At 74.3% G+C, this 97,461-nt stretch carries 98 protein-coding genes; 45 read left to right on the top strand and 53 right to left on the bottom strand.

Annotated features, from left to right (window positions below; genetic code table 11):
* From PKE99_RS26385 to PKE99_RS26375, 3 genes are all read left to right on the top strand, one after another.
* Positions 1-1,400 (top strand): HNH endonuclease (locus PKE99_RS26385; RefSeq protein WP_271214927.1); only part of this gene is annotated, 1,400 nt, incomplete at its 5' end.
* Positions 1,401-1,804: 404 nt separating this feature from the next.
* Positions 1,805-3,097, top strand: coding sequence for an MFS transporter (locus PKE99_RS26380; RefSeq protein WP_051738006.1), 1,293 nt, complete (start codon positions 1,805-1,807; stop codon positions 3,095-3,097).
* Positions 3,098-3,294: 197 nt separating this feature from the next.
* On the top strand, positions 3,295-3,699 hold the full coding sequence (locus PKE99_RS26375) for a VOC family protein (protein ID WP_037050787.1): 405 nt from the start codon (positions 3,295-3,297) through the stop codon (positions 3,697-3,699).
* 12 nt (positions 3,700-3,711) lie between these two features.
* Here the strand turns inward: PKE99_RS26375 and PKE99_RS26370 are convergent, their stop codons facing one another.
* Entirely contained in the window at positions 3,712-4,617 is a 906-nt protein-coding gene (locus tag PKE99_RS26370; RefSeq protein ID WP_037050994.1) for a cation diffusion facilitator family transporter, read from the bottom strand.
* Positions 4,618-4,756: 139 nt separating this feature from the next.
* Between PKE99_RS26370 and PKE99_RS26365 the strand changes: the two genes are divergently transcribed.
* Both PKE99_RS26365 and PKE99_RS26360 read left to right on the top strand, forming a co-directional pair.
* Entirely contained in the window at positions 4,757-5,323 is a 567-nt protein-coding gene (locus PKE99_RS26365) for a TetR/AcrR family transcriptional regulator (RefSeq protein ID WP_037050789.1), read from the top strand.
* Between the two features lie 116 nt (positions 5,324-5,439).
* Complete coding sequence (locus PKE99_RS26360) at positions 5,440-5,898, top strand: nuclear transport factor 2 family protein (protein ID WP_037050792.1); 459 nt, start codon at positions 5,440-5,442, stop codon at positions 5,896-5,898.
* A 7-nt stretch (positions 5,899-5,905) separates the two neighbouring features.
* On the opposite strand, the gene PKE99_RS26355 is transcribed toward PKE99_RS26360, so the two are convergent.
* The gene (locus PKE99_RS26355) at positions 5,906-6,394 is read right to left on the bottom strand and encodes a MarR family winged helix-turn-helix transcriptional regulator (protein ID WP_037050794.1); all 489 of its coding nucleotides are present in this window, start codon (positions 6,392-6,394) and stop codon (positions 5,906-5,908) included.
* A 95-nt stretch (positions 6,395-6,489) separates the two neighbouring features.
* Here PKE99_RS26355 and PKE99_RS26350 point away from each other — a divergent pair, with 95 nt between their 5' ends.
* From PKE99_RS26350 to PKE99_RS26340, 3 genes are read left to right on the top strand one after another with little or no spacing between them, the layout of a single operon-like run.
* Entirely contained in the window at positions 6,490-7,134 is a 645-nt protein-coding gene (locus tag PKE99_RS26350) for an FMN-dependent NADH-azoreductase (RefSeq protein WP_037050796.1), read from the top strand.
* A gap of 31 nt (positions 7,135-7,165) precedes the next feature.
* The gene (locus tag PKE99_RS26345) at positions 7,166-7,945 is read left to right on the top strand and encodes an ATP-binding cassette domain-containing protein (protein ID WP_051738007.1); all 780 of its coding nucleotides are present in this window, start codon (positions 7,166-7,168) and stop codon (positions 7,943-7,945) included.
* Positions 7,942-8,589: a hypothetical protein gene (locus PKE99_RS26340; protein WP_037050798.1), complete on the top strand. Its 648-nt coding sequence runs from the start codon at positions 7,942-7,944 to the stop codon at positions 8,587-8,589. Before PKE99_RS26345 ends, PKE99_RS26340 begins: the two co-directional genes overlap by 4 nt.
* A gap of 3 nt (positions 8,590-8,592) precedes the next feature.
* Here the strand turns inward: PKE99_RS26340 and PKE99_RS26335 are convergent, their stop codons facing one another.
* Positions 8,593-10,068 carry a class I adenylate-forming enzyme family protein gene (locus PKE99_RS26335; RefSeq protein ID WP_051738008.1) on the bottom strand — a complete coding sequence of 492 codons (1,476 nt, stop codon included), beginning with the start codon at positions 10,066-10,068 and terminating at the stop codon, positions 8,593-8,595.
* A 209-nt stretch (positions 10,069-10,277) separates the two neighbouring features.
* Here PKE99_RS26335 and PKE99_RS26330 point away from each other — a divergent pair, with 209 nt between their 5' ends.
* The 6 genes from PKE99_RS26330 (at position 10,278) to PKE99_RS26305 (ending at position 15,935) form a co-directional block, all read left to right on the top strand.
* On the top strand, positions 10,278-11,477 hold the full coding sequence (locus PKE99_RS26330) for an alpha/beta hydrolase family protein (RefSeq protein ID WP_037050800.1): 1,200 nt from the start codon (positions 10,278-10,280) through the stop codon (positions 11,475-11,477).
* Between the two features lie 8 nt (positions 11,478-11,485).
* Positions 11,486-12,298 carry a PrsW family intramembrane metalloprotease gene (locus PKE99_RS26325; RefSeq protein WP_037050802.1) on the top strand — a complete coding sequence of 271 codons (813 nt, stop codon included), beginning with the start codon at positions 11,486-11,488 and terminating at the stop codon, positions 12,296-12,298.
* A gap of 25 nt (positions 12,299-12,323) precedes the next feature.
* The gene (locus PKE99_RS26320; protein ID WP_051738022.1) at positions 12,324-13,103 is read left to right on the top strand and encodes an IclR family transcriptional regulator; all 780 of its coding nucleotides are present in this window, start codon (positions 12,324-12,326) and stop codon (positions 13,101-13,103) included.
* Positions 13,104-13,176: 73 nt separating this feature from the next.
* A complete protein-coding gene (locus PKE99_RS26315; protein WP_486362884.1) occupies positions 13,177-14,172 on the top strand; it encodes a PDR/VanB family oxidoreductase in 996 nt (331 codons plus the stop codon).
* 29 nt (positions 14,173-14,201) lie between these two features.
* On the top strand, positions 14,202-15,419 hold the full coding sequence (locus tag PKE99_RS26310; protein WP_037050804.1) for a cytochrome P450: 1,218 nt from the start codon (positions 14,202-14,204) through the stop codon (positions 15,417-15,419).
* A gap of 30 nt (positions 15,420-15,449) precedes the next feature.
* Positions 15,450-15,935, top strand: a complete 486-nt coding sequence (locus tag PKE99_RS26305; protein WP_037050807.1) for a nuclear transport factor 2 family protein — start codon at positions 15,450-15,452, stop codon at positions 15,933-15,935.
* On the opposite strand, the gene PKE99_RS26300 is transcribed toward PKE99_RS26305, so the two are convergent.
* Both PKE99_RS26300 and PKE99_RS26295 read right to left on the bottom strand, forming a co-directional pair.
* On the bottom strand, positions 15,936-16,667 hold the full coding sequence (locus PKE99_RS26300; RefSeq protein WP_037050810.1) for a TetR/AcrR family transcriptional regulator: 732 nt from the start codon (positions 16,665-16,667) through the stop codon (positions 15,936-15,938).
* A 58-nt stretch (positions 16,668-16,725) separates the two neighbouring features.
* A complete protein-coding gene (locus PKE99_RS26295) occupies positions 16,726-17,223 on the bottom strand; it encodes a pyridoxamine 5'-phosphate oxidase family protein (RefSeq protein WP_051738024.1) in 498 nt (165 codons plus the stop codon).
* Between the two features lie 50 nt (positions 17,224-17,273).
* Here PKE99_RS26295 and PKE99_RS26290 point away from each other — a divergent pair, with 50 nt between their 5' ends.
* A complete protein-coding gene (locus tag PKE99_RS26290; RefSeq protein ID WP_037050813.1) occupies positions 17,274-17,735 on the top strand; it encodes a MarR family winged helix-turn-helix transcriptional regulator in 462 nt (153 codons plus the stop codon).
* Between the two features lie 4 nt (positions 17,736-17,739).
* On the opposite strand, the gene PKE99_RS26285 is transcribed toward PKE99_RS26290, so the two are convergent.
* Together PKE99_RS26285 and PKE99_RS26280 are read right to left on the bottom strand one after the other, a co-directional pair.
* The gene (locus tag PKE99_RS26285) at positions 17,740-18,555 is read right to left on the bottom strand and encodes a maleylpyruvate isomerase family mycothiol-dependent enzyme (protein ID WP_051738009.1); all 816 of its coding nucleotides are present in this window, start codon (positions 18,553-18,555) and stop codon (positions 17,740-17,742) included.
* The gene (locus PKE99_RS26280; RefSeq protein WP_037050816.1) at positions 18,552-18,983 is read right to left on the bottom strand and encodes a MaoC family dehydratase; all 432 of its coding nucleotides are present in this window, start codon (positions 18,981-18,983) and stop codon (positions 18,552-18,554) included. The genes PKE99_RS26285 and PKE99_RS26280 overlap by 4 nt, the downstream gene beginning before the upstream one ends.
* Positions 18,984-19,213: 230 nt before the next feature.
* On the opposite strand from PKE99_RS26280, the gene PKE99_RS26275 reads away from it, so the two are divergent.
* Positions 19,214-20,446, top strand: a complete 1,233-nt coding sequence (locus PKE99_RS26275) for an NAD(P)-binding domain-containing protein (RefSeq protein WP_037050818.1) — start codon at positions 19,214-19,216, stop codon at positions 20,444-20,446.
* Positions 20,447-20,872: 426 nt separating this feature from the next.
* Positions 20,873-21,013, top strand: coding sequence for a hypothetical protein (locus PKE99_RS26270; RefSeq protein ID WP_156067945.1), 141 nt, complete (start codon positions 20,873-20,875; stop codon positions 21,011-21,013).
* 488 nt (positions 21,014-21,501) lie between these two features.
* Here the strand turns inward: PKE99_RS26270 and PKE99_RS26265 are convergent, their stop codons facing one another.
* The 3 genes from PKE99_RS26265 to PKE99_RS26255 all read right to left on the bottom strand — a co-directional run bounded on the left by PKE99_RS26265 (position 21,502) and on the right by PKE99_RS26255 (position 23,608).
* Positions 21,502-21,861 (bottom strand): hypothetical protein, encoded by a 360-nt coding sequence (locus tag PKE99_RS26265; protein WP_037050821.1) that lies wholly within the window; start codon positions 21,859-21,861, stop codon positions 21,502-21,504.
* Positions 21,858-22,967 (bottom strand): NAD(P)/FAD-dependent oxidoreductase, encoded by a 1,110-nt coding sequence (locus tag PKE99_RS26260; protein ID WP_037050823.1) that lies wholly within the window; start codon positions 22,965-22,967, stop codon positions 21,858-21,860. Before PKE99_RS26260 ends, PKE99_RS26265 begins: the two co-directional genes overlap by 4 nt.
* 65 nt (positions 22,968-23,032) lie before the next feature.
* Positions 23,033-23,608: an OsmC family protein gene (locus PKE99_RS26255; RefSeq protein ID WP_037050826.1), complete on the bottom strand. Its 576-nt coding sequence runs from the start codon at positions 23,606-23,608 to the stop codon at positions 23,033-23,035.
* Positions 23,609-23,852: 244 nt separating this feature from the next.
* Here PKE99_RS26255 and PKE99_RS26250 point away from each other — a divergent pair, with 244 nt between their 5' ends.
* Positions 23,853-24,107 (top strand): hypothetical protein, encoded by a 255-nt coding sequence (locus PKE99_RS26250; RefSeq protein WP_051738010.1) that lies wholly within the window; start codon positions 23,853-23,855, stop codon positions 24,105-24,107.
* A gap of 12 nt (positions 24,108-24,119) precedes the next feature.
* Here the strand turns inward: PKE99_RS26250 and PKE99_RS26245 are convergent, their stop codons facing one another.
* The gene (locus PKE99_RS26245) at positions 24,120-26,684 is read right to left on the bottom strand and encodes an ATP-binding protein (protein ID WP_037050829.1); all 2,565 of its coding nucleotides are present in this window, start codon (positions 26,682-26,684) and stop codon (positions 24,120-24,122) included.
* A 118-nt stretch (positions 26,685-26,802) separates the two neighbouring features.
* Between PKE99_RS26245 and PKE99_RS26240 the strand changes: the two genes are divergently transcribed.
* Positions 26,803-27,210, top strand: coding sequence for an ester cyclase (locus PKE99_RS26240; protein ID WP_037050831.1), 408 nt, complete (start codon positions 26,803-26,805; stop codon positions 27,208-27,210).
* A 10-nt stretch (positions 27,211-27,220) separates the two neighbouring features.
* Here PKE99_RS26240 and PKE99_RS26235 read toward each other — a convergent pair whose 3' ends face one another.
* The 6 genes from PKE99_RS26235 to PKE99_RS26210 form a co-directional block, all read right to left on the bottom strand.
* Complete coding sequence (locus PKE99_RS26235; protein ID WP_037051013.1) at positions 27,221-27,781, bottom strand: GNAT family N-acetyltransferase; 561 nt, start codon at positions 27,779-27,781, stop codon at positions 27,221-27,223.
* A gap of 52 nt (positions 27,782-27,833) precedes the next feature.
* Entirely contained in the window at positions 27,834-28,769 is a 936-nt protein-coding gene (locus tag PKE99_RS26230) for a 3-hydroxyacyl-CoA dehydrogenase NAD-binding domain-containing protein (protein WP_037050832.1), read from the bottom strand.
* The gene (locus tag PKE99_RS26225; RefSeq protein WP_231498367.1) at positions 28,766-30,745 is read right to left on the bottom strand and encodes an acetoacetate--CoA ligase; all 1,980 of its coding nucleotides are present in this window, start codon (positions 30,743-30,745) and stop codon (positions 28,766-28,768) included. The genes PKE99_RS26230 and PKE99_RS26225 overlap by 4 nt, the downstream gene beginning before the upstream one ends.
* Complete coding sequence (locus PKE99_RS26220) at positions 30,742-31,566, bottom strand: crotonase/enoyl-CoA hydratase family protein (RefSeq protein ID WP_051738011.1); 825 nt, start codon at positions 31,564-31,566, stop codon at positions 30,742-30,744. Before PKE99_RS26220 ends, PKE99_RS26225 begins: the two co-directional genes overlap by 4 nt.
* Complete coding sequence (locus tag PKE99_RS26215; RefSeq protein ID WP_037050839.1) at positions 31,563-33,158, bottom strand: acyl-CoA synthetase; 1,596 nt, start codon at positions 33,156-33,158, stop codon at positions 31,563-31,565. Before PKE99_RS26215 ends, PKE99_RS26220 begins: the two co-directional genes overlap by 4 nt.
* 102 nt (positions 33,159-33,260) lie before the next feature.
* A complete protein-coding gene (locus tag PKE99_RS26210) occupies positions 33,261-33,740 on the bottom strand; it encodes a MarR family winged helix-turn-helix transcriptional regulator (protein WP_037050842.1) in 480 nt (159 codons plus the stop codon).
* Between the two features lie 125 nt (positions 33,741-33,865).
* Here PKE99_RS26210 and PKE99_RS26205 point away from each other — a divergent pair, with 125 nt between their 5' ends.
* Entirely contained in the window at positions 33,866-35,179 is a 1,314-nt protein-coding gene (locus PKE99_RS26205) for an MFS transporter (RefSeq protein WP_037050845.1), read from the top strand.
* A 99-nt stretch (positions 35,180-35,278) separates the two neighbouring features.
* Here the strand turns inward: PKE99_RS26205 and PKE99_RS26200 are convergent, their stop codons facing one another.
* Positions 35,279-35,650, bottom strand: coding sequence for an Lsr2 dimerization domain-containing protein (locus PKE99_RS26200; protein ID WP_037050846.1), 372 nt, complete (start codon positions 35,648-35,650; stop codon positions 35,279-35,281).
* A gap of 3 nt (positions 35,651-35,653) precedes the next feature.
* Entirely contained in the window at positions 35,654-36,199 is a 546-nt protein-coding gene (locus PKE99_RS26195) for a hypothetical protein (protein ID WP_037050851.1), read from the bottom strand.
* Positions 36,200-36,439: 240 nt separating this feature from the next.
* Between PKE99_RS26195 and PKE99_RS26190 the strand changes: the two genes are divergently transcribed.
* The 4 genes from PKE99_RS26190 to PKE99_RS26175 all read left to right on the top strand — a co-directional run bounded on the left by PKE99_RS26190 (position 36,440) and on the right by PKE99_RS26175 (position 40,525).
* The gene (locus PKE99_RS26190; protein ID WP_051738012.1) at positions 36,440-36,904 is read left to right on the top strand and encodes a nuclear transport factor 2 family protein; all 465 of its coding nucleotides are present in this window, start codon (positions 36,440-36,442) and stop codon (positions 36,902-36,904) included.
* Positions 36,905-37,176: 272 nt separating this feature from the next.
* Positions 37,177-37,776 carry a QsdR family transcriptional regulator gene (locus PKE99_RS26185; protein ID WP_037050861.1) on the top strand — a complete coding sequence of 200 codons (600 nt, stop codon included), beginning with the start codon at positions 37,177-37,179 and terminating at the stop codon, positions 37,774-37,776.
* A gap of 38 nt (positions 37,777-37,814) precedes the next feature.
* Positions 37,815-38,960: an EstA family serine hydrolase gene (locus PKE99_RS26180; protein WP_037050862.1), complete on the top strand. Its 1,146-nt coding sequence runs from the start codon at positions 37,815-37,817 to the stop codon at positions 38,958-38,960.
* Positions 38,957-40,525, top strand: a complete 1,569-nt coding sequence (locus PKE99_RS26175; protein ID WP_037050864.1) for an AMP-binding protein — start codon at positions 38,957-38,959, stop codon at positions 40,523-40,525. The genes PKE99_RS26180 and PKE99_RS26175 overlap by 4 nt, the downstream gene beginning before the upstream one ends.
* Positions 40,526-40,659: 134 nt before the next feature.
* Here the strand turns inward: PKE99_RS26175 and PKE99_RS26170 are convergent, their stop codons facing one another.
* Positions 40,660-41,868 carry an FAD-dependent monooxygenase gene (locus PKE99_RS26170; protein WP_037051021.1) on the bottom strand — a complete coding sequence of 403 codons (1,209 nt, stop codon included), beginning with the start codon at positions 41,866-41,868 and terminating at the stop codon, positions 40,660-40,662.
* Between the two features lie 24 nt (positions 41,869-41,892).
* On the opposite strand from PKE99_RS26170, the gene PKE99_RS26165 reads away from it, so the two are divergent.
* Genes PKE99_RS26165 through PKE99_RS26155 form a run of 3 tightly spaced genes read left to right on the top strand, consistent with a single transcriptional unit; the run spans position 41,893 to position 43,386 of the window.
* A complete protein-coding gene (locus PKE99_RS26165; RefSeq protein ID WP_231498368.1) occupies positions 41,893-42,648 on the top strand; it encodes a substrate-binding domain-containing protein in 756 nt (251 codons plus the stop codon).
* 4 nt (positions 42,649-42,652) lie between these two features.
* Complete coding sequence (locus PKE99_RS26160) at positions 42,653-42,961, top strand: hypothetical protein (protein WP_081924576.1); 309 nt, start codon at positions 42,653-42,655, stop codon at positions 42,959-42,961.
* Between the two features lie 38 nt (positions 42,962-42,999).
* A complete protein-coding gene (locus tag PKE99_RS26155; RefSeq protein WP_037050869.1) occupies positions 43,000-43,386 on the top strand; it encodes a hypothetical protein in 387 nt (128 codons plus the stop codon).
* A 19-nt stretch (positions 43,387-43,405) separates the two neighbouring features.
* Here the strand turns inward: PKE99_RS26155 and PKE99_RS26150 are convergent, their stop codons facing one another.
* Entirely contained in the window at positions 43,406-43,561 is a 156-nt protein-coding gene (locus tag PKE99_RS26150) for a hypothetical protein (protein WP_156067949.1), read from the bottom strand.
* 67 nt (positions 43,562-43,628) lie between these two features.
* On the opposite strand from PKE99_RS26150, the gene PKE99_RS26145 reads away from it, so the two are divergent.
* The 4 genes from PKE99_RS26145 (at position 43,629) to PKE99_RS26130 (ending at position 48,387) form a co-directional block, all read left to right on the top strand.
* Complete coding sequence (locus tag PKE99_RS26145) at positions 43,629-44,573, top strand: MBL fold metallo-hydrolase (RefSeq protein ID WP_037050870.1); 945 nt, start codon at positions 43,629-43,631, stop codon at positions 44,571-44,573.
* 136 nt (positions 44,574-44,709) lie between these two features.
* Complete coding sequence (locus tag PKE99_RS26140) at positions 44,710-46,806, top strand: acetate--CoA ligase family protein (RefSeq protein ID WP_197040803.1); 2,097 nt, start codon at positions 44,710-44,712, stop codon at positions 46,804-46,806.
* A gap of 1 nt (position 46,807) precedes the next feature.
* Positions 46,808-47,545, top strand: coding sequence for an enoyl-CoA hydratase-related protein (locus tag PKE99_RS26135; RefSeq protein WP_037050871.1), 738 nt, complete (start codon positions 46,808-46,810; stop codon positions 47,543-47,545).
* A 56-nt stretch (positions 47,546-47,601) separates the two neighbouring features.
* The gene (locus tag PKE99_RS26130; RefSeq protein ID WP_051738013.1) at positions 47,602-48,387 is read left to right on the top strand and encodes a FadR/GntR family transcriptional regulator; all 786 of its coding nucleotides are present in this window, start codon (positions 47,602-47,604) and stop codon (positions 48,385-48,387) included.
* Between the two features lie 6 nt (positions 48,388-48,393).
* Here PKE99_RS26130 and PKE99_RS26125 read toward each other — a convergent pair whose 3' ends face one another.
* The 11 genes from PKE99_RS26125 to PKE99_RS26065 form a co-directional block, all read right to left on the bottom strand.
* Complete coding sequence (locus tag PKE99_RS26125) at positions 48,394-49,308, bottom strand: hypothetical protein (protein WP_037050872.1); 915 nt, start codon at positions 49,306-49,308, stop codon at positions 48,394-48,396.
* Entirely contained in the window at positions 49,295-50,308 is a 1,014-nt protein-coding gene (locus tag PKE99_RS26120) for a hypothetical protein (protein WP_051738014.1), read from the bottom strand. Before PKE99_RS26120 ends, PKE99_RS26125 begins: the two co-directional genes overlap by 14 nt.
* Positions 50,305-50,823, bottom strand: a complete 519-nt coding sequence (locus PKE99_RS39640) for a UGSC family (seleno)protein (protein ID WP_425566495.1) — start codon at positions 50,821-50,823, stop codon at positions 50,305-50,307. The genes PKE99_RS26120 and PKE99_RS39640 overlap by 4 nt, the downstream gene beginning before the upstream one ends.
* Positions 50,820-51,623, bottom strand: coding sequence for an NAD(P)/FAD-dependent oxidoreductase (locus tag PKE99_RS26105; RefSeq protein WP_037050878.1), 804 nt, complete (start codon positions 51,621-51,623; stop codon positions 50,820-50,822). The genes PKE99_RS39640 and PKE99_RS26105 overlap by 4 nt, the downstream gene beginning before the upstream one ends.
* Complete coding sequence (locus PKE99_RS26100; RefSeq protein WP_425566494.1) at positions 51,620-53,302, bottom strand: UGSC family (seleno)protein; 1,683 nt, start codon at positions 53,300-53,302, stop codon at positions 51,620-51,622. Before PKE99_RS26100 ends, PKE99_RS26105 begins: the two co-directional genes overlap by 4 nt.
* Positions 53,303-54,580, bottom strand: a complete 1,278-nt coding sequence (locus PKE99_RS26090) for an MFS transporter (RefSeq protein WP_037050882.1) — start codon at positions 54,578-54,580, stop codon at positions 53,303-53,305.
* A gap of 98 nt (positions 54,581-54,678) precedes the next feature.
* Positions 54,679-55,440, bottom strand: coding sequence for an SDR family NAD(P)-dependent oxidoreductase (locus PKE99_RS26085; protein WP_037050884.1), 762 nt, complete (start codon positions 55,438-55,440; stop codon positions 54,679-54,681).
* A 23-nt stretch (positions 55,441-55,463) separates the two neighbouring features.
* Positions 55,464-56,453: a transketolase family protein gene (locus tag PKE99_RS26080; RefSeq protein ID WP_037050887.1), complete on the bottom strand. Its 990-nt coding sequence runs from the start codon at positions 56,451-56,453 to the stop codon at positions 55,464-55,466.
* On the bottom strand, positions 56,450-57,316 hold the full coding sequence (locus PKE99_RS26075; RefSeq protein ID WP_037050892.1) for a transketolase: 867 nt from the start codon (positions 57,314-57,316) through the stop codon (positions 56,450-56,452). The genes PKE99_RS26080 and PKE99_RS26075 overlap by 4 nt, the downstream gene beginning before the upstream one ends.
* Complete coding sequence (locus PKE99_RS26070) at positions 57,313-58,689, bottom strand: MFS transporter (protein WP_037050900.1); 1,377 nt, start codon at positions 58,687-58,689, stop codon at positions 57,313-57,315. Before PKE99_RS26070 ends, PKE99_RS26075 begins: the two co-directional genes overlap by 4 nt.
* A gap of 155 nt (positions 58,690-58,844) precedes the next feature.
* Entirely contained in the window at positions 58,845-59,507 is a 663-nt protein-coding gene (locus PKE99_RS26065; RefSeq protein ID WP_037050902.1) for a GntR family transcriptional regulator, read from the bottom strand.
* A 160-nt stretch (positions 59,508-59,667) separates the two neighbouring features.
* Here PKE99_RS26065 and PKE99_RS26060 point away from each other — a divergent pair, with 160 nt between their 5' ends.
* Positions 59,668-60,966 carry a hypothetical protein gene (locus PKE99_RS26060; protein ID WP_037051033.1) on the top strand — a complete coding sequence of 433 codons (1,299 nt, stop codon included), beginning with the start codon at positions 59,668-59,670 and terminating at the stop codon, positions 60,964-60,966.
* Positions 60,967-61,037: 71 nt separating this feature from the next.
* Positions 61,038-63,836, top strand: coding sequence for an FAD-binding and (Fe-S)-binding domain-containing protein (locus PKE99_RS26055; RefSeq protein WP_037050908.1), 2,799 nt, complete (start codon positions 61,038-61,040; stop codon positions 63,834-63,836).
* Here the strand turns inward: PKE99_RS26055 and PKE99_RS26050 are convergent.
* From PKE99_RS26050 to PKE99_RS26040, 3 genes are all read right to left on the bottom strand, one after another.
* Positions 63,805-64,164, bottom strand: a complete 360-nt coding sequence (locus PKE99_RS26050; protein ID WP_037050910.1) for a hypothetical protein — start codon at positions 64,162-64,164, stop codon at positions 63,805-63,807. The two genes, PKE99_RS26055 and PKE99_RS26050, sit on opposite strands and share 32 nt — an antisense overlap.
* 9 nt (positions 64,165-64,173) lie before the next feature.
* Entirely contained in the window at positions 64,174-64,842 is a 669-nt protein-coding gene (locus PKE99_RS26045) for a hypothetical protein (RefSeq protein ID WP_037050911.1), read from the bottom strand.
* Between the two features lie 172 nt (positions 64,843-65,014).
* On the bottom strand, positions 65,015-65,983 hold the full coding sequence (locus tag PKE99_RS26040) for a helix-turn-helix transcriptional regulator (protein WP_037050913.1): 969 nt from the start codon (positions 65,981-65,983) through the stop codon (positions 65,015-65,017).
* A gap of 84 nt (positions 65,984-66,067) precedes the next feature.
* Between PKE99_RS26040 and PKE99_RS26035 the strand changes: the two genes are divergently transcribed.
* Together PKE99_RS26035 and PKE99_RS26030 are read left to right on the top strand one after the other, a co-directional pair.
* The gene (locus tag PKE99_RS26035; protein WP_037050916.1) at positions 66,068-66,637 is read left to right on the top strand and encodes a DinB family protein; all 570 of its coding nucleotides are present in this window, start codon (positions 66,068-66,070) and stop codon (positions 66,635-66,637) included.
* A 13-nt stretch (positions 66,638-66,650) separates the two neighbouring features.
* Entirely contained in the window at positions 66,651-67,751 is a 1,101-nt protein-coding gene (locus PKE99_RS26030) for a winged helix DNA-binding domain-containing protein (RefSeq protein WP_037050918.1), read from the top strand.
* 8 nt (positions 67,752-67,759) lie between these two features.
* Here the strand turns inward: PKE99_RS26030 and proS are convergent, their stop codons facing one another.
* Complete coding sequence (proS, locus tag PKE99_RS26025) at positions 67,760-69,178, bottom strand: proline--tRNA ligase (protein ID WP_037050920.1); 1,419 nt, start codon at positions 69,176-69,178, stop codon at positions 67,760-67,762.
* A gap of 139 nt (positions 69,179-69,317) precedes the next feature.
* Between proS and PKE99_RS26020 the strand changes: the two genes are divergently transcribed.
* A complete protein-coding gene (locus PKE99_RS26020; protein ID WP_037050922.1) occupies positions 69,318-70,067 on the top strand; it encodes an FkbM family methyltransferase in 750 nt (249 codons plus the stop codon).
* Here the strand turns inward: PKE99_RS26020 and PKE99_RS26015 are convergent.
* On the bottom strand, positions 70,037-70,819 hold the full coding sequence (locus PKE99_RS26015) for an SGNH/GDSL hydrolase family protein (RefSeq protein WP_051738016.1): 783 nt from the start codon (positions 70,817-70,819) through the stop codon (positions 70,037-70,039). The two genes, PKE99_RS26020 and PKE99_RS26015, sit on opposite strands and share 31 nt — an antisense overlap.
* 110 nt (positions 70,820-70,929) lie before the next feature.
* Between PKE99_RS26015 and PKE99_RS26010 the strand changes: the two genes are divergently transcribed.
* Both PKE99_RS26010 and PKE99_RS26005 read left to right on the top strand, forming a co-directional pair.
* Positions 70,930-72,144 carry an LLM class flavin-dependent oxidoreductase gene (locus PKE99_RS26010; protein WP_051738017.1) on the top strand — a complete coding sequence of 405 codons (1,215 nt, stop codon included), beginning with the start codon at positions 70,930-70,932 and terminating at the stop codon, positions 72,142-72,144.
* 141 nt (positions 72,145-72,285) lie between these two features.
* Complete coding sequence (locus tag PKE99_RS26005; RefSeq protein ID WP_037050927.1) at positions 72,286-73,626, top strand: MFS transporter; 1,341 nt, start codon at positions 72,286-72,288, stop codon at positions 73,624-73,626.
* A gap of 57 nt (positions 73,627-73,683) precedes the next feature.
* On the opposite strand, the gene PKE99_RS26000 is transcribed toward PKE99_RS26005, so the two are convergent.
* The 6 genes from PKE99_RS26000 to PKE99_RS25975 form a co-directional block, all read right to left on the bottom strand.
* Positions 73,684-74,838: an amidohydrolase family protein gene (locus PKE99_RS26000; RefSeq protein WP_051738018.1), complete on the bottom strand. Its 1,155-nt coding sequence runs from the start codon at positions 74,836-74,838 to the stop codon at positions 73,684-73,686.
* Complete coding sequence (locus PKE99_RS25995) at positions 74,835-75,995, bottom strand: alpha-hydroxy acid oxidase (protein ID WP_037050929.1); 1,161 nt, start codon at positions 75,993-75,995, stop codon at positions 74,835-74,837. Before PKE99_RS25995 ends, PKE99_RS26000 begins: the two co-directional genes overlap by 4 nt.
* A 132-nt stretch (positions 75,996-76,127) precedes the next feature.
* Positions 76,128-77,348 (bottom strand): PucR family transcriptional regulator, encoded by a 1,221-nt coding sequence (locus PKE99_RS25990; protein WP_156067955.1) that lies wholly within the window; start codon positions 77,346-77,348, stop codon positions 76,128-76,130.
* 109 nt (positions 77,349-77,457) lie between these two features.
* Positions 77,458-78,549, bottom strand: a complete 1,092-nt coding sequence (locus PKE99_RS25985) for an amidohydrolase family protein (RefSeq protein WP_051738020.1) — start codon at positions 78,547-78,549, stop codon at positions 77,458-77,460.
* Positions 78,546-79,031, bottom strand: a complete 486-nt coding sequence (locus tag PKE99_RS25980) for a Rieske (2Fe-2S) protein (RefSeq protein WP_037050930.1) — start codon at positions 79,029-79,031, stop codon at positions 78,546-78,548. The genes PKE99_RS25985 and PKE99_RS25980 overlap by 4 nt, the downstream gene beginning before the upstream one ends.
* On the bottom strand, positions 79,028-79,807 hold the full coding sequence (locus PKE99_RS25975) for an HpcH/HpaI aldolase family protein (protein ID WP_037050931.1): 780 nt from the start codon (positions 79,805-79,807) through the stop codon (positions 79,028-79,030). The genes PKE99_RS25980 and PKE99_RS25975 overlap by 4 nt, the downstream gene beginning before the upstream one ends.
* Positions 79,808-80,016: 209 nt before the next feature.
* Here PKE99_RS25975 and PKE99_RS25970 point away from each other — a divergent pair, with 209 nt between their 5' ends.
* The gene (locus PKE99_RS25970) at positions 80,017-81,402 is read left to right on the top strand and encodes an MFS transporter (RefSeq protein ID WP_037050934.1); all 1,386 of its coding nucleotides are present in this window, start codon (positions 80,017-80,019) and stop codon (positions 81,400-81,402) included.
* A 51-nt stretch (positions 81,403-81,453) separates the two neighbouring features.
* Here PKE99_RS25970 and PKE99_RS25965 read toward each other — a convergent pair whose 3' ends face one another.
* The 5 genes from PKE99_RS25965 to PKE99_RS25945 form a co-directional block, all read right to left on the bottom strand.
* Positions 81,454-81,672: a hypothetical protein gene (locus PKE99_RS25965; protein WP_271214926.1), complete on the bottom strand. Its 219-nt coding sequence runs from the start codon at positions 81,670-81,672 to the stop codon at positions 81,454-81,456.
* A gap of 334 nt (positions 81,673-82,006) precedes the next feature.
* Positions 82,007-82,927 (bottom strand): SDR family NAD(P)-dependent oxidoreductase, encoded by a 921-nt coding sequence (locus PKE99_RS25960; RefSeq protein WP_063739850.1) that lies wholly within the window; start codon positions 82,925-82,927, stop codon positions 82,007-82,009.
* Positions 82,928-83,021: 94 nt separating this feature from the next.
* Positions 83,022-83,561 carry a MarR family transcriptional regulator gene (locus PKE99_RS25955; RefSeq protein WP_051738028.1) on the bottom strand — a complete coding sequence of 180 codons (540 nt, stop codon included), beginning with the start codon at positions 83,559-83,561 and terminating at the stop codon, positions 83,022-83,024.
* Positions 83,558-85,438, bottom strand: a complete 1,881-nt coding sequence (locus PKE99_RS25950) for a chloride channel protein (RefSeq protein WP_231498369.1) — start codon at positions 85,436-85,438, stop codon at positions 83,558-83,560. The genes PKE99_RS25955 and PKE99_RS25950 overlap by 4 nt, the downstream gene beginning before the upstream one ends.
* A 121-nt stretch (positions 85,439-85,559) precedes the next feature.
* Positions 85,560-85,940, bottom strand: coding sequence for a cupin domain-containing protein (locus PKE99_RS25945; protein WP_037050935.1), 381 nt, complete (start codon positions 85,938-85,940; stop codon positions 85,560-85,562).
* Between the two features lie 256 nt (positions 85,941-86,196).
* Here PKE99_RS25945 and PKE99_RS25940 point away from each other — a divergent pair, with 256 nt between their 5' ends.
* Genes PKE99_RS25940 through PKE99_RS25930 form a run of 3 tightly spaced genes read left to right on the top strand, consistent with a single transcriptional unit; the run spans position 86,197 to position 89,261 of the window.
* On the top strand, positions 86,197-86,940 hold the full coding sequence (locus PKE99_RS25940) for an enoyl-CoA hydratase/isomerase family protein (protein ID WP_037050942.1): 744 nt from the start codon (positions 86,197-86,199) through the stop codon (positions 86,938-86,940).
* Positions 86,941-86,945: 5 nt separating this feature from the next.
* Positions 86,946-88,148, top strand: coding sequence for an acyl-CoA dehydrogenase family protein (locus PKE99_RS25935; RefSeq protein WP_037050944.1), 1,203 nt, complete (start codon positions 86,946-86,948; stop codon positions 88,146-88,148).
* A 12-nt stretch (positions 88,149-88,160) separates the two neighbouring features.
* Positions 88,161-89,261: an acyl-CoA dehydrogenase family protein gene (locus PKE99_RS25930; RefSeq protein ID WP_037050947.1), complete on the top strand. Its 1,101-nt coding sequence runs from the start codon at positions 88,161-88,163 to the stop codon at positions 89,259-89,261.
* A 77-nt stretch (positions 89,262-89,338) separates the two neighbouring features.
* Here the strand turns inward: PKE99_RS25930 and PKE99_RS25925 are convergent, their stop codons facing one another.
* Both PKE99_RS25925 and PKE99_RS25920 read right to left on the bottom strand, forming a co-directional pair.
* Positions 89,339-89,869, bottom strand: a complete 531-nt coding sequence (locus tag PKE99_RS25925; protein ID WP_037050949.1) for a pyridoxamine 5'-phosphate oxidase family protein — start codon at positions 89,867-89,869, stop codon at positions 89,339-89,341.
* Positions 89,870-89,925: 56 nt separating this feature from the next.
* Positions 89,926-90,282, bottom strand: a complete 357-nt coding sequence (locus PKE99_RS25920) for a nuclear transport factor 2 family protein (protein WP_037050951.1) — start codon at positions 90,280-90,282, stop codon at positions 89,926-89,928.
* A 323-nt stretch (positions 90,283-90,605) separates the two neighbouring features.
* Here PKE99_RS25920 and PKE99_RS25915 point away from each other — a divergent pair, with 323 nt between their 5' ends.
* Positions 90,606-91,733 (top strand): sodium:calcium antiporter, encoded by a 1,128-nt coding sequence (locus PKE99_RS25915; RefSeq protein WP_037050958.1) that lies wholly within the window; start codon positions 90,606-90,608, stop codon positions 91,731-91,733.
* A 12-nt stretch (positions 91,734-91,745) separates the two neighbouring features.
* Here PKE99_RS25915 and PKE99_RS25910 read toward each other — a convergent pair whose 3' ends face one another.
* Positions 91,746-92,975 (bottom strand): ABC transporter substrate-binding protein, encoded by a 1,230-nt coding sequence (locus PKE99_RS25910; RefSeq protein ID WP_037050959.1) that lies wholly within the window; start codon positions 92,973-92,975, stop codon positions 91,746-91,748.
* A gap of 154 nt (positions 92,976-93,129) precedes the next feature.
* Between PKE99_RS25910 and PKE99_RS25905 the strand changes: the two genes are divergently transcribed.
* Positions 93,130-93,492 (top strand): VOC family protein, encoded by a 363-nt coding sequence (locus PKE99_RS25905; RefSeq protein ID WP_037050965.1) that lies wholly within the window; start codon positions 93,130-93,132, stop codon positions 93,490-93,492.
* 167 nt (positions 93,493-93,659) lie between these two features.
* Entirely contained in the window at positions 93,660-94,751 is a 1,092-nt protein-coding gene (locus PKE99_RS25900) for a CHASE3 domain-containing protein (protein ID WP_156067957.1), read from the top strand.
* Between the two features lie 157 nt (positions 94,752-94,908).
* Here PKE99_RS25900 and pntB read toward each other — a convergent pair whose 3' ends face one another.
* Both pntB and PKE99_RS25890 read right to left on the bottom strand, forming a co-directional pair.
* Complete coding sequence (gene pntB, locus PKE99_RS25895) at positions 94,909-96,318, bottom strand: Re/Si-specific NAD(P)(+) transhydrogenase subunit beta (protein WP_037050974.1); 1,410 nt, start codon at positions 96,316-96,318, stop codon at positions 94,909-94,911.
* A gap of 4 nt (positions 96,319-96,322) precedes the next feature.
* Positions 96,323-97,461 (bottom strand): Re/Si-specific NAD(P)(+) transhydrogenase subunit alpha (locus tag PKE99_RS25890; protein ID WP_271214925.1); only part of this gene is annotated, 1,139 nt, incomplete at its 5' end.

The raw sequence follows: 97,461 nt of genomic DNA, 5'->3' as shown, positions 1-97,461 counted from the left end.
CCCGGGCGCTGGAACGCGCGCAGGGCAAGACCCGCCCGCAGTGGCGGGCGCTGCTGCGCCGGCTGATCGCCCGGCTCGACCCCGACGGCGCACACCGCCGCCACACCACCGCCCGCACCACCCGCGAAGTCAGCTACCGCCCGCTCCCGGACGGGATGGGCTCGATCTGGGCCCGGCTCTCCGCGGTCGACACCGAAGCGGTCTGGCAGACCCTGTGCCGGCTGGCCAAAGCCCTGGGTCCGGACGACCCACGCACCATGGACCAGCGCCGCGCCGACCTGCTGGTCGACCTGTGCCCCGGCCGCCTCACCCTCACCGACACCACCGCAGTCACCGAACAGGTCACCGCCGCCCTCGCCCACCTGCGCGACAGCTACAACCCCGGCGCCGACACCGACGGCACGGCCGCTGCAAGGGCCACGACTGAAGATGCAGGCGCCTCCGGCACGCAGACCGGTCCCGCCGTCGCGCAGGCCGATGCCGCAGGCCCCGCCACCGCCCGCCAGGCCAGCACAGACCCGACGAGTGCAGACCCGGCCGAGGCCGCCGGCGGTTCCGGAGAGAGCCCTCCACCCGAACCGCGACCAGGCGGAGAGACCGCCAACCCGCTCGGGGAAGCCGCACTGGCGGTCAGCGAGGCACAACTCGCGGCCGCGGTCGAGGCCGCGGTCGAGGCCGTGCTCACCCACCGCCCGGACCCGCAGGCGGTCGGGCGCGGGAAGCCGTTGATCCAGGTCGTGGTCGGCTACGACACCCTCACCGGTGCTTCCGACACCCCGGCCGAACTCGTCGGCTACGGCCCCATCCCGGCCGGGCTCGCCCGCGAAGCCGCCGCCGACGGCGTCTGGAAACGCCTGATCACCGACCCGCTGTCCGGGGCGCTGCTCGACCACGGCCGCACCCTCTACCGACCACCCGCCGCCCTGCGCGACTTCGTCGTCGCCCGCGACCAGACCTGCCGGTTCCCCACCTGCAACCGCCGCGCCCTCGACGGCGACCTCGATCACCACCAGCGCGCCGCGGACCGCGGGCCCACCTACGAGCGCAACCTGCACGGGCTGTGCAGACACCACCACACCCTCAAGGAGCACGAGGACTGGCAGGTCCTCGCCCACCCCGACGGCTCGCTGACCTGGATCACCCCCACCGGACACCGGTACCTCAGCAAGCCCTACGACTACCGACCCTTCACCACCGCGCCCGACGCCGAGCCGATCGTGCCGGATCCGGAGGCCGCAGCAGAGTTCGCCGCCCGCGCCCAACGCGACGCCGACACCGACACCGACCAGCCCGGCGACACCCCACCCACCCCACCCACTGCCCCGCCCGGTGGCTGGACCCTCGCCAGCATGCGCGGCGACCTCATACCCGCCGACCTCGACGACCCCGCCCCCTTCTGATCGCGCGATACCGCAGCCCTGGCCTACCTCGGCCACCGCTCCCGCACGATCACCCGCCGCGTCCCCCCTCAACCCCTCGGCGAGCCGACGTAGAGCGTCGAGCCCCCCGTCCAGTACGCATGCGAGAGCGGCCGTGCCCTGCAGCGGATTGACCCAGAGCCGGTTCCGCACCTCGCTGCCGACACTGTGCGCTCGAACGTTCATCACCTCTGCTCCGATCTGACGATCAGCTGCCACAGCCGCTCGTGGCGCCGATCTCGATCTCACGCCGCCAGGCTCGCGGTCGCCGCCCCGCCCACATCGGACGCCACCACTGAAGCTGGACAAATCTTGCCGAACGTACGTTAAGGTCTCCCGGCGACACTGTGCCCCATGTCACCTCGACGAGGACGTCAGGAGACCCTGTGACTCCCCAGACCCGCACCCGCTGGGTGATCGCCCTGCTCATGCTGTTCGTGGCGATCAACTTCGCCGACAAGTCGATCATCGGGCTCGCCGCGGCCCCCATGATGAAGGAGCTCGGGCTCAGCGCCACCGAGTACGGCACCATCGCCAGCTCCTTCTACCTGCTGTTCAGCATCTCGGCCGTCGTGTTCGGCTTCCTCGGCAACCGGTTCTCCGCGAAGTGGATGCTGGTGGCGCTGGCGGTGATCTGGTCCGCCGCGCAGCTGCCGATCCTGGTGCCCGCCGCGGGCTTCGCGGTCCTGCTGATCACCCGCGTCCTGCTGGGCGCGGGCGAGGGGCCCGGCATCCCGCTCGGTATGCACGTCGCCTTCTCCTGGGTGGAGGAGCGCAAGCGCGGGTTCACCGCGGCTTTGCTGACCGTCGGCTCCGGCCTCGGCGTGATCATCGGCGCCCCCCTGCTCAACGCGGCCATCGCCGCATGGGGTTGGCGCTCCGCCTTCGGCATCCTCGGCGCCATCGGGCTGCTCTGGGCGATCGCGTGGGTGATCGTCGGCGGCGACGGCCCGTTCGCCACCACCGCCGCGAAGTCCGCCCCGGTCACGCCGGCCGCCACCGACGAGCCGCGCGTGCCGTACCGCCGGCTGCTCACCTCCGGTACCTGGCTGGGCACGATGTTCTCCGGGTTCACCGTCTACTGGGGCCTCGCGCTCGCCATCGCGTTCCTGCCGCTCTACCTCGGCCAGGCCGGCTTCAGCGGCACCGCCCTCGGCTTCGTGGTGACCGTCCCGGCGTACATCTCGATCGTGTTCATGCTGGTCGGCGGGTGGCTGTCGCAGCGCCTGCTCCGCCGCGGCCTGTCCCGGCACCTCGCCCAGGGCGTGCTCGGCGGGGCATTCGCGCTCGTCGCCGGGATCAGCATGCTGCTGATCACCCGGGTCGACGCGCCGATCCTGCTGCTCCCGTTCGTCGCGCTGGCGTTCGGGATCGGCAACTCGCAGACCCCGCTCTCGCAGGCGGCCGTCGCGGACGTGACGCCGACCCGCCAGCGGGGCGCCACCCTGGGCATCTGGTACGCGATCGTCGCTGTGGCGAGCGTCGTGTCGCCGCTGCTCACCGGCGTACTGGTCGACGCCGCACCCACCCCCGTCGAGGGGTACGCGCGGGCCTTCGACATCGCAGGTCTGCTGATGGTGCTCGGCGGCCTCACCGCCATGCTCGTGGTGCGGCCGGACCGGGACGCCGCGCGGCACGGCCTGCGCCGCGCCGTCGCCCGGCCGACGCCCGTCGCCTGACGACGACGTGCGGGCCCGGCACACGCCGGGCCCGCACCGTCGGCCCGTCCACGTCGATGACGTCGCCCATGATCGACGATCACCCGATCGGCCGTAGGCGGGGGCGATGAGTTCCGCGTGGGGCCCCGGTCTCCCGTGCGACACCCCGACAGAGCACGCACTCCGGACCGACCGGTCCGCAGCGAGGAGGCACCCCGATGGCCACCACCCAGATCTTCGTCAACCTGCCGATCACCGACCTGGCGACCACCCGCGCGTTCTGGACCGCACTGGGCTACACGTTCAACCCCGACTTCTCCGGCGACGAGTCGCTCGCGCTCGAGATCGGGCCGGGCATCTCCGCGATGCTGCTGTCCCACTCGCACTTCGGTGGGTTCACGGTCAAGCCCATCGCCGACGGCAGCGCCACCGAGGCGATCCTGGCCCTCGGCGTCGACAGCCGGGACGAGGTCGACCGGCTCGCCGACGCGGCCCTCGCGAACGGCGGCGCGAAGGCGCAGGACCCGCAGGACCACGGCTTCATGTACGGCCGCTCGTTCCTCGACCCGGACGGCCACCACTGGGAGGTCGTGTGGATGGACCCCGACGCCGGCCAGGGCTGATCCGCCTCCGCGTCAGCTCACCCAGCCCCGGTCGGCGGTGAACCCCACCGACATCGCGGGCGGCGGGTCGAGGTCGCGCAACCGCCGGTACAGCTCGGCCCGCACGCCGTCGAGGTCCTCGACCGTGCGGGCCGTCGAGCGGGCGTCGACGACGAAGTCGACCTCCAGGTCGAGCCGGCCCCCGACCTTGCCGGCCCGGACGAACGACTCGGCGAAGCCGTAGGCGTCCTCGACCGCGCGCACCTCCGCCCGGATGCGGTCGAGGACCTCCGCGGGCGGCGCCATCGTGAGGATCTCGCGGCCGCTGCGCAGGATGAGCCGCACCGGGACCGGCAGGAACGCTGCCGACGCGAGCACGACCATGACGGGGTCGACGTAGGCGGCCGCCGCGGCCCGCCCGGTCGCCTCCAGGGCCCAGGCGACGCCGAACCCGACGAGCACCCCGACGCTGAGCAGCGTGTCCCCCGCCCACTCCGCCGCCTCCGCGCGCGCCAGGTCCGAGCCGCGTGCGGACATCCGCCGCAGCAGAGCCGTCACGACCACGCCGCCGAGCGTCGACACCACGCCGTAGACCAGCGCGGCGCGCACGGCGATCCCGGTGGGCCCGGCGAGCAGCTCGAGCACCGCGCCGACCAGGGCGTACACGCAGAGCCCGGCCATCGCCGCCGCCTTGAGGACGACCGCGAGCGGCTCCCACGCCTCGCGCCCCCAGGGGTACCGCTCGTCCGGGCCGCGGCGCGCGGTGCGCAGGGCCAGGACCGCGAGCAGGGTGAGCCCGACGCTCGCGAAGGAGTAGAGGCCGTCGAACACGATCAGCCGGGAGCCGGTGAGCGCGCCCCACACCAGCGCGAGCACCGCGAACCCGGCGGAGGCCCAGAGCGAGATCGCCAGGACCCGGTCGTCCCGCGAGGAGGTCACGGCCGGACGGTAGCGTGGAGAACGACCGTTTCCCGCGAGGACCACGGGCGGACCGAGGACCACCGCCGTTCCGAGGACCACCGCCACACCGAGGACCACCGCCACACCGAGGACCACCGCCATACCGAGGACCACCGCCATGCCGCCCTTCGACACCGAGGCCGCCCGCACCCGGCTGCTCGACGCCGCGGAGGAGCTCTTCTACGCCCGCGGCATCCAGGCCGTCGGCATGGACGACATCCGGAGCGGCGCGGGGCTGCCGCTCAAGCGCGTCTACGCGCTGTACCCGGCCAAGGAGAGCCTCGTCGAGGCCTACCTCGAACGGCGCGACGTGCGGTGGCGGGGCCGGCTCGCCGCCGCGGTCGAGGAGGTCGACGACCCGGACGGCCGGATCCTCGCCGTGTTCGACTGGCTCGGCGCCTGGTTCCGCGAGCCCGGCTTCCGCGGCTGCGCGTGGATCAACGGGTTCGGCGAGCTCGGCGCGGTGTCGGCGGCGATGGCCCGCCAGGCCCGCGCGCACAAGCGGGCGTTCGCCGACTACCTTGACGGCCTGGTCGCCGCGGCCGGCCTGCCCGCCGACGTCGGCCCGCAGCTACTGCTGCTCGCCGAGGGCGCGATGGTCACGGCCGGGATCTTCGGCACGGACGCTCCGGCCGCCCAGGCCCGCACCGCCGCCGCAGCGCTCCTCCGGGCCGCGCGCGGCTGACCAGATGTCCGTCCGGTTACCGGCGGACAACAGCGTGTGACCGGCGTTGTTCGAAGAACGCCGGTTCTCTACGGTCCGGGAGAACGCACGTTCTCAACCCGTCAGGAGCCGACGCCGTGGCCGACCGACCGCCCCTCCCCCCGTTCACCCTCGAGACCGCACGGAAGAAGGTCCAGGCCGCCGAGGACGCCTGGAACACCTGCGACCCGGAGAAGGTGTCGCTCGCCTACAGCGAGGACTCCGTGTGGCGCAACCGCGACCGCTTCGTCCGCGGCCGTGCGGAGATCGTCGCCTTCCTCACGGAGAAGTGGGAGCGCGAGCTCGACTACGCGCTGCGGAAGTCGCTGTGGACCTTCGCCGGCAACCGCATCGCCGTCCGCTTCCAGTACGAGTGTCACGACGCCGCCGGCACCTGGTACCGCAGTTACGGCAACGAGAACTGGGAGTTCGACGAGCACGGGCTGATGGTCCGGCGCGAGGCCAGCATCAACGACCTCGTGATCGACGAGTCCGACCGGCGGATCTTCGGACCGCGCAACGAGGCCGACCGCGACCTGGAGATCCCGTTGCAGTAGCGCCGGGTCAGCAGCCGTCCGCCGCACTGATCTCCTCGGCGACCCGGCAGGCGGAGGCGCCGTCGTGCCCCGTGCCGGTGGCGAGGCGGCGCAGGAGCTCCCGGAGCGTGTCCCGCTCGGCCGGCTCGAGCGGGGCGAGGAGCCGCTCCTCGGCCTCGCGGAGCCTGCGGTCGAGCTCGCAGAGCCGCTCGCGGCCGGCCGCAGTGAGGACGATCCGGCGGGCCCGGCGGTCCGCCGGGTCCGGGCGGCGCTCGACCAGGCCGGCGCCCTCCAGCTCGTCGAGCAGGTAGGTCATCACGGTCCGGTCGACGCCCAGCATCCGGGCGATGGCGAGCTGGGTGCTGACCTCGCCGTCGTTCGCGGCGGCGAGCACCTGATAGCCGCGCGGGCCTCCGGGCAGCCCGGAGACCACCTCCTGCGCTGTGTGCAGGTGCGCGCGGGTGACCCGGCCCAGCGCCCAGCCGAGGTCGGCGTCGACGCGCTGCGGGGTGGTCACGCCGTCGAGACTACCTGTGGTGAGGCGCTCTGTTGACAAGATAGTCTGTAAAGCAGAACATCTAGTTGACAGCGTTTCCCCTCCCGGAGGTTCCCGTGTCCCTGTTCCGCCTCGACAGCAGCATCCGCACCGAGGGCTCGGTGAGCCGCGAGGTCGCCGACACCCTCGAGCGGGCCTACCTCGACCAGCACCCGGGCGGCGCGGTCGTGCGCCGCGACCTGGTCGCCGACCCGATCCCCGTCGACGCGTGGCCGACCGCCGCGCTGGCCGGCTTCACCCCCGAGGACCAGCGCACGGACGCCCAGCGGGAGGCCCTCGGGCTGGCCGCCCGGCTGGCCGACGAGGTGCTCCGCGCCGACGCCGTCGTCCTCGCGACGCCGCTCTACAACTTCGGGGTGTCCCAGCACCTCAAGGCCTGGATCGACCTGCTCATCACCGACCCGCGCTTCGCGCCCGGCACGGCGCCGCTGGCCGGCCGTTCCGTCGCGCTGGTCGTCGCGCGCGGCGGCGGCTACGGCGCCGGTACGCCCCGCGAGGGCTGGGACCACGCCACCGGCTGGATCGTCCGGATCCTCGCCGACGTCTGGGGCGCCGACGTCACGCTCATCGAGGCCGAGCTGACCCTGGCCGACGTGCAGCCCGCGATGGCCGAGCTCCGGCCCCTCGCCGCGCAGGTCCGGGCGCAGGCGCACGAGCGGGCCGAGACCGTCGGCAAGGACTTCGGCCGGACCGCCGCCTGACGCTCCCGGCCCCCGTGGAAACCTGACACCCGTGCTGCGGGTGGAGGGGGTCCACAAGCGATACCGGCACGGCCCGCCGGTCCTGGCCGGCGTCGACCTCGCCCTCGGGCCCGGCGCACCGGTGGTGCTCGCCGGCGGCAACGGGTCCGGCAAGTCGACGCTGCTGCGCATCGTGGCCGGCTGTGCCGTCCCCACCGCGGGCCGGGTGACCGGGCGGCCCGCGGTCGTCGGGTACCTCCCGGACCGCTTCCCGGCCCAGCTGCGCCTGCCCGCCGACGCCTACCTGCGCCACCTCGCGCGGATCCGGGGCGTCCGGCCCGAGCCCGGCCTGCTCGACCGCCTCGGGTTCGCCGGGCCGCGCCGCGAGCCGATGGCCCGGCTGTCGAAGGGCAACGCGCAGAAGGTCGGGCTCGCCCAGGCGCTCGGCGCCGGAGCGGGCCTGATCGTGCTCGACGAGCCGTGGGCCGGCCTCGACGCGGCGGCGGCGGACACCCTCGCCGACCTGCTCGCCGAGGCGGCGGCCGAGGCGACGGTGCTGGTCACCGACCACACCGGGCGGGCCGCGCGCCTCCGCGGCGCCCGGCACCTGCGGCTGGCCGGGGGACGGGTCGGCGAGGCCCCGCCTCCCCCGCCGGCCGTCGCGATCGTGCTGCGCTGCCCGGACGCCGAGCAGGTCCGGCGCCGGCTCGCGCCGGCGGGGCGGCTCGAGGGCGGGCGGCTGCACCTGCACGCCGCGCCCGCCGAGTCCGACGCGGTGCTGTTCACGGCGCTGCAGCTGGGGTGCTCGGTCGAGTCGGTCGGGCCCGCGTGACCGCCGTCGCCGTGGCGCGCTACCTGCTGGCCGACGCCGTGCGGTCGCAGCGCGTGGTGCTCCCCGTCGTGCTGCAGGTGGCGGTGCTCGCGGTGCTGTTCGGCGGCGATCCCGGCCGGCTGCCGGAGCCGTGGGGTGCCTCGGTGCTCACGCTCTACCCGGTCGCGGCCTGGCTCGCGCTCACCGTCGCGCACACCGAGGACCCGGTGCAGCGGGGCGTCACCGTCGCCGCGGCGGGCGGGTTCGGGCCGGTCGCGGCCGGGACGCTGCTGGTCGCCCTGGCCGGGGACGGCGGGCTCGCCGTGCTCAGCGTGGTGTGGCCGCTGGTCACGACCCCGTACTCCGCCTCGCCTGCGGTCGTCGTCGCCGGGCTGCTGGCGCACCTCGCGGCCGGGGCGACGGGCACGGCCGTCGGTCTGCTGTGCGCGCGGCCGTGGATCCGCCGGATCGGCCGGTCGTTGCTGGTCGGGGCGGTCGTGGTGATCGCGACCGCCGTGCAGCCGTGGCTGCCGCCGGTCGGCAGCGCCGTGCACGCCCTGGAGCGCGGGGCGGGGCCGGACGCGTTCGTGCTCCCGGTCCTCCTCGCGCTGGGCGTGGCCGTGCTGGTCGCCTGGGCGGGCGTCGTGCGGGCCCGCCGGGAGTGAGCGCTACACGCGGCCGCTCAGCGCCGCGGCCCGGATCGCCGGCCGGTTCGGCTTGCCCTGCTCGGTGAGCGGGACGCGGTCGACGGGCAGCACGCGCAGCGACGCCGCCACCTCCGGCCCGTGCTCGGCGGCCACCGCGACGCGGCACTCCTCGGCGTCGACGGTCCCGTCCGGCCAGGCCTCCACCGCGGCGATGCGCACGCCCTCCTCCAGGTCCGCCACCAGCACCGCGTACCGCACGGACGGCAGCCGGCACAGCGTGTCCTGCAGGTCCACCGTGGTGACCGCGCCCAGCGCGCCGACGTCGGACTCGCGGCCGAGGACGCGCAGCATGCCCTCGGCGTCGAGCTCGCCGAGGTCCCCGGTGCGGTACCAGCCGTCGACGAAGTGCTCGGCCTCCTCCACCGGACGGTGCCGGTAGCCCTGGGCCATGGCCGGCGACCGCACCTCGATCACCCCGGCCCGCGGGTCGAGGGCGCCGTCCGCGCCGCGGAACCGGACCTCGACGCCCGGAAAGATCCGCCCGGCGCAGCGGAAGCGGGAGGGCCGGTCGTGCTCGGCGGGCAGCAGCGCGCTGACCATCCCGATCTCGCTGGCCCCGTAGGTGTGCATGATCACGGGGCCCAGCCGGTCGTGCGCGCGGATCCGGAGCACGGGCGCGGCCATCGCCCCGATGTGGGTCAGCGCGCGCAGCGAGCTCAGGTCGTGCTCGGCGAGCTCGGGGCGGTCCATCAGGTCGAACAGCTGCGGCTCGACCAGGAACAGGTGCGTGATCCGCTCCTTCTCGATCGTCTCGAGGGTGACGAGCGGCTCGTAGTGGTCCTGCAGCACCACGCTGCCGCCGGCGAGCAGGGTCTGGTCGACCAGGATCTGGGTGAGGTAGGCCAGCCTGCCGTTGGCCAGCTGGCGGCGCTCGGGGGCGGGCGCGACCGCGGTCATGGCGCTGTAGTGCGCGAAGGCGCGCCAGCTGCCCTTCGGCACGCCGGTCGTCCCGCCGGAGGAGATCACCACGGCGAGGTCCTCGGGGCGGGCGCGGCAGGGCAGCGGGCCGGCGTCCTCGGCGGCCGCCAGCTCGTCGAGCCGCAGGTCGACGCCGGGAACCGCGCCGACGGCGGCCACCGGGGCGCTGACGCCCGCGGGCAGCAGCTCCGCCGTCTCCGGGAACACCACGACGAGCCGCGGGTCGAACCGGGCGATCATCCGGGCGCGGCGGTCGGGGTCCGGTGGCACCGACAGGAACACCGCGCCGGCCCCGATCAGGTGCGCGGCGTAGCGCACGGCCAGCGCCTCCGGCCGGTTCGGGGCGAGCAGTGCGACGAGGTCGCCGCGGCCGACGCCGAGCCCGTCGAGCGCCCGGGCGGTCCGGCGGATGGCGGCGAGCAGGCCCGCGGCGGTGGTGTCGACCCCGTCGCAGCGCAGCACGGGCCGCTCCCCCGCCGCCTCCAGCGTGGCGACCAGGTCCTCGATGTAGACGTTCACGACGCTTCCTCTCCCCGGTGTCCGTCGGTGCGGGCCGACCCTGCCGGGGTGCGCTCCAACTCCGCTCCAGCCGCCGCTCGACGACCGTTGGACCGTGGTTACAGGCGCGCGGGCGAGCGTGGGGACGCTCGGTCGGACGACGCGGCACGTAGCGGCGGGCGGTACGGCACCGAGCAGGACACCGGACGCACGACAGTCGAGGAGCTCCCGTGCACGCCTTCTACAAGGACGCCGACTTCCAGTTCGCCGTCGAGAACCTGCTCGGCCGCGCCTTCCACCGGGCGACCGACGTGGGCGAGGTGCTGGCGACGATCGACCGCATCCCGAACGGGGACACCGCGGCCTGGGTCGCGCAGTGGACCGCCACGGCCGACCGGGTGGTCGAGCAGGCCCGCGCGGCGGAGGCCGGCGGGCACCCCCGCTCCGCCGCCGCCCGGTTCCTGCGGGCCGCGACCTACTACGCCGAGGCCGCCAACATGGCCGGCGATCCCGGCTTCGCCCAGCTGTGGGAGCGCCACCGCGACGCCTGGGACGGGTTCGTCGACCTCACGAACGGCCTCGGGGACGTCGCCGTCGAGCGCCTCGCGATCCCCTACGAGGACACCACCCTGCCCGGGTACGTCTTCCGCTCCGGCTCCGCCGACGGCCCCCGCCGCACCCTGGTCTTCACCAACGGCAGCGACGGCTCCGTCGTCGGCGTGTGGACGCGCGCCGCGGCCGCCGCCCTCGAGCGCGGCTGGACCGTGGTCACCTACGACGGCCCGGGGCAGAACGCCGCGCTGGTCCGGCAGGGCATCCCGTTCCGGCCCGACTGGGAGCACGTCCTGACCCCGGTGGTCGACCACCTCGTCGCGCGGCCGGACGTCGATCCCGCCCGGATCGCGGTGGCCGGCGTGAGCCAGGGCGGCTTCTGGGTGCCGCGCGCCGTCGCGTACGAGCACCGCGTCGCCGCGGCCGTGGCCGACCCCGGCGTCGTCGACGTCTCCGCCGCCATGCTCGCCCAGCTGGGGCACTCGATGGTGAAGCTCCTCGACGCCGGCGAGCGGGAGAAGTTCGACCGGGACATGGCCTGGGCGCTGAAGCTCTCCGCCCGCACCCGCCGGGTGCTGCAGTGGCGGATGCGCCCCTACGGCGTCACCTCGCCCTTCGACTTCTTCACCGCGGCCCGCGCCTACACGCTCACCGACGCCGAGCTGGCCGGGATCACCTGCCCGATGCTGGTCACCGACCCCGAGCACGAGCAGTTCTGGCCCGGCCAGTCCGCCCGCCTGGCCGAGGCCCTGACCTGCGACGTCACGCTGATGCCGTTCACCGCCGCCGAGGGAGCCGACGGGCACTGCGAGCCCCTCGCCGCCGGACTGCGGGACGAGCGGGTCCTCGACTGGCTCGACGAGCACGTCCCCGCCTGACCCGGCCGATGGCCCCCGCGCCCCCGTCCTTCGCCCGCCGGCACGCCTGGATCGGCGTGCTCGTCGTCGGCGCCGCGCTGTTCCTCGCGGTCGAGCGGACCATGGTCGCCACCGGCAACCCGAACTTCGTGCCCTCGTCGATCCTGCTGGGCGCGGCGATCGTCCCGGCGGCGTTCCTGACCTTCGTGTACGGCCGCCGGCTGCCCTACGACGTGCCGGCGCCGGTCGTCGCGACCGCGGCCTTCCTCGGCGGGGTGATCGGCACGGTCGTCGCCGGCACGCTGGAGTACGACGCCCAGCGCGATCTCGGCTTCCTGCCGATGGCCGCCGTCGGGCTGATCGAGGAGACCAGCAAGCTGCTGATCCCGCTCGCCGTGCTGATCTTCTTCCGCCGCTACCGCACCGCGTCGGACGGGCTGCTCGTCGGCGTCGCCGCGGGCGCGGGCTTCGCCGCCCTGGAGACCATGGGCTACGCCTTCGTGACCCTGCTGCAGTCGAAGGGCAGCCTGATCGCGACCGTCGACGTGCTGCTCCTGCGCGGGATCATGAGCCCGGCCGGGCACATGGCGTGGACCGGCATCGCGGCCACCGCACTGTTCGCCGCGGCGCAGTCCGGCTGGCGGGGCCGCGCGATCGGCCGGTTCGTCGCGGCGTTCGTGCTGGCCGTCGCGCTGCACACCCTGTGGGACAGCCAGTCCTCGCTGATCGGGACGGCGATCGTGGCGATCGTGAGTCTCGCGGCCCTCGGCTGGACGGTCCACCGGGTCGCGCGCAGTGCCGGCGTGCCCGGTCGGCACGGCCGGCGGGCCGCCGTCCGGTGAACGGAGGGGTGGCAGGCTGGGCGGCATGCCACGGGTGGCGACCGGGGAGTCCGTGCTCTCCCGCGCGGTGCGGATCTTCGAGGCGTTCGGGGCGGCCCAACCGGACCTGACCGTCACGGAGATCGCGCGGCGGTCGGGGCTGCACGTCGCCACCGCGTCCCGGCTGGTCGCCGAGCTCGTCGAGCACGGGCTGCTCGCCCGGCGGCCCGACGGGCGGGTCCGGATCGGGGTGCGCCTGTGGGAGCTGGCCCAGCGGGCCTCCCCCACCCTGTCGCTGCGCGAGGCCGCGATGCCGTTCCTGGAGGACCTGCACGCGGTCGTCGGGCACCACGTGCAGGTCGGCGTCCTCGACGGGGACGAGGTGCTGTTCCTCGAGCGGCTGTCCGCCCCCGGCGCGGTGATCAACTACACCCGGATCGCCGGCCGGCTGCCGCTGCACGCCTCGTCGTCGGGGCTGGTGCTCACCGCATTCGGGCCGCGTGAGCTGCAGGAACGCGTGCTCGCCGGACCACGGGAGCGGTACACCGCCGAGACCCTCACCGACGCGGGCCGGCTGCGGGCCGTCCTCGCCGCGATCCGGCGCGACGGGCACGTGATCACGCCCGGGCACATCCATCCGGACGCGACCGGGACCGCCGTGCCCGTGCGCGACGCCGGCGGCGAGGTCGTGGCCGCGCTGTCGGCGATCGTGCCGAACGACGGCCAGGCGTTCACCGTCGTCCCCGTGCTGAAGGCCGCGGCCCGGGGCATCGAGCGGGCACTGGCACCTGACCAGCGGGAACGGAGAACCTCTCTCAATCATTGAGAACGGCCTTCTGCGCGGCGGGACGGGGTCCGCATCCTCTGTCCACCCGATCCCACCGCCGGAGGACCGCCCCGTGATCACCGCCGATCGCCCGCCCGTCGCCCCCGAACCGACCGTCCCGAGCACCGCCGTGGCGGCGACGGTCCGGGTCGCCGCCAAACGCGTCGAGGCCGACGGCGTCGTGTCCCTGGAGCTCGAGGCCCCCGACGGCGCGCGGCTGCCGGACTGGACCCCGGGCGCCCACGTCGACCTGGTCCTGCCGGACGGGACGACGCGCCAGTACTCGCTGTGCGGGGACCGGTGGGACGCCCACCGCTACCGCGTCGGGGTGCTGCGCGAGCCCGCCGGCCGCGGCGGCTCCGCCTACGTCCACGACCGCCTGGCCGTGGGCGACGCGGTCGGTCTCGGCGGCCCGCGCAACAACTTCCCGCTCGTGCCCGCGGCGCGGTACCTGTTCGTGGGCGGCGGCATCGGGATCACCCCGCTGCTGCCGATGATCCGCCAGGCCGCGCTGCTCGGGGTGGACTGGGAGCTGCTCTACGGCGGCCGGACGCGCGCGTCGATGGCGTTCGTCGGGGAGCTGGCCGAGCACGGCGAGCGGGTCCGGATCGTGCCGCAGGACGAGCACGGCCTGCTGGACCTGCGCGGCTTCCTCGGCGATCCCGACCCCGGCACGCGGGTCTACGCCTGCGGCCCCGCGCCGATGCTCGCCGCGCTGGCCGCCGCGACCGCCGCGTGGCCCGCCCATACGGTCCGGACCGAGCGGTTCGTGGCCCGGGAGCTCGGCACGCCCGCCCGGGACACGGCGTTCGAGGTCGAGCTCGCCCGCAGCGGCCGGACCGTCACGGTCCCGCCCGGCCGGTCCGTGCTCGCCGCGATCGCCGAAGCCGGCGTGGAGGTCCTCTCCTCCTGCCGCCAGGGCACCTGCGGGACCTGCGAGACCGGGGTGCTCGCCGGCGAACCCGACCACCGCGACTCGATCCTCGACGACGACGAGCGCGCCGCCGGCGACTGCCTGTTCCCGTGCGTCTCCCGGGCCCGCAGCGACCGCCTCGTCCTCGACCTCTGACGCCCACCTTCCACCACCAGGAGCCCGCCGTGACGCTCACCGCCGAGCCCGCCCACGACCTCCCCACCAGCGACGTCGACCCGTTCTGCCCCGAGGTCCTCGAGGACCCGCTGCCCTTCCACGCCGCCCTGCGCGAGGCCGGCCCGGTCGTCCACCTGCGCCGCTACGACGTGTTCGCCTTCGCCCGCTACGAGCAGGTCCGCGCCGCCCTCGTCGACTGGCAGGGGTTCCAGTCCGCCGCCGGCGTCGGGCTGTCGAACTTCCGGCACGAGAAGCCGTGGCGCCCGCCGAGCCTGCTGCTCGAGGCCGACCCGCCGCGGCACGACGCGCCCCGCCGGGTGCTGCAGAAGATCCTCGGCCCGCGGGCGCTGCGGAAGCTGCACGAGGCCTGGCTCGCCGACGCCGACCGGCTCGTCGACGAGGTCCTCGACGCGCAGGGCCCGGAGTTCGACGCCGTCCCGCACCTCACCGAGGCCTTCCCGCTGCGGGTGTTCCCCGACGCCGTCGGCATCCCGCAGGAGGGCCGCGAGCACCTGCTGCCCTACGGCGACCATGCGTTCAACGCCTTCGGCCCGGCCAACGAGCTGGTGGAGAAGGGGGCGCCGCGGGTCGGCGAGCTGTCGGCGTGGGTCGCTGCGCAGTGCGCGCGCGAGGTCCTCGCCCCGGAGGGGTTCGGCGCGGACATCTGGGCCGCGTCCGACCGCGGGGACATCACCCCCGAGCAGGCGCCGCTCGTCGTCCGCTCCCTGCTCACCGCGGGGGTGGACACCACCGTGCACGGCCTGTCCGCGGTGCTGTGCGCCTTCGCGACCCACCCCGAGCAGTGGCGCCGGCTGCGGGAGGAGCCGGGCCTGGCCCGGGTCGCCTTCGACGAGGCGGTGCGCTGGGAGTCGCCGGTGCAGACCTTCTTCCGCACCGCGACCCGGGACGTCCCGATCGGCGGGCACGTGATCCCCGACGGCCACAAGATCCTCATGTTCCTGGGCGCCGCCAACCGCGACCCGGCCCGCTGGGGTCCCGACGCCGACGCGTTCGACCTGGCCCGGGACCCGTCCGGGCACGTCGGGTTCGGGATGGGCATCCACCAGTGCGTCGGGCAGCACGTGGCCCGGCTCGAGGCGGAGGCCCTGCTCACCGCCCTGGCCCGGCGGGTGGAGACGATCGAGCTCGCGGGCCCGCCGCGGCGCCACCTCAACAACACCCTGCGTGCCTGGGAGGCTCTGCCCGTCCGGCTGCGCCCGGCCTGAGCGCCGCCGCCCCGAGCGGAGGAGGAGCCCGTGCCCGGTGAGGCCGAGTGGACCGCGCTGATCACCCGCTACTACGACGGGTGCAGCGCGGGCGACGTCGACGCGATGCTTGCGACCCTGCACCCCGACGTCGTCCACTGGTTCCTGGCCCCGAACACCGGCTCGACGGCGGTCGCGGGCGCGGAGCACCTCGCCCGGTACTGGCGCAAGGTCACCCGCATGCTGCAGGCGCGCTGGGTCGTCGACAGCATCTGCGCCGCGCGCGAGCAGGCGGTCATCGAGTGGACCATGTTCTGGCTGCCCGAGGGCGCGGCCGGCCGCGTCGCCACCCGCGGGGCCGAGTGGTTCACGGCCGAGGACGGGCTGATCCGGGAGATCCGCTCCTACTACCAACTGCGGCCCGAGACCACGGAGCTCGACGGGTTCCCCTACGCCGAGCGCGGCTACTCCGTGCCCGGTGCGGAGCGCAGCCTCGTCCACCCGGGCGCCGAGGACCACGGGCCGGGCGGTCGGTGATCAGCGCCGGGCCGCGGGGAGCACGCCCACGGCGATGGCGAGCAGCATCGCGGCGGTGTCGGCGGCGTCCTCGTCTGGGTGGGTGAAGCACCGCAGGAACAGCAGGAAGGTCAGCTGCTCGGCCAGGTCCGCGGGGTCGCGCTGGTGGCCCAGCTCGCCGCTGCGCTGCGCGGCGTCGAGCAGGACCGCGATCGGTTCGGGCACGGGCGTGCCGAGGCGGGGGTCCTCCGGGTCCGGCGCCGACGGCCGGCGCTGCACCCGGGCGGTGTAGTCCTGGACCGCACAGGCGAAGGCCGCGGTGAGCGCCTGCTGCCGCCGGGCGACCCGGCTGATCCGCCGCAGATGGGCGGCGAGCGCCTCGGTTCGGGCCCCCGGCAGCGGCGGCCCCCCGCCTGCGGTCTCGCCCTCGGGCTCGGGCTCCTCCTCGGGCTCGGCGTCGAGGCCCTCCTGCCACGCGACGGCGTAGGCGGCGCCGATCAGTGCGTGTTTGGTGGGGAAGTGGTTGTAGGCGGTGGCGGGGCTGACCCCGGCGACCCGGGCGACGTCCTCCACCCGCGTCTCCACCCAGCCCTGGTCGGCGAAGACGTCGCGCGCCGCGGTCAGCAGCGCGGTGCGGGTGCGGGCGCGGCGCGCCAGGGCGGTGCGCCGACGCGAGTCCCGCCGGGCCTGCGAGTCGCCGGCCCGGGCCCGGGCGCCCTCGTCCCGCCCCTCCGGAAGTTCGCTCGTCGCCATCCGCGTGCCCTTCCGCTCCCCGCAGGAAGACGCTCGGCACGGAACTAGCCGTGTTACATCAGGGGTGACACCTGTCACTCACTGCGGCGCCGAGACTCCGGACGGTGGGCCTCGCGCCCGCGGCGAGATCCGCCGCGCGTCCCCACCGCAGCCGCCACGGCCGCAGCACGACGATCCCGGCGTCGGGCGAGCTGAGGCCGCCGGCGAACATCGCGGCCGGGTCGAAGCCGACAGGCGGGTCCGGTTCGGTGAACAGGTGCCAGGAGCGGGCCGGCTGCGGGTCCCACTCCGCGCGGCACTCGGCGACCGCGACGTCGTGCTGCTGGTCCCAGTACGAGCACGAGGCGTAGGGGTGCGCGGTGAGGTGGGCGGACTTCGGCGACGAGCGCCGGCTCGTCACCCGCCCGACCAGGCTCCCGTCGGCCTCGACCGTCCACAGCGGGTGCACCACCCGGGAGCGGGGGCGGCCGCGGGCGTCGACGGTCGCGAGCGTGCACCAGACGATGCGGTGGGCGATCGCGACGAACTCGGCGAACTCGGACGCCGTGGTGGACATGCCGACCACGGTAGATGCACAACCATGGTTGTACAATTAGGCTTGTGGACATGGAGATCGACCTCGTCACGGCGGTGCACCTCGCGGGCCTCGCCCTGAACGCCGAGGCGCTGCGCCGGGTGCACGCCGCCGGGCACCCGGAGATCCGGGTGTCGCACGGATTCGTCGTCCAGCACGTCGTCGAGGGGCCGCGGCCGATCGGCGAGATCGCCGAGCGGATGGGGGTCACCCAGCAGGCGGCATCGAAGGCCGTCGCCGAGCTCCAACGGCTCGGCTACCTGGAGCGGACGCCCGATCCGCGGGACGCGCGGGTCCGGCTCGTGCGGCTGTCGGCGCGCGGCACGGCGGTCGTCGAGGACACCCGGCGGATCCGCGCGGAGATGGAGGAGGACTTGGCCGACGTTCTCGGCGCCGGCCGCGCCGCCGCCCTGCGGTCCGCGGCGCAGGCGGCCCTGGACTGGGCGGGCGGCGGGGAGGCCGTCCGGGCCCGCCGGGTCCGCGCCCCCTCGTGAACCGTCACGGTCGACGGAGGTAGCCGGGCAGCGCGAACCCGAGCCACGGTCGGCGGCCCCAGGCGAGGATCCGCCCGCGCAGCGCCGGACGCATCGGCGTCGTCCGGCCGTAGAAGACCAGCAGGAAGGCGGCGGGATCGGCCCAGAGGTGGCAGTCGACCGGGTCCGCCACGGGCGCCGGCCGGACGGTGAGCGTGCCGTCGGCGACGTCGAACACCACCCGGGCGCCGGGGTCGCCGCGCAACCGGACGTCGATCCGGGCGTGCACGCCCGCGGTCGCCGCCGCGTCCACGTACAGCGGGAGCGCCGGCAGGGCCGCGCGGAACACCGTCCGCGCCCAGGCCCGCGGCAGTTCCCAGGGCTCGCCGAGCGCGACGGCGACGTCGTGGCCGTGCACCAGCGCCTCGCCGAGGGTGAGCCCGAGCAGGGCCGGCACCGACAGCGACAGCCCCGCATGCCAGGTCACCGGGCCCTCCGCCCGCGCCGCGGCGGCGAAGTACCGCTCCCCCGCCTCGTCGACGGCCCGCGCCAGCCCCTCCGGCGTGCGGTCGGTGGCCTCGGCGATCGCGGCGGCGCTGAACGTGGCGGTCTGCTCCACGGCGGTGGCCGGCGAGGGCGTGCCGCCGAGGAAGTCGGTGTACCGGTCCATCGCCCAGGCCACGTGTACCGCGACGTCGCGCACCGACCAGTCCCCGACGGCGGGCGGGTCGCCCGGGCCGATCCGGCGCACCAGCGCGGCGAACCGGGCGACGGCCTCGCGGGCCTGGCCGGCGACGACGTCCCGGTCCGGGGCGAGCGCGGCCACCGGGTCGGCGGTCACAACGGCTCGGTGTAGCAGACGGCCTTGCCCTCGACGGCCACCACGCCGTCGTCGCGGGTCACCCGGACGTCGAGGGCGGTGATCGGCTTGTCCTCCCGGGCGGAGGTGACCTCGACCGTCCCGGTGATCACGTCGCCGGGCCGGACGGGGGCCTTGAACCCCAGGTCGAGCTGCAGGAACACGCTGCCCGGACCGGGCAGGTCCTCGGCGACGACGGCGTTCAGCAGCGCCGTGGTGACCCCGCCCTGCACCACGATCCCGCCGAAGCGGGTCGCGGCGGCGCGCTCCTCGTCGTAGTGCAGCGGGTTGCGGTCCCCGGAGATCTCGGTGAACAGAGCGATGTCGCGACGGGTCACGAGCCGGGAGCGGCTCGCGGTCGCGCCGACGCGGGGCACGGTGCGCTGGGCGGTGTCGCGGGTGTCGGTCATGTCGGGCTCCCGGAGGCGGTGTCGGGGTGGTGCTCGGTCGGGATCGACGCTAGGAGCGCAGCGCCGCCCCGCCATCGGTGTCGGCTGCCCATCTCGCGGGCCCACCTGCCCACCCTCCGCCCCCGCACCACATGGGCCATCGTCCGCCGGAGATGGGCAGCCGTCACCGATGGCCCGCGGGTCCTCGCTCCCTAGCGTCGTGACCACACCGGATCCCTCAGGAGGACACCATGATCGAGACCGTCACCGGGACCGTGGTCGTCGGCGCCGGGCAGGCGGGGCTCGCGATGAGCCGCTGCCTCACCGACCGCGGCCTGCCGCACGTCGTGCTGGAACGCGCCGGGATCGCCGACAGCTGGCACAGCCGCCGCTGGGACTCGTTCCGGCTGCTCAGCCCCAACTGGCAGACCCGGCTACCGGGCTGGCACTACGCAGGTGCGGATCCGGGCGGCTTCATGACCGGCACGGAAGTGGCCCGGTACCTGCAGGACTACGCCTGGTCGTTCGACGCGCCGGTGCGCACCGGGGTGGACGTCCGGCGGCTGTACCGGGTCGCCGGGGGCTGGCGGCTCACGACGAGCGCGGGCCGGTTCCTCGCCCGGAACGTCGTCGTCGCGACCGGGGACCTGGCGCGTCCGCGGATTCCCGCGGTGGCGGCGGACCTCCCCGCGCGGATCCACCAGCTGCACACCGCCGACTACCGCAACCCCGACCAGCTGCCGCCCGGCGCGGTGCTGGTCGTCGGTGCCGGGCCCTCCGGGCAGCAGATCGCCCTCGAGCTGGCCCGGGCCGGCCGGACCGTGCACCTCGCCGTCGGGCGGCACAAGGCGCTGCCCCGCCGCTACCGCGGGCACGATGCCTATTGCTGGATGGAGCGGCTCGGCATGCTGGACCGCACCGTCGACACCCTGCCCGGGCCGCCCGGACGCACCCCCAACGCGGTGCTGGCCGGCGGGACCCGGGACCTCGACGTCCCGCGGCTGGGCGGCGAGGGCGTGATCGTGCACGGACGGCTGCTGGGCTGCACGGACGGCCGGTTCCGGTTCGGCGACGACGACCTGGCCGCCATGGTCGCCGACGCCGCGGCCAACGCGACCCGGTTCCGACGCGCGGTCGACGAGTTCGTGGCGCGGACGGGGATGGACGTGCCCGTCGAGTCCGCACCCCCGGCCGCCTCGGTGCAGGCCGGCCCGGCGCCGGCGCCGGAGGGGATCGCCGCCGTGGTGTGGGCGACCGGGTTCGGCCGCGACCACGGCTGGATCGAGGCGCCGGTGTCCGGCATGGACGGGGAGATCGTCCACTCGCGGGGCGTCACCGCCGCGGTCGGGCTCTACGCGCTCGGCCTGCGCTGGCAGTACCGCCGCTCCTCGAGCTTCCTCGACGGCGTCGGCGCCGACGCCCAGTACCTGGCGGAGGTGATCGCCGAGCGGGCCGCGGAGCGCCCCACCGCCCTCGCCGCCTGACCACCGACCCGGACGCCCCGCCAGGTGCGGGGCGTCCGGCGTTCTCGGACTGCCCGTGGTCGCTGGGTGGGTGCGCTGGCGGTAGTCGACCAGCCCGCCCTCGAGGGTGAGATGCCGCCGACGCCCGCATGATCGCTGTCTGCGTGCCCGACCAGCCGCAGGTGCACGCCACCAGCGATCGCCAGCTGCTGTCGGCGCACTGTGAGGTACAGCCGACGCCGTGATCAGCGCTTGCGTGCGGCGGCGGTCCGACCAGCCGCGCGTGCACGTCATCAGCGATCACGAGCAGCTGTCGGCGCAGCCATGAGTGGCAGCCGGCGCCGTGATCAGCGCTTCCGTGCGGTGGTGGCCGTCCAGGGAGTCCTCAGCGCACATCACCAACGATTGGAGGCGGGGCGTGCGCGCGCTCCCGAGAGCAGCTCGCCCATGATCAACACACCGCCACCCGGCCGTCCGTGCGTGATCGGCGTCTGCGTGCGGCAGCGGCAGCCCGACCAGCAGCAGGTGCACACCATTAGCGATCATCAGCTGCTGTCGGCGCACTGTGAGGTGCAGCCGACGCCGTGATCAGCGCTTCCGTGCCCTTATGGCGGTCCAGGGAGCCCTTAGTGCACCTCACCGGCGATCACGGAAACGGAGCGTGCGCGCGCTCCCGAGAACAGTCCGCACATGATCACCACGCGCCGCCGCCCGGCCGCCCGTCCATGATCAGCGTCTGCGTGCGGAAGCGGCAGTTCGACCAGCCGCATCCGCACTCCAATAGCGATCACGAGGTGCTGCGGGCGCTCGTGATCGGTGCGTGAGTGCGGTGGTGGCGGGCCCATGAGCGCTCCGCGCACACCAACAACGATCATGGAGACGAGGCTGGGCCCACGCCACGCTGCTCGGGACGCCGCACACTGCCGACCCTCCGCGCATGATCGGCGTTTGCGTGCCGTAGTGGCAGTTCGACAGGCCCTGTGTACACCGCAATCGCGATCACTCGCCGAGAGTGGCCGAGACTCCGGACACCACCGATCGCCGTCCCGGTACCCGGGACGGCGATCAGGGAGAACTCAGGCGGCCTCGGTGAGTGCGACCGTGACCAGCAGGTCCGGGCCGGAGGTGTGCACCTCGAAGCCCGCGCGGGCGAGGAGGAACTGCAGCGGCTCGTGGACGTCGTCGCTGGTGTGGAGCGGGAGGGCGGCCCGAAGACTGCCGTCGGGGCCGAAGCAGGTCTCGTCGGTGCGGAGCCAGAAGGCGTAGGAGCCGAGGGCTCCGGGCGCCCGGGTCCACAGGTCCACGAGCAGGCGCTCGCGGGCCTCGTCGGCGGTGCCCGGGAGCGACTCCTCCGCGGCCACGCCGTACCGGACGAGCTCGGTGAGGGCGAGCAGCAGCCGGTCCCGGTCGCTCACCACGCCGACCATGCCGATCACGCCGCCACCTCCCCCACCGTGGTCCGCTCGTCGAGCCGGCGCAGCAGGCGCACCTCGGGCCGCATCGCCGCGCTCTCGGCGAGCAGCAGCGCGCGGATCTCCCGCAGGTCCCAGCGGTACCCCGCGATCTCCTCGGCCACCGAGAACAGCAGCCGGGACACGCGGTCGCGGGTGCGGCCGTAGTCGAGCTCGCCCAGGACGGAGCGGGTGAGCAGCTCGGCGTCGCGCAGCGCGTCGGTGATGCCGTGCGCGGTGAGCGGGTCCTTGAAGTACCCGGCGTCGCCGACCAGCGCCCAGCCCGGCCCGGTCGGCGTGCGCAGCACCGCGGGTGCTCCGGGGAACCCCCGCAGCGGACCCTGCCGCTCCCCCAGCGCGACGCCCGCGGCCCGGCCGAACACGTCGTCGAACAGCATTTCGAGCCCGCGGGGCCGGCCCGCGGCGAACTCGGCCGGCGGCATCCCGGCCCACACGCAGGCCAGGCCGTCGTTGGTCGGGATGATCCCGGCGGTCGCCCCGGGGACGTAGAACCACTCGTACCCGGCGGCCGGCGCCGGGAAGTACCCGTAGACGATCGCGCTCGCGGCCCGGCCGCGGCGCACGGTCCCGGCGCCGACCAGCGTCGCCGTGGTCGAGCGGGCCCCGTCGGCACCGACGGTCAGCGGGGCGCGGGCGCGCAGCGTCCCCCCGCCGCGCACCCGCGCCTCGATGCCGGACACGCGGTCGTCGCGCCGGAGCAGGCCGGTCACGTCCGCCCCGAGCCGCACGGTCGCACCGGCCGCCTGCGCGGCGTCGAGCAGCACCGCGTCGAGCACGGTCCGGCGCGGCGCGTAGAGCGGCGCGGACATCTCGACGACCTCGGTCTCAGGTCCGTAGTGGAAGGTCGTGGTGGCGACCGGCGGCGTCCCGGCCGCGACGATCGCGTCCAGCAGGCCCCAGCGTTCGAGCTGGACCACCCCGCCGCGCATCAGCGCGTGGGTGGAGAGGGTGTCCCGGGTGGGGTCGGCGCGGTCGACGAGCAGGACGTCGAGCCCGGCCCGGGCCAGCAGCATCGCGGTCGCGGAGCCGGCGCACCGGGCGCCCACGACGATCGCGTCGTACGAGTCCATGACGGACCTCCGGGATGACGGGCAGGTGGCCGGGCGACCCCTCGGCGCGCCCGGCCACCTGCGGCTCAGGCGGTGACGACCTCGAGGTCGACCGGGACGCCGTTGGTCACCGAGTCGAACACCACGGACCGGTCGCGGCCCCGCTCGACGACCTGGCGCAGCTTCTCCGGCGGCGCGTCGCCCGCGATGGTCACGGTCATCCGGATCCGCTCGAAGCCGTTGCGGTAGTCCTCGGTGTTGACGCCCATCGCGCCCTGCACGTCGAGGTCACCCTCGAGCGTGGAGGACACCGAGGTCAGCCGTACGCCGCGGGCGGCGGCGGAGTAGACCAGCGAGGTCGTGACGCACGCGGCGAGGGCGTGCAGCAGGAACTCGGCCGGGTTGGGTCCGGTGTCGGTGCCCAGCAGGATCGCGGGCTCGCCGGCGTCGAGGGTGAAGGCCTCGGTGCGCGAGGTGTCCTCGGCGCAGGCGGCGTAGAAGCCCTTGATCGTCGAGCGGTTGTGCGCGCCGTCGATCCAGGTGTTGGTGGCGCGGAACCGGAACTGCGCGATCTCCGGCTGGGCCTTGATGGCGTCGAGCGTGGCGAACATGGTCGCGGTGTCGACGCCGTTGCGGACGGTGTCGGTGACGGTCTGGCTCATGGGTGCTCCTCGGTGCTGGTCTCGCGGCCGGCGGGTCCGGCCCGACGAGACACACCGTGCCCGGGAGCGGCGGGTCGGCCCATCGGCGAGAGCCACCCATCTCGGCCGGGCACCTACCCATGCCCGTGCGGGTGGGCATGGGTAGGTGCCCGAGATGGGTGCCCGTCACCGATGAGAGGGGCGCCCCCGCGGACGGACGATTCCGGCGTCCCGATCCGAGCAGACGAGACAGGGAGGACGAGACATGACCGCCATGACCCCCGCCGAGGCGTCCCACCTGCGCCGTGCCGCGGCGCGCGCCCTGCGCACCCATCCCGGCCCGATCGGCGAGCTGCTCCACCGTGAGCTGCTGGCCTGGCAGGACTTCGGGCACCGCTTCGGCGGCGGGCGGCTCTCGATGCGCGTGGCCGACGAGATCCTCGCCGCCCCGCTTCCCCCCGGCGCACAGCCCGACTGGGCTCCGGGCCTCCGCCCGGTCAGGGCCGGGGACGCGGCATGAGCGATCACCCGCTCACCGGTGCACCTCCAGCGCGGCCAGCGCCCGCGCCGCGTCCCGGCGGGAGGCGACGCCCAGCTTCTGCAGCACCGCCGAGACGTGGTGGTCGACGGTCCGCACCGACAGCACGAGGGTCGCCGCGATCTCGGGATTGGTCCGCCCGGCGGCGACCAGCCGGAGGATCTCCAGCTGGCGGTCGGTGAGGCCGGCCGGGTTCTCGCGGGTGGCCTGCTGGGGCCCGCGCGGGACCCGGTGCACGCCCATCCCGCGCAGCCGCGCGCGGACGAGCGCGGCGGCCGGCCGGGCGCCGAGGGCGTCGAGCACCGCGAGGCCCTCGAGGGTCGGGGCGGCCTCGCCCGACGCGGTCAGTTCGAGCGCCCGCTCGTAGGGGGCGCCGATGCGCTCCCACGCGGCGGCCGCCGCCCGCCAGTCGCGGCGCAGCCCGGCGGCGTACTCCTCGGGGCACCCGGGGAAGGGGGCGACCGGGTCGCCCAGCCGGTGCAGCCAGCGCAGGAGCTCGCCCCGCTCCCGCTCACGGCCCGGGCCCTCGGTCCGCGCGAGCAGGGCGCGGGCGTGGTCGGCGAGGGAGTCCTGCCCGGTCAGCCACGCCTGCTCGGCCTCCGCGACGGCGGTGGCGACCATCGCGGGCAGGGTGCGGGCGCTCTCGGCGTTCGCCCAGGCCGTCGCCAGCAGCTCGGGCGCCTCGGCGCTGCCCTGCCGCACCGCGATCTGGGCCAGCGTGGGCAGGGCCTGCCGGGCGACCATCCCGCCGCCCTCGACGTCGTCGAGCCCCCACCGCAGCTCCGCGTCGGCCTCGGCCCAGTTCCCACGCAGCGCCGTGAGCCGGGCGCCGAAGGAGCGCACCACGCGGTCGTGCGTGGTGTGCTCGGTGACGTCCGTCTGCCGCCGGTTCACCTCGAGCACCTCCTCCAGCTCGGCGTACCGGGCGTAGCGCCAGAGGAGCGAGGCGAGGTTCGTGTGGCCCATGACCACGTCGTCGAGCCGGCCGAGCTCCTCCGCGAGGGCGGTCCCGGCCAGCACGTCCTCGCGGCCGCCGGCGTCGCCGAGCTGCCACCGCGCGCGGCCCCGGTAGATCAGGCCGGTGGGCCGGAGCGGGGCCAGGCCGAGCCGCCCGCCGAGGGCGAGGGCCTCGTCCACGGCCTCCAGCCCCTCGCGCTCGCGGTCCAGGTTCACCAGGATCACGGCGCGGTAGGTCAGGGCGAAGGCCAGCGCGAACGAGTCTCCCCCGGGGCGCAGCGACGCGACGGCCCGGTCGACCGACCGCAGCCCGTCGTCGATCTGGAGGGCGGCCCACTGCTGCAGCGCCAGGGTGCTCAGCGCCTGCCCGAGCGCGGCGGGGTCGCCGAGCTGTTCGCGCAGCGCGACGGCTTCGGTGCCCGCACGGACCGCGCCCGGCCGGTCGTTGCCGTGGAAGTGCGTCCAGGCGAGGTCCTCCAGCAGCGCGGCCCGCTCGGCGTCGGGGAGCGCGGTGCGCAGGGCCTGCTCGTACAGCGCGGCGGCCTGGCGGTGCGCGCCGGCGACGGCCGCCTGCCGCGCTGCGGCGGGCGCGTACTCGGCCAGCGCGGCGTCGTCGCCCGCGCCGGCGGCGTGGTGCACGACGCGGGCGAGGTCCGGCTCGTCGTCGGTGAGCAGGGCCCGCAGGACGGCGGCGTGCAGGGCCATCCGCCGCGTCGCGGGGAGGGAGCCCTCGACCGCGCGGCGCGCGAGCTCGTGCCGGAAGGTCACCGCACCCGGGTGCACCTCGAGGATCCCCGCGCGCTCGGCGGGCGCGAGCACCGAGAGGTCGCCGAGCAGGGCCCTGGCCAGCGGCAGCCCCGCCCCCGAGGGGACGACGGCGAGCTGCTCCAGGGCCGCGAGTGCGTCCGGCGGCAGGCCCCGGACCCGGGCGAGCACGGCGTCGACGACGGTGGCGGGGACCGCGTCCGGCCCCGCCGCGACGGCCTCGGTGACGAAGAACGGGTTGCCGCCGGTGAGCCGGTAGAGCGCGGCCGAGGTCGCGGTCGTTCCGCCGGCGAGCGTCGCCACCGCACCTCGGGAGAGGCCGGTCAGCGGGAGCCGGCGCGAGCGGGGCAGGGCCCCGAGGACCGGGCGCAACGGGTGGTCGGGGCCCAGCTCGTCGTCGCGGTAGGTCAGCACGAGCATCGCGGGCAGGTCCGCGATCCGCCGCCCGACGTGGCGCAGGACGTCGAGCGTGGGCTCGTCGGCCCAGTGCACGTCCTCGACGACCAGCACGGCCGGCGACGCCTCCGCGGCGAGCAGGTCGAGCACCGCGTCGTAGACCGCGTCCCGGTCGCCCCCGGCCAGGGCCGCCGCCAACGGGCCGTCCTTCGGCGCGGCGTCGCGCAGCGGGCCGAGCGTGCGCGGCGAGAGCAGGTCGTCGCAGGCACCGAGGAAGGCGCGGGCCCGCCCGGTCAGGCGGCGGCGGAAGGCCCGGACCACGCTCGTCTTGCCGATGCCGGCCTCGCCGTGCACGAACACGACCTCGCCCGCACCGTCGGCCGCCGCAGCCAGCGCGGCCTCCAGCTCCGCGAGCTCCCGCTCGCGCTCGAGCAGCTCCATCCCCCGATCGTGGCAGCGGATCCCGGCGGCCCCATCGTCCGAACTGGGCATCTCCTACCGATCCGCGCGGGTCCCGCGACGAGCAGCATCTCCTCATCAGCCGAACCGAGGAGGACCCGTGACCGTCGACCGCCTGCTCGCCCTCTGGGCCGTCCCGCCGGACACCCGGCCCGATCCCGAGGCCGACTTCGCCGCCGTCTACACCGATCCCGTGCTGGTCAACGGCACGTCGATCACCGTGGCCGAGATGGTGGACCGCGCCCGTGCGCTGCACGCGGCCTTCACCGGGCACGAGCGCGAGGTGCTGGAGGTGGTGGAGACGCCCGGCAAGCTCGCCGTGGCGTTCCGGCTCGTCGCCGACCACACCGGCCCGTGGTCGACCGCGGTCGGGGAGCTCGCCCCGACCGGGAAGCGCCTCTCCCTGACCGTGGTCGACGTCCTCACCCTCGCTCCGGACGGCCGGATCGCGGCGATCGTGATGGTCGCCGACGAGCTCGGCCGCCTGCGCCAGGCCGGTGCCCTCTGATCTCCACGGGTCAGAGGGTCGTCGCGGCGGCGTCGTCGGGCAGCAGGGAGTACATGACGACGTCGATCCGGCGCCCGCGCACCACGAGGCGGCGCCGCAGCGTGCCCTCCGCGGTGAAGCCGGCGGCCTCGGCCACCCGCCGCGACCCGGTGTTGGCGGGGTCGACCTCGAGCTCGACGCGGGCGACCCCGACCTCCCGCAGGCACCAGCGCGCGAGCGTGCGCAGGGCGTCGCGGGCCAGCCCCCGGCCGCGGGCCGCGGCCGCGAGCCAGTAGCCGATGTTCGCCGTCCCGCCGCGGACGCCGTGCGCGCCGATGCTGCCCACCGGTTCGCCGGTCGCGGGGTCGACGATCGCGAACACCGCGTCGCCCTGCTCCCAGGCCTGCGGGGCGAACCTCGTGACGTAGCCGACCGCGTCGTCGTGGGAGTAGGGCGACGGCACCGTGGTCCAGCGTTGGATCTCGGCGTCCTGGCACGCGGCGAAGACGGCCTCGGCGTCGTCGGCCGTCCAGGGGCGCAGCCGGACCCGCGCCCCGGTCAGCACCGGCTGGGTCTCCCGGACCGTCGTCATCCCGCCACTGTCCCGGCCCACCCGGCCGCCCGACACGGGCCGGAGGGCCCGATCACGGCAGCTCGGTCCGGGCCTTCGCGTCGAGCAGGCTGTGCAGGACGGCGTCCCGACGCGCGGCCAGCTCGGCCGGGTCGGTCCCGGCGAGCTCGGCGTCGACCCCGGCGACGAGCGTCGCGACCAGCTCCGGCGTCAGCGTGACCTGCCCCAGGTCCCGCCACCACTTCTCGGTCGGCGGGCCGAGGTGCTCGAGGACGTGCGCGATCCCGCCGGGCCCGCCGGAGAGGTGCTGGTTCGCGAACGGCCCGAGCACCGCCCACCGCAGCCCCGGTCCCTGGGAGATCGCGGTGTCGATGTCCGCGACGGACGCGACACCCCGTTCGACCAGCGAGTACGCCTCCTGCCACAGCGCGGCCTGCAGCCGGTTCGCCACGTGGCCGGGCAGCTCCTGGCGTAGCCGGATCGGCTTCTTGCCGACGGCGGTGTAGAAGGCGAGCGCCTGCGTCACCGCCTCCTCGGCGGTCCGCTCCCCCGGCACCACCTCGACCAGCGGGATCACGTGCGGCGGGTTGAAGGGGTGCCCGATCACCACCCGCTCCGGGTGTGCCGGGCAGCCGCGGGCGATGGCCGACGGCAACAGCCCCGACGAGCTCGACGCCAGCACGACGTCGGGTCGCGCGGCCCCGTCGAGCACCGCGAACAGCTCGTGCTTGACGTCCTCGCGCTCCGGGCCGTTCTCCTGCACGAAGTCCGCGTCGGCGGCGGCCTCGGCCGGGTCGGCGGTGAACGCCAGCCGCTCCGGCGTCGCCCCGTCGACCGGGGTGAGGGTCGGCCAGAGCGCGGCCACCTCCTTCCGCAACCGCTCCTCGGCGCCGGGCGACGGGTCGGTCGCGACGACGTCGAGCCCGCGGGCCAGGAAGTGCGCCGCCCAGCTGACCCCGATCACCCCGGTGCCGACGACGGCGACCCGCTCCACCCCGGCCGCGCTCACGCCCGGCTCCGGGCGAGCGCGACGAACGGGTCCAGCGCGGTCGGGTCGGCGAGCACGTCCCGGCTCGCCACGTCGTCGAGCGCCGCGCCGAGCAGGATCTTCTTGGCCGGCAGCTCCAGCTTCTTGCCCGTCCGGTTCTTCGGCACCACGGGCACCTCCTCGATCCGGTCTGGGATGTGCCGCGGCGACAGCTCCGTGCGCAGCGCGGTGGAGATCCGCCGGCGCAGCGCGTCGTCGAGCACGACTCCCTCGCGCAGCTGGACGTAGAGCTGCAGCTCCCCGTTGCCCCCGGCCGTGTCCTCGAGGTGCACGACCAGGCTGTCGACGACCTCGGGCAGCTCCTCGACCACCCGGTAGAACTCCGCGGTGCCCAGCCGGACGCCGCCGCGGTTCAGCGTCGCGTCGGAGCGCCCGGCGATCACCGCGCCGCCCCACGGCGAGAAGCGCACCCAGTCCCCGTGCCGCCACACGCCCGGGTACCGGTCGAAGTAGGTGCCGCGGTAGCGGCTGCCGTCGGCGTCGCCCCAGAAACCGACCGGCATCGACGGCATCGGGGTCGTGATCACCAGCTCGCCCAGCTCGCCGACGACCGGCTCGCCCTTCTCGTCGAACGCCTGCGCGTCGACGCCGAGGCAGGGCCCGGAGATCTCGCCGACCCGGACCGGCTGCAGGGGACCGCCCTGCACGATGCCGGAGCAGACGTCCGTGCCGCCGCTGCCGACGTTGAGCAGCACGTCCGGCCCGAACTCCTCCGCCACCCAGCGGTAGCCCTCGGGCGGCAGCGGGCTGCCGGCCGCCCCGATCTGCCGCACCCGCGACAGGTCGAACTCGCGCGCGGGCCGCACGCCCTCGGCGCGGCAGGCCATCAGGTAGCCGGGGCTCGCGCCCATCAGCGTGGCCCCGGTCTCGGCCGCGAGCCGCCACTGCCCGCGGATGTCCGGGAACAGCGGGTTGCCGTCGATCATCACGATCGACGCGCGCACCAGCAGCGAGGAGACCAGCGCGTTCCACATCATCCACGCGGTGGTGGAGAACCAGAGGATCCGGTCGCCCGCGCGGAGGTCCCAGCTCAGCCCGTGGTTCTTCAGGTGCTCCAGCAGGATCCCGCCGTGCGAGTGCACGATCGCCTTGGGCTTGCCGGTGGTCCCCGAGGAGAACAGCACGGAGAGCGGGTGCGCGAAGGGCACCGGGTCGAACGCGAGGTCGCCGGGCTCGGCCAGCAGATCCGCCCAGGCGAGGGTGTCCGGCAGGTCGTCGGGGCCGTAGGGGACGTGCACGACGTGCTCGACGGTCGACAGCCCGGCCCGGATCTCCGCCACCTGCGCGCGGCGGTCGATCGCCTTGTCCCCGTAGCCGTACCCCGAGACGGTGAGCAGCACGGTGGGCTCGATCTGCCCGAACCGGTCGATCACGCTGCGGGCGCCGAACTCGGGGGCGCAGCTCGCCCACACCGCCCCGAGGCTCGCGGTGGCCAGGAACGCCACCAGGGTCTCCGGGATGTTGGGCAGGTAGGCGACCACCCGGTCGCCGCGGCCGACGCCGAGCCGTTCCAGCCCGGCGCGGGCCCGGGCGACCTGCGCGCGCAGCCCGCCCCACGTCAGTTCCTGCCGGTCCCGGGTCTGCGAGTAGGCCAGGACGGCGACCTCGGCGTCGTCGGCGCCCGTGTCGAGCAGACCGACGGCGTGCTCGGCGTAGTTCAGCGTCGCACCCGGGAACCACTCCGCGCCCGGCATCTCGCGGCGCCCGAGCACCCGCTCCGGCGGCGCGGCGAACCGGACGCCGAAGAACCCGGCGACGGCGGACCAGAAGCCCTCCGGGTCGTCGACCGACCAGCGGTGCAGCGCCGGGTAGTCCTCGAACGCCAGCCCGCGCTCCTGTTCCAGCCAGCCGAGGAACCGGCCGATCTCGGTGGTCTCGCGCACGTCGTCGGCGACGGGGCGGAGCAGCTCGGGCGTGGTCGTCCCGATCGCGGTCACCGGCGGACCCGCCCGCCCCGGCCCGCGAGGAACGCCCGCATCCGCTCCTGCGCCTGCTCGCTGCTGCCCGCCAGCGCGGCGACCATCGACTCCATCAGGTAGCCCTCGGCCGGGTTGGCCTCGGCGATGCGCGGCAGCGCCTGCAGCACCGCGAAGTTCGTGACCGGTGAGTTCGCGGCGATCTTCCGGGCCAGCTCGACCGCCTTGGCCAGGCCCTCCCCCGGCCCCACGAGGTAGTGCGACAGCCCGAGCGCCTGCCCCTCCTCGGCCGCGAGGACCCGGCCGGTCAACATCATGTCGGCCATCCGGTGCGCGCCGATGAGCCGCGGCACCCGCACGGACCCGCCGCCGCCGACGAACAGGCCGTGCTGTCCCTCCGGCAGGGCGTAGAACGCGCTCGGCTCGGCGACCCGCAGGTGCGTGGCCGACGCCAGCTCGAGCCCGCCGCCGATGACCGCGCCCTTGAGGACGGCGACGACCGGGAGCCGGCCGCGCTCCATCCGCTCGAACGCGCGGTGCCACATCATCGAGTGCTCGAGGCCCTCGAACGCGTCCCGCTCGGTCAGCTCGGACAGGTCGAGGCCCGCGCAGAAGTGGTCGCCCTCGGCGTCGAGCACCACGGCCTTCACGCCGGCCGGCGGCGCGCTGAAGAAGGTCTCGACACCCAGCACGGTCGGGTCGTCGAGCGCGTTGCGCTTGGCGGGCCGGGTCAGCCGAAGCACGGCGACGTCCCCGTGCCGCTCGACCTGCAACGACTTCGGCAGCAGGGCCTCGACCCCCTCGGCGGCCGGCTGCTCCGGCCGCGGTGCGGCGCTGGTCATGACGCTCCCTCCGGCCGCGACCCCGCCGCGACCCGTTCGCTCGGATGCTCGTCGGCCGCGCGCCGGCGCAGGTCCACCCGGCGGAGCTTGCCGGTGGCGTTGCGCGGCAGCTCCGCCACGAACTCGACGTACCTCGGAACCTTGTACCGGGCCAGCCCGGACTCGAGATGGGCGCGCAGCGCCGCCTCGGTCAGGGCCGCCCCCTCGCGGACCTGCACGTAGGCAACGCCGACCTCGCCCCAGCGCGGGTCGGCGACCCCGACGACGGCGCACTCGGCGACCGCGTCGAGCTGCACCGCGACGGCCTCCACCTCGGCGGGGTACACGTTCTCCCCGCCGGAGATGTACATGTCCTTGACGCGGTCGACGACGTGTGCCCACCCGTCCGCCTCGACCCGCAGCACGTCGCCGGTCCGGAACCACTGCCCGTCGACCAGGCTGTCCCCGGTCTCCGCGGGCAGGTCCCAGTACCCCGCGAACACGTGCGGCCCGCGCACCACCAGCTCCGCCGGCTCGCCGCCGGGCGGCTCGGGGCGCCCGTCGCGCAGCTGGGCGACGTCGGTGAAGAAGTGCGGCACGCCGACCGCCGTCGGGTGCGCGGCGGTGCCGTCGTGGGTGCTCATGTAGACCCCCGGCGCCGCCTCGGTCATGCCGTAGCCCTGGATCAGCCGCACCCCACGGTCCAGCCAGGCCCGCGCGACGCGCTCCTGCACCGGAGACCCGCCGTACTGCACCAGGGTGAGCGAGCTCAGGTCGGTGGCCGCCCAGCCCGGGTGCTCGCACATCATCTGCAGCATCGTCGGCACCGCGGAGAAACCGGTGATCCGCCCCGCGGAGATCCGCTCCAGGACCAGCCCGGGATCGGCCTTGGGCAGCACCTCGACGCTGCCGCCCTTGAACAGGGTGGGCAGCGTGACCTGGCCGAGCCCGACGCAGTGGAACAGCGGGGCGATGCACAGCGCGCGGTCGGTGCTCAGCACGTCGACGTGCGCGAGGAAGTTGACGGTGTTCCAGGTCAGGTTGCCGTGGGTCAGGACGGCACCCTTCGGCCGACCCGTCGTACCGGACGTGTAGAGGATCAACGCCGGGTCGTCGAGGGAGACCGCGGGCTCGGCCGCGAGCTCCGGACCGGCGGCGATCTCGGCCTCGTAGTCGAGGCGGTCGGCGCCGCCGTGCACCGCGACGAGGTGTCGCAGCGCGGCCGGCCGTGCGCCGAGCGCGGTAGCGACCAGCGCGTCCGTGTCCGCGCTGTGCACCAGGACGGACGCCCCGGAGTCCTCCAGCATGAACCGGATCTCGGGCCCGGACAGGCGGTGGTTGAGCGGGACCGCGATCGCCCCGAGCAGCCACGTCGCGAAGAAGGTCTCGAACACCTCGACGGCGTTCACCCCGGCGTAGGCGACCCGGTCACCCGGGCCCACGCCGAGCCGGCGCAGCGCCCCGGCGTACCGGGCCACGCGGCCCGCGAGCCCGGCGTAGGTGAGCGAGCGGTGCGGGTCGCTCAGCGCCACGCGGTCCGGGGTGATCCGGGCCCGCCGCGCGGGCCAGGTCCCCAGGCCCGCGTTGGGACCGGCGACGAGAGTCGGGTTCATGCGTCCACCACCGTTGGTGCGGCCGGGTCGATCGGGACCATGGAGCCCACTTGCGCTCAAGCTCCCTGACACCGAATTAGTAGCAAGGAGCTTGATATCGAGTCAAGCGGTAGGGGCGACGTCACCTCCCGGTACCACGGTCAGCGACTCCAGGCACCGCTCCAGCGCGCTACCGAAGGCCAGGGCCTCCTCGGGGGTGAGCGTGGAGAGCATCCGCTCCTCGACGTCGTCGACCGCCCGGTGGCACTCCTTCAGCACCTGCACGCCGTGCCCGGTCAGCCACGCCCGCAGGATCCGCCGGTTCGCCTCGTCCGGGCGCCGCTCGATGAGCCGGTCGCGCTCCATGGTCGCGATCAGCTGGTGCATCGCCTGCGGCGTGACGACGTGCCGGCGCGCCAGCTGCGCCGACGACAGCCCCTCGCGGGCCTCGAGGATGCTCAGCGCCGTGTACTGGTGCAGCGTGACCCCGAGCGGCCGCAGCACCTCCTCCATCCGCGCGCGCTCGGCCATCTCGAGCCGTTTCACCAGGTAGGTCAGGCGCTGGCCGCGCCGGCCGGCCGGACGGGCCGCTGACTGGGTCATGCCGCGAGGGTATTCGGAAACCTGAGACCGGTCAGCCATTGACCTCGGGTATCAAGCTCCTTACCATCGGCGCCCATCGACGCGCCCGGCTCCCGGGCCGGTCATCCAGCAGACAGGGCACCGCAATGACGCACCCGCAGCCGCACCCGCGCAGCCAGCTGCGCCGGGCCGTGCTGTCGAGCTACCTCGGCAGCGTGATCGAGTACTACGACTTCCTGCTCTACGCCACGGCCTCGGCCGTCGTGTTCAACAAGGTCTTCTTCGCGAACCTCGACCCGCTGGTCGGGACGGTCGCCAGCTTCGGCACGCTGGCCACCGGGTACTTCGCCCGGCCGCTCGGCGGGATCCTGTTCGGACACTTCGGCGACCGCCTGGGCCGCAAGCGGATGCTCGTGCTGAGCATGACGCTGATGGGCGTGGGCAGCACCCTCATCGGCCTGCTGCCCACCTCGGCGCAGATCGGCGGCTGGGCACCGGTCCTGCTCGTGCTGCTGCGCGTGGTCCAGGGCGTCGCGGTCGGCGGGGAGTGGGGCGGCGCGGTGCTGATGTCCGCGGAGCACGCCACCTCGCGGCGCGGGCTGTGGGCGAGCTTCACCAACGCCGGCGCGCCCAGCGGCATGGTGCTGTCCACCCTGGTCCTGGCGCTGTCGGCCGGCGCGACCGGCGAGCAGGCCTTCCTCGCCTGGGGCTGGCGGATCCCGTTCCTGCTCAGCGTCGTGCTGCTCGCCGTCGGCCTGTTCGTCCGGGCGCGCGTCGCCGAGACGCCGGTGTTCGCCGAGGCCGCCCGCACGAAGCCCGCCGCGCCGCCGCTGCTCGACGTGCTGCGCAACCACCCGCGCAACCTGCTCCTGTCGATCGGTGTCGGCTTCGGCGCCTTCGTCGCGCAGGGCACGCTGACGACCTTCGTCATCTCCTACGCCGTGCAGGCCGGCTTCCCCCGGCAGACCGTGCTCAACGCCCTCACCGTCTCGTCGGTCGCCGCGATCGCCGGCATCATCGGGTTCTCCGCGCTGTCGGACCGCTTCGGCCGCCGTCCGCTGGTCCTCGCCGGCGCGGTCGCCATGGCGGTCTGGGCGTTCCTGCTGTTCCCGCTGATCGACAGCGGTTCGACGTTCCTGCTCGCGGTGGCCGTCGTCGTCGGGCAGGGTGTGGTGCACGCGTGCATGTACGGCCCGCTCGCCGCGCTGTACACCGAGCTGTTCTCCACCCGGGCCCGCTACACCGGCGCCTCGCTCGGCTACCAGATCGCGGGGATCGGCGCGGGCGTCGCGCCCGTCGTGTTCGCCTCGGTCCTCGCCGGGGGCGGCGGCACCACCACGGTCTCGATCATCATCGCGGCCGGGTGCGTGGTCACGGTCGCCTGCATCCTCGCGCTCCGCGAGACCGCCACCATCGACCTGGGCGAGTCGACGGAGGCCTCGACCCCCGCCCGGGCCTGACGGTCGTCATCGGGCGGTGTCCGGCGGCCACGGCCGCGGGACACCGCCCGGTGCGTTCGACGCGGCCGCACGACGTGAACGGCCGGACGACCGGGGCGATCAGGCCGGTTGGTCCGCCGCCCGCTCCTCGCGCCACTGCTCGACCAGCGACCGCTTGAACCGGTTGTTGGAGGGGACCTCGATCCCCTTGTCCTCGGCCCACTGCCGCAGCTGCTCGCGCTCCTCGGCGGTGAGCCCCGTGCTCGTGCTGACCTGGCCGCTCCCGCCGCGCTTCACGGCCGACCGCAGGTCCGGGATCGACGCGTCCACCCGGCCGGCGTCGATGTAGGGCTGCAGCAGCCCCAGCAGCTTGCGGTACTCCGGAGCCGCCAGGTCGATCTGCACCCGCATCTGGTCGATGTTCAGCTCGTGCGACTCGACGTCCTGTTCGGAGCCCGTGAGGTCGCAGTACCGGATCTCCCTGATGCCCATCGATCAGCCCGCCTCGGCCGTGGTCCGCGCGGCGCGCTTCCGCCCGGCCGCGCCGCCGGCCTCCTTGGCCGCCTCCTTCGCGGCCTCCTTGGCCGCCTTGCGCAGGGCGGACAGGGTCTGGCCCGCCAGCGCCTTCGAGGCCACCGAGTCGCCGATCTGCCGCGGCGTCATGCGGCCGCGTCCGGTCTCCGCGAGGTAGGTCTGCCCCTCCGGACCGGTCCGGTACTCGAGGTTGGACGCGACCCGGTGGAACCGGGTCCGACCCCGCTGCCGCACGCCCTCCCACCTCTCCACCTTGACGGCGAGCAGGCAGCACGTGCAGGTCAGACGGCGGACGAACAATCCCTCGTCGTCCACCTCGGTGAAGTGGATCCCCGCCTGCCGGATCGTGGGGAACAGGTGGCGGCCGCGTTCCCGGCACGCCAGGACCTCGTCGGAGACGCGGTCGACGTAGAGGTCGACGTCCTCGTCCGAGGCCCGGACGATCCCCGTCTCCTCCAGCTGCTCACCCTGGATCGACTTCGGCAGATCGGCGTCGCCGTCGGCCACCTGACACCCCTCTCGTCGTGTTCGTGTGCAGTGTCGCGGTCCATCGCGGTCCGCGGAACCAGCAGATCACATCATCACCGCCGATCGGACGCCCGTTCGGGCCCATCGGTCGCGACGATCGGTGGTCGGTCGCCCCGGTGTGGGCAGCGGTGCGCCGCCGATATGGGCAGCGCCCACCGATGGGCGGCACGGGCCCGCCGGGCCACGCTCTCCCCCTCACCCGAAGCGAGAGGACCCGACATGACCACCACCGCACCCACCCTGACAACTCGGACCGTGCCGCCGGCCCCGAAGGAGCTGGCCGCGCGCTGGCTCGACCTGATCTCCGCGGGCGACGTCGAGGAGCTCTGCCGCACCGCGTCGCCCACGTGGTCGATGGCCGGCGGCCCGCCCGGCCTGCCGCCGGGACCCGACGGGATCCGCGCGCTGGTCGCGTCGTTCGGCCGGATCCGGCAGCGCTGGGTCGTCGAGGACGTGATCGCCGAGGGCGACAAGGTGGTCGTCCGCGCGACCAACGTCTGCGAGCAAGACACCTTCCTGGGCGTGCCCGCAGCGGGGATCGAGCAGGTCTTCTCCGCGATCTTCGTGTTCCGCATCGCCGAGGGGCGCGTCGAGCAGATCTGGCGGACCGCGCAGGACCTCCAGCGGCTGCTGCAGCTCGGTGCGACGATCGTCCCGCCGTCGTCGCCGAGGGCGTCCCGCTGACCCTCGAGCTGTCCCTCACCGACATCGCCGGCGACGGCGTGCCGTTCGCGGGCGTCGCGGTGTACGTGTGGGAGTGCGACCGCAGTGCTCGCAGGTCGCACTGCCGCAGGAGATGTGCGAGCAGGTCTACGCGCAGCCCGGCTACGAGCGGTCCGTCACCACTTTCTCGCGGGTCGGCCTGGACAGCGACACGGTCTTCGGCGACGACGGCGGCGCGACCGGCTGCAACGTTCTGCTTGTTCGCTGCAACATCCTGACCATATGCTGCACGAGTGGGTGTCGCCGATCACAGCCGGACCGCGGTGCGGTCGGACGCCCGGGAGGCGGTCCGGCTCGCCCGCCGCGCCTTCATGGCGGGTGAACGCATCGACCTGCAGCGGATCGCAGGCCGGCTCGGCGTCGACCGCACGACGCTGTTCCGCTGGGTCGGCAACCGCGACCAGCTGCTCGTCGCCGTGCTGACCTCACTCGCCGACCCCACTCTGCGCGACGCGGCGGCCGCCGCGCCCGGATCCGGGCCCGAGCGGATCGGGCGGATCCTGCGCGACTTCTCCCAGGCCCTGATCGACGCGCCGTACTACCGCTCCTTCCTGCAGCGCGACACCGAGCGCGCGCTGCGGTTGATCACGACGAAGGCCAGCCCGCTGCAGCAGCACGTCGTCGGCGCGGTCGAGCGGCTGCTCGCCGAGGAGTGCGGCCGCGGGCACCTGCGCACCTCGATGCCGCTCGGCGACCTCGCCTACCTGGTGGTGCGGATCGCCGAGTCGTTCATCTACGCCGACCTGCTCACCGGGGACCCGCCCGACGCCGCCAAGGTCGAGCTCGCGGTCACCGCCCTGCTGCACGGGGCGGCCCGCGTTCCCACCCCCTGACCCCCGCACGACCGCACTCGACGAGGAGAGCACCGATCATGGCCGAGCTCCAGGGCACCTGCGAGGACCGTTTCGACCCGCTGCGCGGACAGCTGCAGGCCCACCTCGACAGCGGCGAGGAGCTGGGTGCGTCGCTGGTCGTGGACCTCGACGGCGACCGCGTCGTCGACCTCTGGGGCGGGTACCGCGACCAGGCCCGCACCACGGCATGGGACGAGCACACGATCGTCAACGTCTGGTCGACCACCAAGACGGTGACCGCGCTGGCCACGCTGATGCTGGTCGACCGCGGGCAGCTCGACGTCCATGCCCCGGTGGCGCGGTACTGGCCGGACTTCGCGGCGGCGGGCAAGGAGGACGTGCAGGTCCGGCACCTGCTCTCGCACACCTCCGGCGTCTCCGGGCTGGACCGGCCGGCCACGGTCGAGGACATGTACGACGCCGAGCGGGCGGCCGCCCGGATGGCGGCCCAGGCGCCGTGGTGGGAACCGGGCACGGCGTCGGGCTACCACGCGCTCAACTACGGGCACCTGCTCGGCGAGCTGATCCGGCGCGTCGACGGCCGGACCCTCACCGAGTTCGTCGCTCAGGAGATCGCCGGCCCGCTCGACGCCGACTTCACCATCGGCGCGCCGGAGAAGGCGTGGGGCCGGATCGCCGACGTCGTCCCCCCGCCGCCCGTGACCGTCGACCTCTCGGGCGCGGACCCGAACAGCCCGGCGGTGCGGACGCTCACCGGCCCGCTCGTCGACGCCGAGGACGCGAACACCGAGGCCTGGCGCCGCGCCGAGATCGGCGGCGCGAACGGCCACGGCAACGCCCGCTCGGTCGCCCGGATGCTGTCCGCGATCGCCCGCGGCGGCGAGGTCGACGGTGTCCGCCTGCTCTCCCCGGCGACCATCGAGCTGATCTTCGACGAGCAGGCGCAGGGCGTCGACCTCGTCCTCGGCGTTCCGCTGCGGTGGGGCATCGGCTACGGCCTGCCGCAACGGGAGACGCTGCCGTACATCCCGGACGAGCGGATCTGCTTCTGGGGTGGCTGGGGCGGCTCGATGATCATCATGGATCTCGGCCGGCGGCTGACGATCTCCTACATGATGAACCGCATGGCGCCGGGCATCATCGGCTCCGACCGCAGCGCCGGGTACGTGCGGGAGATCTACCGTGTGCTGGGGCCGGCGTGATCCTCCGCAGCCCGTACCCGGACGTCGAGATCCCCGAGGTCCCGCTGCCCGAGTTCCTCTTCGGCGCCGGTTTCGGCGACCGGGGCGACGCCGCCGCCTTCATCGACGGCGCGACGGGCTCGTCGGTCACCTTCGACGAGCTCACGGGCATGGTCACCCGGATCGCCGCCGCCCTGCACGAGCGCGGGCTCCGCAGGGGCGACGTGGTGGCGCTGTTCGCCCCGAACTCGCCCGCCTGGGTCGCGGTGTTCCAGGGTGTGTTGCGCGCCAACGGCATCGTGACCAGCGCGAACTCCCTCTACTCCCCCGCCGAGCTCGCCCACCAGCTCACCGACTCCGGCGCGACGATGCTGGTCACGGTGTCCCCGTTCCTGGACCGGGCCACGGCGGCGGCCGCGCAGGCCGGCCTGCCCGACGACGCCGTCGTCACCCTCGACCCGGTCGACGGCCGCACGTCGCTGGTCGACCTCCTGGGGAGTAGCGCCACCCCGCCGGAGCTCGAGGTCGGGCCCGGGGACACCGCGGTGCTCCCCTACTCGTCCGGCACGACGGGCCTGGCGAAGGGCGTGGTGCTCACCCACCGCAACCTCGTGGCGAACCTGCTGCAGTTCACGCCCCTGGGGACCACGGACGAGACGACCCGGATCCTCGCCGTCCTGCCGTTCTTCCACATCTACGGGATGACGGTGATGATGAACCACGGCCTGCACCGGCGGGCCACGGTCGTCACGATGCCGCGCTTCGACATGGCGGAGTTCCTGCGGGTGGTCGCGGAGTACCGGCTGAACCGGCTGTACATCGCCCCGCCCGTCGCCGTCGCGCTGGCCAAGCACCCGCTGGTCGACGAGCACGACCTGTCCTGCGTGGACGTCATCTTCTCCGGCGCCGCCCCGCTCGACGCCGAGCTCGGGCATGCCGTCGCCCGCCGGCTCGGCTGCGTGGTCCTGCAGGGCTACGGCATGACCGAGCTCTCCCCCGTCAGCCACTCGATGGACGAGCGGCACCCCGACGACGACCTGAACGGCGTGGGGTACGCGATCCCGAACGTCGAGAGCAAGCTCGTCGACCCGGAGACCGGCCGGGAGGTCGGGCCCGGCGAGCGCGGCGAGCTGTGGGTCCGCGGGCCGAACGTCATGTCCGGCTACCTGAACAACCCCTCGGCCACCGCCGCCACGCTCGACGCGGACGGCTTCCTGCACACCGGCGACGTCGCGACGGTCGACGAGCGCGGCTTCTTCCGCATCGTCGACCGGGTCAAGGAGCTGATCAAGTACAAGGGCTACCAGGTCCCGCCGGCGGAGCTCGAGGCCGTGCTCCTCACCCACCCGGGCATCGCCGACGCCGCCGTGATCGGGGTGTCCGACGCGGAGGGGGAGGAGGTGCCGAAGGCGTTCGTCGTGGTCCAGGAGGGGGTCACACTGACCGCCGACGACGTGATGGCCTTCGTCGCGGAGCGGCTCGCGCCGTACAAGAAGGTCCGCGTGGTCGAGTTCCTCGACGCGATCCCGAAGTCCGCCTCGGGGAAGATCCTCCGCAAGGACCTGCGCGCCCGCGAGAACGCCTGACGGGTGGATACCGGACCGGCCAGAACGGCGCTGTGACCAGGTCCCGCCGACAGAGGTCGCCATCCGGGCGGGCACCCCGGCCGCCACCAGCTCGACAGGGCCGCGTGAGACGGTGGGAGGAGCACGAGCTGGCGTCAGGCGTGTGCGTATGCGGGGAGGGCGAAGGTCGGGGCCGGCGTGCCGACTCGACGGAGTTGGGTGGCGACCCCGCGGACGACCGGGCTGCCCGCCACGCGAACCGCGGCTCGCAGCATGGCGACACCGGTACGGGAGGTCGGGTTCGCCACTCTCGGCACCCCCGGCGGCAGTTTCTGCACCCGCTCGACCCAGGGCCGCATGATGTGCTCGTAGCCGTCGAGGGCGTTGCGGAGGTCGGTGTGCGAGGCGATCTCCCCGGCGAGTACGTAGGCGCCGACAACGGCGAGGGTGGTGCCCATGCCGATCATGGGCGAAGGGCAGTAGGCAGCGTCGCCCAGCAGCGCGACCCGGCCGCGCGACCACCGGGGGGCCCGTACTTGGCCCAGGACCTCGGCGTACAGGTCGTCGACGTCGTCGAGCGCATCGAGCACGCGGCCCGTCTCCCAGCCGGCGCCGGCGAAGGTTCGGCGCAGCAGGGCGCGCTGCTCATCGGGCGTTCTCCGGTCGGCGTCGTCGCGCTTCTCTCCCCGGGCGAGTGTGCGCGTGACGATGACGCGCAGTGTGCCGTGCCGGTCCGGACGCAAGGAGAACGTGCCGCCGGGAGCGTTGAACCAGCGCCACCAGTCCGTGTCCGAGGCGGTCCGCGGGATCGTCGCCCAGGTCGCCTCCACTCCGAGAGAGCGGACCACCGGCTCGTCGTTGAAGAGCAGCCCGCGGGTGCCGGAGCCGATGCCGTCGGCGGCGACGACGAAGTCGAACCGTTCGTCCGGAGCGTTCGCGAAGGTAGCCGTGGCGGTGCCGTCCTCCTGCCGCAGCGAGGTGATGCGGTCGCCGAAGCGGTACTCCGTGCTGTCGGAGGTGGCCGAGACCAGCAGCTCGGCGAGGTCGCCGCGCAGGATCTCCACCTCCGAGGTCACGCTCATGCCGCTGGCATCCCCGACCGGGAACCGAGCGAGCACCTGCCCGCGCGGCCCGACGAACTCCACCCCCAACTCGCCCGTGTCTGCGGCGCGCACCTGTTCCTCCAGCCCCATGCGGCGGATGACCTGCAGCCCGGCCCCGCGGAGGTCGACGTTCTGGCCGCCGGTGCGCAGGCGGGGTGCTCGCTCCACGACCGTCGTCCGCCATCCGTGGCGGCCGAGCCAAAACGCAAGAGCCGGCCCGGCGATGCTCGCGCCGGCGATCAGGGCAGTGCGAGGAGGCACTGGCCGAGGGTAGGTCGCCCACAGGTGGAGGCGCACTGTTCCTCCAGCTACTTCGCCCCGGCGCTGCTCGCCGCGCGGCACGGGCGGCGGCTCGCCGAGCAGTTCGCACTGGTGCTCACCCCGCTCCGGCAGGCCCAGATCGACGCGGTCCTCGACGGCACCGCCCGAGCCACGATGGTGCTCGAGGACGTCTGGGCCGCCACTCCGGCCAACGCCGACCGCACCCGCATCGTCGACCGGATCGACGGGCTGGCGCCGCCGGTCGTCCTCGCGCGCGCTGGCCTCGACTCCGCCATCCTCGACCGGCTGCTCGCCGAGCTCCTCGCGTGGCGGCCGTCCGCCCGGGGCGATCCACGGCCCGTTCGTGCCGTTCGACGACGCCGCTGTCGCTCCCTTCTACGCCCTGCTCGACGGCCTGGACGTGTAGCCGCCCGACGTGCGGGGGCGGGCCGGGTGCCGGAGGCTCGGCGCATGCCTCCGGAGCGCACCGCCGACGGGCGCTGGATCGTGGTCGAGGGCCGGCGCTGGCGCGCGGCCGATCCGGAGCTGCCGGAGGAGGTCCGGGCTGAGCTCCAACACCATCTCGGGAAGGCGCGGGCGGCGGTGCGCACCGCTCGCGCGGCGGACGACCCCGCCGCGGTCCGGGCCGCCCGTCGTCGTGTCGACCTGGCGAAACGTGGTCTCGGCGAGCGCGGCGAGCCGTGGTGGGAGCAGGACGCGGCGACCCGCGAGCGGCGGTGGACCGAGGCGCTGGAGGCCCTGGCCGACCGGCTACCGTGATCCGGTGACGCGCAGGAGGAACGGGTGGAGCGAGGTGCTCGCCCCCTGGCGGCAGCTCGCCGAGATCACGTGGTCGGCGCCCCAGGTCGTCGCCCACCGCACGGTCCGCATGGCCACGGGCGGCTGGCCGCCGAACGCGCGGGACCGCCGGGAGTACCGGCGGATGGTCGCGGAGAAGGGCACCGCCTTCACCCGCGCCGCCGTCGCCTCGGCCTGGGCCGTACCCCGCGCCGCCAGCCTCGTGCTGTCCGAGAGCCTCACCCCGGTCCACCGCACGGTCACCGCCAACCGCCGCCGCCTCTCCCGCCGCTGACCGACGCCTGACGCCGGCGACGCGAATACTGTCGGACCGTGGACACCGCCGCGCCCCGGCCACGGGTTCTGGTGATCGGGCTCGACCCCTACCGGGTGCCCGGGCCCTGGGACCCCGCCCCCGTGGCCGAGGCGATCGCCGTCGGCCTGGCGCGGTTCGCCGACGCCGGGGTCGGGGTCGAGACCTGCCTGTTCGGGCTCGACGGCAGCGACGACGTCGAGGCGGTCGTGACCGAGGCCCTCGACAGGCGGCAGTGGGAGGTGGTGGTCGTCGGCGGAGGCGTCCGCTCGCCCGACCAGCTCGATCTGTTCGAACGGATCATCAACCTCGTCCGTCGGCACGCACCCGATGCCGCGATCGCGTTCAACAGCACGCCGGCCGACACCTTCGACGCCGCAGCACGCTGGCTGGCCCCACCGGGATGAGTGTCGCTGGGTCCCCCGGTCACCGTCCGTTGAGCGAGACGAGGCCGCGGACCCCGGCGTCGGGGTGCAGGTCGGCAGCCGCCGGTTCACCGCACGCGCCCGCGTCGCGCCCTCGGCCGAGCAGCGCGCCCCTCCGGGCCCAGATGGTGAAGGTCTTCCCGCGCCTGAACGGCATCGAGCGGGGCTCCCACGTCCCCACTCCGCCTGCCAAGGTGGGACGCAGGCGAGGAGGGAGGCCGCACATGAGCGCCCACACCTACGACATCACCACCCCCGCGCCCCCGACCCTGGACGAGGTGTCGGACGGGATCTGGGCGTACGTCCAGCCCGACGGCACCTGGTGGATCAACAACACCGGGTTCGCGGTGGGCCCGCAGGGCGTGGTGGCCGTGGACTCGTGCGCCACCGAGCGGCGCACCCGGGCCTTCGCGGCCGCGATCGCGTCGGTGAGCCCGGCGCCGGTCCGGACGCTGGTCAACACCCACCACCACGGCGACCACACCTGGGGCAACGCGCTGTTCGCCACCGCGACGATCGTCGCGCACGAGCGCGCCCGCGCCGAGATGATCGCGTTCGGCCCGCCCCGGGACCTGCCGTTCTGGGACAACCCGGAGTGGGGATCGCTGCCGCTCGACCCGCCCTTCCTCACCTTCACCGACCGCATCGCGCTGCACCTCGGAGACCTGCGGGCCGAGGTGCTGCACGTCGGGCAGCCCGCGCACACCACGAACGACTCGCTCGTCTGGTTCCCCGAACGCTCCACGTTGTTCTGCGGCGACCTGGTGTTCAACGGCGGCACGCCGTTCCTGCTCATGGGCTCGGTGGCCGGGGCGATCGAGGTGCTGGAGACGGTCGTCGCCCCGCTCGCCGCGGGGACGACGGTCCCCGGCCACGGGCCGGTCTTCCACGACCGCGCGCCACTCGACGCGAGCCTGGACTACCTCCGGTTCGTCCTCGACGTGGCCGAGCGCGGCCGCGCCGCCGGCGTCACGCCGTTGCAGGCCGCGCAGGACACCGACCTCGGGCGCTTCGCGGACTGGCCCGACGCCGAGCGCATCGTCGGCAACCTCCACCGCGCCTACGCCGAGCTGGCCGGGGCCGAGCGGGGCGCGCCGATCGACGTGATCGCGGCGCTGGGTGACATGGTCACCTACAACGGCGGACGCCCGCTGACCTGCCGCGCCTGAGACGGTCCGCCGCCCGGTCTGTACATGACGTCATCGTCGACTTACGGTGAGATCGCGGGCCCCGGCGAATCACGGTCGTGACCTGCGCAGACAGGTTCCGCCTGCCCGCACCTCGACGTCGAGGAGGACCGCCGCGTTGGCCGACACCGCGTCCGGCACCGACCCGTCCGGCACCCTGTCCGACAGCCCGTCCGACAGCCCCGGAACCGACTGGGAGCGGGTGCTGAACCCGCGGACCGTCGTGATCCTGGGCGCGTCCGGCCGGGCGGACAACCCGATGGCCCGCCCGCTGCGCTGGCTCGCCGAGCGCGGCTTCGCCGGCCGCGTGGTGCCGGTCAACCCGAAGTACGACGAGCTCGCCGGGCTGCCCTGCGCCGCCTCGCTCGCCGACGTCGAGGGCCCCGTCGATCTCGTCCTCGCCATGGTCCCGGCGGCGCGGGCGGCCGAGGCCGTCCAGGACGCGGGCCGGGCGGGGGCGGTTGCGGTGATCGTGTTCGCGTCCGGGTTCGCGGAGGTCGGCCCGGAGGGCGCGGCGCTGCAGGAGGAGCTGGTGGCCGCCGCCCGCGAGACCGGCGTGCGCGTGTTCGGCCCGAACTGCCAGGGGATCGTGCACACGCCGAGCCGGTTGTTCGCGAGCTTCTCCGCCGCCGCCGAGCGCCCGCTGACCGAGAGCAGCGGCATCGCCTACGTGGGGCAGAGCGGCGCGATCGGCGGATCCGTCCTCGACCTCGCCGCCGAACGCGGCCTCGACCTCACGACCTGGGTCAGCACCGGCAACCAGGCGGACGTCGACCTCACCGAGATCGGGAGATACCTGGTGTGCCGGCCCGAGATCTCCGTGCTGGCGGTGTACGTCGAGAACCTGCGTGACGGCGCCGCCTACGCAAGGATGGCCGAGACGGCCGCGGCCCACGGCACGGCGCTGGTCGTGCTGCGGTCCGGGCGCTCGGCGGCCGGGAAGCGGGCCGCCGTGTCGCACACCGGCGCGATGGTCGGCGACGACACCGCGTTCCGCCTGGTCTCCCGCCGGCACGGCGTCGTGCTGGTCGACGACGTCGAGGAGCTCCTCGCCGCCGCCACCATGCTGCGGGGCCAGCCCCGGCCGACGGGCCGCGGGGTCGCCGCGGTGACGACGTCGGGCGGCGCGGGCATCCTCGCCGCCGACCGGTGCGAGGGACTCGGGCTGCGGCTGCCCGAGCTCGCCCCGGAGACCCAGGAGAAGCTCGCGCGCCTGGTGCCGGAGTTCGGCGCGCTCGCCAACCCGGTGGACGTGACCGCCCAGCTGTTCAACCGCGGCGACCGCGCCTTCGGCGAGGTCTGCGCGATCGTGTGCGCCGACCCGTCCGTCGACTCGCTGCTGGTCCTGGTCACGATGGTCACCGGGCAGGAGGCGGTCGCCCTGGCCGAGGACCTCGCCGCGGCGATGCGGGGCGGCCCCGTCCCGTGCGCGGTCGCGTGGCTCGCCGGGCCGGACCGCACGGTCGAGGCGCGCGCCCTGCTCACCGCGGCCGGCATCCCGGTGTTCGGGTCCGTGGCGGTGGCCTCCCGGGTGCTCGCGGAGCTGGTCCGGGAGCCCGGGCCCGACGCCGTCGCCGCGGCCCCCGCGCCACCCGGCCCGCTGCCGTCCGACGGCTGGGAGCTGCTCGACGCGATCGGCGTCCCCCGCCCCGAGGGCCGCTCCGCCGCCACGGCCGAGGAGGCCGAGCGGATCGCGGGCGAGCTCGGCGGCCCGGTCGTGCTCAAGGCCGAGGGCCCGGCGCACAAGTCCGAGGTCGGCGGCGTGCGGATGGACGTGCCGCCCGCCGAGGTCGGGCAGGTGGCCGCCGAGCTGCTCGGGCTCGGCGGCGCCGTGCTCGTCCAGCGCCGGGCCCCGGCCGGCCTCGAACTGCTCGTCGGCGCGACGTCGGGCGGCGACGGCTGGCCGCCCGTCGTGACCGTCGGGCTCGGCGGGGTCGCCACGGAGATCCACCGGGACCTGGCCACCGCGCTCGCCCCGCTCGACCGCGACGCGGCCCGCGCCCTGCTGCGGGAACTCCGCAGCTGGCCGCTGCTCGCCGGGCACCGCGGCGCCGAGCCGCTGGCGGTCGACGCGGCCGTCGACGCGATCGTCGCCGTGTCCCGGGCGGCGACGGACCCCACGGTTGCCGAGCTGGAGATCAACCCGCTGATCGTCGGGCGGGACGGCGTGGTGGCGGTCGACGTCCTCGTCCGCCGGACCGAGGAGGAGCGCTGAGATGGGCCGCATCGTGCTGGAGAAGGCCGACGGGGTCGCGACGCTCACCGTCGACTCCCCCGAGGTCCGCAACGGGCTGACCCCCGACATGGGTCGCGAGCTGGTCGCGGCGTGCGAGGAGGTCGACGCCGACCCCGCGGTCGGCGCGGCAGTGGTGCGGGGCGCGGGCGGGACCTTCTGCTCCGGTGCGGACCGGCGCCGCTGGCGGCCGGGCGCCGACCAGGCCGAGGACGCCACCTACCGGGACACCGGGGCGGTCTACCAGGCGTTCGTGCGGGTCGGGAAGCTGGCCGTACCCACGATCGCGGCGGTCCGCGGCGCCGCGGTGGGCGCCGGGATGAACCTCATGCTGGCCACCGACCTGCGGGTGGTCGCCGAGGACGCCCGGCTGCTCGCCGGGTTCCTGCGGATCGGCCTGCACCCCGGCGGCGGGTTCTTCACGCTCGCCGGCCGCACCGCGGGCCGCGAGGCGACGGCCGCGATGGGCCTGTTCGGCCAGGAGATCGACGGGCGGCGGGCGGTCGAGATAGGCCTGGCCTGGACCGCGGTCCCGGACGACGAGGTCGAGGACACCGCCCACCGGCTCGCCGCCGGGCCGGCGCAGGACCCGGCGCTGGCCCGCGAGGCCGTCCGCTCCTTCCGCACCGAGCTGGGCCCGCCGGCCATCGGCTGGGACGCCGCCGTCGAGTTCGAGCGGGCCACGCAGATGTGGTCGCAACGCCGCCGCACCAGCAGCTGAGCCGCACCCTCTGCTCCTACAATCCTGCGCATCGTAGGAGCGGGAGGCGGTGGACCATGACGGCGGAGCCGCCCGCGGACGTCCCCCGCTCCGCGCGCCGGCGCCCGGACCTGCGCCGCCCGCAGAAGGTCCCGCTGATGATCGCGCAGCGGATCGTCGACGACATCACCGGCGACGGCCTCGGGCCCGGCACCCGGCTCGCCGGCGAGCGGGACATGATGGCCCGCTTCTCCGCCGGGCGCGGGACGCTGCGCGAGGCCCTGCGGTTCCTCGAGCTCACGGGCGTGATCACGGTGAAGGCCGGGCCGCGCGGCGGTCCCGTCGTGATGCAGCCCGACGGCACCGATCTCGCCGGCGTCCTCGGTCTGTTCCTGCAGCTCCGGACCGTGTCGTTCCGGTCGGTGATCCAGGTACGGGAGATCCTCGAGCCGGAGCTGGCCGCGTTGGCCGCGAACGGGACCGACGCGGCCGCGGCCGCCGAGATCGCCGACTCGATCGCGGGCATGCGCGCCTTCCTCGACGACGAGGAGAACTTCCTCGCCGAGAACGACCGGTTCCACCTGGCCGTCGCGGCCGCGGCCGGGAACGAGCTGTTCGAGCTGTTGATCTCGTCGTTGCACCTGATCACGGACGGCATGCCGCTCGGGGTGAGCTACCCGCCGCGGCGGCGGGCGGCGGTGCTGCGCGCCCACGAGGCCATCCACGCGGCCCTGCTCGCGCGCGACCCGGACCGCGCCCGGGAGGCGATGCGGCGGCACATGGCGGAGTTCCGCCGGTACGTCGAGACCCGGTTCCCGGGCGTGTACGAGCGGCCGGTCCGCTGGCGGGACATCGCGCCCTGAGCGAGCTCACTGGTCGAGCGCGCGGTGGACGGCTCGGGAGCCGCCGATCCAGCCGGGCAGGTGCAGCATCTTGACGCCCGGACCGCCGGAGACGATCACGTGGACGTCGTCGGCCGACGCAGCGACCGGGTGCCCGGCCCGCACGGCGCCGCCCTCGTACAGCGCGCGGGCGGTCGAGGCGGCCGTCTCCCCCAGCCCGGCCAGCCGCCCCGCGACCTCCGGCGGCAGCACCACGGCCTGCGCGCCCGAGGACATGCGGCGCGGGTCACCGGCGGCGCGGACCGCGCTGGCCAGGGCGTCGGCGAGCGGGTCGAGGATCTCGGCGACCGTCCCCCCGCCGGCCCGGGGCAGCACCTCGGCGGTCCCGCCGACGGCCAGCACGCTCACCGCGTCACGGTCGAGCCCCGAGACGCCGCCGAACGGGGTGCGGTGCTCGGGGAGACAGAACGTGTAGCGACCCGGCTGGCCCGTCGTCGCCATGTCCGTCTCCCCCGGGCGTGCGCCGCCGATCCCGGCCAGCGCGAGGGCCACCGCGCGGCCCACGCAGGCGTTCACCCGGTTGCCGGGGCCGAGGACGTTGGTCCCGGGCCGGAACCCGAGCCGCTCGACGACCGGACCTCCCACGACGACGCACACCGCGGCCGTGCCCGTGGTCGTCTGGACACCGAGCAGGTTGAACTCCGGCTCGAGGCACGCACGCAGCGCCGCGACCACGACCGGCAGCTCGGCGGGCCGGCATCCGGCGAGGACCGCGAAGTAGGCGACCTTCCTGCTGGTCAGCACCCCGAAGAGGGGCGGGACCGGGCCGAGCTCGACGTCGTCGCCGCCCATCCCGGCGAGCCGCTCCGCGGTCGGCTCGACGACGGGCAGGCCGTCTCCCGCACCGGAGGCGAGCAGCTCCTCGATCTCATCCGGGGACAACGCGCGACACCAGCTCCGTCGCCCCGAACGACGGGATCCACGCCGAGTGCTTCCCCGGTCCACCGGCGACACAGACGTGGAGCTGCCGGAGCCCGTCGGACACGGTGTAGCCGTCCTCCTCGGGCTTGATCCCGGACTCGTCGAACTGCACGTGGTTGCCCTCGGAGATCCGGTCGAACGGGATCCGGGCCAGCTCCCAGAGCCGCTCCCGGATCGTCTCGACGGTCCAGCCGTCGCGGGCGAGGGTGTCCGCGTGCTCGGGGCCGAGGACGAGCAGGTGCGGGCCGCGGACGTAGACGTTGTTGGAGCCGGACTCGGCCATGGTCCCCGCGATCGTCACGAGGATCTCCTCGCCGGTGCGGCTGCCATGGTCGTTGATGTTGTGCGGCGGCTCGGCGGCCATCACCGAGACCACGGAGTCCTCGGGCCCGAATCCGCGCTGCACATGCAACGGCGGGAACGGCGAGTCCGCCTCCGCGAAGCAGAACGTGTACTTCGCGGGCGAGCCCTGCGTGGAGCGGTCCATGACGCCGGGCGTGGCCCCGCCGACGTTGCGCAGCACGAGCGACAGGGCCCGCCCGACGACGGCGTTCGCCCGGGTCCCCTGCCCGAAGCAGTTGCCACCGGAGTTGAACCCCTGGTCCCGCACCGGGCCGCTGACCAGCACCATCGGTGCGCAGGGATGCGTCGTCGCGAGAGAGCCGTGCAGGTTGTAGGCCGGATCCGTCGTCCCGAGCAGCGCCGCGACGACGACCGGCAGGTCCGCGGGCCGGCATCCGGCCATGACGGCGTTGGCGGCGACCGACCGCAGCCTCGGGATCATCCGGGCGGGCGGGAGCGGGGCGAACTCCGGCGGGTCGCCGGGGAACGCGGCCAGCATCGCGTCGACCAGTGCCTCGGTGGGCGGGACGGTGGGCAGCCCGTCGCTCCAGCCCTGCTCCTCGGCGTAGCCGAACCACTCGCCCGGGTCCAGGTCCGGGACGTCGAGCACGTCGGTCACAGGTCCTCCAACTCACGCACCATCCCGGCGTAGGCGGCCTCGACCCGGGTGGCGAACTCCTCCGCGTCGAGCCCGCCGACCGGGTGGTCGACCACGATCACGCGTGGCTCCACCTTGCGCGCCGTGGCCTGCGCGCGTACCAGCGGCAGGAACGTCGAGGTGACGATCAGGAACGGGACGACGCCGCGGCGCTCCAGTTCCACCGAGTCGTGGAGACTCCACGACGAGCAGCTGCCTCAATCGCCGATGGCGACGATCGCCATCCGGTACTGCGCGGCGAGGTGGTCGAGCGTCTCCTCCGCCGTCGGATGGGCGGCCTGCGGTTTCGAGGCGAACCCGATGTCGCGGAACCCGCGCTCGGCCTCCAGCCGCGCGGCCACCTCGCGGAGCAGCTCGGTGGCACCGGGCTTGGAGTTCGAGAGCAGGCAGAGCGCGTCCGCCGGGATGCCGTCGTGGGCGACGGGGGTGACGTCCGTGTCGTCGGGCAGGCCGAACGTCGGGTCGACGATCTTCACGTGTCCTCCAGGAAGTCGACGGCGGCGAGGCCGGCGCGCAGGCCGTCGGCCGCCGCGGCGACGAGGTAGGGGGCGGTGCCGGCGACGTCCCCGGCGGCGAACAGGCCCGGGGTGTCGGAGACCAGCTCGGTGCGGGGCTCGGCACCGGTGTAGACGAACACCCCGCCTGCCTCCAGCTCGGTGCCGTCCGCCAGCGCCAGGCCGCTCACCCGGTCCTCGCCGAGCACGGCGCGCACGCGCCCCCGCCGGACCTCGATCCCGTCCGGCGCGGCGGACCAGCGCGGCTCCCCCGGCGCCACGACGGTGACCTGCGAGGCGAACGCGGTGAGCTCACGGGCCTCGTGGGCCGCCCACTCGTCGTCGCCGACGACCACGACCGGTTGCCCGGCGTACAGCGGCCCGTCGCAGGTGGCGCAGGTGGCGACCCCGCGCCCGGTCCAGTCCCCCGGCACGTCCAGCCGGCCGTCCGTGAGTCCGGTCGCGACCACCACCGCCCGCGCGGTCGCGTCCCCCTCGCCCGTGGCCAGCGTGAACCCGGGAGACAGCGCGGTGACCTCGCCGTACGCGATCTCCACGCCGGCGCCCATGGCCTCCTCGAGCAGGGCGCTCATCAGGTCCGGCCCGGTCGTCTTCACGCCGGGGTAGCCGACGACCTCACCGATGTTGACGAGCCGCCCGCCGGGCGACAGCGCGTCCCACGCGCACACCCGGAGCCCGCGCTCGGCAGCCGTCCGCGCTGCCGTCAGGCCCGCGATCCCCGCCCCGACGACGGCCAGGTCCCAGCTCGGGTCCCCGCTCATGTCTCGATCCGCCGGCTCACCGGCACCCCCTGTACGTGGTTCTGGACGTAGCCGCGGGACTGGTTGCGGCCCTCGTTGCCCGCCAGCACGATCGCGATGTCCTCGGCCTGAGGACACATCGGCACGAGCCGCTCGGGATCGTCCCCGGCGTAGCGCTCGTCCAACTCGCCCCGCTCGACCAGGGACGACACCCGGAAGCTCGTGGACCCGACGGCCCACGCGCACCGCTCCAGCTCCTTCACCGGGATCAGCATGTGCTCGGCGAGGTAGCGGCGCAGCGCGGGCTTGTCGTAGCCGTGGCGGGCGAGCGCCGCCGCGATGGACGGGCCGAGCACCAGCAGCGGGTGCCAGGCCCCGAACTCCATGCCCGTGTAGGACCACGGCCCCATCGCGTTGCCGAACACCAACGCGAGCGGCTCCAGGTGGTCGTCGACCGCGTCCCCGCCCGTGTAGATCGGCGCGCTCACCGTGAGGCAGCTGCGCACCGACACCACCGAGTCCGCCGCCGCGAACCCGAGGTCCTCCCGGTGCGACGGCCACCCGAGCTCGCGGACCGCCGCGTCGTTCTCGGCCAGGACCACGTGGAAGGACGCCCCGATCGCGCCCTGGTCGGTGTGCTCGGGCAGGATCCGCAGGCCCGCGAGATTCCGCAGGTAGAGCCGTAGGAACCGGCCCACGGACGTGTTCGCGCGGTTCCCCACGCGCAGCACGCCGGTGCGCGAGTTGAACCCCAGCCGCTCGACGACGGGTCCGGACAGGACGACCAACGACTCCCACCCGGGCGTCGAGCCGGCGTCCTGGACCCGGAACTCCGGCGCGGCCACGCACTCGACGATCCCGAGCAGGACGGGCATGTGCTCGGGCCGGCAACCGGCCATCACGCCGTTGACCGCGACGGACCAGACGGTGGCCTCGCGCAGGTCCGGCGGGAGCACGCCGAGCACCTCGTCCGGGTCCCTGCGGGTGTGCCGCAGGAACTCCTCCACCCGCTCGACGGTGGGCGGGACGATCGGCAGCCCGTCCGTCCAGCCCTGCTCCTCGAAGGCGTCGAGGACGGCGTCGAGGTCCCCGCGCACGACGATCTCCCGCGGCCCGGGCTCGACGTCCGACGCGGTGTCCTCGACGGAGTACGTCCTGGTCAGGGCGTCGACGACGGCGGGCGCCACGATCTCGCGCATCTTCCCGCGGAACACGTCCGTCTCGTCGGTGAGGATCACGCCCGGGTAGCTGACGATCGGCACGTGCGGGATGCCCAGGGACTTCCCGATCGCCCGGCCCATCGGCTCGAACCCGGATCCGCCGATGGCGACGGCCGGGACCCCGGCCCGCTCGGCGGCGGCTGCGGCCCGCATCACGGCAGGCATGCAGGAGCCTCAAGCACCGACGGCGGCGACGACCAGGTCCACCCGGTGTGCCCGCAGCAGCTCGGGCAGCTCGCCGAGGACCCGCTTCTCCTCGGCCGCGGAGGCGTGGAAGTTGCCGAAGGTCTCCCACCCGACGAACTCGACGTCCCCGTGCCGCTCGCGCGCGACCTCGGTGATCACCTCGAACATCTCGGGGCCGCGGAACAGCTCGTCCCACAGATAGGCCACCCGCCGCCCGCCGAGTTCCGCGGGGCGCTCCCCCGCCTCGACGGCGTCCAGCACCTTGCGGCCCAAGGGCCATACAGCCTCGAACACTCAGTCCTCCGCCGTGATCTCCCGCCCCGCCCGGTCCTTGAGGAAGAACGCGGCCAGGAACACCAGCGCCGCGCCGAAGCCCGCGATGGACACGGCGATGCCGTACCCCGAGCCCGCCGCGACGATCCCGCCGATCAAGGTCCCGAACCCGGAGAGCCCGCGCCCGACGTTGTACGCCGCGGCCGAGCCCAGCGACCGGATCCGGGTGGGGAACAGCTCGCCGAACCACACCCCGAAGATGCCGAAGTAGCCCAGGAACAAGCTGGTCAGCAGGTACATCCAGGTGAACGCGCTGGCCCCTCCGCCGGACACGGCGAGGCCGAACATCACCAGGAACACCACGGCCTGCAGCCCGGAGAACACCAGGAACACGGGGCGCCGGCCGAGCTTGTCGGACAGCCAGCCGGCCAGGATGAACCCGACGAACGAGATGGCCGAGGCGAGGTAGAGCACGAGGCTGGCCTCGTTCGCGTCGAACCCGAGGTCGCTCTTGAGCAGCGACGGCATCCACGTGGTCGCCGTGTACGGCACCCACTGCGCGCCGAACGCCGCGACCAGGCCGACCAGCACGATCGGCAGGCTGTCCTTCATGAACAGCTGCCGCCAGCTCGACCGCCGCGCCACCGCGGCGACGTCCGACGACAGCTCCCCCGCCGCCTTGCGCCGCTGCAGCTCGGTCCACTGCTTGGACTCCGGCGTCGCGTACCGCACCCAGACACAGGCCAGGGCGGGCAGCACGCCGATGAGGAAGGCGTAGCGCCAGTCCGGAAGGGTCTGCGCCGCGAGGATCGCCAGCGCGTAGGCGGGCCAGAGCGAGGACTGCACGAGCCCGCCGCCCAGCCCGCGCCGCTTCGGCGACCACGCCTCGTTGAGCCACGCGAACCCGACGGCCCACTCGCCGCCGGTCCCGACGCCGGTGAAGAACCGCAGCACCACGAACACCCAGAAGTTCGGGGCGAAGAACACCAGGCCGGTGGCGATCGAGTAGATGAGGATCGACCAGATCAGCGTCCGGCGACGGCCGAACCGGTCCCCGAGGTAGCCGAACGCGAGCCCGCCGACCGCGGAGCCGATGAGCTGCACCAGGATCGCGACGCTGAACGTGCCCGGCCCGATCCCGTACGCCGCCATGATCGGCGCAGCCAGCAGGGACGGGAGCATGAAGTCGAAGTACTCCATGCCCCAGCCGAGGCACGCGGCGGTGAGGACCCGGCGCCGCTCTCCCGGTGTGTAGGAGAGCGAGCCGGTGGCGGCGGAGCGTTCCTGGCCGGTCGTCATGGGCCACCCCCTGGGGCCGGCCGGGCGTCCTTGCCCGGCCTCCTGGCGTGTCCGCACCGTAACAATCATAGGAGCGAAGTGGAACGCTCCGGCGGGGCTCAGTGGATGTGCGAGCCGCCGTTGACGTCGTAGGTGGCGCCGGTGATGTAGCCGGACTCCGGGCGGCAGAGGTAGGTGATCAGGTCGGCGACGTCCGCGACCCGCCCGTTGCGCCCCACCGGGATCCCGGAGAGCAGGGCCTCCTTGCGCTCGCCCTCCAGGGCCCCACCGGTGATGTCGGTGTCGATCAGGCCGGGGGCGACGCTGTTGACGGTCACGCCGTGCGGGCCGAGCTCGCGGGCCAGGGCGCGGGCGAACCCGAGCTGGGCGGCCTTGGCCGCGGAGTACGCGACGCCGCCGAACACCCCGCCGCCGCGCTCGGCGGACACCGAGGACAGGAACACGACCCGGCCGAAGCCGCGCTCGGCCATCCCGGGCGCGAGCCGCCGGGTGATGTTGTAGGCGCCGCGGACGTTCACGGCGAAGATGCGGTCCCATTCGGCGCCGTCGACGTCGAGGAACCGGGTCGGCGAGGTGATGCCGGCATTGTTGACCACGGCCCCGACCGGCGGGGCGTCCGCGGTCAGGGTGTCGACGGCGGTGGCGACCGAGGTCTCGTCGGTCACGTCGCAGGCCAGGCCGAACGCCTGGACCGGGTGGGCGCCGGCGATCTCGTCGGCGGTGGCCTTGGCGGCGGCCTCGTCGAGGTCGAGGACGGCGACGTTCCAGCCGGCGGCGGCGAGGGCGTGGGCGGTGGCGCGGCCGATGCCACGCTTCGACGCGGCCCCGGTGACGACGGCGGTGTACTCGGAAACGGACACTGGGTTCTCCTGGAGAAGTCGGCTCAGAGGGCGGCCTTGACCCGCGCGCAGAGCGCGTCGGTCGACAGGCCGTAGCGGTCGTGGAGGGTGGGCAGGGCACCGGCGGCGAGGAACTCGTCCGGCAGCGCGGCGGGCTGGATCCGGGTGGCGATCCCGGCGAACGCGGCGGTGGCGGCGACCGCCTCGGACAACCCGCCGACCACGGTGTGGTTCTCCGCGGTGATCACCAGGCGGTCGGTGCGCAGCTCGCGCAGGATCGTCGCGGTGTCCAGCGGCTTGATCGTCGGGACGTGCAGGACGGCGGCGTCGACGTGGTCGGCCTCGAGCCGGGCCGCGGCCTGCAGGGTCCGCATGGTCATCAACCCGGTGGAGACGAACAGCACGTCCCGGCCGGGGCGGACCAGGGCCGCCTTGCCGAGCTCGAAGCGGTAGTCGTACTCGTCGAGCACGGTGGGGACCTTGCCGCGCAGCAGCCGCAGGTAGGTCGGCCCGGCGTGGTCCGCGAGCTGCGGCACGGCCTGCTCGATGTCGACCGAGTCGCAGGGGTCGACGATCGTGAGATTCGGGCAGGCGCGCAGGATCGCGAGGTCCTCGGTGGCCTGGTGGCTGGGCCCGTATCCGGTGGTCAGGCCGGGCAGCGCGCCGACGACGTTGACGTTCAGCCCGGGCTCGGCGATGTCCAGGCAGAGGAAGTCGTAGGCCCGGCGGGTCGCGAACACCGAGTAGGTCGAGGCGAACGGGACGAGCCCGACCTCGGCCAGCCCCGCGGCCGCGCCGAGCATCGCCTGCTCGGCCATGCCCATCTGGAAGAACCGGTCCGGGTTCGCGTCCCGGAACACGTGCATGTCGGTGTACTTCGCCAGGTCCGCCGACAGCCCGACGATCTCGGGCCGCTCCTCGGCGAGCCGGTTCAGGGCGTGCCCGAACGGCGCGGGCGAGGTCCGCTGACCGGGGTCGGCGAACGAGGCGATCATCGCCGAGGTGGTCAGGCGCTTCTTCGTGGGGGCGGTCATCGCTGAACTCCGTCCAGAGCATCGTGTGCGGCCGCCCACTCGTGCTCGGCGACCGGCATGAAATGGGCCTTCTCCCGGGACTCGAGGAACGGGACCCCGCGGCCGGTGCGGGTGTCGCAGATCAGCACCGACGGGCTGGTCGTCTGGTCGCGGATCTCGTCCAGGCCGGCGAGCAGGGCGTCGACGTCGTTGCCGTCGACCCGCACCGCGTGCCAGCCGAAGGCCCGCCACTTCTCGGTCACCGGCTCGGTCTTCAGCACGCCGGGGGTCGGCCCGTCGGCCTGCAGGCCGTTGACGTCGACGACCGCGGTCACGTTGGCCAGCCCGTGGTGGGCGCAGGCCATCGCGGCCTCCCAGGTCGAGCCCTCGTCGAGCTCGCCGTCGGAGAGCAGGTTGAACACCCGGGCCGGGTTGCCGCGGTGCCGCAGCCCCAGGCCCATCCCGCAGGCCACGCCGAGGCCGTGGCCCAGCGAGCCGCCGGAGATCTCCATACCGGGGGTGTAGGAGGCCATGCCGGACATCGGCAGTCGGGAGTCGTCCGAGCCGTAGGTCTCGATCTCGGCGAGCGGGATCGTGCCCGCCTCGGCCAGCGCCGCGTACAGCGCGATCGCGTAGTGCCCGATGGAGAGCAGGAACCGGTCGCGGCCGTCCCACTCCGGGTCCTCGGGGCGCAGCCGCAGCTCGCCGTCGCCCCGGCCGTAGAACACCGCGAGCACGTCGGCGACGCCGAGGGCCTGGCCGATGTAGCCCTGGCCCTGCACCTCCCCCATCGTCAGGGCGTGGTGGCGGATCCGGGTCGCGGCCGCCTCCAGCCGGGCGATCTTCGCCGCCCGTGCCGTGGTCGGGAGCGCGGTCGTCGTCATCGGGTCTCCTTCGTGGACGCCGTGGTGGTCAGCCGGGGAGCCGGCGGGTCGGCGGGCGGCCCGGCGAGGGACCGCTCGAGGGCGGCGACCTCGGCGCGCTCGGTGCGGCCCCAGGTCTCGCGGGTCAGCAGGGTCGCGACCAGGCCGAGCACGCCGTAGGCGCTGAACAGCAGGGCCGGGCCGACCCAGCCGGTGCGGGCGAACAGGGCGGTCGCGATCAGCGGGGTGAACCCGGAGACGACGGCCGAGAGCTGGTAGGCCAGCGACGCGCCGCTGGTGCGGGTGCGGGCGCTGAACAGCTCCGAGAACCAGGCGCCCTGGACGCCGGCCAGGCAGTTCTGGCAGACGGCGTAGCTGACGACGAAGGACAGCACGATCGCCACCGCCTGCCCCGTGTTGAGCAGCAGGAACAGCGGGACGCCCCACGCCACGGAGAGCACGGTGCCGATCAGGTAGACCGGGCGGCGGCCGATCCGGTCGGTGAGTGCACCCCACGTCACGGTCGCGGCGATGCCCAGGCCGGCGGCGAGCATGAGCGCGAACAGGGTCGTCGAGCGCGCGGCCAGCTCCTCGCTCGCCAGGTACGACAGCACGAAGGTGACGGAGATGGCGTAGCCGGCGGTCTCGGTGATCCGCAGGCAGAAGGCGCGAAGGACGTTGCGCCAGTCGTCGCGCAGCACCTCGAGCAGCGGGTTCTTCGCGACCTCGCCCTCGGACCTGAGGTTCTCGAACTCCGGGGACTCCTCGACCTTCAGCCGGATCACGATGCCGACGACGATCAGCACCGCGGACAGCAGGAACGGCACCCGCCACGCCCACTGCTCCCCCAGCGGCACCGACAGCAGGAACGCGGCGTTGGCCAGCAGCAGCCCGACCGGGAACCCGGCCTGCGTGATGCCGGTGTAGAGCCCGCGCTTGCGCCACGGCGCGTGCTCGAAGGTCATCAGGATCGCACCGCCCCACTCGGCGCCGAACGCCAGGCCCTGCACGACCCGGACGGCGACGAGCAGGATCCCCGCCCACACCCCGACCTGCGCGTACGTGGGCAGGACCCCGATGAGGACGGTCGCGATGCCCATCAGCAGCAGCGAGCCGACCAGCACCGGCTTACGGCCGATCCGGTCGCCGAGGTGCCCGCCGATGATCCCGCCCAGCGGGCGTACCGCGAACCCGATGCCCAGCGTCGCGAAGGACAGCAGGGTCCCCGAGAGCGGGTCGGTCGACGGGAAGAAGACGTGGTTGAAGTACAGGGCCGCGGCCGTGCCGAAGCCGATGAAGTCGTAGGTCTCGATCGTCGCCCCGATCGACGAGCCGAGGGCGACCCGCTTGCGGGCCGGTGTGCCCAGCACCGCGGGCGCGTGTTCTCCAGACATGTGATCTCCGCTGATCCGTCGTCGGCCGAGTCGTCGCGGACTCTGTCTCGACAGTCCGACTGTTAACACTCGGCAGTGATGGAGAAACCATGCGGCCTCGCGGCCCCACTGTCAACAGTCGGACAGAACTTTCCCGAAGACGGACGAGTGGAGGGTCAGCGGGCGGGGGTGCTCGTGAAGTGGTCGGCGGCCGCGGCCATGTGCTCCTCCACCACGGCCAGCGCGCCCGGGAGGTCACCCCGCTCGATCGCCTCGATGATCGGCGCGTGCCGGCCCGGCGTCATCATCGCCGGCGCCTCCTCCGGGTCCCGGTTCATGATCGTGACCCGGATCCGGCCCTCCAGGTGCCGCCAGGACTCGACCAGCATCGGGTTGCCGGACAGCTCGCAGAGCCGCACGTGGAAGCCCAGGTCGGCCTCCACCTTCGCCGCGAAGTCCTCCCCCGCGCCGGCGAGCTCGTCGACCGCCGCGCGCAACGCGGCCACCGCCGCCGAGCGGTCCGGCCGCGCGATGATCTCCGTGACGGCCAACCCCTCGAGCGCGGCCCGCACCCGGAACAGGCCCCGGATCTCCTCGGCCGACAGGGTGTTCACGCGGAGCATCCCGCGGTGGCCCGCGGTCACCAGGCCCTCCTGCTGGAGGTGCCGCAACGCCTCGCGCACGGTCCCCCGGCTCACCCCGAGCCGGCCCGCGAGCTCGACCTCGCCCAGGTGGTCCCCCGGCCGGTACGCCCCGGAGGTGATCGCCGAGCGCAGCGCCCTCAACACGCGCTCACGCAACGTGCTGCGGTCGATGTTCGGCAACGGCTCGACGGACACGGGACTCCCTCCGACTGTCGACAGACTACCTGCCGACAACGGCAGGTCCGGGGCGCGACCCGGCCGACTCACCCACGGCGGGCGGTGCCGATCCGCGCCGAGACGCCGACGGTCGACCCCAGCACGCCCCGCCGGGGTGGTCGAGGTGCAGGAGTGGCCGATGTCCGCGGTGGACGACCTGAGTGAGCTCGTCGAGCGCGCGGGGGCGGCGGAACGGGCCGCGCTCTCGTCGAAGTGGAAGGAGCGTCCGGAGGTCGACGCCCTGAGGTCGAGAGTCGGGCGGGTCCTCGCCGAACACCGGGCGGCCGAGCGGCGGTCGACCGGGGGCGACGGGCTCGACCCCAGGCGGGCGGCCCTGCGCGAGGCGTTCCTGGAGGGCTCCGACCTGGACGGCCCCGCCGTCGACAGCACCGGCCTCGACGGCGCCGACCCGCCTGCGGACGGGTCGTCCGAGAGCGCGGGACCCGTCTCCCACGACGACGCCGCCCGGGCCGAACGCGACGCGGTCGCCGCGGTGGGCGTCGCGCGGCTGGCCCTGCTCGAGGCCCACCTCGCCGTCCTCGACGCCCGGCTCGCCCGCATCGACGCCGGCGAGGACGAACCCGGCGCCGCGGCCGTCGACGGCCACCTCCCGCTGCAAGGGCGCAACGCGGTCAGCCGGCACGGGCCCGCGCTGGCCCACGGCCTGCGCGGAGAGATCGCCTACATCCTGCGTCGCCGCCCGCGCACCGCCGTCAAGAGCCTGGCGGTGAGCCTGGCCCTGGGCCTGCTCTACCTCGGCTTCATCCGCGTCTTCGAGTGGGACAGGGACCAGAGGTGGTTGCCCTACCTGGGGCTCTGGGTGATCTCGGTGATGCTGGGCGGGGCGGTGTGCATCAACGCGATGTGCTTCGACGCCCTGCGGGTCCGGGCCGCCCTCGAGGGCGGCTCCCGGCTCTGGCACCTGCTGGTGATCAAGAACCTCGCCGTCGCGGCGCTCATCGCCCCGATCGGGTTCCTGCTCAGCGGCCTGCTCGCCTGGCGGGCCGGTGACGCCGGCGCGATCGTCAAGGCCTGCGCGCTGGTCGTCTGCTTCATCCTGCTCTGGCTCGGGGTCGGCAACGTCCTGTCGGTGCTGCTGCCCGTGCGCGACGAGCCGATCCTGAGACGCAAGCAGTCCGGGAGCCTGAAGCAGTTCGCCATCGCGTTCGTGGTCGCCTACGCGATCGGCTACCTGGTCAACCTGATGCTGCTGTGGCGCATCCTCGCCGCGCAGGGGCTGGCCCAGCGGCTCGGTGGGTGGGTGATCCCGATCCTGCTCATCGTGCTGAGCAGCCTCGCCATGTGGTTCCTGCTGACCGTCTTCGCGGTCGCCCTGTCCCAGCAGCCGAAGATCCGCCGCGCCCTGCTGCGGGAGATCGCCGAGCAGACCGCGAACGCCGAGGCCCGGCCCGCGGCCGAGGCCCGTCAGGCGGCCTGAGCACATCCCGGGAACCGGGTGGGCGCGCTAGCGTTCCTGCGACCCCGCACCACCCACCCGAGGAGCAGCCGGTGACCACCACCACCGAACTGCGGACCCGGCTCGTCGACCGGCTCGCCTGGTCCCGCGACGCCTCGCACTTCGCACTCGTCCCGCAGGCCGTGGCGGTGCCCGCCGACGCGGCCGCCGTCGGCTCGTTGTTCGCCGACGCCGCGCTGACCGGCGTCCCGCTGACCTTCCGGTCGGGCGGCACGAGCCTGTCCGGGCAGGCCGGGACCGAGGGGATCCTCGTCGACACCCGCCGGCACTTCCGCGGCATCGAGGTGCTCGACGACGGCGCCCGGGTGCGCACGGGGCCCGGCGCCACCGTCCGGCAGGTCAACGCCCGGCTCGTCCCCCACGGCCGCAAGATCGGCCCGGACCCGGCGAGCGAGTCCGCCTGCACCCTGGGCGGGGTCGTGGCCAACAACTCCAGCGGCATGGCCTGCGGCACCACGGCCAACAGCTACGCCACCCTGGACTCGCTGGTCCTGGTGCTGCCGTCGGGCACCGTCCTGGACACCGCGGCGCCCGACGCCGACGACCGGCTGCGCGCCCTCGAGCCCGAGCTGCACGCGGGGCTGGCCCGGCTCCGCGACCGGGTCCGGGACGACCCGGCCCTGCGCGCCCGCGTCGAGCAGCAGTTCTCGATGAAGAACACCATGGGCTACGGGCTGAACTCGCTGCTCGACCACACGCGCCCGGCGGACGTGCTGGCCCATCTCGTGGTGGGCAGCGAGGGCACGCTGGCGTTCATCGCGTCGATCGTGCTGCGCACCGTGCCGCTGCTCCCGCACGCCCGCACCGGGCTGCTGGTCTTCTCGGACCTCGCCGGCGCGACGGGCGCGCTGCCGGAGATCGTGGCCACCGGGGCGACCACCGTCGAGCTGCTCGACGCGACCTCGCTGCGGGTCGGGCAGACCGACCCCCGGGCGGACGCGGCGCTGCGGGCGCTGGAGGTCGACCGGCACGCGGCGCTGCTCGTCGAGTACCAGGCCGCGACCGCGCAGGAGGCCGACGAGCTGGCCGGCGCCGCCACCGGTGTGCTCGGCACGCTGCCGGTGTCCGGGCCGCGCACCCTGGCCGCCGACCCGGCCGCGCGGGCCGCGCTGTGGCACATCCGCAAGGGCCTCTACGCCACCGTCGCGGGCGCCCGCCCGACCGGCACCACGGCGCTGCTGGAGGACGTGGTCGTCCCGGTGCCGGCGCTGCTGCCCACGTGCGAGGCGCTGAGCCGGCTGTTCGACAAGCACGAGTACGACCACGCCGTCATCTTCGGGCACGCCAAGGACGGCAACATCCACTTCATGCTGACCGAGCGGCTCGGCGGCGACGTCCCGCTGGACCGCTTCGCCCGGTTCACCGACGACATGGTCGACCTGGTCCTCGGGCACGGCGGCTCGCTCAAGGCCGAGCACGGCACCGGTCGGATGATGGCCCCGTTCGTCCGCCGGCAGTACGGCGACGAGCTCTACGAGGTGATGCGCGAGATCAAGCGGCTGTGCGACCCGCGCGGCGTGCTCAACCCGGGCGTGCTGATCGACGAGGACCCCGAGGGGCACCTGCGGCACCTCAAGAGCGCCCCGGCCGTCGAGCAGGAGGTCGACCGCTGCGTGGAGTGCGGGTTCTGCGAGCCCGTGTGCCCGAGCCGGGACCTGACGACCACCCCGCGACAGCGGATCGTGCTGCGCCGCGAGATGCAGCGGGCCCGCGAGACCGGCGACACGGCGCTCCTGGCCGAGCTGGAGCGGGACTACGAGTACGACGCCATCGACACCTGTGCCGCGGACGGGATGTGCCAGACCGCCTGTCCCGTCCTGATCAACACCGGTGACCTGGTGAAACGGCTGCGCGCGGAGCAGGTGGGCCCGCTCGCGCAGCGGGGCTGGGTCGTCGCGGCGAAGCACTGGGCGGGCACGACCCGCGCCGCGGCCACCGCCCTGACCGCCGCCGACGCCCTCCCGGACCGGCTCGTCGCCGGCACGACCGCACTCGGCCGGCGGGTCGTCGACCCGGAGGTCCTGCCCGCCTGGTCCCCCGAGCTGCCCCGCGGCGGCAGGCCCCGGTCCGACACGGGCCGCCCGGACGCGGACGCCGTGCTGTTCGCCTCCTGCACCGGCACCATGTTCGGCCCCGCCGGCGGCGGACGTTCCGGGGAGCAGGGCGCCGCCGCGGCGTTCGAGCGGCTCTGCGCCCGCGCCGGGGTCGTCCTCACCCGGCCCGCCGGGGTGGCCTCGCTGTGCTGCGGCACGCCGTGGAAGTCGAAGGGCCTCACCGACGGGTACGCCGAGATGGCCCGCCGGGTGCTGCCGGCGCTGTGGGAGGCGACCCGCGGCGGCGAGCTTCCCGTCGTCGGCGACGCGTCCTCCTGCACCGAGGGCCTCCGCGGTCTGGTCGCCGACGCCGAGGACGAGCGGTACTCCGCGATCCGGGTGGTCGACGCCGTCGCCTACACCGCCGAGCAGCTGCTCCACCGGCTGACGATCACCCCGCTCGACTCGCTCGCCCTGCACCCCACCTGCTCGGCGGTCCGGATGGGGCTCGACGGCCCGCTGCGCACGGTCGCCGCGGCCGTCGCCCGCTCGGTCACGGTCCCCGCCACCTGGGGCTGCTGCGGGTTCGCCGGCGACCGCGGGCTGCTCCACCCGGAGCTGACGGCCGCGGCCACCGCGCCGCAGGCCGCCGAGCTCGCCGGCCGGACGTTCGACGCCCACGCCTCCTGCAACCGGACCTGCGAGCTCGGGATGACCCGCGCCACCGGACGGCCCTACGAGCACGTGCTCGAGGTGCTCGACCGGGTCAGCGCGGGGCCGGGTCCAGCAGGGCCATGAGGCGCTCCCCCGCCGCCTCCGGCAACCGGCGCCGGCTGCGGAGGTGCCGGAAGACGGGCGCGAGGAGGTCGTCGGCGAGCAGCGCCGCCCGCGGCAGCGGGCGGTCGAGCGGGCGCACGACGACGGCGGCGTGCCAGCCGCCGTCCGCGCGGGGCTCGGCGTCGGCGGTGAACTCGACGAGCGCGACGACACCTCCGCCCGGCCCGGTTCGGTAGACCGCCGCCCGCTCCCCGGCGCGGGTGGACCGCAGGCAGCACGGCGCGGCGGGCGGGTCGCTCAGCTCGTCGGCGTTCCACAGCAGGACGGAGCTCGGGACGGCGGTGCGCACTCCGCGGTGCTACCCGCGCTGCCGCTCGAGATCCTCCTTCAGCGCCTCCAACCGGTCCCGCCACCAGGCCCTGACCTTCTCCGCCGCGGCGGCGTCGGGCAGCCGGGAGTGCTCGACGGCGACGACGCAGCGGCCCGGGTCCTTGGCGTCGATCGTGATCGCGACCCGTCCGCCGGGCTCCTCGACGTGGTCGAAACGCGCCCGCCTCGGCCGCGTGGCGGTGCGCTCGCGCAGCTCGGCGCCCAGCCACGCGCGGCGCGGCTCCTCCGCGACGACGGCGTCGAACACCGCCTCGACGGGCACGGCGACCGTGCGGGAGGCCGTGACCGTGAAGCCGTCGTCCTTCTGCCCCACGACCTTGCCGCCGCGGGCCCGCTCATAGCTGGTGGTGACGGCCTGCGCGGCCCACACCAGCGGCCCGATGCCCAGCAGGTCCGCCACGAACCGGGAGATCTCGCGGTGCGGGCGCCCGGCCATGCCCTCGGCGTCGAGCAGGTCGAACCACTCCTCCCAGCCGCGGCCGGTGCGCTCCCGGATCGCGGCGTCGGAGGTGACCAGGACCGGGGCGGGGCCCGGCTCCGGGGCGGCCAGCAGCCTCGCGCGGGCGGCGGTGTAGCTCTCCCCGGTCTTCGCCATGCGGGCCCGCACGAGCCTCTTGAAGGAACGGTGCTCGGTCATCTCGCGTCCTCTCCGCGGCGGCGACCCACGATCCACGCTCGTGCGATCCCCGCCGGAGAAGGCGTGGTGCGACCGGCACCCCGAGGGCCCGCGCCCCCTTTGCCCCCGCTGGCCGGTGGCGTGGACACCGGATCCGGAGGTTGGGCGCAGGACGGCGCCCGTGGCGGGGACGCTAGCAGGGGCCGGGACGTGGAGGGAAGGACCGGGCGGCGTCGGCGAAGCGGCGGGAGAGCTGTGCGAAGGCCGCCCTCAGCTCCGCCGGCCCGACGACCTCGATCTCGGCGTCGAACCGGCCGATACTGGCCGCCAGCCCCACCCACGACCAGGCCCCGAGGACGAGCCGGCAGCGGTCCGGGCCGAGCTCCTCGACGATCCCGTCGCCCGCGAACGGCGACACCTCGGCCGCGGGCCGCGCGAGGACGACCTCGCCGCGGCAGGGCCAGGTGCCGGAGCCGGTCGAGCCCCGGAACCGGTCGGCCACGAAGGCCGCGACGTCGCCGCCGGGCACCTCGCGCGGCACGAACCGCGGGCCCGTCGGGGTGCGCGGGGTGATCCGGTCGGCGCGGAAGGTCCGCCAGTCGCCGCGCTCGAGGTCCCAGGCCACGAGGTACCACCGGCCGCCCCGCGTGAGGAGGTGGTGAGGCTCCACCCGCCGCGGCGGTTCGTCGCCCGTCCCGTAGGCGAACCGCACCACCTCGCGGGCGCGCACGGCCGCGCCGAGCGCCACGAGCACGGCACCGTCCACCGGGGGCCGCGAGCCGACGGCGGTGACCTCCAGCGCGTCGATCCGGTGCCGCAGGCGCGCGGGCATCACCTGGCGGACGGTGGTCAGGGCGCGTGCCGCGGCCTCGCCGATCCCGGCGCCCGAGGTGGCCGCGGTCTGCAGCGCCACGGCGAGGGCGACGGCCTGGTCGTCGTCGAACAGCAGGGGTGGCAGGTCGGTGCCCGGGGCGAGCCGGTACCCGCCGTCGGGCCCCTTGATCGCCCGGACCGGGTAGCCGAGCTCCCGGAGCCGGTCCACGTCCCGGCGCACGGTGCGCGGACTGACCTGCAGCCGCTCGGCGAGCAGCGACCCCGGCCAGTCCCGCCGCGCCTGCAGGAGGGAGAGCAGAGACAGCAGTCTCGCCGAGGTGTGACGCACGGCCCCGATGATGCCCCGAGAAGAGGCCGGTACCTGACCTCTTCTGTCGAGAGGCTGGGCTCGCACCCACCGAGAGGACACACCATGACCGAGCAGACCCTCACCGTCGACCCCGAGCGCACCGCCCTCCTCGCGGAGCTCGCCACCGCCCGCGCCGCCCTGGTCGCGACCACCCGAGGCTTGACCGACGAGCAGGCCGGCGCGCGCCCCACCGCCAGTACGCTGTGCCTGGGCGGGTTGATCAAGCACGTGGCATCCGTCGAGGAGGGGTGGATGCGGTTCGTCGTCGAGGGCCCGTCGGCCATGTCCTACGACCTGCCCGAGGGCGTGAGCTGGGCGGACTTCGCGGCCGGTACCGCCCGCGAGTACCCGCAGTGGGCGATCGACCATCAGAACGAGTTCCGGATGCTGCCCGGCGACACCCTCGCCGGGGTCGTCGCGCGCTACGAGCAGGTCGCGGCCCGCAGCGAGGAGGTCGTCGCGGCGCTCCCCGACCTGTCCGCGACGCACCCGCTGCCCGAGGCGCCGTGGAACGAGCCCGGCGGCGTGCGCAGCGCGCGCCAGGTGCTGGTGCACGTGATCGCCGAGACCGCCCAGCACGCCGGGCACGCGGACATCCTCCGCGAGTCGATCGACGGCCGCACCGCGAGCTGACATCACTGTGCCCGTGACCCGCCTCGGCGCCCGTGCGCTCAACCGCGCGACGCTCGCCCGCCAGCTCCTGCTCGACCGAGCGGATCTCCCGATCCTCGCGGCCGTCGCGCACCTGTGCGGCCTGCAGGCCCAGGAACCGCAGGAGCCGTTCGCAGGACTCTGGTCGCGGCTGCGGGCGTTCGACCCGGAGGTGCTGTCGGGCCTGCTCGTCGACCGGCGGGTCGTCCGGACCACGTTGATGCGGCGCACCATCCACCTCGTCACCGCGGAGGACGCGCTGGCCTGGCGGGCGCGACACCACGCGATGCTCCGCCAGCGGATGCTCGGGGTGTACCGGCGCGACCTCGACGGGGTGGACCTCGACGAGGTCGCGGCGGCGGCCGCGGAGGTGATGGCCGACGGCACGCCGCGCACCATGCCGGAGCTCGGGCGCGTGCTGGCCGAGCGCTGGCCTTCGGCCGGGCCGCGACCGCTGGGCGAGGCGGCGGTGGCCGCGCTGGTCCCGATGGTGCAGCTCCCGCCGCGCGGGGTGTGGCGACGAACCGCGGGCGCGCAGAACCTCCCGATGGCCGCCTGGCTCGGCCGCGACTGCGACCCGCCCGCGCCGGACGGGACGGACCCCGTCGGGCGGGACCTGGTCCGTCGCTACCTCGCCGCGTTCGGCCCGGCCGCCACCGCGGACCTGCGCGCCTGGTCCGGGCTCGCCGGGCTGCCCGGCGCGGTCGCCGCGGTCCGGGACGAGCTGGTCTCCTTCCGGGACGAGCGCGGCCGTGAGCTGCTCGACCTGCCGGACGCGCCTCGTCCCGACCCCGACACCCCGGCCCCGGTGCGGTTCCTCCCGGCCTTCGACAACGCGCTGCTCGGCTACGACGACCGCAGCCGCATCGTCGACGCGGACCACCGCGGCCTGTCCGTGGCGGGCGAGCGCGCCGTCCTCGTCGACGGCCGCGTCGCCGGCCTGTGGACCGTCGACGACGGCACGGTGACCGTCACTCCCCTGCGGCGGTTCTCCCGGGCCGACCGGGCCGCGGTCGCCGAGGAGGGACGGGCGCTGGCCGGCTTCCTGTCCGCCGGCGACCACCATCGCGTGCGGGTGGCGGCCTCGCGCCGGTGATCCCGTGCTCAGTAGGCGCGGCCGAGCAGCACGGTGTGCCGGGCGGGCTCCCCGGTGACGAGGCAGGTGGGGGCGGGCGGCTCGGCGTCGACCAGGCAGCGGATCGTGGCGCCGGTCCGCTCGCCGAGCACCCGTTCCGACTCCTCGGCGCCGGACCAGGCGGCGAGGAACAGCCCGCCCTCCCCGACCCGCGCCGTGAACTCGTCGAGGTCGGTGACCGGGTGGGTGTGCTCCTCCCGGAACGTGCGCGACGCGGCGAGCAGCCCGTCCTGGATCTCGTCGAGCAGAGCGACCGCGGCCCGCGCCGCGCCGTCGAGCGGGGCCGAGGTCTTGCTGCGGTCGTCGCGGCGGACCAGGGTGGCCCGCCCCGAGACGAGCTCCCGCGCGCCCAGCTCGATCCGGACCGGGACGCCCTTCAGCTCCCAGTCGACCGAGCGGCGCCCGAACGACGTGTGGGTACGGGCGTCGAGGTGGGCGCGGACCCCCGCGCCACGCAGATCCGCCTCGAGACGCGCGGCCGCCGCGGCGACCTCGGCCTCCTCGTCGAGCTGCAGGACCACCACCTGGTGCGGCGCGATCGCCGGCGGCAGCCGCAGCCCGTGGTCGTCGCCGTGGACCATGATCACCCCGCCGATCATGCGGGTCGACGTGCCCCAGGACGTGGTGGCGGCGTGCCGGTGCTCCCCCTCGGCGTCGGAGAACCGGATGTCGAAGGCGCGGGCGAAGTTGTGGCCCAGATCGTGGCTGGTCCCCATCTGCAGCGCCTTGCCGTCGCGCATCAGCGCCTCGCAGGTGTAGGTGTGCTCGGCCCCGGCGAACCGTTCGCCCGGCGACTTCTCGCCGGTCACCACGGAGATCGCGAGCGTCTCCTCCATGAACCGCCGGTAGACCTCGAGCATGCGCCGGGTCTCCTCGACCGCCTCCTCCCGGGTGGCGTGCGCGGTGTGCCCCTCCTGCCAGAGGAACTCGGTGGTGCGCAGGAACAGTCGTGGGCGCAGCTCCCAGCGCACCACGCTGTTCCAGAGGTTGAGCATCAGCGGCAGGTCCCGGTGGGACTGCACCCACCGGGCGAAGTAGTGGTTGACGACCGTCTCGGACGTCGGGCGCACCGCCAGCGGCTCGGCGAGCTCCTCCCCGCCGCCGTGGGTGACCACGGCCAGCTCCGGAGAGAAGCCGTCGACGTGCTCCTGCTCCTTCTCGAGGAAGCTCATCGGGATGAACATCGGGAACGCGGCGTTCACGGCACCGGTCGCCTTGATCCGCCGGTCCATGTCGGCCTGCATGAGCTCCCAGATCGCGTAGCCCCACGGTCGGACGACCATGCTCCCGCGCACCGGGCCGGTCTCGGCCAGTTCGGCGCGAGCGACGACGTCCTGGTACCAGGCGGGGAAGTTCGCCGCCTGCGGGGTGAGCACTGCCTTGGCCACGGTCCGGTCTTCCGCTGCGGGTGTGCCTGCGGCACACCGGGAATCATGAGCTGACAGCGGGAACGCTAGCCGGGTGCGGCAATCGGTTATCCCGGACGAATGCGTTATCGGGGACGGCCGGGCACGGTACGGTCGGCCGATGCTGGCGCGAGCGTGGGGAATGGGCCGGTCCCTGGCGATGTACCACGGCATCCCCGGCCGGCACCGGCGGATGGTGCGGTTCTACCGGCAGTTCCTCGGCCCCGGCGACCTCGCGCTCGACGTCGGCGCGCACGTGGGCAGCCGGGTGCGGGCGTGGCGGCGGATCGGCGCCCGGGTGATCGCGGTCGAGCCGCAGCCGGACTGTGTGCGGGTGCTACGCCTGTTCTTCGGCCGCGATCGCGGCGTGACGATCCTGCCCGGCGCGGTCGGCGCCGAGTCGGGGCGCGCGCGGATCGGCGTGTCCACCCGGACCCCGACGGTCTCGTCGATGTCGCCGGACTGGATCCGGACCGTCTCCGCCGACAGCGGGTTCTCCTGGGTGCGGTGGGACCACGAGGTCGAGGTCGACGTCGTGACCCTCGACGACCTCGTCGCCGCGCACGGCACCCCGGCCTTCTGCAAGATCGACGTCGAGGGCTTCGAGGCCGAGGCGCTGGCCGGGCTCCACACGCCGGTGCGGGCGCTGTCGTTCGAGTACCTGCCGCCCGCGCACGACGCCGCACTGGCCGCCCTCGACCTCGTGGCGGACCTCGGGTCCTACACCTACAACTACTCCCCCGTCGAGACCCTGCGGTTCGCGAGCGACCGCTGGCTCACGGCCGACGAGCTGGTGCGGCTGCTGGAGCGGTACCGCCCGCTCGGCCGCTCCGGCGACGTCTACGCGCGGCTGTCCGCCCCCGCTTCCTGACGCGGCGGGGGCACCGGCACCCAGCCGACGTACTTGCCGGTGCGGCCGTCGCCGGAGGAGCGGCCGCGCAGGCGCCGCCCGATCCAGGGCAGGACGTGCTCGCGGTAGTACCGCAGCTCCGCCGTCAGCCGGCGGTTCCGGGGCGAGTCGGTGCGCACCTCCTGCACCGCCGCGCCCTCGCCGAGCGCCGCCAGGACCAGCGCGGCGACGCGCCGGTGGCCCTCGGCGTTGAGGTGGAGGCGGTCGGGCGACCAGTACTCCGGCCGGCGGATCTCGGTGTCGTGGAAGACGTCGACGAGCTCGACGCCGTGCGCCGCGGCGATCTCCGCCACGCGGGTGGTGAGGAGCTCGGCCCGGGCGTGCACGGCCCGCCCGAACGGCAGCTGCGACGAGGGGTCGGCGCCGCTGAGCAGGACGAGCCGCACGCCGGCATCGGTGCACCGCTGCACGGCCCGCTCCGTCAGCGCGGCCAGCCGCTCGACGTCCGCCCGCGGGCGCAGCATGTCGTTGCCGCCGCCGTTGAGGGTCATCAGCGTGGGCGCGGGGTCGAGGGCCAGCGCGGCGTCGAGCTGCTCGGTGACGACGGGTTCGAGCAGGCGCCCGCGGATCGCGAGGTTGGCGTACCGGACGCCCTCGGGCCGGGTGGCCGCGAGCCCCGCCGCCACCCGGTCGGCCCATCCCCTGGTCGTCCCGTCGGGCTGCTCGTCCCCGACGCCCTCCGTGAAGCTGTCCCCGATCGCCACGTACCGCACGCGGCCATTGTCCCCGCGGCCCGATCGGCCCCTCGACACCCTCGCTGAGCGAACGTTCGTGAAGTAGGGTCGACAGCGGTGATCACCGGCGATCAGAGGAGTGGTACGGAATGGCGGTCAAGCTCCGGCACGGCGTCTTCATGGCCCCCTTCCACCGGACGGACGAGAACCCGACCCTGCTCTTCCGGCAGGACCTGAAGCTGATGGAGCTGCTCGACGACCTCGGCTTCCAGGAGGCCTGGATCGGCGAGCACCACTCGGCGGGCATGGAGACCATCGCGTCCCCGGAGCTGTTCATCGCGGCGGCGGCCGAGCGCACGCGGCACCTGCGGCTGGGCACCGGGGTGGTGTCGCTGCCGTACCACAACCCGCTCATGGTGGCCGACCGGATCGTGCAGCTCGACCACATGACGCAGGGCCGCGTGATGTTCGGCGCCGGGCCCGGCCTGCTGGCGTCGGACGCGCTCATGCTGGGCATCGACCCGGCGGTCCAGCGCGACCGGATGGCCGAGGCGCTCGACGTGATCCTCCGGCTGTTCCGCGGCGAGGTCGTGACCGAGCGGACCGACTGGTACGAGCTGGTCGAGGCGCGCCTGCACCTCCCGCCCTACTCCGACCCGCACCCCGAGGTGTGCGTGGCCAGCGCCGTGACCCCGTCGGGCGGCCGCCTGGCCGGCCGGTACGACCTCGGCATGTTGTGCGTCGCGGCGGGCGAGAACGCCGGGTTCGACGCCCTCGACGTCAACTGGCGGGTGGCGAACGAGGTCGCCGCCGAGCACGGCCGCACGATGGACCCGAGCCGGTTGCGGCTCGTCGTCGGGATGCACCTCGCGGAGACCCGCGAGGAGGCGATGGCGCAGGCCCGGCACGGCCTGCAGGCCCAGGTCGACTACCTGAACAACAACATGCCGCGGATCTTCGTCCCCGACGGCGTCGACCTCGTGGAGTGGTACGCGGAGCAGGGGGCGGGCGTGATCGGCACGCCGGACGACGCGATCGCCCGGATCGAGCGCCTGCAGCAGAAGATGCCGGGCTTCGGCGCCCTGCTCCTCAACGCCCACGACTGGGCCACGTGGGAGAACACGAAGCGCTCCTACGAGCTCTACGCCCGGTACGTCATCCCGCACTTCGAGCGGTCGAACGCGCCCCGGCAGGCCTCCTACCGGTGGGTCACGGAGCACCAGTCCGAGCTCACGGAGAAGCGCACCGCCGCGGCCCGGGCGATGTTCGACAAGCACGAGGCGGAGTGGGCCGCGAAGCGGTCGGACGAGCCGTCGGGCAACGGGGCGCGACCGGCGGCGGGGCGGGAGTCCGCCTTCGGCTGATCGCCTCTCGACGGACGGGCACGTCCCCCGATCACCCGATCCCCGGGTCATCCCGGGGCCCGGTCGGCCGGTCGATCCCGGCGGCGTCCCCTTCGGACGACCCTGTGGATCACCGCACCACACCGACCGGAAGAGGGAACCATGACCACCGCCGTCCGCACCCCGCCGTCCAGCCCGGCCCCCGCCGCCGGCCCGCCGCCCGACCGCCGGGCGATCCGCCGGATCAACCTCGCCAGCATGGCCGGCACCACGATCGAGTACTACGACTACTTCATCTACGGCACGGCCGCCGCGCTCGTCTTCGACAAGGTGTTCTTCCCGAGCATGGGCGGCGTCACCGGCGCGATCGCGGCGTTCGGGACCTTCGCCGTGGCGTTCGTGTTCCGGCCCGTGGGGTCCATCCTGTTCGGTCACATCGGCGACCGGCTCGGCCGCAAGCGCACGCTGATCCTCACGCTGATGATGATGGGCCTGTGCACCGTCGCGGTCGGGCTGTTGCCCGGGGCGGCGACGATCGGGATCGCCGCGCCGATCCTGCTGGTCGCCCTCCGCGCCGTGCAAGGCCTCGCCGTCGGCGGGGAGTGGGCCGGTGCCGCCCTGTTCGCGTCCGAGAACGCCCCGGACGGGCGGCGCGGCCGGTTCGCCCTCTACCCGCAGGTCGGCGCCACCGTCGCCTTCGCGCTCGCCGCGGGCACCTTCCTCGTCGTCGACCTGGGGATCGGCGAGACGAGCGCGGCCTTCCTCAGCTGGGGCTGGCGGGTGCCGTTCGTGCTCAGCGCGCTGCTGATCGGGGTCGGGCTGTACGTGCGCCTCCACACCGAGGAGACGCCGGTCTTCACCGCCGCCGCCCGCACACCCCGCCGCCGCGGGGTGCCGTTCCTCGAGGTGTGGCGACGCCAGCCCCGGACGATGCTGCTGGCGACCGGCCTGACGACCGGGATCTTCGCCGTCATGTCCATCGCCTCGGTCTACCTGACGAGCTACGCGACGAGCGCCCTCGGGATGAGCACGGCGGGCATCCTCGTGATCGACATCATCGGGGGGATCGCCACGGTCGCGATCACCGCCACCGCCGCCGTCCTCTCCGATCGGTTCGGACGGCGTCCGCTCGTCCTGGCGGGATGCATCGCGCTGGCCGTGTGGTCGCTGGTGCTCTTCCCGCTCATCGACACCCGCTCGCCCCTCGCGATCGGCACCGGCATCGTCGTCCTGCTCGGCCTGATCGGCCTGGCCTACGGTCCGCTCGGCGCCTACCTGCCCGAGATGTTCTCCACCCGGCACCGCTACACCGGCGCCGGCCTGAGCTACAACCTGGGCGGGGTCCTCGGTGGAGCGGGCATCCTGCTGGCCGCCGCCCCGCTGGCCGCCTCCGGCTGGGGCCCGATCGCCCTCGGGGTCTGCACGGCGGCGCTGGTGCTGATCTCCGTCGGCTGCCTGTGGGTCCTCCCGGAGACGCGCGACACCTCGCTCACCGACGTGTGAGACGCACCCGCCACGAGGTCCCGGCCGGAAGGGCCGGGACCTCGTGCGCGGCCGGGATCATCCGACCGGGTACCCGGTGCCGGGCAGCAGCGGCAGGCCGTAGAGCGCGCTCGCGTTGCCACCGAGGATCCGGCCGAACCGGTCGTGGTCCCGCCGGACCGACAGCGGGAAGGACTCCGGCTCGTCGAAGTCCCAGTGCGGGTAGTCGGAGGAGAACATCAGCTTGTCGGCCATGCCGGAGGACTCGAAGAGGGTGAGGACGTCGTCGAACCAGCGGGGGTTCTCCGGCTCCTCCATCGGCTGCGTGGTGAACCAGAGGTGGTCGCGGATGTACTCCGACGGCTTGCGCTGCAACGAGACCTCGCGCGGCATCATCCGGTGGGCGTGGTCCATCCGCCACGCCAGCGGGACCACCCAGGACCAGCCGAGCTCGACCATCGCGACCTTGAGCCCCGGGAAGCGGTCGAACGTACCCTCGAAGACCAGGCTGGCGATCACCGGGAAGTTCAGCCCGGCGAAGTCGCAGTGCTCCTCGAAGTAGAAGTTCGCGGGACCCGACGGCGTGATCCGCCGGCCGGAGAGCACATGGAAACCGACCGGCAGCCCGTAGTGCTCGCAGGCCTCCAGCACCGGCCAGTACTTGCGGTGCCCGATGCCCCGCTCGTTGTCCGGGGCGAGCATCACCTGCACCCAGCGGTCGCCCGCGGGCCCCTCCTTGCGCCGCACGATCTCCTCGACGGCCAGGTCCGGGATCTCGTACGGCAGGTTGATCGAGCCGTACCAGCGCGGGTCGTCGGCGAACCACACCTCCTCGCGGTAGGTGTTCAGCGCGGTGCAGAAGGCGGCGCAGAACTCCGCGGGCACCCGCATCCCGCCGCTGAGCGGGAAGCCGCCGATGTCGTTGAGCACGGCGGCGCTCATGTCGTAGGGGTCGAGCAGCTGTTCGCGCGCGAAGGCCGGGTCGATGCCGGGCGCCCCTCCGCCTGGCGGCACGGCGTCCCACCGGCTGGCGAACTCCCGGTGCCGGGGGCGGTCGCCGCCGGGCGCGCCCGCCCGCAGGCCGGTGTGGACGAGGTAGTCCTGCCAGCGCTGCGGCAGGTGCCGCAGCACCCCCGGGATCGCCGGGTTCATCGACGGGTGGACGTCCGCATCGATGATCCCGAGCTTCGCACCGGCCCGGACCGGGGCCTCGACGGTGGCCTCGAGCGTCATGCCGTCCCTCCCCGGACGTCGGCGGACGGGACGGGCCCGACCAGCGACCGGTCGATCTCCTTGATTGACGTGGCGCCGACCAGCGACATCGCCCGGATGATCTCGTTGTGCAGCAGCTCGAGGACCCGGTCGACGCCGGCCTCGCCACCCGCCGCCAGGGCGAACATGTAGGGCCGCCCGACGAGCACGGCGCGGGCGCCGAGCGCGAGCGCGCGGACCACGTCCGTCCCCCGCCGGACCCCGCTGTCGAGCAGGACCTCGAGCCGGCCGGCGGCCGCGTCGACGACCTCGGCGAGCACGTCGATCGTCGCCGGGGCACCGTCCAGGTTGCGGCCGCCGTGGTTGGACACCACCACGCCGTCGACGCCGAGATCGGCCATCTCGCGGACCTCGTCGCCGCGCAGCACCCCCTTGACCACCAGGGCGCCCGACCAGCGCTCCCGCAGCCGGCGGATCTCCCCCGCGCTCACGGACCGGCTGTGCATGATCGCGTCCGTGAAGTTGTCGTAGGCCCGCTTGGCGGCGAAGAGGTCCAGGCCCGCGCCTCCGGTGCCGAACAGGAAGTCCCGCGACCAGCGCGGATGGGCCAACCCGGCCAGCGCGAGCCGCGGCGACGGGGCCACCGGCAGCGTGACGCCGTTGCGCAGGTCCTTCTCCCGGTAGGGCTTGATCGGCGTGTCGATCGTGACGCACAACGTCCGGTAGCCGGCTGCCGCGACCCGGTCGACGAGCTCGTCGTTCTGCGCCTGGTCCGGCTTGAGGTAGAGCTGGTACCACAGTGGACCGCCCGCCGAGCGGATCACGACCTCCGGCCGCTCCCCCGAACCACCCGGGACGGCGTAGATCGTGCCGGCCCGCCCCGCGGCGCGCGCCACGGCCGGCTCGGCGTCGCTGTGGCACATGCGCGCGAAGCTGCACGGCGCGAGCAGCAACGGCATGGACACCGGATCGCCCAGCACCGTCGTGGTCGTGTCGACGTGCGCCACGTCGACCAGCGCCCGCGGCCGCAGCGGGATGCGCTCGAAGGACTCGGTGTTCCACCGCAGGGTGTGCTCGTCCCCCGCACCGCCGTCGACGACGTCGAACACGGCCTTCGGCATCCGCCTGCGGGCGGCGCGGCGCAGGTCCGCCACGCTGTGGGCCCGGGTCATCCTCATCCGCGACGGTCCCCCTTCCGGGCGGGCGACGGTGCCCGCTCCGCAACCGTGCCCCGCACGGGTGTCGATCGACTACGGCGGTCGTGCCGAAGTGCGGTCCGCCGCGGTTGTGCGACCCGACAAAATCCCGGCCTACGACGCCACGGACGCGCCGCCGCGCGACCCGTGCAGCCGGTCCCAGGCCAGGGCCCACCACACCTGGGCCAGGTCGTCGTAGTCGCGCAGCGAGCAGCCGGTGATCGACTCGAAGCGCGTGAGCCGGTACCGGACGGTGTTGGTGTGCAGGAAGAGCTGCTGCCGGGTCGCCTCGAGCCGGCTGCCGTTGCGCAGGTAGCGCTCGACGGTCTCCAGGATCGCCGCGCCCGAGGCGCCGAACCGCTCGAAGGGCTTCACGAAGCGGTCGTGCATGAGCTCGCCCAGGTCGTGGTCCGCGACGACGGCGGGGTGCAGGCCGAGGTCCGCCACGCTCACCACCTCGGTGCGGCCCAGCGCCAGCGCCGTCTCCAGGGCGCGCGTGGCCAGCCGGAACACCGCGGGCAGCTCGTGCAGCGGGACGGGCGGCGACACCCCGACGGCGGTCGGCGGCGGCTCGGCCGGGAGCACCGCGACGAACCCGCAGAGGTCGCCGTCGACCACCGTCATCATCCCGTTGCGGCGCTCCGCCGTGGCGGCCACGCGCAGGTAGCGCTCCATGAGCCGCAACGAGTCCGGGCCCGGTGCCGGGCGGGCCCGGAAGGCGCGGTACTCCCGGTCGCGGTCCAGGCCGTACGCCGCCGCCCCGCTCCCGATCTCCGACGCGGCCATCGAGCCGGAGATGATCCGGCGCACGAAGCCGTCCTGGTGCTCCTGCGCGCGGCGCTGCATCTCGAGCTCGGCCTCGCGGTGGCCCGCGGCGAGCGCGACCATGCTCCACGCCGACCAGGCCTGCTTGATCGCGAACAGCTCCAGCAGGAGGCTGTCGCGGTACGGCGACGGCGGCGCGAGCTCGCGCACCAGGTCCACGAAGATCTTCTGGTGCTGCATCGAGGTCTGCAGCATCTCGGCCACGCCGACGCCCTGCCGGGCGCGCTCCTCCCCGACCTCCCGCAGCGGGCCGTCGTCGTCGGCCTCCCCCGGGTGCCGGCGGGCCCGCACGCCCTCGACCGACACCGAGAGGTTGCGCCGCCAGCTCTCCCGCAGCACGTCCCGCTCGACGTGCCGGTATGCGCTGTGCGTGAACACCCGCTCCAGCATCCGGTCGGCCATCGGGCCGTGCCCGTCGAGCAGCCCGGTCTCCTGCAGCCGCGCCATCAGGGCGTCCCACGCCTCGTCCCGGGTCCCTGCGTCTCGGGCCACGGCATCCCGACGGCTCACGGAAGCACCTCCTCGTGCCTCGCCCCCGTGCCCGTCGCCGGTCCCGCGGGGGCACCGTTCGATGATGCAACCGCTTGACTCGCGCGTCGACCTCCGTTCGGGGGCGGGATCAGAGGCGGTACCAGTCGCGGGCGGTACCGGCCATCAGGCGCGGCCGCATCGACGGCGGCGCCGCGGCGAGGAGCTCGGCGATGTCGTCGTCGTAGCCGTGCGGGTAGTCGGTGGCGAACATCAGCATGTCGTCCGAGCCGAGCCACTCCAGCACGGTGGCGGTCTGCTCACGGGTGCCCAGGTCGGCCGGGGCGACGGAGAACCGCATGTGCTCGCGGATGATCTCCAACGGCCGCCGGTCCAGCCACGGGACCTCGCGACGCAGCCCCTTCCACTCCTTGTCCATCCGCCAGCCCCACACGGGCAGCCAGGTGAACCCGCCCTCGAGCACCGAGACCCGCAGCTCCGGGCACACCTGGAACACGCCCTCGGACACCAGGCTGGTGACCTGCGCGGTGAAGGACTGCCACTCCGCGGCGTACTCCTCGACGTAGTAGGAGGAGTACCCGCTCGACGACGGCGCGTCCGTCGTGATCCCCCCGAAGTGCAGCCCGGCCACCAGGCCGTGCTCGGCCATGGCCTGGAAGACGGGATGGAACTGCCGCTGGCCCCACAACGCCGCGTGCCGCACGGGCAGCAGCACCTGGACGAAGCCGGGATGGTCGCCGACCCGGTGGATCTCCTCGATCATCGCGGCGGGGTCGCGCGCCGGGATCACCAGCGTGCCGGCCAGCCGCGGGTCCCGGTCGAGCCACTCGGCGACCAGCCAGTCGTTGACGGCCCGGGCCAGCGCCGCCGCCCAGTCCGGGTGCCGGAGCGAGTCGACCGCGTAGTAGCAGGTCAGGATCGCGTGCTCGACCCGCCACGGGTCGAGCACGTGCTGCTGGAGCAGCCCGAGCTCCGAGGCGGGCGACCGGTCGGCGGGTCGCCACTCGGGCCGGCACGAACGGTCCGACCCGGGTGGGTAGGCGAGGTTCACCCCGCCGACGGGGCCGTGCCAGCCGCGCTCGGTGCACCAGGCGATCCAGTGCCGGGACAGGTACGGGAAGAGCGCCTCGAGCGACGGGACGTTGGCGTGCACGTCGCAGTCGATCACCGGGCCGGGCCACACCGCGTCCCGGGTCGTGTTCTCCAGCAGCGCGGTCGTCATCGACCCTCCCCCGTCCCCGCCGCCTCCCGGGCCTTCCGGGCCTTCCGCAGGTCGACCACCACGTACTCGTCCTCCACGCCGACCTCGACGGTCTCGGCGGTGTACGGCCCGGGCACCCGGCCGGCGTGCGGCACGCCGTCGACCTGGTCGGCGCCGGTGACCTCGACGTCGTAGGTGCGCAGCCGGGTGCGCGGGTCGAACCAGGACTGTCCGGTGCGGACGTCGAACTCCCAGCCGTGCCACGGGCACATCAGCAGCGCGGTGTCCTCGTCGTAGTCGAACTCGCCGGGCCGGGGCGAGGTGAGCCCGGCGACGACGTTGCCCTTGCACATCTCCGCCCCCTTGTGCGGGCAGCGGTTGATCAGCCCGTAGAACGAGCCGCCGACGTTGAACACGCCGACCTGTCGCCCGCCCACCTCGACGAGCACGCGCCCGCCGTCGGGGATGTCGGCGGCCCGGCCGACGACGTACCGCCCGCTCATGCCTGCGCGAGCGCCGGGCCGGCGACCGAGCGGCCGTGCTTCAGCGCGGCCGCGGCACCCGTGGCGACCAGGCGCTGCTCCATGGCGACCGACAGGAAGTCCATGCCCCAGCCGCGGCCGATCTCCGGGTCGCCCGGACCGAGCGCCAGCATCCCGGCGCGCTTGCCCGCCCGGTGCGCGGCGTCGACGATCGCGCGGTGCCGCTCGTCGACGAGCGGGTCCGTGTAGGACATCGACGGGCGCCCGCCGCCGGAGATCGACAGGTCCGTCGGCCCGACGAACAGCACGTCCAGCCCCGGGACGGTGGCGATCTCGTCGAGGTTCGCCAGGGCCTCGAGGGTCTCGATCTGGGCGAACGTCACGATGTCGGCGTTCGCCTCCGTGAAGTACCGCGCGCCGTCGGCCGCCCGGTAGGGGCCGTAGGAGCGGGAGCCCTCCGGGGGGTACCGGCATGCGGCCACGAACCGCTCGGCCTGCTCGCGGGTGTTGACCATCGGGCACATCACGCCCCTGGCGCCGGCGTCGAGCACCCGCCCGACCAGGATCGGGTCGTTGCCCGGGACCCGCACCACGGGCACCGTCGGGGTGGCCGCCAGCGCGATCACCGCGGTGACGACGTCCCGGTACTCCGCCATCGTGTGCTGCATGTCGATGATCACGGAGTCGTAGCCGAGCCGGCCGACCGCCTCCGCGGAGAGCACCGAGGAGCCGGAGACCCAGCAGTCCACGGCGGCTTCGCCCGCCGCCCATCGGTCGCGGATCGCGTTGGTCGGCATGGGCTGGCCCTCCGGAGCGTCGACGTCGACAACTGTGCTGAACGTTCGCTCAGTCGGACCGCCGACGCATCGGCAGAACCTCCACAGTCGGGCCGGGGACGCTTGGCGGTTCCGACAGCGACAGTGCCGGACGAACCGCCCTAACTTCGTCGGACGCAGTGTCCCAGCTCACAGCCTCGCACGACGTGCGGACCCGAGGAGATGACGCCGTGACCGTCGAAGAACCCGTGAGCGTCACCGGACGCGTGGGGGCGGACCGTCCGCCGGGCCCCCTCGAGGAGCGGCACGCGCGGTCGCGGTCCTTCCGCAACGTCAGCGACGGGGACGCGTCCGAGCGGCTCACGTCCACCCACTGGCACATCGCGACCGCGCTCGGCCTGGGCTGGATGCTCGACGGGATCGTCATCGCGCTCTACGCGCTGATCGTCCCGTACCTGTTGGAGGACTTCGGCATCAGCCTGAACTCGCTGACCCTCGCGGTGACGGTCACCGGCATCCTCGCCGCGTTCGCCGCCTACTTCTGGCCGTGGCTGGCCGACCGCATCGGCCGCCGCACCGCGTTCATCGTCAACGTGGCGCTGACGTGCGCGTTCCTGGTGCTCATCGTGGTGTCGCGGAACTGGTTGTTCTTCATCCTCTTCTACACGCTGATGCGGGTGACGATCGCCGGCGAGTGGGCCATCGGTTCGCTGCTCACGGTGGAGACCTGGCCCGCCCGGCACCGCGCCAAGATCCTGAGCGCGGCCCGGTCCCTCTACGGCTACGGCGTGGTCATCGCCGGTCTCACCGGCACCTACGTCATCGCGCCGCACGGCTGGCGGTGGGCGTTCCTGGTGCCGGCGGCGATCGGCCTGCTGGCGATCTACGTCCGGTTCCTCTGCCCGGAGTCGCCGGCGTGGGTGCGTAACCGCGACGCCGTGATGGCGCGGACCGAGGACGCACCCCCGGAGGACCGGCCGACCTGGGCCGAGCGCGCCCGCAAGGCGTCGGTCGGCCAGCTGTTCGAGCCGGGTCAGCGCAAGCGGACCTACGTGGCTCTCTTCGTCGCCGCCACGGCGACGATGTCCTGGTACACGCTGGGCTACTGGGCGCCCTTCTACCTCAAGGAGACCCACGGCTGGACCACCGCCGAGTACAGCAACTGGTACATCTGGTGGGGCGTCGCCGGTGCGTTCGGCTACTACCTCATGGGGTGGATCGCCGACCGCTGGAGCCGGTTCCGCGCGATGCTCACCGGCAACGTCATCTTCATCGTCACGCTGATCCCGTGGGCGCTGGCGACCGAGTCCTGGCAGCTGTGGGTGTTCGGGCTGGCGTCGAACTTCGGCCTCATCGGGGTGTGGGGCACGGTCCTCACCTACACCGCCGAGCTGTACCCGACCCGCATGCGCGGGGTCGGGATGGGTCTGACGTGGATGGTCGCGGGCTTCCTCGGCGTGCTGGTCCCCTACGGCGCCCTGTGGGTCCGCAACGTCACCGGCTCCTTCACCGCCGCGTTCATGCTCATCCCGGTGCTGCTCGTCATCCAGCTGATCGGTCTGCTCATCGCACGGATGGACTACGCGGGCAAGCAGTTGGACTCGATCGCGACCTGAGCGCGCCGGCGGCCGCCGTCGATTCGACGGCGGCCGCCGGGGGATGCGCGGTCAGCCCGCGCGCAGCCGCGGGGTGCGCTGCAGGGCGGTGCGGGCCACGGCGAGGTGGTGGGCCACCTCGGCCGCGATCAGCTCGCTGTCGCCGGTCGCGCGGGCGCGGTGGCGGTCCACCAGCGCCTCGAGCGAGGCGAGGAGGCGGTCGCCGATGTCGGTGCGGCGTTCGTCGAGGGACGGGGCGGGCTGGTCGGAGAGTGCGGGTACGGCGGACATGACTGTGCTCCGGGAGGACGCAGGATCGGGGACGACGGTGCGGCCGCGGCCGGCGGATCGCCGGCGGGCGGGCGCGGAGGTCGTCACCGACAGAGGGCGGCCTCGGTGCGGCAGAAGTCGACGTGCCGGCGCCGCGACCAGATCTCGCGGTCCCAGGTGCGCACGGCACGTACTCAACCCGTCGCCCGAACCGATTGTCAAGAGCATGAACGCTCAGGTGTCGCCGCTGCCACATGTGCCTTGACCAGGGGAAACGTCCGGACGTTCGCACGCAGGACCACATGCTGGACACACGCCCCACCACGTCGGAGCGAGACGAGATCGGACCCGGCCGCTACGAGGTCGCCACCGAGCCGGCGGCCTCCATGATCCGGGCCAGCGCCGCCGACGACGACGGGTAGGCGCGGCCGGGCGGGAGCTCCGCCAGGGCCGCCACGGCCTCGACGATCGCGGCGTCGCCGGCCGGGTCCTCGGGGTCGGGCAGGGCCACGGCGTCGGACTCGACGATCCGCACCCGCGCCACCAGCCCGCCGCCGATCTCGAACACCGAACCCGACTCGCCGCAGTCGGCCGAGCTCAGGTACGCGACGAGCCCGCTCACCCGCGCGGGGTCGAGACCCGCGAGCAGCTCCGGCGGCATCAGCGGCTCGGTCATCCTGGTGCGGGCCACGGGCGCGATCACGTTCGTGCGGATCCCGTACCGCTCCCCCTCGAGGGCGAGCGTGGAGCCGAGCCCGAGCATCCCCGACTTGGCGGCGGCGTAGTTGGCCTGGCCGAAGTTGCCGTACAACCCGGACGCCGACGACGTGAGCACGATCCGTCCGCTGCCGGACTCCTTGAGCGCGGGCCAGGCCTGCAGGACGCAGTACATGCTCCCGGCGAGGTGCACCCGCAGGACGGTGTCGACGTCGTCGGCGGTCATCTTGGCGACCGAGCGGTCGCGCAGCACCCCGGCGTTCGCCACGAGCGCGTCGAGCCGGCCGAACTCGGCGAGTGCGGTCTCGACCGCCGTGCGCGCGCCCGCCTCGGTGCCCACGTCGGCGACGCAGGCGACCGCCCGCCCCCCGCTCGCCACGAGCTCGTCCACCACGGCCGCGGCCGCTCCGGGCTCGCCCGCGGCACCGTCGAGTGTGGAGCCGTCGTCGGCCACGACGACCGCCGCGCCGCGGGCCGCGAGGGCCCGGGCGTGCGCCCGCCCGAGACCCCGCGCACCACCGGTCACCAGGGCGACCCTGCCCTGCAGGTCGAAGGTCATGTTCCCGGTCTACCGGCGTGGTCGCCGTTCGGACAACATCTCACCGCACTGTGGGTGCGGTGAGAGGGATCACACGCTGCAGCGACGTCGACGCCTACGCGCCGTCGCGGTCCGCGGGCGGCCCCGGCACGGAGCGCAGGGGGTTCTCGGTGGTCCACCCGAGGCTCCACGCGGCCTCCGCGGGCTCCCCCGCGGCGTCGGCGAAGGCGCTCAGCGCGGCGACCAGGCCCCGACGCCGGCGGACGGGCATCTTCTCGAGCGTGTCCTGGATGGCCTGCCGGCGCTGCACCGTCACCTCGTCGACGAGCTGTGCGCCGGCCTTGGTCAGCTGCAGGAGCAGGTTGCGGCGGTCGGCCGGGTCGTCGCGGCGGTCGAGCAGCCCGGCGGCCACGAGCCGGTCGCACGCCCGGCTGGCGTTGGAGGGGTGCACCTCCAGGCTCGCGGCGATGGCGCCCAGGTTCAGCGGCCCGCGGCTGGCGATCATGACCATGATCCGCAGCTGCGGCAGGGTGACGCGGTCCTCGATCGCGGCGAACGAGCGGGCGGTGACCCCCACCAGCACCCGGGCCGTCCGCATCACGGCGTCGACCTGTTCGCGGGTGGGCGGATCGGGGACGGCGGCCGCGTCGGTCATGTCCGTAGTGTCGCGTACCCGTCCCGCCGGCGGCCGGAGCGTGACCGCCACGACCGCGGACCCAGCGGGCGCTCGCGGTCGTGCTCCTCCGCGAGGTCGCGCAGGCGGCCGTCGAGCAGGTGGTCGACGGTGACGAGCCCGACCAGCCGCGCGGGGTCCGCCCGGTCGACGACCGGCGCCGCGGTGATCCCGTGCCGCGCGAACCGGGAGGCGATCTCGCGGAGGGTGTCGTCGGCGTGCACCACGACCGGATCGGCGATCAACACGTCCGCCACCGCCCGGGCCTCGCCGGGCGCCACGAGGGACTGCCGGGGCACGGCGCCGTGGAGTCGGCCGCCGTCGTCGACGACGGGATACAGCCGTTGCAGCGGCGCGTCGGCCCGCGGGCTCCCGTCGGCGCCGCGACGGGGGACGGTGGCGGCCAGCAGGTCGCGCGACGCCGGGAGCGGCGCGTCGGGCGGCAGGACGGCGGGCGCGGCGGCCATGACCTCGTCGGCGAGCAGGACCTCGAGCGGGTCGACGTCGTACTCGCGGGAGAGGTGGTAGCCGCGCCGCGCGATCTTCTCGGTCAGCACCGAGCGGCGCAGCAGCAGGGCGGAGAGCCCGTATGCGGAGGCCGACGCGATCAGCAGCGGGACCAGCACGGACCACGCATGGGTCAGCTCGAGGGAGAACACGACCCCGGTGAGCGGCGAGCGCATGACCCCGCCCACGACCGCCGCCAGCCCGACCATCGCCCAGAACCCCGGGGCGACCGCGGGGAAGACCAGCCCCTCCACCGCACCCAGCGCGGCGCCGATCATGAAGACCGGGGCGAGCACCCCGCCGGAGGTGCCCGAGCCGAGCGACAGCCCCCACATCAGGCTCTTCACCAGCAGGATGCCGACGATCAGCGACAACGTGGCGTGCCCGGTGAGCAGCTCGTCGATGACGTCGTACCCGACCCCCAGCGCGCGGGGCTCGATCAGCCCGCCCACGCCGATGATCAGGCCACCGATCGCGGGCCACCACATCCAGTGCACCGGGAGCCGGGCGAACTGGTCCTCGGAGAAGTAGACGAGCGCGGTCACCGCGACGGCCAGCAGCCCGCCGACGAGCCCCGCACCGACACACAGCAGGTCGACGACCGGGGTGGCGCGGGCGGCCCCGAGATCCACCGGGAAGAGCGGGTCGGCGCCCAGCAGCGGCGCGCGCACGACGGTCGCGACGGCCACCGCGCAGGTGACGGGCAGGAAGCTGCGGGGCCGCCACTCGAACAGCAGCAGCTCGACGGCGAGCAGGACCGACGCGAGCGGCGCGTTGAACGTCGCCGCCATGCCGGCCGCGGCGCCGGACACCATCAGCGCCTTGCGTTCGTCGGCGGACAGGTGCAGGTGCTGCGCCAGGATCGACCCGACCGCACCGCCGGTCATGATGATCGGGCCCTCCGCGCCGAACGGCCCGCCGGTCCCGATGCTGATCGCCGCGGACGTCGGCTTGAGCACCGCGATCCGGGGCGCGACCCGGCTGCGGCGCATCAGGATCGCCTCGATGGCCTCGGGCATCCCGTGGCCGCGGATCTTCTCCGAGCCGTACCGCGCCATCACCCCGATGACGAGGCCGCCGACGACCGGCGCGGACAGCACGAGCCACCACGGGTGGGGCGCGCTCCCCGGGCTCACCATCTCGGTGGACAGGCGCTGGAAGAACACGGCGTTGGTGATCAGCGCGATCAACCGCAGGAGCGCCCACGCCGCGGTCGCGCCGAGGGCACCGATCGGCACCGCCCAGGCCAGGGACACCAGGACGCGGCCGTCGAGCGTGAAGTCGCCCAGGTGGCGGGGCAGCGGCGACCCGTTCCCGTCGGCGGCGGTCGGGCGGCGGTCGTCGGGGATCACCGCGTCATCGTGACCGCCTGGACCCCGATGACGCAATCATTGCCCCGCCCAGATTCTCATCCTTCAAGGCGGCCCGGGGTAGGGCCATGACATCTCAGACACACAATCATGACGCTCGTCGTCACCCGGGTGGGGCCGGTTTGATCTGCATCCCGGGACGCCGGCGGTGCACGGTGAGGTAGCCGAGACCCTCGCCGCCCGCGCGCAGCCGACGGGTGGACCCGCGCGGCAGCCAGAGCATCGTCCCCGCGGCGAGGGCCAGCGGGCCGTCGGCGCCCTCGAGGGTGCCGCTCCCGGAGACGACCACCAGGAGGACGTCGAGGTCCGACTCCGTGTGGGTCTCGACGACCTGATCGCCGCCGAGGTGCAGGACGTTGGCGTCGAGCTGGCGACCCGGCTCGGTCAGCCGCCACACCACCCCGGCCGGCACGGTCGCGCTGTCGGTCAGGAGGGGGCGCAGGTCGTGCACCACCTGCGGGGCGGTCGCTCGCTCGTCGGACATGTCCGAGACTCTGCCCCTCCCCGCCCGTCCCCGTTCACCACGGTCCCGACCGAGGCCGACGCGTCCCGGCTCCCCCGGCTCGTCGCGACCGGCGAGCGGTGGCCGGTCCTGGCCGCCCGGGACACGTTCCCCCGGGCGCTCGAGGCGATAGTCGACGGGCTGCTCGCCCAGGCCACGGCGACTCCGTAGGGCCGCCCTTCTCCCCGCGCCTCCGGACGGTTAACGTTCGTTCGTTCAGACTGGGAAGGGGGCGTCCGTGGGCGAACTCGTGCTCCGCACCGACCACGACGGCTGGACGGTGCTGACACTGAACCGTCCGAAGAAGCTCAACGCGCTCACGGTGGCGATGTTCGCCGAGCTCAGGGCGCACGTCGAGGCCCTGCGGGAGGACGCGGCCGTCCGGTGCGTCGTCCTGCGCGGCGCCGGTCGGTGCTTCTCCGCGGGCCACGACCTGGCGGACATCGGCGCCGGCGAGGCGGTGCCGTCCCGCGGCTGGCACAGCGAGACGCTGCGGATGCTGGAGAAGCTGCCGAAGCCGGTCGTCGCCGCCGTGCACGGGCACTGCTACACCGGTGCGCTCGAGGTCGCGCTGGCCGCGGACTTCCTCATCGCCGCGGACGACGCGCGCTTCGGCGACACCCACGCCAAGTGGGCGCTGACCCCGGTCTGGGGCATGAGCCAGCGGCTCCCCCGCCGCGTCGGCGTCGCGACCGCGAAGCGGCTGATGTTCACCGCGGACATGATCGACGCCGCCGAGGCCGTCCGCATCGGGCTGGCGGAGTACGCCGTCCCGCTGGCGGACTTCGACGCCGAGATCGCGTCCCTGGCCGGCCGGATCGCCGCGCAGTCCCCCTTCTCCCACGCGGCGAACAAGCGCCTGCTCGACGCCACCGACGGCCGCCCGCTCGACGCCGGCCTGCAGTGGGAGGTCACCGAGGGCGAGGGCCGCGGCCCGGACGCCCAGGAGCGCATCGCCGCCTTCACGAGCCGGAAGGGCTGAGCCGGATGGACATCGCGCCGAACGCCGACCTGGAGAAGTTCCGCGAGGAGGTCGCGGAGTTCCTCGACACCGCACCCACTCCGGAGATCCGCGAGGCCGGCCGCAAGACCACCAGCGTCTTCGGCCCGTTCGACCAGGTCATGGCCTGGCACCGGATCCTGCACGCGCGCGGCTGGTCCGCCCCGGACTGGCCGGTCGAGCACGGCGGCACCGGCTGGTCGGTCGAGCAGCGCTACGTGTTCGCCGAGGAGTACCAGAAGCGCGGCCTGCCCCCGTTGCTGCCCAACGGCCTGCGCATGATCGGCCCGCTGCTGATGGAGCTCGGCACGCCCGAGCAGCAGGCCCGCCACCTGCCCGGGATCCTCTCCGGCGAGGACTACTGGACCCAGGGCTACTCCGAGCCCGGCGCCGGCTCCGACCTCGCGTCGCTGAGCACCATGGCCGTGCCGGACGGGGACGACTACGTCCTCAACGGCAGCAAGATCTGGACCACCTACGCCCACCACGCCAACCGGATGTTCCTGCTCGTCCGGACCAGCCGCGAGGGGCGCAAGCAGCGGGGCATCACGTTCCTGCTGCTCGACCGCATGGACCTCCCCGGCCTGGAGGTGCGCCCGATCATCGGCCTCGACGGCGCGCCGGAGCAGTGCGAGGTGTTCTTCACCGACGTCCGGGTGCCGCAGGCCAACCGGGTCGGCGCCGAGAACGACGGCTGGTCGGTGGCCAAGCAGCTGCTCAAGCACGAGCGCGGCGGGTCGGCGCACAGCCCGATGCTGCGCCGCCGGCTGGAGGTCGCCCGCGCGGTCGCGGCGGAGACGCCGTCGGGCTTCGGCGGCTCCCTCGCGGACGACCCGGCCTTCCAGCGGGACCTCGGCGAGCTGGAGGCCGAGCTCGCCTCCTACGAGCACTTCGAGAAGCTCGCGATCAGCGGGCACCCGATCGCGAAGGACCCGGCCTACCCGTCCTTGAACAAGGTCATGAGCTCCGAGCTCACCCAGCGCATCTCGGTGCTGATGACCCGGGTCGTCGGGCTGGACGGGCTGGCGGACCAGCGCGAGGCGCTGCACGTCGGGTCGGAGGTCGAGCCGCTCGGCGGGGACCTCGCGCTCGTCGCGATGCCGTACTACCTGAACAGCCGCGCGACCACGATCTACGCCGGCACCAACGAGGTGCAGCGCGATCTCGTCGCCCGCACCCTGCGTTCCTGACCGGAGGCCGCCGTGGACTTCACCTTCACCGAGGAGCAGGTCCTGCTCCGCGACACCGTCACGCGGTCGCTCGAGCGCGACTACTCCTTCGAGGCCCGCCAGGCGATCGCCCGCTCGGAGCGGGGCTGGTCGCCGGAGGTCTGGGCGCGGCTGGTCGAGCTCGGGCTCACCGCCCTCCCCTTCCCCGAGGCGGTCGGCGGGCTGAACGGGTCCATCGTGGACGTGGTCGCGGTGGCCGAGGTGTTCGGGGCGCACCTGCTCGTCGAGCCGTGGGTCGCGTCGGTCGTGCTGGCGGGCGGTGTACTGGCTGCCGTCGAGGACCAGGACACGCTGGCGCGGATCGCCTCCGGCGAGGCGATCGGCGCGCTGGCCCACGAGGAGGGCCGCGGCACCCCCGATCCCGCGCTGATCACCACGACGGCCGAGCGCAGCGGGGACGGGTACGCCCTGACCGGCGAGAAGCGGGTGGTGCTGCACGGAGCGTCGGCGGACGTCCTGGTCGTCACCGCCCGGCTCGACGCGGGCCCGGCCGTGTTCCTCGTCGACCCGTCGGCCCCCGCGGCCACCGGCTTCACCACGGTCGACGGCCGTCGCGCCGCGCACCTGCGGTTCGACGCCACGCCCGCCACCCTGCTCGCCGCGGACGCGGAGCAGCTCCTCCGCGAGGCCCTCGACCGCGCGCTCGTGGTCCTGGCCGCCGAGGCCGTCGGCGCGACGGGCGAGCTGCTGCGCCGCACCGCCGAGTACGCGTCCACCCGCGAGCAGTTCGGCGTGCCGATCGGGACGTTCCAGACGGTGGCGCACCGGCTGGCCGACATGAAGATCGCGTACGTCAAGGCGCGCTCCACGTTGCTCTACACGACCGCGCTGACGGAGGCGGGCCGGCTCGGGCCGCAGGACGTCGCCGTGCTGAAGGCGCAGGTCGGACGGCTCGGGCGGCTCGTCGGCGAGTACGCGATCCAGACCCACGGCGGGGTGGGGATGACCGACGAGCTGCCGATCGGCCACCTGCACAAGCGGATCCTCGCGGTCGACGCGATGTTCGGCCCGGCCGACCACCACCTCAGGCGGCTCGGCGCGGGCCTGGCCTGGGCACCGGCGACGACCGGCTGAGCCGCTCCCCCACCCGGCTCGCTACGACGCACCGACGACGTGCGTGCGTCGCCGGCCGGGTCCGTCGTCGCTCCCGGTCAGAACCGCCAGCGCGTCGCGCCCCCGGAACCGGTGGTCGCGAGTGCGGTCGCCGAGCGCGCCGTGATCCGGTAGACCGCCCACGGGGGCGGGCCCGCCGACGGGGCGCTGAACTCGGCGGTCAGTGCCTGCCCCGAGTCGTCGACCCGGCACGGCCATCCTTCCGCGGCCCACCGCTGCGCCATCGCCGCGACGGTCGCCGGATCGGTGACCCGCTCCGCGGACCCGTGCACGGCGAGATCGAACTCCTCCGTCGCGAGGCTCAGCGCGCACCGGGGGTCGCGGGCCAGGTTCCGGCCCTTCCGCGTCCCCTCCCCCGTCTCGAACCAGAAGGCGTCGTCGGCCCAGAGCGCCCCGACCGCCGTCACGTGGGGGCTGCCGTCCGGGCCGAGCGTGGTCAGCCAGCAGGTGTGCCGGTTCGGCCCGCCCGCGCCCGGGGCCTGCGGGAACCCCGCGTCGAGTCCCGCCCGGATCCGGTCCCAGTCCAGCGTCGGCAGGTCGTAGAGCTCGGCCAGGTTCGTCGCGTCCATACAGGCGAGACTCCCGGATGCCCGCCGGCTCATCGGTCCGCGGCGCGCAGTGCGCGTCAGTCCGTGAGCAGCAGGGTGTAGAGCCTGGCGATGAGGCCGTCCTCGACCAGGGCGATGTCCATCCCCCGGACCACCGGCGGCTCCCCCTCGGGGCCGAACCCCCACGCGAGGTGGCCGAGGTCGCGGGCGACGCGGACCGGCCCGTCGGGCGTGAACACGAACCCCGGTGAGCGGTCGAGGAGATCCCGCGCCTTCTCGTCGACCGCCTCGTGTCCGGTGACGGTCCCCTCCGGGTCGGAGAAATCCACGTCGGCGACGTAGGTGCGGGCGACCGCGGCCCTGCGCCGCTCCGCGTCCCGCTCGTTGAAGACCTCCAGCAGGTTCGCCTGCATGAGCTCCGGAATCGTGGCCACCAGGCATCTCCTCCGCGGACGGGCGTCGGCGATCAACCTAGCAGCGGGGTGGTCTGTGCCCGAGGACGTCCTCGGCATCCAGGCCGACATGAGCGCCGGCGTCGACGTCGAGAGGGTCGCCTCCTACCGGCCCGACCTGAGCAGATCGGGCGCGCCATCGGGGAGACCGCGGCCGTCGACGCCCTGGTCGCCGACTCCGGGGTCGATGAAGCAGTCGCCCTATACCTGATCCAGTGCAGCTGTCAACCCGTTGCAATACGGAGTGACGGCGATCACCATCGGAATCACGTTGTCTCTGGCGTCGGCCCGGCGAGGAGCGGCCCGTGATCCCGATCGTCGAATTCGTCCTGGGCATCGCGGTGCTGGTCTACTGCGCCGAGAAGCTGATCGGTCAACTGGTCGGCGTCGCCAGCCGGTGGGCGATCTCGCTGTTCCTCATCGCGGTCGTCTTCACCGGGATCGAGTTCGACGATCTCGCCTTCGGCGTCGTGCTGAACGTCGAGGGCCTGCAACAGGTGGCCCTGGGCACCGTGATCGGGACGACGATCGCGATGACCGGGATCGTGCTCGCCCTGGCGGCGATCGTCGCCCCGTGCCGCGTCGACGTCCCCCGGGACTACCTCGTGCTGTTCGTGGCTGCGCCGGTGGTGATGTTCGCCCTCGCGCTGACCGGGGTGCTGACGCTCGTGACCGGTGTCGTGCTGGTGGTCCTGTTCGTGGCGTTCGTGGGGTGGATCGGCTATCGCGAGTACTCCTCCCGACGACCGGTGTTCCGCAACGCGGAGCTCTACGAACAGCTCGAGAAGGTCGGCGCGGGGGGCACGGCGACCATGACGGCCACCGGCGGCGGGGACACCCCGGCCGGCGGTGCCGGGGGCACCACGGATGGCGGCTCCGGGGGCACGACCGGGTCCGGCGGTTTCGACCTCCCGACCGACCTGCGGATCGACCAGGGGTTCCTCAAGGCCCGCCGGCAGTCCCGCTGGGGCGGGCTCGGGCTCGCCGTGCTGGCGCTTGCCGGGCTCGTCGTTGGGGCGTTCGTCGCGGCGCGGGGGACGGACGGCATCCTCGACACCTTCGACATCGCCGGCACCGTCTTCGGCGTCACGATCGCCACGCTGGCGCTCTCCCTCGAGGACATCTTCCTCACCGTGGAGCCCGCCCGCCGGGGCGCGCCGGAGATCGGCGTCGCCAACGTCATCGGCAGCGTCGTGTTCTCGGTGACCGGCAAGCTCGGGATCGTCCTGCTCGTCGGCGGGGTGATCACGATCGGCGACGACGTGCTGTCCTGGCACCTCCCGGTCATGCTCGCGATGACGGCGTTGTCGGCGATCTTCCTGGCGACCGGCCGCCTGCGGCGGTGGCACGGGATCGTCCTGCTCGCCCTGTACGTCGCCTACTTCGTCGTCAGCCTGGTGGTGTTCGGCGAGGTCCCGCTGGACAGCGACTGACGTCGGAGAGCGTCAGTAGGCCTGCTCCAGCAGGAACCGCCCGCCGTCGACCCGAATGATCGCGAGGCCCGCGATGCCCTCGGGGCCGTGCCGCTCGGGGGTGAACGTGTACACCGCGAGGGTGCCCGGGACCCCGGTCGTCCGCTCCAGGCGGTCGCGGACCGCGTCGCGGGTCTCCTGGGACCCGGTGCGGGCCGGGTCGGTCGCCCGCAGGGCCTCGACCGTCAGGTGGACGGCGTCCCAGGCGCCGGCAGCGGACGGCGACGGCGTGGTGCCGTACTCCACCTCCCACGCGCTAACGAAGTCCGCGAGCACGGGGCCCTGCGGGTCGTCGGCCGGGATCTGTTCACTGACCAGCATCTTCGGGCCCTGCAGCAGGGTGCCCTCGACGGCGTCGCCGCCGAGCCCGATGTAGTGCGCGCCGGCCGCCCCGGAGGCCGGGAACAGCACGCCCGGGTAGCCGAGCACGAAGGCGTTGCGGGAGACGATCGCGGTCGGCAGGGCCGCCGACCACACCAGCGTGACGTCCGGGCGGGTGGCGGCGAGCGTCGTGAGCTGCGGTGTCATGTCGACCGCGTCGCCCGGGAAGACCTGGTTCCCGACCAGCTCCAGCCCGAACCCGGCGATCATGCCGGGCAGCGCCTGCGCCGCCTCCCTTCCGTGGTCGTCGTCGGACGACAGGATCGCGACCCGCCGCCAGCCCTGCTCCCGCGCGTACGTCAGCTGCGCCCGCAGGGACTCCGCCCTCGCCGGGACCTGCGTGAACATGTACCTGGCCTCGGCCGGCGGCGAGATGACGTCGTCCGTTCCCGCCATCGCCGTCACCGGTGTGCGCAGGGTCCGGGAGAGCGGCCGTAGCGCCACGGCCTCGGTGCGCGAGCCCGGCCCGACCACGGCGACGACGTCCTCCTCCACGACGAGCCTGCGGTACTCGTCCGCCGCTCGACCGGCGTCGCCCCCGGTGTCCGCGACCACGAGCTCGACCGGCCGGCCGTGGACCCCGCCGAGGGCCGTGGTGCGCTCTGCGTAGAGCTGCAGCGCCCGGTGCCCGGGCCGGGAGACCGCGGCGTCGGCGCCCGTGAGGCCGAGGAGCACACCGATCCGGTAGGGCGCCCCGGCCCGGCCGTCGTCGCCGGTCGGCACGCTGCAGCCCGTGCTGCAGGCCGCGGCGACCAGCAGCATCGCGATCGCTACGGCGGCCGTGCGGAGCCGCCCGCGCGCACTGGTCCGGAACGTGTTCACCGTCGAACCGCTTCCGCCTCGGGAGGGGTGGGCGGGCCCTCCGTGTCGGACCAGTAAAGCCGAGCCCGGGACCGGGGCCAACCGCCGTGGGCGCCCGATCCCGGTCCCTTCTGGCAGGGTCGGCGCGGACGGGGTGGAAAGGCGAGGAGGCCACGTGATCACCGGAGTGCACACCATCCTCTACGCGGAGGACGTCGACCGAGCCCGCGCCTTCCTGCGCGACGTGCTGGGCCTGGCGCACGTCGACGCCGGCGACGGCTGGTTGATCTTCGCCGCGCCCCCGGCCGAGCTCGCGGTCCATCCCACCGATGCCGCCACCAGCGGGCGGCACGAGCTGTTCCTGATGTGCGACGACGTCGAGGCGACGCGGGCGGCGGTGCTCGCCGCCGGCGTCGAGACCGGCCCGGTGGAGGACCAGGGCTGGGGCCTGATCACGCGTCTGCAGGTCCCGGGGCTGGGCGACCTGGGGCTGTACCAGCCCCGCCACCCCACCGCCCTCGGGCTCGACCGAACCTGAGAAGGGTGCCACTCTCGGCGTCGCAGCCGGTCAGCCGAAGGGGCACGGCCTCTCGCGTCCGCCTCCGTAGATCGCGCACGTCAGGGCCCGGCGGCGATTCGTCTTGCCGCAGGGAGATCCTTTCGGAAGTCTCGGCCGTCGAGGTTCGCGCGGGCGAGGAGGCGGATGTGGATCGTGTCGACGACAAGAGGCCGACCACCCCTGCCGCGCCGTGCCCGCCGGGCCGGCCACCCTGGTGGCAGGAGCTCAAGGGGTCGCTCCGGGGCCGCATGCGCGCGCTCGTGCTGGTGGTCCTGGTCGCCCTGTTCGGGCTGCTCGCCGTCGCGGTGGGCAGCATGGCGCAGGCCTCCACCGCCGACCAGGACATGATGCAGCGGATCGGCCCGGCGCTGACCTCGGTCGAACGGCTGCAGACCGCCTACGTCGACCAGGAGACCGGGCTGCGCGGCTACCTCCTCACCGGACAGGACGGCTTCCTCGACCCGTTCACCGCCGCGGCGCCCCGGATCGCCGCCGAGCAGAACCTGCTCGGCACCCTCGTGCCCGAGCTGGCCGGCAGCCTGGCCGGGGTCGCCGTGGCCTACGACAACTGGTCGGCCAACGTCGCCCGGCCGCTCATCGACCTCCGCCGCGCGGGCGACGTCGCGCAGACCTCGGCCCTGGCCGCCCAGGACGTGGGCAAGGGGCGCTTCGACGTGCTCCGCCAGCGCGTCGACACCCTCCGCACCCAGATCCGCGGCGAGGCGGACGCCGCCGTGGCGGCCTCGTCGTCGGCGCGCCTGCAGCTGTTCGGCGTCCTCGGCGCCGTCGCCGCCCTCGGGATCGCCCTCGGGGTCGTCGCGATGCGGTTCCAGCGGCGCTGGGTGCTCGCCCCGCTCACCCGGCTGGGCAACGACGTCGCCGCGGTGGCCGGCGGGGACTACGCCCACCCCATCCGCGACGACGGCCTGCGCGAGCTGGCCACGGTCGGCCGCGGCGTCGCGACGATGCGCGACCGCCTCACCGCCCACGCCGCCGAGACCGCGCGGACCGAACGCCTCCGCGCCCGCGCGGACCAGGCCGAACGCATGGCGGACACGCTCCGCCGCGACGTCATCGTCGAGCTGTCGTCGCTCACGCTGACCGTCACCGCCGTGGCCGGCCGCCATCCCCGCGCCGCGGCCGAGCTGCACCCCGTGGTCCACCGCCTCGACCTCGCCATCACCGCCATCCGGAACGCCATCTTCGGCAGCCCGGAGCCCTCCCCGCCGCAGAACTGAGCCCCTCCGCGTGCACTCGGCGGTATGCGCCCGCACCTCGGGTCGATCGCCGTCCCCGTGCTGGTGATGCACGGCGACCACGCAGGCCGACACGTCAACGCCGACCTGCTCGACTTCCTCCGGTCCTGACCGGCTCGCCGTGCGCCTGTCGCCCGCGTCAGCCGACGGGTTCGCGGGTCTTGAGCTCGGCGAGGATGTCCTGGACGCGCTCCTTGGCGTCGCCGAAGAGCATCTGGCTGTTCTCCCGGAAGAACAGCGGGTTCTGCACGCCGGCGTAGCCGGTGGCCATGGACCGCTTGAACACGACCACGTTCCCGGCCTCCCACACCCGCAGCACCGGCATGCCCGCGATGGGCGAGCCGGGGTCCTCGGACGCGGCCGGGTTCACGGTGTCGTTGGCCCCGATGACCAGCACGACGTCCGTCTCGGCGAGATCGTCGTTGATCTCGTCCATCTCCAGCACGATGTCGTAGGGGACCTGGGCCTCGGCCAGCAGCACGTTCATGTGCCCGGGCAGCCGCCCGGCCACCGGGTGCACCCCGAACCGCACCTCCACCCCCTGCTCCCGCAGCTTCCGGGTCAGGTCCGCGACCGGGTACTGGGCCTGCGCGACGGCCATCCCGTAGCCGGGAGTGATCACGACCGAGCGGGCGTTCGAGAGCAGCTCGGCCACCCCGGCGGCGTCGATCTCGCGGTGCTCGCCCTCCACGGCCGCCGCCGACGACGTCGTGGCGCCGAATCCGCCGGCGATCACGGAGAGGAAGGAGCGGTTCATCGCCTTGCACATGATGTAGGACAGGTAGGCACCCGACGAGCCCACCAGCGCGCCGGTGATGATCAACAGGTCGTTGCCCAGCAGGAAGCCCGACGCCGCCGCGGCCCACCCCGAGTACGAGTTGAGCATCGACACCACGACCGGCATGTCCCCGCCGCCGATCGAGGCCACCAGGTGCAGGCCCAGCAGCAGCGCCAGCACGGTGAGCACGGCCAGCACCCAGGTGGCCGGGGTGATCACGAAGTACACCGTGAGCGCGGCGAACACGACCAGCGCGCCCAGGTTCAGCACGTTCTTGCCCGGCAGCATCAGCGGCGCCGACGCGATCTTCGCCGACAGCTTCAGGTACGCGATGATCGAGCCGGTGAACGTGACCGCGCCGATGAACACCCCGATGGCGACCTCGGCGTGGTGGATGCCCAGCAGCGAGCCCGCGAGCTGCAGGTGGCCGGACTCCACTTCCAGGAAGCCGTTCCAGCCGACCAGCACGGCGGCGAGGCCGACGAAGCTGTGCATCAGCGCGATCAGCTCGGGCATGCCCGTCATCTCGACGACCCGGGCCCGCCAGAGCCCGATCGCCGCGCCGATGACCAGCGCCACCAGCAGCAGCGCGATCCCGAGCCCGGAGGCCGAGCCGAGCGCCACGATCGCGGTCGCGACCAGCGCGATGGTCATGCCGGCGATGCCGAATACCACCCCGGAGCGGGAGGTCTCGTGCTTGGACAGCCCGGCGAGGCTGATCACGAACAGCAGGGCGGCGATGAGGTAGGCCGCCGTCGTCCACGTCTGCATCAGGTCAGCTCCGTCCGGGGCTACGGGAGAACATCGACAGCATGCGGCGGGTCACCGCGAAGCCACCGACGATGTTGATGGCGGCCAGCAGCACCGCGACCGCGGCCAGCGCCGTGACCAGGGCACTTCCCGTGCCGATCTGCAGGATCGCGCCCACGACGATGATCCCGGAGATGGCGTTGGTGACCGACATCAAAGGGGTGTGCAGCGCGTGGTGCACGTTCCCGATCACGTAGAAGCCGATCACGATGGCCAGCACGAACACCGTCAGGTGCCCGGCCAGCTCCGCCGGCGCGAACGCCGTGACCAGGAACAACGCCAGCGCCCCGGCGATCCCCACCGCGGCCCGCGCCAGCGGCGAGCGCGTCTTCTCCGGCTGGGGCTCGGCTTGCGGCACCGCGGCGGGCTGGGTCGCGGGGGCCGCACTGACCGACACCGGGGGCGGCGGCCACAGCGTCTCGCCGCCGTGCGCCACGGTCAGCCCGCGCACCACGACGTCGTCAAGGTCGAGGACCAGCTGCCCGTCCTTGGCCGGGGTGAGCAGCTTGAGCAGGTTGACCACGTTGGTGCCGTAGAGCTGCGAGGCCTGCGCGGGCAGCCGACCCGGCAGGTCGGTGTATCCGATGATCGTGACCCCGTTGTCGGTCACCACCGCCTCACCGGCCACCGTGCCCGCCACGTTGCCGCCCTGCGCCGCGGCCATGTCCACGATCACGCTGCCCGGGCGCATCGACGCGACCTGCTCGGCGGTGATCAGCTTCGGCGCCGGACGGCCCGGGATCAACGCCGTGGTGATGATGATGTCGACGTCTGCGGCCTGCTCGGAGTAGATCTCTGCGGCGCGCCGGTCGTAGGCCTCCGACGTCGCCTTCGCGTACCCGTCGGTGCTGGCCTCCTGCTCGACCTCGACCGCCAGGTACTCCCCACCCAGCGAGCGGACCTGCTCGGCGACCTCGGCCCGCGGGTCGGTCGCGCGGACCACGGCGCCCAGGCTGTTCGCCGCCGCGATCGCCGCCAGCCCGGCCACGCCGACGCCGGCGACCAGCACCTTCGCCGGCGGGACCTTGCCCGCCGCGGTGACCTGCCCGGTGAAGAACCGGCCGAACGCGTGCGCCGCCTCGATCACCGCCCGGTACCCGGCGA

The sequence above is a fragment of the Pseudonocardia halophobica genome (assembly GCF_027922425.1).
Lineage (GTDB): Bacteria > Actinomycetota > Actinomycetes > Mycobacteriales > Pseudonocardiaceae > Pseudonocardia > Pseudonocardia halophobica.
Note: the sequence above shows the minus strand (reverse complement) of the source record. Positions and strands in the feature narration are given on the sequence as shown.

Bases quoted from the DNA above. Each gene is read 5' to 3' on its own strand.
- PKE99_RS26375 (WP_037050787.1), top strand. From the start codon at position 3,295: ATGGCCACCACCCAGATCTTCGTCAACCTGCCGATCACCGACCTGGCG.
- PKE99_RS26365 (WP_037050789.1), top strand. From the start codon at position 4,757: ATGCCGCCCTTCGACACCGAGGCCGCCCGCACCCGGCTGCTCGACGCC.
- PKE99_RS26325 (WP_037050802.1), top strand. From the start codon at position 11,486: ATGGCCCCCGCGCCCCCGTCCTTCGCCCGCCGGCACGCCTGGATCGGC.
- PKE99_RS26320 (WP_051738022.1), top strand. From the start codon at position 12,324: ATGCCACGGGTGGCGACCGGGGAGTCCGTGCTCTCCCGCGCGGTGCGG.
- PKE99_RS26300 (WP_037050810.1), bottom strand. From the start codon at position 16,667: ATGGCGACGAGCGAACTTCCGGAGGGGCGGGACGAGGGCGCCCGGGCC.
- PKE99_RS26295 (WP_051738024.1), bottom strand. From the start codon at position 17,223: ATGTCCACCACGGCGTCCGAGTTCGCCGAGTTCGTCGCGATCGCCCAC.
- PKE99_RS26290 (WP_037050813.1), top strand. From the start codon at position 17,274: ATGGAGATCGACCTCGTCACGGCGGTGCACCTCGCGGGCCTCGCCCTG.
- PKE99_RS26280 (WP_037050816.1), bottom strand. From the start codon at position 18,983: ATGACCGACACCCGCGACACCGCCCAGCGCACCGTGCCCCGCGTCGGC.
- PKE99_RS26275 (WP_037050818.1), top strand. From the start codon at position 19,214: ATGATCGAGACCGTCACCGGGACCGTGGTCGTCGGCGCCGGGCAGGCG.
- PKE99_RS26270 (WP_156067945.1), top strand. From the start codon at position 20,873: ATGATCAACACACCGCCACCCGGCCGTCCGTGCGTGATCGGCGTCTGC.
- PKE99_RS26260 (WP_037050823.1), bottom strand. From the start codon at position 22,967: ATGGACTCGTACGACGCGATCGTCGTGGGCGCCCGGTGCGCCGGCTCC.
- PKE99_RS26255 (WP_037050826.1), bottom strand. From the start codon at position 23,608: ATGAGCCAGACCGTCACCGACACCGTCCGCAACGGCGTCGACACCGCG.
- PKE99_RS26250 (WP_051738010.1), top strand. From the start codon at position 23,853: ATGACCGCCATGACCCCCGCCGAGGCGTCCCACCTGCGCCGTGCCGCG.
- PKE99_RS26245 (WP_037050829.1), bottom strand. From the start codon at position 26,684: ATGGAGCTGCTCGAGCGCGAGCGGGAGCTCGCGGAGCTGGAGGCCGCG.
- PKE99_RS26235 (WP_037051013.1), bottom strand. From the start codon at position 27,781: ATGACGACGGTCCGGGAGACCCAGCCGGTGCTGACCGGGGCGCGGGTC.
- PKE99_RS26220 (WP_051738011.1), bottom strand. From the start codon at position 31,566: ATGACCAGCGCCGCACCGCGGCCGGAGCAGCCGGCCGCCGAGGGGGTC.
- PKE99_RS26215 (WP_037050839.1), bottom strand. From the start codon at position 33,158: ATGAACCCGACTCTCGTCGCCGGTCCCAACGCGGGCCTGGGGACCTGG.
- PKE99_RS26210 (WP_037050842.1), bottom strand. From the start codon at position 33,740: ATGACCCAGTCAGCGGCCCGTCCGGCCGGCCGGCGCGGCCAGCGCCTG.
- PKE99_RS26205 (WP_037050845.1), top strand. From the start codon at position 33,866: ATGACGCACCCGCAGCCGCACCCGCGCAGCCAGCTGCGCCGGGCCGTG.
- PKE99_RS26200 (WP_037050846.1), bottom strand. From the start codon at position 35,650: ATGGGCATCAGGGAGATCCGGTACTGCGACCTCACGGGCTCCGAACAG.
- PKE99_RS26190 (WP_051738012.1), top strand. From the start codon at position 36,440: ATGACCACCACCGCACCCACCCTGACAACTCGGACCGTGCCGCCGGCC.
- PKE99_RS26180 (WP_037050862.1), top strand. From the start codon at position 37,815: ATGGCCGAGCTCCAGGGCACCTGCGAGGACCGTTTCGACCCGCTGCGC.
- PKE99_RS26150 (WP_156067949.1), bottom strand. From the start codon at position 43,561: ATGCCGTTCAGGCGCGGGAAGACCTTCACCATCTGGGCCCGGAGGGGC.
- PKE99_RS26145 (WP_037050870.1), top strand. From the start codon at position 43,629: ATGAGCGCCCACACCTACGACATCACCACCCCCGCGCCCCCGACCCTG.
- PKE99_RS26135 (WP_037050871.1), top strand. From the start codon at position 46,808: ATGGGCCGCATCGTGCTGGAGAAGGCCGACGGGGTCGCGACGCTCACC.
- PKE99_RS26130 (WP_051738013.1), top strand. From the start codon at position 47,602: ATGACGGCGGAGCCGCCCGCGGACGTCCCCCGCTCCGCGCGCCGGCGC.
- PKE99_RS26105 (WP_037050878.1), bottom strand. From the start codon at position 51,623: ATGAGCGGGGACCCGAGCTGGGACCTGGCCGTCGTCGGGGCGGGGATC.
- PKE99_RS26090 (WP_037050882.1), bottom strand. From the start codon at position 54,580: ATGACGACCGGCCAGGAACGCTCCGCCGCCACCGGCTCGCTCTCCTAC.
- PKE99_RS26080 (WP_037050887.1), bottom strand. From the start codon at position 56,453: ATGACCGCCCCCACGAAGAAGCGCCTGACCACCTCGGCGATGATCGCC.
- PKE99_RS26075 (WP_037050892.1), bottom strand. From the start codon at position 57,316: ATGACGACGACCGCGCTCCCGACCACGGCACGGGCGGCGAAGATCGCC.
- PKE99_RS26070 (WP_037050900.1), bottom strand. From the start codon at position 58,689: ATGTCTGGAGAACACGCGCCCGCGGTGCTGGGCACACCGGCCCGCAAG.
- PKE99_RS26060 (WP_037051033.1), top strand. From the start codon at position 59,668: ATGTCCGCGGTGGACGACCTGAGTGAGCTCGTCGAGCGCGCGGGGGCG.
- PKE99_RS26045 (WP_037050911.1), bottom strand. From the start codon at position 64,842: ATGACCGAGCACCGTTCCTTCAAGAGGCTCGTGCGGGCCCGCATGGCG.
- PKE99_RS26035 (WP_037050916.1), top strand. From the start codon at position 66,068: ATGACCGAGCAGACCCTCACCGTCGACCCCGAGCGCACCGCCCTCCTC.
- PKE99_RS26020 (WP_037050922.1), top strand. From the start codon at position 69,318: ATGCTGGCGCGAGCGTGGGGAATGGGCCGGTCCCTGGCGATGTACCAC.
- PKE99_RS26010 (WP_051738017.1), top strand. From the start codon at position 70,930: ATGGCGGTCAAGCTCCGGCACGGCGTCTTCATGGCCCCCTTCCACCGG.
- PKE99_RS26005 (WP_037050927.1), top strand. From the start codon at position 72,286: ATGACCACCGCCGTCCGCACCCCGCCGTCCAGCCCGGCCCCCGCCGCC.
- PKE99_RS26000 (WP_051738018.1), bottom strand. From the start codon at position 74,838: ATGACGCTCGAGGCCACCGTCGAGGCCCCGGTCCGGGCCGGTGCGAAG.
- PKE99_RS25995 (WP_037050929.1), bottom strand. From the start codon at position 75,995: ATGAGGATGACCCGGGCCCACAGCGTGGCGGACCTGCGCCGCGCCGCC.
- PKE99_RS25985 (WP_051738020.1), bottom strand. From the start codon at position 78,549: ATGACGACCGCGCTGCTGGAGAACACGACCCGGGACGCGGTGTGGCCC.
- PKE99_RS25980 (WP_037050930.1), bottom strand. From the start codon at position 79,031: ATGAGCGGGCGGTACGTCGTCGGCCGGGCCGCCGACATCCCCGACGGC.
- PKE99_RS25975 (WP_037050931.1), bottom strand. From the start codon at position 79,807: ATGCCGACCAACGCGATCCGCGACCGATGGGCGGCGGGCGAAGCCGCC.
- PKE99_RS25965 (WP_271214926.1), bottom strand. From the start codon at position 81,672: ATGTCCGCCGTACCCGCACTCTCCGACCAGCCCGCCCCGTCCCTCGAC.
- PKE99_RS25960 (WP_063739850.1), bottom strand. From the start codon at position 82,927: ATGACCTTCGACCTGCAGGGCAGGGTCGCCCTGGTGACCGGTGGTGCG.
- PKE99_RS25955 (WP_051738028.1), bottom strand. From the start codon at position 83,561: ATGACCGACGCGGCCGCCGTCCCCGATCCGCCCACCCGCGAACAGGTC.
- PKE99_RS25945 (WP_037050935.1), bottom strand. From the start codon at position 85,940: ATGTCCGACGAGCGAGCGACCGCCCCGCAGGTGGTGCACGACCTGCGC.
- PKE99_RS25935 (WP_037050944.1), top strand. From the start codon at position 86,946: ATGGACATCGCGCCGAACGCCGACCTGGAGAAGTTCCGCGAGGAGGTC.
- PKE99_RS25925 (WP_037050949.1), bottom strand. From the start codon at position 89,869: ATGGACGCGACGAACCTGGCCGAGCTCTACGACCTGCCGACGCTGGAC.
- pntB (WP_037050974.1), bottom strand. From the start codon at position 96,318: ATGCAGACGTGGACGACGGCGGCCTACCTCATCGCCGCCCTGCTGTTC.